At 67.8% G+C, this 111,719-nt stretch carries 104 protein-coding genes (2 of these 104 cut by a window edge); 58 read left to right on the top strand and 46 right to left on the bottom strand.

Annotation, left to right across the window (positions count from 1 at the left end; all coding sequences use genetic code 11):
- From HNP51_RS01070 to HNP51_RS01060, 3 genes are all read right to left on the bottom strand, one after another.
- Positions 1–441, bottom strand: partial view of a hypothetical protein gene (locus tag HNP51_RS01070; protein WP_184266024.1) — the 5' portion only. It extends 222 nt beyond the left edge of the window; the window shows 441 of its 663 coding nt (coding positions 1–441); it begins with the start codon at positions 439–441; its stop codon lies off the left edge, out of view.
- A gap of 40 nt (positions 442–481) precedes the next feature.
- Complete coding sequence (locus tag HNP51_RS01065; protein WP_184266021.1) at positions 482–3,136, bottom strand: M14 family metallopeptidase; 2,655 nt, start codon at positions 3,134–3,136, stop codon at positions 482–484.
- Positions 3,137–3,243: 107 nt separating this feature from the next.
- Positions 3,244–4,230: a TerC family protein gene (locus HNP51_RS01060; RefSeq protein ID WP_184267502.1), complete on the bottom strand. Its 987-nt coding sequence runs from the start codon at positions 4,228–4,230 to the stop codon at positions 3,244–3,246.
- A gap of 346 nt (positions 4,231–4,576) precedes the next feature.
- On the opposite strand from HNP51_RS01060, the gene HNP51_RS01055 reads away from it, so the two are divergent.
- The 4 genes from HNP51_RS01055 (at position 4,577) to HNP51_RS01040 (ending at position 7,712) form a co-directional block, all read left to right on the top strand.
- A complete protein-coding gene (locus tag HNP51_RS01055) occupies positions 4,577–4,876 on the top strand; it encodes a PadR family transcriptional regulator (protein ID WP_245945020.1) in 300 nt (99 codons plus the stop codon).
- 23 nt (positions 4,877–4,899) lie between these two features.
- Positions 4,900–6,027, top strand: coding sequence for a hypothetical protein (locus HNP51_RS01050; RefSeq protein ID WP_184266018.1), 1,128 nt, complete (start codon positions 4,900–4,902; stop codon positions 6,025–6,027).
- A gap of 67 nt (positions 6,028–6,094) precedes the next feature.
- Positions 6,095–7,201 (top strand): bifunctional transcriptional activator/DNA repair enzyme AdaA, encoded by a 1,107-nt coding sequence (locus tag HNP51_RS01045; RefSeq protein ID WP_184266016.1) that lies wholly within the window; start codon positions 6,095–6,097, stop codon positions 7,199–7,201.
- Positions 7,182–7,712, top strand: coding sequence for a methylated-DNA--[protein]-cysteine S-methyltransferase (locus HNP51_RS01040; RefSeq protein WP_184266013.1), 531 nt, complete (start codon positions 7,182–7,184; stop codon positions 7,710–7,712). The genes HNP51_RS01045 and HNP51_RS01040 overlap by 20 nt, the downstream gene beginning before the upstream one ends.
- Here the strand turns inward: HNP51_RS01040 and HNP51_RS01035 are convergent.
- Together HNP51_RS01035 and ilvA are read right to left on the bottom strand one after the other, a co-directional pair.
- Complete coding sequence (locus tag HNP51_RS01035) at positions 7,705–8,397, bottom strand: LamG domain-containing protein (protein WP_184266009.1); 693 nt, start codon at positions 8,395–8,397, stop codon at positions 7,705–7,707. The two genes, HNP51_RS01040 and HNP51_RS01035, sit on opposite strands and share 8 nt — an antisense overlap.
- A 10-nt stretch (positions 8,398–8,407) precedes the next feature.
- Entirely contained in the window at positions 8,408–9,925 is a 1,518-nt protein-coding gene (gene ilvA / locus HNP51_RS01030) for a threonine ammonia-lyase, biosynthetic (RefSeq protein WP_184266006.1), read from the bottom strand.
- Positions 9,926–10,099: 174 nt separating this feature from the next.
- Here ilvA and HNP51_RS01025 point away from each other — a divergent pair, with 174 nt between their 5' ends.
- From HNP51_RS01025 to nadC, 7 genes are all read left to right on the top strand, one after another.
- A complete protein-coding gene (locus tag HNP51_RS01025; protein WP_184266003.1) occupies positions 10,100–10,435 on the top strand; it encodes a GIY-YIG nuclease family protein in 336 nt (111 codons plus the stop codon).
- 62 nt (positions 10,436–10,497) lie between these two features.
- A complete protein-coding gene (locus HNP51_RS01020) occupies positions 10,498–11,190 on the top strand; it encodes a hypothetical protein (protein WP_184266000.1) in 693 nt (230 codons plus the stop codon).
- Complete coding sequence (locus HNP51_RS01015; protein WP_184265998.1) at positions 11,183–11,392, top strand: helix-turn-helix transcriptional regulator; 210 nt, start codon at positions 11,183–11,185, stop codon at positions 11,390–11,392. Before HNP51_RS01020 ends, HNP51_RS01015 begins: the two co-directional genes overlap by 8 nt.
- A gap of 99 nt (positions 11,393–11,491) precedes the next feature.
- Positions 11,492–12,577, top strand: coding sequence for a quinolinate synthase NadA (gene nadA, locus HNP51_RS01010; protein WP_260398275.1), 1,086 nt, complete (start codon positions 11,492–11,494; stop codon positions 12,575–12,577).
- Positions 12,578–12,589: 12 nt separating this feature from the next.
- The gene (locus tag HNP51_RS01005; protein ID WP_260398274.1) at positions 12,590–13,483 is read left to right on the top strand and encodes a metalloprotease; all 894 of its coding nucleotides are present in this window, start codon (positions 12,590–12,592) and stop codon (positions 13,481–13,483) included.
- Between the two features lie 4 nt (positions 13,484–13,487).
- Positions 13,488–15,062, top strand: a complete 1,575-nt coding sequence (locus HNP51_RS01000) for an L-aspartate oxidase (RefSeq protein ID WP_184265992.1) — start codon at positions 13,488–13,490, stop codon at positions 15,060–15,062.
- 96 nt (positions 15,063–15,158) lie between these two features.
- Positions 15,159–16,016, top strand: a complete 858-nt coding sequence (nadC, locus tag HNP51_RS00995; RefSeq protein WP_184265989.1) for a carboxylating nicotinate-nucleotide diphosphorylase — start codon at positions 15,159–15,161, stop codon at positions 16,014–16,016.
- Here the strand turns inward: nadC and HNP51_RS00990 are convergent.
- The gene (locus HNP51_RS00990) at positions 15,970–17,133 is read right to left on the bottom strand and encodes an acyltransferase (protein ID WP_184265986.1); all 1,164 of its coding nucleotides are present in this window, start codon (positions 17,131–17,133) and stop codon (positions 15,970–15,972) included. The genes nadC and HNP51_RS00990 overlap by 47 nt on opposite strands.
- Positions 17,134–17,240: 107 nt before the next feature.
- Here HNP51_RS00990 and HNP51_RS00985 point away from each other — a divergent pair, with 107 nt between their 5' ends.
- On the top strand, positions 17,241–17,450 hold the full coding sequence (locus HNP51_RS00985) for a hypothetical protein (RefSeq protein WP_184265983.1): 210 nt from the start codon (positions 17,241–17,243) through the stop codon (positions 17,448–17,450).
- A 33-nt stretch (positions 17,451–17,483) separates the two neighbouring features.
- Here HNP51_RS00985 and HNP51_RS00980 read toward each other — a convergent pair whose 3' ends face one another.
- The gene (locus tag HNP51_RS00980; protein WP_260398273.1) at positions 17,484–18,446 is read right to left on the bottom strand and encodes a cell wall hydrolase; all 963 of its coding nucleotides are present in this window, start codon (positions 18,444–18,446) and stop codon (positions 17,484–17,486) included.
- 428 nt (positions 18,447–18,874) lie between these two features.
- Between HNP51_RS00980 and HNP51_RS00975 the strand changes: the two genes are divergently transcribed.
- The 6 genes from HNP51_RS00975 to HNP51_RS00950 all read left to right on the top strand — a co-directional run bounded on the left by HNP51_RS00975 (position 18,875) and on the right by HNP51_RS00950 (position 23,792).
- Entirely contained in the window at positions 18,875–19,072 is a 198-nt protein-coding gene (locus HNP51_RS00975) for a hypothetical protein (RefSeq protein WP_184265981.1), read from the top strand.
- A gap of 235 nt (positions 19,073–19,307) precedes the next feature.
- Positions 19,308–19,670 (top strand): DUF6481 family protein, encoded by a 363-nt coding sequence (locus HNP51_RS00970; protein WP_184265979.1) that lies wholly within the window; start codon positions 19,308–19,310, stop codon positions 19,668–19,670.
- A 294-nt stretch (positions 19,671–19,964) separates the two neighbouring features.
- A complete protein-coding gene (locus HNP51_RS00965) occupies positions 19,965–20,444 on the top strand; it encodes a Dps family protein (protein WP_184265977.1) in 480 nt (159 codons plus the stop codon).
- 113 nt (positions 20,445–20,557) lie between these two features.
- Positions 20,558–21,739, top strand: coding sequence for a cell wall hydrolase (locus HNP51_RS00960; protein WP_184265975.1), 1,182 nt, complete (start codon positions 20,558–20,560; stop codon positions 21,737–21,739).
- A 75-nt stretch (positions 21,740–21,814) separates the two neighbouring features.
- On the top strand, positions 21,815–23,332 hold the full coding sequence (locus HNP51_RS00955) for a sensor histidine kinase (protein ID WP_184265973.1): 1,518 nt from the start codon (positions 21,815–21,817) through the stop codon (positions 23,330–23,332).
- Positions 23,333–23,384: 52 nt separating this feature from the next.
- Positions 23,385–23,792: a response regulator gene (locus tag HNP51_RS00950; protein WP_114815806.1), complete on the top strand. Its 408-nt coding sequence runs from the start codon at positions 23,385–23,387 to the stop codon at positions 23,790–23,792.
- A 37-nt stretch (positions 23,793–23,829) separates the two neighbouring features.
- Here HNP51_RS00950 and trxB read toward each other — a convergent pair whose 3' ends face one another.
- Positions 23,830–24,837 carry a thioredoxin-disulfide reductase gene (trxB, locus tag HNP51_RS00945; RefSeq protein ID WP_184265971.1) on the bottom strand — a complete coding sequence of 336 codons (1,008 nt, stop codon included), beginning with the start codon at positions 24,835–24,837 and terminating at the stop codon, positions 23,830–23,832.
- A gap of 155 nt (positions 24,838–24,992) precedes the next feature.
- Here trxB and HNP51_RS00940 point away from each other — a divergent pair, with 155 nt between their 5' ends.
- Positions 24,993–26,498 carry a TIGR00341 family protein gene (locus HNP51_RS00940; protein ID WP_184265969.1) on the top strand — a complete coding sequence of 502 codons (1,506 nt, stop codon included), beginning with the start codon at positions 24,993–24,995 and terminating at the stop codon, positions 26,496–26,498.
- A gap of 14 nt (positions 26,499–26,512) precedes the next feature.
- Here the strand turns inward: HNP51_RS00940 and HNP51_RS00935 are convergent, their stop codons facing one another.
- The 11 genes from HNP51_RS00935 to HNP51_RS00885 form a co-directional block, all read right to left on the bottom strand.
- A complete protein-coding gene (locus HNP51_RS00935) occupies positions 26,513–27,466 on the bottom strand; it encodes a mitochondrial fission ELM1 family protein (RefSeq protein ID WP_311769880.1) in 954 nt (317 codons plus the stop codon).
- A 68-nt stretch (positions 27,467–27,534) separates the two neighbouring features.
- On the bottom strand, positions 27,535–28,008 hold the full coding sequence (gene greA, locus HNP51_RS00930; RefSeq protein WP_184265966.1) for a transcription elongation factor GreA: 474 nt from the start codon (positions 28,006–28,008) through the stop codon (positions 27,535–27,537).
- A gap of 161 nt (positions 28,009–28,169) precedes the next feature.
- Complete coding sequence (locus HNP51_RS00925; RefSeq protein WP_184265964.1) at positions 28,170–28,388, bottom strand: hypothetical protein; 219 nt, start codon at positions 28,386–28,388, stop codon at positions 28,170–28,172.
- A 68-nt stretch (positions 28,389–28,456) separates the two neighbouring features.
- The gene (locus HNP51_RS00920; RefSeq protein WP_184265963.1) at positions 28,457–29,125 is read right to left on the bottom strand and encodes a glutathione S-transferase; all 669 of its coding nucleotides are present in this window, start codon (positions 29,123–29,125) and stop codon (positions 28,457–28,459) included.
- A gap of 71 nt (positions 29,126–29,196) precedes the next feature.
- A complete protein-coding gene (locus HNP51_RS18320) occupies positions 29,197–29,427 on the bottom strand; it encodes a cysteine protease (protein ID WP_221415686.1) in 231 nt (76 codons plus the stop codon).
- Positions 29,428–29,503: 76 nt separating this feature from the next.
- Complete coding sequence (locus HNP51_RS00910) at positions 29,504–30,820, bottom strand: amidohydrolase (protein WP_184265961.1); 1,317 nt, start codon at positions 30,818–30,820, stop codon at positions 29,504–29,506.
- A gap of 70 nt (positions 30,821–30,890) precedes the next feature.
- Complete coding sequence (locus tag HNP51_RS00905) at positions 30,891–31,175, bottom strand: DUF1294 domain-containing protein (RefSeq protein ID WP_184265959.1); 285 nt, start codon at positions 31,173–31,175, stop codon at positions 30,891–30,893.
- A gap of 255 nt (positions 31,176–31,430) precedes the next feature.
- Positions 31,431–34,730 carry a carbamoyl-phosphate synthase large subunit gene (carB, locus tag HNP51_RS00900; RefSeq protein ID WP_184265957.1) on the bottom strand — a complete coding sequence of 1,100 codons (3,300 nt, stop codon included), beginning with the start codon at positions 34,728–34,730 and terminating at the stop codon, positions 31,431–31,433.
- A 10-nt stretch (positions 34,731–34,740) separates the two neighbouring features.
- Positions 34,741–35,016 (bottom strand): hypothetical protein, encoded by a 276-nt coding sequence (locus HNP51_RS00895; RefSeq protein WP_105563871.1) that lies wholly within the window; start codon positions 35,014–35,016, stop codon positions 34,741–34,743.
- 265 nt (positions 35,017–35,281) lie between these two features.
- A complete protein-coding gene (locus HNP51_RS00890; protein WP_184265955.1) occupies positions 35,282–38,605 on the bottom strand; it encodes a TonB-dependent receptor domain-containing protein in 3,324 nt (1,107 codons plus the stop codon).
- A 237-nt stretch (positions 38,606–38,842) separates the two neighbouring features.
- Entirely contained in the window at positions 38,843–39,547 is a 705-nt protein-coding gene (locus HNP51_RS00885) for an HAD family hydrolase (RefSeq protein ID WP_184265952.1), read from the bottom strand.
- A gap of 130 nt (positions 39,548–39,677) precedes the next feature.
- Here HNP51_RS00885 and HNP51_RS00880 point away from each other — a divergent pair, with 130 nt between their 5' ends.
- From HNP51_RS00880 to HNP51_RS00865, 4 genes are all read left to right on the top strand, one after another.
- Complete coding sequence (locus HNP51_RS00880; RefSeq protein ID WP_184265948.1) at positions 39,678–40,382, top strand: SDR family NAD(P)-dependent oxidoreductase; 705 nt, start codon at positions 39,678–39,680, stop codon at positions 40,380–40,382.
- A 10-nt stretch (positions 40,383–40,392) separates the two neighbouring features.
- Complete coding sequence (locus tag HNP51_RS00875; RefSeq protein WP_184265945.1) at positions 40,393–41,688, top strand: amino acid permease; 1,296 nt, start codon at positions 40,393–40,395, stop codon at positions 41,686–41,688.
- A 105-nt stretch (positions 41,689–41,793) separates the two neighbouring features.
- Entirely contained in the window at positions 41,794–42,954 is a 1,161-nt protein-coding gene (gene carA, locus HNP51_RS00870) for a glutamine-hydrolyzing carbamoyl-phosphate synthase small subunit (protein WP_184265942.1), read from the top strand.
- A gap of 1 nt (position 42,955) precedes the next feature.
- Positions 42,956–43,912, top strand: coding sequence for a hypothetical protein (locus tag HNP51_RS00865; RefSeq protein WP_184265940.1), 957 nt, complete (start codon positions 42,956–42,958; stop codon positions 43,910–43,912).
- A gap of 3 nt (positions 43,913–43,915) precedes the next feature.
- Here HNP51_RS00865 and HNP51_RS00860 read toward each other — a convergent pair whose 3' ends face one another.
- Together HNP51_RS00860 and HNP51_RS00855 are read right to left on the bottom strand one after the other, a co-directional pair.
- The gene (locus HNP51_RS00860; RefSeq protein WP_184265936.1) at positions 43,916–44,386 is read right to left on the bottom strand and encodes a PAS domain-containing protein; all 471 of its coding nucleotides are present in this window, start codon (positions 44,384–44,386) and stop codon (positions 43,916–43,918) included.
- 139 nt (positions 44,387–44,525) lie between these two features.
- A complete protein-coding gene (locus tag HNP51_RS00855; protein WP_184265934.1) occupies positions 44,526–44,786 on the bottom strand; it encodes a hypothetical protein in 261 nt (86 codons plus the stop codon).
- 196 nt (positions 44,787–44,982) lie between these two features.
- On the opposite strand from HNP51_RS00855, the gene HNP51_RS00850 reads away from it, so the two are divergent.
- From HNP51_RS00850 to rpoD, 3 genes are all read left to right on the top strand, one after another.
- On the top strand, positions 44,983–46,119 hold the full coding sequence (locus tag HNP51_RS00850) for a patatin-like phospholipase family protein (protein WP_260398270.1): 1,137 nt from the start codon (positions 44,983–44,985) through the stop codon (positions 46,117–46,119).
- A gap of 125 nt (positions 46,120–46,244) precedes the next feature.
- Complete coding sequence (gene dnaG, locus HNP51_RS00845; RefSeq protein ID WP_184265931.1) at positions 46,245–48,146, top strand: DNA primase; 1,902 nt, start codon at positions 46,245–46,247, stop codon at positions 48,144–48,146.
- Between the two features lie 75 nt (positions 48,147–48,221).
- Positions 48,222–50,162 carry an RNA polymerase sigma factor RpoD gene (gene rpoD, locus HNP51_RS00840; protein WP_184265928.1) on the top strand — a complete coding sequence of 647 codons (1,941 nt, stop codon included), beginning with the start codon at positions 48,222–48,224 and terminating at the stop codon, positions 50,160–50,162.
- 117 nt (positions 50,163–50,279) lie between these two features.
- Here the strand turns inward: rpoD and HNP51_RS00835 are convergent, their stop codons facing one another.
- The 3 genes from HNP51_RS00835 to HNP51_RS00825 all read right to left on the bottom strand — a co-directional run bounded on the left by HNP51_RS00835 (position 50,280) and on the right by HNP51_RS00825 (position 51,706).
- Positions 50,280–50,627 carry a DUF1428 domain-containing protein gene (locus tag HNP51_RS00835; RefSeq protein WP_184265925.1) on the bottom strand — a complete coding sequence of 116 codons (348 nt, stop codon included), beginning with the start codon at positions 50,625–50,627 and terminating at the stop codon, positions 50,280–50,282.
- A gap of 140 nt (positions 50,628–50,767) precedes the next feature.
- Positions 50,768–51,259 carry a VOC family protein gene (locus HNP51_RS00830; protein ID WP_184265922.1) on the bottom strand — a complete coding sequence of 164 codons (492 nt, stop codon included), beginning with the start codon at positions 51,257–51,259 and terminating at the stop codon, positions 50,768–50,770.
- Positions 51,260–51,262: 3 nt separating this feature from the next.
- Complete coding sequence (locus tag HNP51_RS00825; protein WP_184265919.1) at positions 51,263–51,706, bottom strand: VOC family protein; 444 nt, start codon at positions 51,704–51,706, stop codon at positions 51,263–51,265.
- Between the two features lie 59 nt (positions 51,707–51,765).
- Between HNP51_RS00825 and HNP51_RS00820 the strand changes: the two genes are divergently transcribed.
- Positions 51,766–52,455, top strand: a complete 690-nt coding sequence (locus HNP51_RS00820; protein WP_184265916.1) for a helix-turn-helix domain-containing protein — start codon at positions 51,766–51,768, stop codon at positions 52,453–52,455.
- Positions 52,456–52,587: 132 nt separating this feature from the next.
- Here HNP51_RS00820 and HNP51_RS00815 read toward each other — a convergent pair whose 3' ends face one another.
- A complete protein-coding gene (locus HNP51_RS00815) occupies positions 52,588–52,803 on the bottom strand; it encodes a flagellar basal body rod C-terminal domain-containing protein (RefSeq protein ID WP_184265913.1) in 216 nt (71 codons plus the stop codon).
- Positions 52,804–53,025: 222 nt separating this feature from the next.
- Between HNP51_RS00815 and HNP51_RS00810 the strand changes: the two genes are divergently transcribed.
- Positions 53,026–54,969 (top strand): DEAD/DEAH box helicase, encoded by a 1,944-nt coding sequence (locus HNP51_RS00810; RefSeq protein ID WP_184265911.1) that lies wholly within the window; start codon positions 53,026–53,028, stop codon positions 54,967–54,969.
- Between the two features lie 50 nt (positions 54,970–55,019).
- Positions 55,020–55,358 carry an Mpo1-like protein gene (locus HNP51_RS00805; RefSeq protein ID WP_184265908.1) on the top strand — a complete coding sequence of 113 codons (339 nt, stop codon included), beginning with the start codon at positions 55,020–55,022 and terminating at the stop codon, positions 55,356–55,358.
- Positions 55,359–55,531: 173 nt separating this feature from the next.
- Here HNP51_RS00805 and HNP51_RS00800 read toward each other — a convergent pair whose 3' ends face one another.
- Positions 55,532–56,086, bottom strand: coding sequence for a 3D domain-containing protein (locus HNP51_RS00800; RefSeq protein WP_184265905.1), 555 nt, complete (start codon positions 56,084–56,086; stop codon positions 55,532–55,534).
- A gap of 402 nt (positions 56,087–56,488) precedes the next feature.
- On the opposite strand from HNP51_RS00800, the gene HNP51_RS00795 reads away from it, so the two are divergent.
- The 3 genes from HNP51_RS00795 to HNP51_RS00785 all read left to right on the top strand — a co-directional run bounded on the left by HNP51_RS00795 (position 56,489) and on the right by HNP51_RS00785 (position 58,794).
- Entirely contained in the window at positions 56,489–57,520 is a 1,032-nt protein-coding gene (locus HNP51_RS00795; RefSeq protein ID WP_184265901.1) for a S1/P1 Nuclease, read from the top strand.
- 168 nt (positions 57,521–57,688) lie between these two features.
- Positions 57,689–58,474, top strand: coding sequence for an RNA methyltransferase (locus HNP51_RS00790; protein ID WP_184265898.1), 786 nt, complete (start codon positions 57,689–57,691; stop codon positions 58,472–58,474).
- Positions 58,471–58,794 (top strand): YnfA family protein, encoded by a 324-nt coding sequence (locus HNP51_RS00785; RefSeq protein WP_184265895.1) that lies wholly within the window; start codon positions 58,471–58,473, stop codon positions 58,792–58,794. The genes HNP51_RS00790 and HNP51_RS00785 overlap by 4 nt, the downstream gene beginning before the upstream one ends.
- Here the strand turns inward: HNP51_RS00785 and HNP51_RS00780 are convergent.
- Positions 58,791–59,492, bottom strand: a complete 702-nt coding sequence (locus HNP51_RS00780; protein ID WP_184265892.1) for an NAD-dependent deacylase — start codon at positions 59,490–59,492, stop codon at positions 58,791–58,793. The genes HNP51_RS00785 and HNP51_RS00780 overlap by 4 nt on opposite strands.
- Positions 59,489–60,379: a LysR family transcriptional regulator gene (locus HNP51_RS00775; protein WP_184265889.1), complete on the bottom strand. Its 891-nt coding sequence runs from the start codon at positions 60,377–60,379 to the stop codon at positions 59,489–59,491. Before HNP51_RS00775 ends, HNP51_RS00780 begins: the two co-directional genes overlap by 4 nt.
- 174 nt (positions 60,380–60,553) lie before the next feature.
- On the opposite strand from HNP51_RS00775, the gene HNP51_RS00770 reads away from it, so the two are divergent.
- The 7 genes from HNP51_RS00770 (at position 60,554) to HNP51_RS00740 (ending at position 67,630) form a co-directional block, all read left to right on the top strand.
- Complete coding sequence (locus tag HNP51_RS00770) at positions 60,554–61,660, top strand: S-(hydroxymethyl)glutathione dehydrogenase/class III alcohol dehydrogenase (RefSeq protein ID WP_184265886.1); 1,107 nt, start codon at positions 60,554–60,556, stop codon at positions 61,658–61,660.
- Positions 61,661–61,742: 82 nt separating this feature from the next.
- Entirely contained in the window at positions 61,743–62,129 is a 387-nt protein-coding gene (locus HNP51_RS00765) for a VOC family protein (protein ID WP_184265883.1), read from the top strand.
- 11 nt (positions 62,130–62,140) lie between these two features.
- Entirely contained in the window at positions 62,141–62,689 is a 549-nt protein-coding gene (locus tag HNP51_RS00760) for a hypothetical protein (RefSeq protein ID WP_184265880.1), read from the top strand.
- Positions 62,690–62,708: 19 nt separating this feature from the next.
- A complete protein-coding gene (gene fghA, locus HNP51_RS00755; RefSeq protein WP_184265877.1) occupies positions 62,709–63,542 on the top strand; it encodes an S-formylglutathione hydrolase in 834 nt (277 codons plus the stop codon).
- Positions 63,543–63,546: 4 nt separating this feature from the next.
- On the top strand, positions 63,547–63,792 hold the full coding sequence (locus HNP51_RS00750; RefSeq protein ID WP_184265874.1) for a hypothetical protein: 246 nt from the start codon (positions 63,547–63,549) through the stop codon (positions 63,790–63,792).
- 115 nt (positions 63,793–63,907) lie between these two features.
- On the top strand, positions 63,908–65,749 hold the full coding sequence (locus HNP51_RS00745) for a DUF885 family protein (RefSeq protein ID WP_184265870.1): 1,842 nt from the start codon (positions 63,908–63,910) through the stop codon (positions 65,747–65,749).
- A gap of 90 nt (positions 65,750–65,839) precedes the next feature.
- Positions 65,840–67,630: a DUF885 family protein gene (locus tag HNP51_RS00740; RefSeq protein ID WP_184265867.1), complete on the top strand. Its 1,791-nt coding sequence runs from the start codon at positions 65,840–65,842 to the stop codon at positions 67,628–67,630.
- Positions 67,631–67,685: 55 nt separating this feature from the next.
- Here the strand turns inward: HNP51_RS00740 and HNP51_RS00735 are convergent, their stop codons facing one another.
- Entirely contained in the window at positions 67,686–68,840 is a 1,155-nt protein-coding gene (locus HNP51_RS00735; RefSeq protein WP_184265864.1) for a DUF1176 domain-containing protein, read from the bottom strand.
- A 140-nt stretch (positions 68,841–68,980) separates the two neighbouring features.
- Between HNP51_RS00735 and HNP51_RS00730 the strand changes: the two genes are divergently transcribed.
- Both HNP51_RS00730 and HNP51_RS00725 read left to right on the top strand, forming a co-directional pair.
- Entirely contained in the window at positions 68,981–70,201 is a 1,221-nt protein-coding gene (locus HNP51_RS00730) for an NADP-dependent isocitrate dehydrogenase (protein WP_184265861.1), read from the top strand.
- A 356-nt stretch (positions 70,202–70,557) separates the two neighbouring features.
- A complete protein-coding gene (locus HNP51_RS00725; RefSeq protein ID WP_184265858.1) occupies positions 70,558–71,106 on the top strand; it encodes a DUF2939 domain-containing protein in 549 nt (182 codons plus the stop codon).
- A 196-nt stretch (positions 71,107–71,302) separates the two neighbouring features.
- Here the strand turns inward: HNP51_RS00725 and alaS are convergent, their stop codons facing one another.
- From alaS to HNP51_RS00690, 7 genes are all read right to left on the bottom strand, one after another.
- Positions 71,303–73,948, bottom strand: a complete 2,646-nt coding sequence (gene alaS, locus HNP51_RS00720; RefSeq protein WP_184265855.1) for an alanine--tRNA ligase — start codon at positions 73,946–73,948, stop codon at positions 71,303–71,305.
- 132 nt (positions 73,949–74,080) lie between these two features.
- The gene (gene rraA / locus HNP51_RS00715; RefSeq protein ID WP_184265852.1) at positions 74,081–74,563 is read right to left on the bottom strand and encodes a ribonuclease E activity regulator RraA; all 483 of its coding nucleotides are present in this window, start codon (positions 74,561–74,563) and stop codon (positions 74,081–74,083) included.
- A gap of 356 nt (positions 74,564–74,919) precedes the next feature.
- Entirely contained in the window at positions 74,920–75,999 is a 1,080-nt protein-coding gene (gene recA, locus HNP51_RS00710; RefSeq protein WP_184265849.1) for a recombinase RecA, read from the bottom strand.
- A gap of 144 nt (positions 76,000–76,143) precedes the next feature.
- The gene (locus tag HNP51_RS00705; RefSeq protein WP_184265846.1) at positions 76,144–77,670 is read right to left on the bottom strand and encodes a CHAD domain-containing protein; all 1,527 of its coding nucleotides are present in this window, start codon (positions 77,668–77,670) and stop codon (positions 76,144–76,146) included.
- A 232-nt stretch (positions 77,671–77,902) separates the two neighbouring features.
- On the bottom strand, positions 77,903–78,652 hold the full coding sequence (locus HNP51_RS00700) for an SDR family NAD(P)-dependent oxidoreductase (RefSeq protein WP_184265844.1): 750 nt from the start codon (positions 78,650–78,652) through the stop codon (positions 77,903–77,905).
- Positions 78,653–78,774: 122 nt separating this feature from the next.
- Positions 78,775–80,715, bottom strand: coding sequence for an acetate--CoA ligase (gene acs / locus HNP51_RS00695; protein WP_184265841.1), 1,941 nt, complete (start codon positions 80,713–80,715; stop codon positions 78,775–78,777).
- Between the two features lie 27 nt (positions 80,716–80,742).
- Positions 80,743–82,101 carry a DcaP family trimeric outer membrane transporter gene (locus HNP51_RS00690; RefSeq protein WP_184265838.1) on the bottom strand — a complete coding sequence of 453 codons (1,359 nt, stop codon included), beginning with the start codon at positions 82,099–82,101 and terminating at the stop codon, positions 80,743–80,745.
- Positions 82,102–82,273: 172 nt separating this feature from the next.
- Between HNP51_RS00690 and HNP51_RS00685 the strand changes: the two genes are divergently transcribed.
- Positions 82,274–82,888: a response regulator transcription factor gene (locus tag HNP51_RS00685; RefSeq protein ID WP_184265835.1), complete on the top strand. Its 615-nt coding sequence runs from the start codon at positions 82,274–82,276 to the stop codon at positions 82,886–82,888.
- Between the two features lie 177 nt (positions 82,889–83,065).
- On the opposite strand, the gene HNP51_RS00680 is transcribed toward HNP51_RS00685, so the two are convergent.
- Complete coding sequence (locus HNP51_RS00680) at positions 83,066–86,446, bottom strand: PAS domain-containing hybrid sensor histidine kinase/response regulator (protein WP_260400756.1); 3,381 nt, start codon at positions 86,444–86,446, stop codon at positions 83,066–83,068.
- Positions 86,447–86,685: 239 nt separating this feature from the next.
- Entirely contained in the window at positions 86,686–88,344 is a 1,659-nt protein-coding gene (locus HNP51_RS00675; RefSeq protein WP_409360098.1) for an MFS transporter, read from the bottom strand.
- 266 nt (positions 88,345–88,610) lie between these two features.
- On the opposite strand from HNP51_RS00675, the gene HNP51_RS00670 reads away from it, so the two are divergent.
- Positions 88,611–88,763, top strand: coding sequence for a hypothetical protein (locus HNP51_RS00670; RefSeq protein ID WP_184265830.1), 153 nt, complete (start codon positions 88,611–88,613; stop codon positions 88,761–88,763).
- 22 nt (positions 88,764–88,785) lie between these two features.
- Here the strand turns inward: HNP51_RS00670 and HNP51_RS00665 are convergent, their stop codons facing one another.
- The 3 genes from HNP51_RS00665 to HNP51_RS00655 all read right to left on the bottom strand — a co-directional run bounded on the left by HNP51_RS00665 (position 88,786) and on the right by HNP51_RS00655 (position 92,305).
- Positions 88,786–90,231, bottom strand: a complete 1,446-nt coding sequence (locus HNP51_RS00665) for an NAD-dependent succinate-semialdehyde dehydrogenase (protein WP_184265827.1) — start codon at positions 90,229–90,231, stop codon at positions 88,786–88,788.
- A gap of 71 nt (positions 90,232–90,302) precedes the next feature.
- Complete coding sequence (gene fixJ / locus HNP51_RS00660; RefSeq protein WP_184265824.1) at positions 90,303–90,908, bottom strand: response regulator FixJ; 606 nt, start codon at positions 90,906–90,908, stop codon at positions 90,303–90,305.
- Complete coding sequence (locus HNP51_RS00655; RefSeq protein ID WP_311769879.1) at positions 90,905–92,305, bottom strand: ATP-binding protein; 1,401 nt, start codon at positions 92,303–92,305, stop codon at positions 90,905–90,907. Before HNP51_RS00655 ends, fixJ begins: the two co-directional genes overlap by 4 nt.
- A 443-nt stretch (positions 92,306–92,748) precedes the next feature.
- On the opposite strand from HNP51_RS00655, the gene HNP51_RS00650 reads away from it, so the two are divergent.
- Genes HNP51_RS00650 through HNP51_RS00590 form a run of 13 tightly spaced genes read left to right on the top strand, consistent with a single transcriptional unit; the run spans position 92,749 to position 103,182 of the window.
- Complete coding sequence (locus tag HNP51_RS00650) at positions 92,749–93,471, top strand: TorF family putative porin (protein WP_260398268.1); 723 nt, start codon at positions 92,749–92,751, stop codon at positions 93,469–93,471.
- Between the two features lie 35 nt (positions 93,472–93,506).
- Positions 93,507–95,456, top strand: a complete 1,950-nt coding sequence (locus HNP51_RS00645) for a methyl-accepting chemotaxis protein (protein ID WP_184265821.1) — start codon at positions 93,507–93,509, stop codon at positions 95,454–95,456.
- On the top strand, positions 95,456–95,737 hold the full coding sequence (locus HNP51_RS00640; RefSeq protein WP_184265818.1) for an STAS domain-containing protein: 282 nt from the start codon (positions 95,456–95,458) through the stop codon (positions 95,735–95,737). The genes HNP51_RS00645 and HNP51_RS00640 overlap by 1 nt, the downstream gene beginning before the upstream one ends.
- Positions 95,734–96,099, top strand: a complete 366-nt coding sequence (locus tag HNP51_RS00635) for a response regulator (protein WP_184265815.1) — start codon at positions 95,734–95,736, stop codon at positions 96,097–96,099. The genes HNP51_RS00640 and HNP51_RS00635 overlap by 4 nt, the downstream gene beginning before the upstream one ends.
- Before the next feature lie 13 nt (positions 96,100–96,112).
- Positions 96,113–98,446 carry a chemotaxis protein CheA gene (locus HNP51_RS00630; RefSeq protein ID WP_184265812.1) on the top strand — a complete coding sequence of 778 codons (2,334 nt, stop codon included), beginning with the start codon at positions 96,113–96,115 and terminating at the stop codon, positions 98,444–98,446.
- Between the two features lie 5 nt (positions 98,447–98,451).
- Positions 98,452–98,925, top strand: coding sequence for a chemotaxis protein CheW (locus HNP51_RS00625; protein WP_184265810.1), 474 nt, complete (start codon positions 98,452–98,454; stop codon positions 98,923–98,925).
- The gene (locus tag HNP51_RS00620; protein ID WP_184265807.1) at positions 98,922–99,788 is read left to right on the top strand and encodes a protein-glutamate O-methyltransferase CheR; all 867 of its coding nucleotides are present in this window, start codon (positions 98,922–98,924) and stop codon (positions 99,786–99,788) included. Before HNP51_RS00625 ends, HNP51_RS00620 begins: the two co-directional genes overlap by 4 nt.
- Complete coding sequence (locus HNP51_RS00615) at positions 99,785–100,825, top strand: chemotaxis response regulator protein-glutamate methylesterase (RefSeq protein ID WP_184265804.1); 1,041 nt, start codon at positions 99,785–99,787, stop codon at positions 100,823–100,825. Before HNP51_RS00620 ends, HNP51_RS00615 begins: the two co-directional genes overlap by 4 nt.
- Positions 100,826–100,836: 11 nt before the next feature.
- Positions 100,837–101,226: a response regulator gene (locus HNP51_RS00610; RefSeq protein ID WP_114815746.1), complete on the top strand. Its 390-nt coding sequence runs from the start codon at positions 100,837–100,839 to the stop codon at positions 101,224–101,226.
- Positions 101,223–101,768, top strand: a complete 546-nt coding sequence (locus HNP51_RS00605) for a chemotaxis protein CheD (RefSeq protein WP_184265801.1) — start codon at positions 101,223–101,225, stop codon at positions 101,766–101,768. The genes HNP51_RS00610 and HNP51_RS00605 overlap by 4 nt, the downstream gene beginning before the upstream one ends.
- Positions 101,768–102,124, top strand: a complete 357-nt coding sequence (locus tag HNP51_RS00600) for a hypothetical protein (RefSeq protein WP_184265798.1) — start codon at positions 101,768–101,770, stop codon at positions 102,122–102,124. Before HNP51_RS00605 ends, HNP51_RS00600 begins: the two co-directional genes overlap by 1 nt.
- A gap of 4 nt (positions 102,125–102,128) precedes the next feature.
- On the top strand, positions 102,129–102,719 hold the full coding sequence (locus HNP51_RS00595) for a response regulator (RefSeq protein ID WP_184265795.1): 591 nt from the start codon (positions 102,129–102,131) through the stop codon (positions 102,717–102,719).
- A 10-nt stretch (positions 102,720–102,729) separates the two neighbouring features.
- On the top strand, positions 102,730–103,182 hold the full coding sequence (locus tag HNP51_RS00590; RefSeq protein WP_184265792.1) for a chemotaxis protein CheE: 453 nt from the start codon (positions 102,730–102,732) through the stop codon (positions 103,180–103,182).
- 176 nt (positions 103,183–103,358) lie between these two features.
- Here the strand turns inward: HNP51_RS00590 and HNP51_RS00585 are convergent, their stop codons facing one another.
- Both HNP51_RS00585 and HNP51_RS00580 read right to left on the bottom strand, forming a co-directional pair.
- On the bottom strand, positions 103,359–104,759 hold the full coding sequence (locus tag HNP51_RS00585) for a D-amino acid dehydrogenase (protein WP_260398267.1): 1,401 nt from the start codon (positions 104,757–104,759) through the stop codon (positions 103,359–103,361).
- A 223-nt stretch (positions 104,760–104,982) separates the two neighbouring features.
- The gene (locus tag HNP51_RS00580; RefSeq protein WP_184265786.1) at positions 104,983–106,596 is read right to left on the bottom strand and encodes an alpha-amylase family glycosyl hydrolase; all 1,614 of its coding nucleotides are present in this window, start codon (positions 106,594–106,596) and stop codon (positions 104,983–104,985) included.
- Between the two features lie 175 nt (positions 106,597–106,771).
- On the opposite strand from HNP51_RS00580, the gene HNP51_RS00575 reads away from it, so the two are divergent.
- Positions 106,772–108,073 carry a sugar MFS transporter gene (locus HNP51_RS00575; protein WP_184265783.1) on the top strand — a complete coding sequence of 434 codons (1,302 nt, stop codon included), beginning with the start codon at positions 106,772–106,774 and terminating at the stop codon, positions 108,071–108,073.
- Between the two features lie 66 nt (positions 108,074–108,139).
- Here the strand turns inward: HNP51_RS00575 and HNP51_RS00570 are convergent, their stop codons facing one another.
- The 3 genes from HNP51_RS00570 to HNP51_RS00560 all read right to left on the bottom strand — a co-directional run bounded on the left by HNP51_RS00570 (position 108,140) and on the right by HNP51_RS00560 (position 110,813).
- On the bottom strand, positions 108,140–109,807 hold the full coding sequence (locus HNP51_RS00570; RefSeq protein ID WP_184265780.1) for an MFS transporter: 1,668 nt from the start codon (positions 109,805–109,807) through the stop codon (positions 108,140–108,142).
- Between the two features lie 275 nt (positions 109,808–110,082).
- Complete coding sequence (locus tag HNP51_RS00565; RefSeq protein WP_184265778.1) at positions 110,083–110,424, bottom strand: hypothetical protein; 342 nt, start codon at positions 110,422–110,424, stop codon at positions 110,083–110,085.
- Positions 110,425–110,426: 2 nt separating this feature from the next.
- Positions 110,427–110,813 (bottom strand): response regulator, encoded by a 387-nt coding sequence (locus HNP51_RS00560; RefSeq protein ID WP_114818713.1) that lies wholly within the window; start codon positions 110,811–110,813, stop codon positions 110,427–110,429.
- Between the two features lie 179 nt (positions 110,814–110,992).
- On the opposite strand from HNP51_RS00560, the gene HNP51_RS18785 reads away from it, so the two are divergent.
- Positions 110,993–111,719, top strand: partial view of a hybrid sensor histidine kinase/response regulator gene (locus HNP51_RS18785; protein ID WP_184265775.1) — the beginning only. The gene runs 2,099 nt beyond the window's last position; only the first 727 of its 2,826 coding nucleotides appear in the window; the start codon lies at positions 110,993–110,995; its stop codon lies off the right edge, out of view.

Below are 111,719 nucleotides of genomic sequence, written 5' to 3'. Positions count from 1 at the left end.
CCGGTCGCGGGCGCAGCCGTTGGCGCGCGATAGCAGGTCGGCGGTGTAGGGTGGCTCGTTCGGCTGCGGATCGGGTGCGCCATTCAGCAGAGGCAGACGGCCCTCGGCGGCGCCGCCCTGATCGTCGGCGGTCTCGATCCGCCAGGCGCTGTCTTTCAGCGACATAGCGACCTTGGTCGGAGCTCCGTCGCGCCAAAGATCCGGCGACTGCGACAAGTCGCGCACGGCCAGAGGCCGGGCCAGCAAGGCGTTCAGGTCGGGCTCTGCGGTCGACTTGCCCCGGCGGCTGAGTATCTCACCTTGTGACTGATAGACGCCGCTCAGGTCGGGACACTGGGCCAGATCGGACGGCGTGTTTCTGACCGGCAGGCCGCCGACCGTGGTCGTGCAGGCGCCGAGCATCAGGCCAGCGAGGGAGAGGGCGGCGAGGCGGATCATCATGCTGAACCCTAGCCGTCGCCGCCCGGCTTGAACATCGACCCTAGCGATCCTCGCCGTTGCCGCCCGAGGCGTGGGCGGGGCCGCGGAAGACGGCGTTGAGGAACAGCGGCTTCAGGCCCTCCAGGAAGGCGCGCATGGTCACGTCCTGGGTGAAGGCGACGACCTGGCCGCGGCCCAGTTCGGTGGCCATGGCGACGGGTTTGTAGGCCAGCTGGCGGCGGTTCTCGGCCCAGAGCTGGCCCGAGGCGAGGACGCTGTCGGGCCCGGCCAGACGCACCACATTGGTCCCCTGCTCGCGGGTCAGGGGCGTGTAGATGTCAGAGCCGCGCACCATGACGCTGAGCTCGCGCGCCACGCCGGCGCCCAGCCAGTGCTCCTGATCCACGACGGCGTGGGCCAGGACCCCGGCCACGGAATCGGGCGAGCCGCGGTGGTTGGTGCGGTCCAGATAGTCGGCCTCGGAGGGGATCTCGACGCCGGGGACGGTGGCGCCCGAGGCGGTTTCCTTCTTGTCGCCCTCCGGGGCGACGGCGGTCTCGCGGCGGCTGTCCAGCAGCTTGGCGTCGGGATCGGTCAACAGACGGCTGGCCGAGCCGACGCCGATCAGGACGCCGCCCGACTGGACCCAGGCGCGCAAGGCGGCGACGCCGCTCGCGCCCAAGGTCTTCTCGTAGTCGCCGCCCGAGGGCAGGATCAGCACCTGATAGCGCGACAGGTCCGCCGAGCCGAGGCGACGGGTGCGCACCGCCGTGACCGGCCAGCCGTACTCGCGTTCCAGAATATGGCGGATCGACCCGGCGGACTCAGGATCGGTTGGGTCGTCCCAGGCCATGGCGACGCGCGGGGCCTTGAGGGCCGTCGCCTGATCCGAGCCGACGCTGGGGCCGCTGGACACCCATGAGCTGGCCAGGGCCGTGACCTCGGCCCCGCTGTCGGCGGCGATGCGGCGGACGCGCTCGTCGAGGTCGGCGGGCGCCCCGGCGCGCGGCACGATGAAGGCCCCGCCCGCATAGGCCTTGCCGTCCAGGGTGAAGGGGGCTTCGATCGAGCGGACCGGCAGCTTTTCCTTGAGGGCGGCGGTCAGGAAGCGCATTCCCGCCGTGCCGGGGTTGATCGCATAGCCATAGGTCGTGTCCGACCCCGCGATGGCGACGGGGCGGATCAGTTCGGGGCCGACGGCCGTGGTCTGGACCGAGGGCGCGCCCGCGCATTTCTGGGTCGGGACGTTGAACAGCAGGGGCATGGACCAGCCGGTCAGGTCATAGATCTCGTCGCCCAGGCCCCGGGCGCGGCGGGCCTCCTGTTCGGCCAGGAATTTCGGGTCCAGCGGCACGTCCCTGGCCAGCAGGGTCTCGGCCATGCGGCGCTGAGGCTGGGACAGGTTCACCACATAGTCGCCGGGGCGATAGGTCTGGCCGCAGGCTGAGAAGGACGCCGTCGCGCGGCCCACCTCGATGCCCGAGCGCACCAGCAGGCCCGCCAGCTTGTCGGCGGCGGCGGGGTCGGCGGCGGCGGAGCGCGAGAGGACATAGGCGCCGCGACCGCCCGCGACGCCGTCGCGATGGAAGGCGTAGAAGTCGCTCAGCAGCTTTTCGCGGTCGCGGGCGGCGGTCTCGATGGTCGACAGACTGGCGGTCAGGTGGCCCTTGACCGTGTCGGCGTAGGTGATGATCTCGCCCGAGCGGCGCCGCGCCATCAGGCCGCGCGCCGAGCCCTGCTCATAGGTCATGGAGACGGCGCCGAAATAGGCGGGCCAGCCGTCGCCGTAGCCGGGATAGAAGGCGTCGAAGGTCTCGCGCGTGAAATAGTCCAGCCCGGCCTGGTCGAAGCGGGCGCCGTTGTTGCGGCCGAAGCGTTCGCGAGCGTCGAGGATCGGAGGGAAGATCCACGGGTTGAGCGGCTGGGCCTCGGGCGGGAAGAAGAAGCTGGAATCCGTGCCCATCTCGTGGGAATCCACCACCACCTGGGGACGCCAGTCGCGGATCAGGGCGGCGTGGCCCTGGGTTTCCGGCTGGGACTGGATGAACCAGTCGCGGTTCAGATCGAACAGGTTGTGGTTGAACCGCCCGGACGGCCAGGGCTCGGAGCGTTCCGCCGACAGGGGGTCGGGGTTGGGCTGGGCGCCCAGGCCCGCCTCGAAGCCGTCGATGAAGCGGTCGCGCCCGTCGGGGTTCTGGGTCGGCACGAAAACGACCACGGCGTTCTGCATCCAGCCCTGCGCCTCGGCGTCGGCGGGGTCCATCAGGCGCCGCGCGGCGGCCATGGCGGCGTCGGCGGGGCTGATCTCGTTGCCATGCACCGAATAGGCCATCCAGACGATTACCGGGGTCTCGTTGATGAGGGCGCGGGCCTGTTCCGGCGAGGTGCGACGCGGATCGCCCAGGGCGCGCGTGGCGGCCTTGATCTGATCCAGCCGGGCGATGTTGGCGGGCGAGCCCACGGCGGCCCAGAACAGGGGGCGGCCTTCCCAGGTCGTGGCGTAATCGCCCATGACCATGCGGTCGGGGCCCGAGGCGCGCAGGGCCTCGAAATAGCGGCGCACCTCGGCCGGCCGGGTGATGCGCGTGCCCGGCGCGTGGCCGAGGACGGCGTCCTGGGTCGGGGGGCTCTGCTGGGCCAGGACCGGCGTGGAGGCGGCGGCCAGAACCAGGCTGAGCGCCAGCAACGGACGCGCGACGATACGACGACGTGACATGGAAACTTCCCCCTACTGGCCGCCAGCTTAGCCGCCGTTTCGCGGGGAAGGGAAGGCGGGGTGTTGAGGGTCAGGGCCCGCCTCTCTCGAAGCGGGCCCTTCGTCAGTCAAAAGGGCGGCGCCTTGGCGGACTGACCGCGCGTCTTCCAAAGCGACCAAATCACCCCCGCCGCCAAGATCAGGGCCGTGATCGCCAATGACCATTCGGCGGGGAATTTCTCCCAGCCCAGCAAGTCGGCCACGAAGATCTTGCCGCCGATGAACACCAGCAGCACAGCCAGCGCCTGCTTCAAATAGGCGAAGCGGTGGATGATGGCCGCCAGCGCGAAATAGAGCGCGCGCAGTCCCAGAATGGCGAAGATGTTCGAGGTGTAGACGATGTAGGGATCGGTCGTGATGGCGAAGATCGCCGGCACCGAGTCCACCGCGAAGATCACGTCTGCGATCTCAATCATCACCAGCGCCAGGAACAACGGCGTGGCCCATAGCGTCATGCGGCCCGTCTTCGGATGCGGCGTCCGCACAAAGAACTTCTGCCCGTGCAGATGGTCGGTGATGCGAAGATGTCCGCGCATCCACTTCACCAGCGGATTAGCGCCCACGTCGGCGTGACCATCGCCGGCGAAGAACATCTTGATCCCGGTGAATATCAGGAAGCCGGCGAAGATGTAGAGCACCCAGCCGTACTGACTGACCAGGGCCGCGCCCGCGCCAATCATGATGGCCCTGAGCACGATCACGCCGAGGATGCCCCAGAACAGCACCCGGTGCTGAAGCGCACGCGGAATGGCGAAGTAGCCGAAGATCATGGCGATGACGAAGACGTTGTCCATCGCCAGCGACTTCTCGATCGCGAAGCCGGTCAGGTACTCGATGCCGGACTGGCTGCCGAGCTCCCACCAGACCCAGCCCCCGAACAATAGCGCGACGGCGATATACATGCCGGACAATAGCAGGCTCTCGCGCACGCCGATCTCATGCTGATCCTTGTGCAGGACGCCCAAGTCCAGCACCAGGAGCGCCACGACGACGCTCATGAAGGCCAGCCACATCCAGGCCGGCTTGCCCAGCCATTCGGATAAAAGAACGCTCATCAGGTCCATTGGACTCCCCTTTGCTAGGGAGCGACCACGGCGTGCGCGTGAAAGAGGATCGACCGTAAGAGGCCGTCGCGCACCGAGCTCGCTCGATGCGGTCCGACATCACGCCTGCCATCAGACGTCAGAGGGGCCCGGTCCGCTGCTCCGCAGTCTAGCCAATCCGGCCCTTTCCGGCAAGTTGAGACGGGATGGAGCGCCTCGCTGACGGTCTCCGCTGGTCCTGACAAGGCGCAATAACCCAGGTCGTTGACAGTCTCATACAGTATGTTGCATACACTGTGCGTCACACACTATGTGGCGGCAAGTGAGGCGCGGCGTGGACAAGGACCTGTTCGAGACGATGCGGCTGGAGCTGCGGCGCGGGTCGCTGGTGCTGGCGGTGCTCGCCTGCCTGCGGACCGAGCGCTACGGCTACACCCTGCGTCAGGCCCTGGCGGCGGACGGGCTGGAGATGGAGGAATCCACGCTTTACCCGCTGCTGCGACGGCTGGAGGGGCAGGGGCTGCTGACCAGCGAATGGCGTGAGGAGGAGAAGCGCAAGAAGCGCTTTTACGTCCTGTCGCCCGGTGGCGAGGCCATGCTGGCCGCCCTGACCGACGAATGGCGCGGCATCAACGCCTCGCTGGATCGAATGCTGTGAAACCCCGGGGGAGGAAGACCGAAATGGACGTGATCGAACGCTATCTGGAAGCCGTGGCGGCCCAGCTGTCGACCGAGGACCGCGAGGACATCGTCGCCGAGCTGCGCGACCTGATCCTGAGCCGGGTCGAGGCGCGCGAAGAGGAACTGGGCCGGGCGCTGAGCGACGAGGAGAGGGAGGCGATCCTGCACGAGATCGGGCATCCGCTGGTCGTCGCCGCCCGCTATCGTAAGGGGCCGGATTCGCTGATCGGGCCGGAGCTGTTTCCCTACTGGTTGTTCGGGGCCAAGGCCGGGCTGATCGTGATCGCGGCGGTGCAGGCGCTGGGGCTGCTGGTCCATGTGCTGGGCGATCCGGCCAATTTCGGTCAGTCGATCGGTCAGGCCTTCAACGGCTTCTTCTCCGGCGCCCTGACCCTGATGGGGGCGCTGACCCTGGCTGGGGCGATCATGGAGCATTACGACATCAAGCCGGCCTGGCTGACGAAATGGCGGGTGCGCGACCTGTCGGCCTTTGGTCTAGCCGATCCGGCGAAATGGGGGGCGTCGATGGCTGGAAGCGACAAGGCCAAGGCCGAATGGATGCCCAAGAGCGCCAAGGTCTGGGGCGTGCGGGCCGAGGCACCGCGCGCCGCCGAGGCCCTGTGGTCCTTCATCGCCAGCGCCGTCTTCATCCTGTGGTGGATCGGCGCGATCCGCTTCACCGGCATCGGCGACTTCGCCCTGCGCGGCGGCGACGTCAGCGTGACGGCGGCGCCGATCTGGTCGCTGCTGTTCGGGCTGATCCTGGCCTGGGCCGTGGCGGGCATGGCGGTGGACGGCGTCACCCTGTGGCTACCGGAGGCGCGGCGGCTGCAGGCCCTGCTGAAGATCCCGGTGGCGGCGGCGGGACTGTGGATCGGCTGGCGGCTGTTCCAGGCCGGTCACTGGGCCACCCTGACGCAAGGCGACCAGACGGCGCGGGTCATGGGAACCTCGCCGATCCATATGGATTTCGACGCCATCCACGCCATTCCCGAGGCCCAGCGAGGCCTGGCCGAGACGGCTTTGACCTTGGGCACGGTGCTGAGCTGGGTGCTGGCGATCATCATGTTGTGTCTGGCGGTCGACATCCTGAAGGCCCTGTGGCGGATCGCGACGACGCGGGACTGATGGGGCGCGGCGTCGCCATGTCCGAAAACCGCGAGACAGGGCGACGGCGCGGGCGCATGTTGCGGGCATGGAAATCGCCCGCGACAGTCTGGATCAGGAGGCCTGCTACCGGGCGGTCCTGACGCGAGATCCGCGCTTTGACGGGCGGTTCTTCACCTGCGTGAAGACGACGGGGATCTACTGCCGCCCGGTCTGTCCGGCGCGGACCCCCAAGCGCGAGAACATGCGCTTTGTCGCCTCGGCGGCGGCGGCGGAGGAGGCGGGGTTTCGCGCCTGTCTGCGTTGCCGGCCTGAGACGGCGCCGGACATGGGGGCATGGCGCGGTACCTCGAATACGGTCAGCCGAGCTCTGGGCCTGATCGAGGCGGGGGCGCTGGATGAGGGCGATGTCGATGGTCTCGCCGCGCGGCTGGGCGTCGGTGAACGCCACCTGCGCCGCCTCTTCCGCCAGCATCTGGGCGCCGCCCCGGTCAGCGTGGCCCAGACGCGGCGGGTGCTGCTGGCCAAGGCCCTGATCCACCAGACCGACCTGGCCATGGCCGAGGTGGCGCTGGCCTCGGGCTTCGGCAGCGTGCGGCGCTTCAACGAGACGTTTCAGTCGCTCTACGGGCGTCCGCCGTCGATGCTGCGGCGGCGGGCCGAGAGGCCGGGCGACGGGGGTGTGCGGCTGAGCCTGCCCTATCGTCCGCCCTACGAAATAGACGCGATGCTGGCGGCGCTGACGGTGCGCGGCGAGACGTTCGAGCGCGGGGTCTGGCGACGCGCGCTGACGCCCGATGTGGACGGCGCGGCTGGCGAGGTCTCGGCCCGGTTCGAGGCGGGGAACCGGCTGACGGTGACGGTGGCGGCTTCGGACCTGAAGGCGCTGCCCGGTATTCTGGCGCGGGTGCGGCGGGTGTTCGACCTGTCGGCGGACCCGGACGCGATCCAGCGCGATCTGTCGGCTGATCCCCTGCTGGCGCCTCTGGTGCGGGCGCGGCCTGGCCTGCGTCTGCCCGGCGACTGGATCGATGCGGGGACGGACATGGCCAGCGACCGGCTTGAGGATGAAGGGCTTGAAGCGAGAGCCGAGCACTGGCGGCCCTGGCGGGCCTATGGCGCGCTGCACCTGCGCGAAGCGGGGATCGACGGCGCCGCACTGACGGAGATGAATGATGAAAAAGACGCAGCCTGAAACCTTCACGCTCGATCGCATCGCCTCGCCGGTGGGTGAGGTGCTGCTGGTGACCGACGCCGAGGGCGCGGTTCGGGCTTTCGACTTTACGGATTACGAGGCGCGGATGCGGAAGCTGCTGGCCCGCCACTACCGCGAGGTCGTGCTGAACGAGGGCCGCGCCCCAGAGGCGGTGCGGGCCGCCATCGCGGCCTATTTCAGCGGCGACGCGCGGGCGTTGGGCGGCCTGACGGTGAAGACCGGCGGCACGGACTTCCAGCGCTCGGTCTGGGCGGCGCTGCGCACCATTCCGGCGGGCGAGACCTGGTCCTACGGCCAGCTGGCCAACGCCATCGGCAAGCCCAGCGCCGTGCGCGCCGTGGGTCTGGCCAACGGGGCCAATCCGGTCGGGGTCATCGTGCCCTGTCACCGCGTCGTCGGCGCCAATGGAACCCTGACCGGCTATGCCGGCGGACTGGAGCGCAAGCGCTGGCTGCTGGCGCACGAGGGCGCGGCGCCCCGCCTTATCTGATCGGCGAGGTGAACTGGCTGGGGCTCAGGGCGCGGGGGGTGAAGCGGGCCTCGCGCACGGCGCCGGTGAAGTAGTTGACGCGGTTGATGCGGGTTCCGACCGAGGCTCGGCCGGGGCCCTGCGGCGTGAAGGCGATCTCGGCCTCGGCTTGCAGCACGCCGTTGACGAAGGCGCGGTAGGTGGTCCCGTCGAAGGTCTGGGCGACGTGGGCCCACTGACCGAGGGGATGCAGCCTGGTCGTGTCGATCAGGGGTTTGTTATAGCCCTCGCCCTTGGTGAAGGCGTCCAGGTACCAGCCGCCCTCGACCACGCGGATTTCGAACATGATGCGGGTGCCGGGGCCGCCCGGCGCCTCGTCCGATTGCAGGTGGAACCAGCGCTGCTCGAAGGGGCCGCCGTCGGGGCGGAAGACGGCCTCGAAGGTGAAGGTCGCGGCCCCCGCCAGGGGATGCCGGTCGATGAACAGGGCGTCGTCCACGCCGTCAAACTGCACCGCCGGGCCGAAGGGGCTGGTGATGATCCGGGGCGCGCCTTCGACCTGAGTGGTCTCGCCACCGATGGCCGAGAGGCGGTCGAAGGTCCAGACGGTGTGGTCTGCGGGCGCGGCGGCAGGCAGGGAGGCGCAGGCGGCGAGGGGCGCGAAAGCGAGCGTTGCTGCCAGGACGGCGCGGCGGTTCAAGGTCATGTCGTCCCCCTCAGGCGGCGCCGTCGAGGAAGAGGCGGCAGGCCGGATTGTCGGTCTCGTCCACATAGGGGTAGCCGAGGGCGTCGAGCGCGGTCCAGAGGGCGGCGACCTGATCCGGAGCGATGCTGACGCCGGCCAGCACCCGACCCACGTCGTCGCCGTGGTTGCGATAGTGGAACAGGGTCAGGGCCCAGGCAGGCTGGAGGCTGTTGAGGAAGCGCAGGAAGGCGCCGGGGCGCTCGGGGAACTCGAAGCGCAGCAGCCGTTCGTGCGGCAGGCCGATGGTGCGCCCGCCGACCATGTAGCGAACGTGCAGCTTGGCGGTTTCGTTGTCGCTCATGTCCTCGACCGCGTAGCCGTCGGATTGGAGGCGGGCGATCAGGTTCTCGCGCTCGGCGGCGCCGTCGCGTAGGCCGACGCCGACGAAGATCTGCGCCCGACCGTCGCCGGACCAGCGATAGTTGAATTCGGTCACCGACCGGCCGTCCAGCGCTTGCAGGAAGCGGTGATAGTCGTCGCGGCGGTCGGGCATGGCCACGGCCAGAAGCGCCTCGGCGCCCTCACCGATCTCGGCCCGTTCGGCGACGTGGCGCAGGCGGTCGAAGTTGACGTTGGCGCCCGAGTTGATGGCCACCAGGGCGCCGGCTCCCGGGTTGCGGGCGGCCCAGACCTTCATCCCCGCCAGGGCCACGGCGCCGGAGGGCTCGGCCACGGCGCGGACGTCGTCGAAGATGTCCTTCACCGCCGCACAGATCGCATCAGTGTCGACCAGGACGATCTCGTCCAGCAGGTCGCGGCACAGGCGGAAGGTTTCGTCGCCCGCACGCTTCACCGCTACCCCGTCGGCGAACAGACCGACCTGATCCAGGGTCACCACATGACCGGCGGCGAGGGCGCTTTTCATCGTGGGCGCGTCGGCGGGTTCGACGCCGATGATCCGGGTCTCAGGCCGCAGGAAGCGGACGATGGCGGCCACCCCGGCGGCCAGACCGCCGCCGCCGATGGGGATGAAGACGGCGTCGATCGGGTCCGGATGCTGACGCAGGATTTCCAGTCCCACGGTGCCTTGGCCGGCGATGACGTCGGGGTCGTCGAAGGGGTGGACGAAGGCGGCGCCGGTGTCTTTCTCAAGCGCGCGGGCGTGGGCGTAGGCGTCGTCGAAGCTGTCGCCGTGCAGGACCACGTTTCCGCCCAGAGCCTTGACCGCCGCCACCTTGATGCCCGGCGTGGTGGTCGGCATGACGATGGTCGAGGCCGCGCCGCGCCTGGCCGCCGCCAGGGCCACGCCTTGCGCGTGATTGCCCGCCGAGGCGCAGATGACGCCGCGCGCCAGTTCGGCCTCGGTCAGGGCCGCGATCTTGTTATAGGCGCCGCGAATCTTGAACGAGAAGACCGGCTGCAGGTCTTCGCGCTTGAGCAGGGCCGGGCGGTCCAGCCGCGCCGACAGACGCTTCAGCGGGTCCAGAGGGGTTTCCTCGGCCACGTCATAGACGCGGGCGGTCAGGATGCGGCGGACGGTGTCTTGCACGAAATTCTCGGAGCGACGCGACGGGGAGGATCAATCGACCTCTGGTCTAGGGCAGAAGCGGCGGTCAGGGGAAGGCCCTTGCGTATCGGGGCTTCGCCGCTGCCGGTGGCGTCTGATATTTACCCGGGTAATAATGTGCGATATTAAACCCGGGTAAAACAAAAGGAGGCGTCCATGACGTCCGCAGACCGCAAGGCGATGATCGCCGAGTACAAGGACCGCGAAACCATCGCCGGGGTGTTCGCCGTCATCTGTTCCGCCACTGGCCGCGCCTGGGTGGGGCAGAGCCGCCACATCGACACCCAGCAGAACGGCCTGTGGTTCTCGCTCAAGATGGGCAGCAGCCCCTTCCGGTCGCTGCAGGCCGAATGGAACGACCAGGGCGCCGACAGCTTCCGCTTCGAGCAACTGGACCGCCTGTCGCCCGACCTGTCCGACATGGCCCGCAAGGACGAACTGAAGAAGCGCGCCGCCCTGTGGGCCGCGCGGCTGGAGGCGGAACTGCTGTAGCGAAGGCACTTGCCATGTAACCCATAGGTGATATGTAACCTGTAGGTGTCATGGAGGGGCGGATGGACGAGGAACTGCAGCGGGCGAAGGCGAACGAACGGCGTCGGGTGTGGCGGCTGCGGATGGTCGCGGCGCTGGGCGGCCTGGGGGCGACGGCGGGCGTGCTTGGTCTTGTGCTCGCCGGGAACGGCGAGGGATGGGCGTCAGCGGCAGGCGTTGTGCTCGCCTTTGCGGGACTGGGCGCCGCTGTCGCCTCATTTCCTTTGGCGGGCCGTTACCTGCCCAACGGCGACACTGTCCGCGTCGAGAACGCCAAGGGCGGCTATCGCGACCTGGTGCAGAAGCAGCGGGCCGTGTCGATGGCGGTGATGCCGCTGACATCGCTGTATCTGGTCTATCAGAGCACGCTTGGGGGCTGGAAGATCGCGAGCGGTCAGGGCGAAGGGCTGGACTGGATGATGGTCGGCTTGTCGCCGATGGTTTCGATCGTCCTGCTGCTGATGGTCGCGGGCCTCGACAATCCCGGCGACAAGAAGATGAAGCGGTTGCTGGAGGACGAACTGACCCTGTCCTTCCGCCGCGATGCGCTGAACGTGGCGCTGGCCGTGGTTATGGTCGGGCTGCTGGGCGTCTTTGCTTTGGGACTGTGGCGGCCCGAGGCGGCGGTGGCGGCCTTGCCGGGACTGATGTTTGTCACGGCGTCGGCGTCGGCGCTGCGCTACTGGCAGCTGGACCGGCGGGCCAGCGGTGGCTGAGCCGCGTCTGGTCATCCATTTGAAGGCGGTGCGGACGGCGGCGGGACTGACGCAGCAGGAGCTGGCCGATCGGGCCAGGCTGTCGCGCAAGACGGTGAACACGGTCGAGAACGGGGTCTTCACTCCGTCAGTCCTGGTCGCCCTGACGCTGGCGCGAGCGCTGGGCGTGCCGCTGGACGCCCTGTTCACGCTGGAGGACTGAGCCGATTTCCCTTGCGCCGCGCGCCCGGAGGACTACATTGCGCCTGCTTATGCTAACTTTGAGCATAAGTCGGGGTCGCGCAGACGACCGCAGGGAGCGATGAAGATGGCGGACGGCGCTTTCGGCCTGTCAGAGGAACTGGCGCGCGAGACCGCTCCCGTGTGGGAGAAGGTCAAGGGTCTGGTGACGCCGCTGGAGTGGCCGGAACAGGCCAAGCTGATCAGCGAGATCAATGCGCTGAAAAAAGAGCGCGACGCCGTCATCCTGGCCCATAACTACATGACGCCCGAGATTTTCCACGGGGTCGGCGACTATGTCGGCGACAGCCTGGGCCTGGCCAAGGAGGCCGCAAAGTCGAAGGCCAAGGTGATCGTCCAGGCGGGCGTCCACTTCATGGCCGAGACCTCGAAGATCCTGTCGCCGGAAAAGACCGTCCTGATCCCCGACCTGCGCGCGGGCTGTTCGCTGGCGTCCTCGATCACGGGCGCCGACGTGCGCCTGATCAAGCAGCGCTATCCGGGACTGCCGGTGGTCACCTATGTCAACACCACCGCCGACGTGAAGGCCGAGACCGACATCTGCTGCACCAGCGCCAACGCCGTTCAGGTGGTGGAATGGGCGGCGAAGGAATGGGGCGTCGACAAGGTCATCCTGATCCCCGACGAGTTCCTGGCGCGTAACGTCGCGGCCCAGACGAGCGTCGGCATCATCGCCTGGAAGGGCCGCTGCGAGGTGCATGAGCGCTTCACCGCCGCCGACATCGCCGAGATGCGCGTCGCCTATCCGGGTGCGGAAATCCTGGCCCACCCGGAATGCCCGGAAGAGGTGCTGGCGGCGTCGGACTTCGCCGGATCGACGGCGGCGATGATCGACTATGTGACGGATCGCAAGCCCAAGCAGGTGGTGATGATCACCGAGTGCTCCATGGCCTCTAACGTCAAGGGCGACGTGCCCGGCGTGGACTTCATCGGTCCGTGCAACCTGTGCCCGCACATGAAGCGCATCACGCTGGAGAACATCCGCGACTGCCTGAAATACATGCAGTTCGAGGTGACGGTGGAGCCCGAGATGGCCGAGCGCGGGCGTCTGGCCGTGCAGCGGATGATCGACCTGCCGCCGCCCGCGATCCCGGCGCGCTATGACCTGATCAAGGCCAGGCACCACGTTGATGTGGAGCTGATCTGAGGTCCTGCGGCGATGCGGCCCGTTGCGGGCCGGTCGTCGCGCGCCCAGTTCGACGCCATGAGCGACATCGACAACACCACACGCCGTCCCGGTCCCTGGGACCTGCCGCCGGAACAGGCGGCGCCCGAGCCTGTGCGCGCGCGCCAGTCCGCGCCGCTGGAGGACAAGGGCCAGCATCCGGCCTGGGCCATCGCCTCGACCCTGCTGATGGCGGGGTTCCTGTGGTGGATCACGGGCAGCGTCATCGTGGCGGGGGCGGTGCTGTTCGGCCTGTTCGTGCACGAATACGGCCACGTGCTGGCGATGAACAAGCTCGGCATGGGGCCGGCGCGCATCTACATCATTCCCTTCCTGGGCGGGCTGGCCAAGGCCCAGCGCAATCCGAAGACCGAGTGGCACGGCGTGCTGGTGTCGCTGGCGGGGCCGGCCTTTGGTCTGATCGCCATGATCCCCTTTGTGGCGATCGGGCTGGCGTTGAAGTCGCCCGAGTGGCTGATGGGGGCCTTCTTCATCGCCATGATCAATCTGGTGAACCTGCTGCCCGCCCCGCCGCTGGACGGGTCCAAGGCGCTCGGCCCGGTGCTGACGCGGGTGCATCCGCGTCTGGAGCAGGTCGCGCTGCTGGCTGTCGGCGGCCTGGCCGTCTGGTGGGGTCTGTCGACCGGGCGGTTCATTCTGGCGGCCTTCCTCGGGATCGCCGTGTTCAGCCACCTGAAGCGCGGCGTCTGGCGCGCGGCGTGGGGGCAGTTGAGCTGGCCCGAGGCGGGGCGCAGCCTGGCCCTCTATCTGGCGACGGCGGCGGTCTGCGCGGCGGCGGCGATCGGCGCCCTGCTGCCCCTGACCGGCGGCGCGGTGGAGCCGGCCTTCGACATGGGCTTGCGATTCATCGGCGTGGGAGGCCGCTAGACGCATGGCGCGCATCCGGCATGAGGGGCCGCTGATCATCGGCGGCGGACTGGCGGGGCTGTCGGCCGCGCTGGAGGCTGCGCCGGGCCAGAATCACAAAGGTGGGGCCCTGGTGGTCACGCCGGACCTGCTGCTGAACGCCTGTTCCTCGGCCTGGGCCCAAGGCGGGCTGGCGGCGGCGCTGTCGCCGAAGGACAGCGCGGTCCTGCACGCCAAGGACACCGAGGGGGCGGGCGCCGGGCTGGTCGAACCCGAGGCGGCGCGCGCCCTGACCGAGCGCGGGCGCGAGACGGTGGAATGGCTGGCCGCGTTGGGGGCGCCGTTTGATCGGGACGAGACGGGCGGTTTCTCCGTCAGCCTAGAGGCGGCGCACAGCCTGCCGCGCGTGGCGCGGGTCGGCGGCGACGGGGCGGGGCGGGCCATTCTGTCGGCGGTGGTGGCGGCGGCGCGGGCGTCGAAACATATCGAGATTTGGGAAGATGGACGGCTGCGCGGCCTGATCCAGGACGCGGATGGCCGGGTGCGCGGGGCCTTGATCGAGCGCTCCGGCGGGCGGGTGGACGAGGTCTTCGCCCCTGCCGTGGTCCTGGCCACCGGCGGGGTCGGGGGGCTCTATGAGGTGACGACCAACCCCTCGGCCCTGCGCGGCGAGGGACTGGCCCTGGCCTATGAGGCGGGGGCTGAAATCCTCGACCCCGAGTTCGTGCAGTTACATCCCACCGCCATCGACGTCGGCCTCGACCCGGCTCCGCTGGCGACCGAGGCCTTGCGCGGCGAGGGGGCGCGGCTGGTCGACGGGACCGGCGCCTATCTGTTGGGTGACCACCCCGACGCCGATCTGGCCCCGCGCGACATCGTGGCGCGGGCGGTGCACGCCGCAAGGGCCGATGGGCGCGGGGCGTTTCTGGATGCGACGAAAGCGGTGGGCGAGGCCTTCCCGCACGAGTTTCCGGCGGTGTTCGCCGCCTGCATGCGCGCCGGTCTGGACCCGCGCGTCAGCCCCATTCCGGTGGCGGCGGCGGCCCACTATCACATGGGCGGCATCGTCGCCGACGACGAGGGGCGGACGACGGTTCCCGGCCTCTACGCCATCGGCGAATGCGCCGCGACGGGGGTGCACGGCGCCAACCGTCTGGCCTCCAACTCCCTGCTGGAAGCGGGGGCTTTCGGGCGACGCGCCGGGCGGGCGGCGGCGCAGGAGGTTCAGCCGCCGAAGGTCGCGCTGAAGCCGGCGCGGGCGTCGAAGGACCTGCCGCTAGAGGCCATGGCCGAGCTGCGCGCCGCCATGAGCCGGTTCGCCGGCGTGGTGCGCGACGAGGCGGGGCTGACGGCCCTGATCGCGTTGATCGACCGGCTGGCCAAGCCCTATCCCGAGGCGGTGGTTCTGACCGCCGCCCGGCTGATCGCCGAGGGCGCGCTGAACCGGCGCGAGAGCCGGGGCGGGCATTTCCGCGCCGACCATCCCGACAGTCTGCCGACGGCGGAACATACGCGGATGCGGCTGACGCCTGTGATCCTCCCCTGCGGAGCGGTGGAGGGGGCGGAGCCGGGCTCTTGCCTAACCGTCTCTGAGCGCTGAGAAAACACAAACCGGGGCGGATGTCGCCGCCCCCTCCACCACGCTGCGCGTGGTCCCCCTCCCCCGTCGGGGACGGGGGAGGATTGGTGAAGAAGAATGACCCGTACCCTGCCGGACCTGTTGATCGAACCTGTCGTGCGGATGGCTCTGGCAGAGGACCTCGGCCGCACCGGCGACGTGACGGCCCAGGCCTGCATTCCCGAGGACGCGCGGATGAACGCCGTCTTCGCCGCGCGTCAGGCGGGCGTGATGGCCGGCGGCGCCGTGGTGCGGATCGCGGTCCACGCCATGGACCCTCAGGCCAAGGTCAAGGTGAAGGTCGCCGACGGCGAGGCCTTCGAGGCCGGGACCGTTCTGGTCGAGGTCGAGGCCAACGCCCGCGCCCTGCTGGCGGCGGAACGGACGGCGCTGAACCTGCTCGGCCGGATGTGCGGCATCGCTTCCCTGACGCGGACCTATGTCCAGGCCGTGGCGGGAACCAGCGCCCGCATCGCCGACACCCGCAAGACCACGCCCGGCCTGCGCGCGCTGGAGAAGCATGCGGTGGCCTGCGGCGGCGGGTTGAACCACCGCTTCGGTCTGGATGACGCCATCCTGATCAAGGACAACCACGTCGCCGTCTGCGGCGGGGCGGGCGAGGCGGTGCGCCGCGCCAAGGCCTTTGCGCCCCACCTGATGAAGGTCGAGGTCGAGGTCGACGGTCTGGATCAGCTGGACGAGGTCCTGCCCGAGCGTCCCGACGTCATCATGCTGGATAATTTCAGCCTGGCCGATCTGGAAGAGGCCGTGCGTCGGGCGAAGGCCAGCGCCTTTGGTCCGGTGGCGCTGGAGGCCTCAGGTGGGGTCAATCTGAACACCGTGGCCGGGATCGCCGCGACCGGGGTGGACGTGATCTCGGTCGGCGCCCTTACACACTCTGTTCCGCAGCTGGACGTGGGTCTGGACGCACGCTGACGTCTGAGGCGCTGACGGGGCGGGCGAACCACTTGCGGCCGATCCATTGCTGGATCGGCTCGTCGATGAAGCGGTTATAGAGGTCCGAGGCGATCAGGGTGAAGACCAGGGCGCCGAACCACATGGCCCAGGCCTCCCAGGCCACGCTCTCGATCGCCGGATGCAGGCGGGCGGCCAGGGGCTCGACCACGTCGAACCAGATGGCCCCGGTGATGGTGTGGACCATGAAGAGACAAAAGCTGACCTTGGCGCCCCATTCGGCGCCGGGGATGGGCTTGGTCACCGGCGAGGCGCCGCAGCCGATGATGACGGCGCAGATCGCCAGGACGTTGACCAGGTCCGGCCCGACCAGCCAGGCGTTGGCCAGCAGGAGGGCCCCGCCGCCAAAGCCGACGATCCGCGCCGAACCGGCGGCCCAGCGCCCCGTCTGAACCGCGCGCGCCAGGGCCAGTCCGACCAGGAAGAGCGGCGCGGCGCGGAACATGCACCACTGGAAGGGCAGGCTGAACTGCTGCTCGCCCAGCAGGGCCAGGCTGAGGGCGTTGGAGCCGACGATGATGGCGACCGCCAGGCCCAGGCTGATCCAGACGCTGTTGATCCTCAGCATGGCGCGCCACAGCATGGGGAAGAAGGCGTAGCAGATCAGCAGGGTCGAGATGGTCCAGCTGGGGATGTTCCAGTGACCGCCGCCCAGCCCGAAGGCGTGCAGCAGCAGGATCTGGGCGGGCAGGCCGGCCAGGTCAAAGCGGCCTTCATTGGACGCCTGCATCCCCAGGGCCCCGGCGGCCAGGACCATGACGACCAGCATGGCCAGGGTGATGATGTGGGTCGGGTAACAGCGCGCCAGCCGCTTCAACCAGAAGCGGGCCAGGGACACCTTGCCGCTGGCGACGCCCGCGCCATAGGCCTTGGCCAAAACGAAGCCTGACAGGATCAGGAAGAAGTCGGTGGCCAGATAGCCGCGTCCCAGAAAGCCATGCATCGTTTGCAGGGAGACCGGCGCTGAGTCCCCGAAATGGAACACCACCACGAACAGGGCGGCGACGAATCTCAGGGCATCGAGCGCGCCGCCGCGGGTTTTCGAAGCAGTGGAGGGGGCGGCGGAGGTCAGGGTCATGCGGCGGCTTCCGGGACGTCGGGGCGTTCGGTGGGGGCCGCAGCAAGAAGCGGGCCGGGAACATCCTTGCGCCCCGGCTCGTTTCGTTTCGGTGAAAGGAGCCCGCTATGACCAAATCACCGTCTGTGCCCAAGGAGCAGCGCAGCTTCGCCGATCACGGCGCGCGGTCCGTTCAGGACATGGCTGACCGGCGCGATCTGGCGACCGGGGCCCAGTCGGGCCAGCCGGGAGATGCGGACGTCAACACGGGCCAGCAGGGCCGGTTCGGCAACCTGAAGCAGAACATGACGCCGCAGTGGAAGACGCAGGACCGCTGAACGGCAGTCCCCGGTCAGGCCGCCGTCGGGGAATTACCCGGCGACGGCGGTTTCCGAGGCGATCTGATTGTAGGGCACGGGGCCGCTGGCGGCTTCGGTCGTCTTGAGGCTGGCCTGGATCAGGCGCGGCGCATCCGGAGCGGTCGAAGGACGCGGCGTATAGCGGAAGGAGTCGCTGGAGCCCGAGCGACCGCCAAAGCGGTAGAACAGATGGTCGCCGACCTGACCGACCTTGACCAGGCTGTTGCGCCAGCTGGGCGAGACGCCGGTGGTGTGGAAGTGGGTGGCGTTGCCGACGGGGGCATAGACCTGACCAGAGAGGGCCTTGGAGGCCACGTCGCGGGCGCGGTTCCAGGCGGTGCGGTTGACCGCGCCGCGCATGGCGCCGTTGCAGGTGAAGCTGAACTGGCAGCCGGTGCTGCGGTTCGAACCCTGGAAGACCACGGCGCAGACGGTGTTGGGGAAGGCGGAGTGGCGGGCGCGGTTCAGAACCACCTGGGCCACGGCCTTCATGCCGTCCACGCCTTCGCCGCGGGCTTCATAATAGGCGGCCTTGGTCAGGCAATCGAGGTCGCGCGACTGATCCAGGGTGCTGCCCAGATTGAAGGGCTTGGCCGCCGGGTTGGTCAGGTTGGCGCGACGCAGACCGTTCTGGCTGTCTTCCAGGCGGGCGGTCAGCAGTTCCGCCTGGCGATCGCGCTGGGCGGCGCCGGCGACGGAATAGGGATCGTGACGATCAGCGATGGCCAGGGCGCTGGCGTCCAGGCCGCCGGCCGCGGCGGCCATGGCTTCCTGGGTATAGCCCTCGGAGCCGGCGCCTTGCAGGCGTTCAGCTTGGGCGCGAACGGTTGAAGCCTGGGCGGCGACGCCGCCCAGATAGGCTCCACCGACGGCGAGGCTGACAACGCCGCCGAACGCCGCAGCCGCCGTCTTGGGGCGCAGGCGAACAGATTGGGCGGCGTGCATCAGCGCACGCGTCTGCGAAGAGAAACTCAAAGGCGTAGTCCTGTTCAGCAGGGCGAGGATGCCGCCCCTGTACTCAACGAACCCAGGCGACATGACGCGTCGCGAACTGGCTCCGGACCAGAGATCGACGAACGGCCGACCTCCGGAAGGCGGGCCTTAAGCCACTCGTTTATGACCTCAATGTGGTTGATTCGCCAGATATCGTTGCGTCGCAGCAATTCGTCGCGCCCCTAAAGCAGGGGTTTCGACGATCTGTGAGGACGTTGTGTCATTGCTTCAGAACATCTCATGGAATCTGTATTCGATTACGTCGTGATGATTTCGGTCCGGGGACATTTTCGCCGGAAACCCTATTCGAAGGCGTCGCTTTACTTGCCTGTCGTGCGCTCGCCTGAGACGGGAACCTTCTGTCTGTGACGGCGTTGCAAGCTCAACCATTTCAAGGAGTTCTCCGCCTGATGACCCGCTTCCCGATCCGCGCCGCCGCCCTTCTCGCTTTGGGAGTCTCCGCCGTGGCCCTTTCCGCCTGCGGCCATACGATCGAGCAGAAGGCCGCGACCGGCGCCATCGCCGGCGCCGTGGTGGCCGGGCCGGTCGGCGCGGCGGTCGGCGGCGCGGCCGGCGCCGCCGTCGGCCATATCGACAAGCCCCACTGATCAGGCGGCTCGCGGCCTCGCTTGCTTGCGAGGCTGCGAGCGCCCATTTGCCTCCCTGGACGCGATTTCGGCCCTAAATTGCGTGTTTGAGGCCCTGAAACGGCGGCAGAGCTTGATTTTTGCTCTGGATTCCGCTTTGGCAGCGCGCCGGGCCGTTCGCGCATCCGCACGCCTGCCGGGCCGCCACTGATCGGCGTCGCCCCTCATCAGATTCCAAGGAAGACCGCCTCTACGCATGCGAGACCTTAAACAAACCGGCTTCAACGACCGCATCACCACGCAGCAGGAAGCCAAGAAGGCTCTGCTGGCCAAGTTCAAGCCCAAGCCGACGGTCCAGGATCCCGAGTTCGAAAAGCTCGCGGCCAAGCGCGCCGCCGAGAAAGAGGCTCAGCGCCAACAGTTCGAGCTGGAGAAGGCTGAACTGCGTCGCGAAAAGGCCGAGAAGGAAGCGGCTCGCATCGCCGCTGAAAACGATGCCCAGGAAGAAGTCGACGCCGCCAAGCGCGCCGCCCGCAAGGAGCGCAAGCAGCTGACCAAGGAAGAGCAGAAGGCTGCTCGCGACGCCCGCTATGCGGCGCGCAAGTCGCGTCAGCGCTAAAACCTTCTAACGGCCCTTCTCCCTTGTGGGAGAAGGTGGCCCGTCAGGGCCGGATGAGGCGTGTTCCTGGGCGGATGAAGACGGCGAGTTGAACCTCGCAAAACCGCTCATCCGTCCGGCTTCGCCGTCCATCTTCTCCCGCAAGGGGAGAAGGACGTTCCTGCAACGCCCCCACGACTTCAGCGTTAGACAGAGAAGATTCACGTGCGCAGGTCTGCGCCGCCCCTTGGCGAGCGCGCGAAAAGGCCTAACTGCAGAGCTGGATCCTTCTTTCGTCACGCAGCAGGAGCAGACATGACCGCTTCCATCGATACCGGCCTGAAACCCAAGGAACGCGGCGACGTCGCGCAGGAGTTGTCCAAGGTTCTGGCCGACAGCTTCGCCGTCTATCAGAAGACGCACGGCTATCACTGGAACGTTCGCGGGCCGGAGTTCTTCAGCCTGCACAAACTGCTGGAGCAGCAATACACAGAAATCTGGACCGCGCTGGACGATATCGCCGAGCGCATCCGCGCCCTGGGCGAACTGGCGCCGCAAAGCGCCTCGGCCTTCGCCAACCTGACCTCGATCAAGGACGGCGATCCTGAAAAGGACGCCAGCGCCATGCTCAAGGAACTGATCAAGGACCACGGCGTGCTGATCGCCACGGCCCGCGCCGCCCTGGACGCCGCCGACAAGGTGGGCGACGAGGCCAGCGTCGATCTGATGACCCAGCGTCTGGCCGCCCATGAAAAGGCCGCCTGGATGCTGCGTTCCAGCCTCGGCGACCGCTAGGCGCTGACGGAACGGTAATCTTCGGGCCTGAAAAGCGCCGGATTGGGCGGTCACTCCGATCTCCCTCCGGCGCTCGCCAGCGCCGCACAGGGGACGCTCGATTGGGACGCTGGATGCTGAAAGGCCGACTGCCGCAGCTGAAGACGACCGGACGTCAGGCCCTGGCCGCGGCGCCCATGGTCGCGGCTGTCAGTCTGGCGGTCATGGGCCTGGCCATTTCGGCCAGCTCCAGCGTGCGGCCCGACATGGACCGCACCGCCGAGGCCGTGGCCCGCGCCACCGGCGGCGACCTGACCCCGCGCGGGCTGAAGCTGATCATGGCGCGGCTCGACCCCGGCCAGCTGGCCGTCGCGCGCCGCTTCGATCCGGCGCTGAACCTGCCCGAGCTTTACGATCTGACCCCCGGGTGGGAGAGCCTGACCCTGGGCGGCAAGCCGTCGCTGGACACGGGCGTCTCGGGCCTTGCGGCCCAGCAGCTGAATGCGGCCATGCCCAACGCCTTTGGGGCGCTGCAACCCGCCAAGCCCTTCGACCTGCGTCCCGCCACCGAGGCCGACCGCAAGCGCGCCCTGCGCTGCCTGACCCAGGCCGTCTATTACGAGGCGGCGCTGGAGCCGACCGAGGGGCAGGAGGGCGTGGCCCAGGTGGTGCTGAACCGGGTCCGCGATCCCAACTATCCGAACACCGTCTGCGGCGTCGTCTATCAGGGGGCCGAGCGGACCACGGGCTGCCAGTTCAGCTTCACCTGCGACGGGGCGCTGAGCCGCGCCCCCATCCCCTGGGCCTGGACCCGCGCCGCCCGCGTGGCCGAGCGCGCCCTGGCCGGCCATGTGGCGACCCGCGTGGGCACGGCGACCCATTATCATGCCGACTACGTCCATCCCTGGTGGTCGCCGACCCTGGCCAAGATCACCCAGGTCGGGGCGCACATCTTCTATCGCTGGAAGGGCGCGCCCGGCGAAAGCAACGCCTTCGTCCAGAGATCGGCGGGCCGCGAGCCGGTCATCGACGAAGCCCGCTTCGCCCAGCCCCGCATTCTTCTGGCCAGCGCCGCCGACAGCGTCGAGGAGGCCCTGGCCGGGGCCGCGCCGGGCCAACTGCGCACCGTCGAGATTGACGGCCAGACCCGCGTGGTCGGCATCGCCAGCCTGGGCGGTCGTCGTCAGGCCAGCAAGGAAGAGATCGCCGCCATCAACGAGCGGCTGAAAGCCTATGAGGCGCCGACCGTCGCGGTCGCGCCGCCGCCGGGCGTCACGGCGATGGCGGTCGAGGAAGTCGGCAAGCCGGCGGCTTGAGGCGTGGGTTACTGCAACGACTTGTCGCTTCACGCATTTCTGCTGGCCCGCTGAGAGGTTTTCCGGATTGAACGCTTGACCGACGCCAGCACCTCTACATGGACCGAAGCGGACCGCCTGAAGGCGTTGCGGGCGACGGGCATTCTCGACACAGATCGCGAGCCGGCCTTTGACGACATCGTCGAGCTGGCCGCCAGCCTGTGCGAAACCCCGGTGGCCGTGGTCAATCTGATCGACGCCGAGCGGCAGTGGTTCAAGGCCGAGGTCGGGCTGGGCGTGCGCGAGACGCCGCTGGAAACCTCCTTCTGCCGCCACGCCCTGCTGGAAGCCGACCGGCTGGTGGTGCCCGACGCGCGCGAGGATGCGCGGTTCGCTTGCAATCCGCTGGTTACAGCCGAGGGGGGCTTTCGCTTCTATGCCGGCGTGCTGTTGAAGAGCGACGATGGCGCGCCCCTGGGCACGCTGTGCGTCCTGGATGTGGTCCCGCGTCCCGAGGGCCTGACGCCCGTGCAATTGCGGGCCCTGGAGGTGATGGCCAATCAGGTCATGACCCTGCTGGATCTGCGCCGAGGCCTGGCCCGCGAGCGGGCGGGCAACGCCCGGTTCGACGCCCTGGCCGATTCCATGCCGCAGATGGTCTGGTCCACGCGCCCCGACGGCTTTCACGACTACTTCAACGCGCGCTGGCACGAGTTCACCGGGACGACGCCGGGATCGACCGACGGGGCGGCTTGGAGCGACCTGTTTCATCCCGAGGATCGGGAACGCGCCTGGGATGTCTGGCGCGAGTCCCTCGCCACCGGCGAGCCCTATGAGATCGAATACCGGCTGCGTCGCCACGACGGCCTCTATCGCTGGACCCTGGGACGGGCGACGGCGATCCGGGACGACGAGGGCGAGATCGTGCGCTGGTTCGGGACCTGCACCGACATCGACGACCTGAAGCAGATCGAGCGCGGCAAGGAACTGGTCAGCCAGGAGCTGAGCCACCGGATCAAGAACATATTCGCCGTGGTCTCCGCCCTGGTCGCTCTGTCGGCGCGGCAGCATCCGGAAGCCAAGGCTTTTTCGCAGTCGCTACGGACGCGCATCAACGCCCTGGCCCGGGCGCATGAGTTCGTGCGGCCGCATACGGAGGTCTCCGCTCCCAGCGTGGGCGCCATGACCTTGCACGCCTTTCTTGAGGCGATGTTCCGGCCCTACACCGGGGTTCAGGGCACGCCCCGCGTGCTGCTGAGCGGCGACGATGCCGTGTTCGACGACCAGGCGGCGACCTCGGTAGCCCTGCTGTTTCATGAGATGGCGACCAACGCCGCCAAATACGGCGCCCTGTCTGAGCCTGACGGCTGGGTGACGCTGGAGACGCGCAAGGCGGATGATCGATTTATCCTGGTCTGGCGCGAGCACGGCGGACCGCCGGTGACGGGCGCGCCGACGCGCGCCGGATTTGGCACCACCCTGTCGACGCTGTCGGTCGAAGGCCAGTTGGGCGGCCGGTTGGAACGTCTGTGGCTGGCAGAGGGTTTGGTGGTGAAGGCTGACCTGCCCGCGACGGCCTTGTCGCGTCGCAGGGCGGCGTTGAAAACGGCATGAGGTCTGCGCTCCTCTGCAGTCCGAGTCGAACTGGAGTAGTCAGGAAGGTAGTATGTCCGCGCGTATTCTGATCATCGAGGACGAGGCGCTTGTGGCGATGGAGCTGAAGTTCGCCCTGCTGGACCTGGGGTACCAGGTCGTGGGGCTGGCTGCGGATGCGCCTACCGCGCTCGACCTTGTGCGTGAATCCGAGGTGGATCTGGCGCTGGTGGACATCCATCTGTCGGACGGACCGACTGGGATAGAGCTGGGTCGCGAACTGGGACAGGAGCGGGGCATCACCGTGCTGTTCATGACCGCCAATCCCGGCATGGTGCGCGACGGCGTGGCCGGCGCGGTCGGCGTTCTGCCCAAGCCGACGGACGACTATGCGATTCAAAGCGCGGTCGAATACGCCCTGCAGCGTCGAAAAGGCGAGCCCACGCTTTACGCGCCGCCCGAGTTGCAGGTTTTCAACTAGAGGCTTGCGGCGAGGGCCGTAGCCCTCGCCTTTAGACCTACCAGGCGCCGATTTTCTCGGCTTCGGCGTGGCTGATGGGGTTGTGGGCGGCCTTGTGGTCTTCCTCGGCCAGGAAACGCGAGGCTTCCAGCGCGGCCATGCAGCCCATGCCGGCGGCGGTGACGGCCTGGCGATAGACGTCGTCGGTCACGTCGCCCGCCGCATAGACCCCCTCGATGGCGGTCGAGGCCGTGCCCGGCTTGACCCGCAGATAGCCGCCGGAGTTGATCTCCAGCTGACCGGCGAACAGCTCCGAGGACGGGGCGTGGCCGATGGCGATGAAGACGCCGTCGGCGGGGATTTCCGACAGGTCGCCGGTCTTGACGTTCTTCAGGCGCACGCCGGTGACGTTGCGGGCCACGCCGTCGACGACGCCGAGGATTTCATCAACCGCCACGTCCCAGATCACCTCGATCTTGGGATGGGCGAACAGGCGGTCCTGCAGGATCTTCTCGGCGCGGAACTCGGCCTTGCGGTGGATGACCGTGACCTTCTCGGCGAAGTTGGTCAGGAACAGGGCCTCCTCGACCGCGGTGTTGCCGCCGCCGACGACCGCGACCTGCTTGCCGCGATAGAAGAAGCCGTCGCAGGTGGCGCAGGCCGAGACGCCGAAGCCCTGATACTTGTTCTCGGACTCCAGACCTAGCCACTTGGCCTGGGCGCCGGTCGAGATGATGACGGTTTCAGCCAGAAGCTCCGTGCCGCTGTCGAGCGTCAGGCGGAAGGGGCGCTGCGACAGGTCGGCCTTGACCACGATGTCGTGGATGACCTCGGTCCCGACGTGCACGGCCTGGGCCTGCATCTGCTCCATCAGCCAGGGACCCTGGATGGTCTCGGCGAAGCCGGGATAGTTCTCGACATCGGTGGTGATGGTCAGCTGACCGCCGGGCTGCAGACCGGCGATGACCACCGGGTTCAGCGAGGCGCGGGCGGCGTAGATGGCGGCGGTCCAGCCGGCGGGACCGGAACCGATGACGGCGAGGCGGACAGTACGGGGCGTGCTCATGGCGCCTATTTAGGGCCTGATTCCCGAATGCGCGATGCCAGCTTGTCGTTTCCACGCCAGGAAGTGCTCGCACCACAGTGATAGTCGAGGCGCCGCCCTCGATTGACGGCGTCCGGCGCTCAGGCCCATGCTCCTTCAAGGAATAGGGTGTCGCCATGACCGCAGCCGCCGATCCGGTACGTGAAACGCGCAGTTACGTGCGCCGTCTGCTGGCCGCGGCGCGGCGCGGGGTCGACAGGGAGGCGGTCGAGGCCTCGGTCTATGACAACGGGGGCTTGAGCGGCCGTTACCTGATGATGACGGTAATCTCGGCAGCCATCGCGGCCCTGGGTCTGATGCTGTCGTCGCCCGCCGTGGTCATCGGGGCCATGCTGGTGTCGCCGATGATGGGGCCGATCGTGGCCCTGGGCTTCTCCCTGGCCCTGCTGGACTGGCGCCGGTTGAAGCAGTCGCTGAGCTGCCTGGCGGTGGGCATGGCGGTGGCGCTGACGGTGGCTATTCTGCTGACCCTGCTGTCGCCGCTGAAGGAGCCGACCAGCGAGATTCTGGCGCGGACCCGGCCCAACTTCTTCGACCTTCTGATCGCCGTCTTCTCCGGCGTAGCGGGGGCCTATGCCGTGATCCGTCAGCGCGGCGAGACCATCATCGGCGTGGCCATCGCCACAGCCCTGATGCCGCCGGTGGCCACAGTGGGGTTCGGTATCGGCACGGGGGACCTGTCGATCTCGGTGGGGGCCTTCTATCTGTTCATGACCAACCTGGTGGCCATCGCCCTCTCGGCGACGCTGACGGCGGGCTTCTACGGCTTCCGGCCTCGGTTGAGGGAGCGGCCTTCGCCGTGGCGGGGTCTGGCGGTGTTGGCGGTCTTTGTCCTGCTGTCGATCCCGCTGGTGATCTCGTTGCGCGCGATTGGGCTGGAGAGCCAGGCCACGGCCGAGACCCGGACGGCGGTCGCCGACATCTTCGCCGGGGCGGATTCGCGCGTCACCCTTCTGGACGCGCGCAGCGAGGGCCAGGGCGTCACCGTCTCGACCCTGGTCAGCACGCGCAAGCTGGTCCCGGATGCTCAGAAACAGCTGCAGGACCGGCTGTCGGCGGCCTTGCATGTCCCGGTGACGGCGACCCTGGATCAGATCGTCGTAGCCGATCCCCAGGCGGCCTCGCGCGCGGTCCAGGCCAGCGCGGGCTCGAGCCCCGATCCGACCGCGACCCTGCGCACCCGCCTGTCCGACGCGGTGCCCTTCGCCACCGACGCGGTCATGGTCGACGCCGAGGGGCGTCGCGCCCTCGTCCTGCTGCGGCCCGACGCCGGGCTTGATCTGGCCAGCGCCTATGCCCTGGAGGCGGGCCTGCGGGGGCGCTTTGAAGGCGTGGACGTCTGGGTCACGCCGCCGGTACAGGAAATGTCCGTGGTCGATCTGGGCGACGCGGGCGCAAGGGCGCGAGCCGTCTGGGCTCTGACCCGCTGGAGGGCCAGTCCAGCGGTTCGGGACTGCCGCCCTGCGCCGGGCGCCGCCGTGGCCGAGGACCAAGAACCCTCGCCGAATGCAGGCGAGGCCTTCCGCGCCCAGTTGGCGGCGGCGGGCGTGTCGATCCGCGCTGAGCCGGGTCCAGAGTGCCGCCGGGGCGATCAGAACCTGGCGCGGCTGTCGCTGGGCTGACTGAGGCTTGGGGTCTAGCCGCGTGCGGCCATGGCTTCCAGCACCGCCCGGGCGGCGCGCTCGGTCTCGTTGAGCGGGGCGTAGGTCCAGGGCTCCAGCGTGCCGTCGAAAGGACGCGCGGCGCCATGGACGGCCAGGTCGGCGTGCAGGCGGGCGAACTTGCCCGCAGGCTTCAGCGGGATCATGGGCAGGATATGGACCGGCTTGCCGGTCGAGGCGGCCTCCGTCGCCATATTGGCGCTGTCCTCGGTGACGAGGATGTGGTCGGCGGCGTCGAGCATGGCGAACAGGGGGTTGTCGCCGTCGCCATCCCAGATCCAGCCGGGCAAGGCTGACAGGCGCTCGGTCATGACCGCCTTGGCCGCTTCGGGCGTGCGGCGCGAGAAGGTCAGCAGCAGCGACCCTTTCGCCGCCTGCACCGCCGCCTTGATCTGCTCGGCCAGGGCGGCGGCGTGGACCCCGGGCAGGTCGAAGGCCTTGGATCTGCCGCCGATCATCACGGCGACGCGGGGATGGGGCAGGGCGTCGATGCGGTCGGCGAAGGCGGGCGCGGCCTCGGCCAGCTTCGACGGCGTGATGCGGTGGGGCGAGCCGACAATCTCGAAGACATTGTCGCCGGCCAACCCGTCATGGGCGGGGGCGACAATCAGATCATAGGCGGCGTTGCGCCAGCGCGGGTCCTGGGTCTGGACCGTGAAGGTCTTGCCGTGGCTCCAGTCGCGAACCTTGGCCGACAGGGGCAGGCTGGCGCGGCCGGTGGCGATCCACAGGTCGGGCCAGTCGGTGACGACGCGCGGATCGAACGACCCCGGCGCCAGCATGGCGGGGGTCTTGAGCCCTGACGGCCAGCGGTCGAACAGGGGCCGCCAGCGGACGGGCTTGATGGCGATGTCGGCGGGGGTCAGCCGGGCGACCGCCTCGGCCAGACCCAGGGCCTGGTTCTGGATGCCGGTCCGGCCGTCGGACACCACCCAGATGGACAGAGGGCGCGCGGTAGAACCGCGCGCCCTTGTGACCTTCTCAGAGGGAGGAGAGCTTACTTCCACTCGACCTTGAGGATCTCATAGGCCTTCACGCCGCCGGGCGTGTTGACCTCGACCACGTCGCCGACCTCTTTCGAGATCAGGGCGCGGGCGATGGGCGAGGCGATGGAGATCTTGCCCAGCTTCACGTCGGCTTCGTGTTCGCCGACGATCTGATAGACGCCTTCTTCCTCGGTGTCCTCGTCAACGAAGGTGACGGTGGCGCCGAACTTGACCTGGTTGCCCGACAGCTTGGACACGTCGATCACCTGAGCACGGGACAGCTTGTCCTCGATGTCGGCGATCGAACCTTCGATCCAGCCCTGGCGTTCTTTGGCAGCGTGATATTCGGCGTTTTCAGACAGGTCGCCGTGCTCGCGCGCCTCAGAGATGGCGGCGATGACGCTGGGTCGTTCGACCTGCTTCAATTGCTTCAGTTGCTCGTCGAGGACACGGTAGCCCTCGGCCGTCATCGGCACTTTTTCCATTGTGTCGTGAGTTTCTTGTTTCGCCCGGAGACTAAGGAGAGACGTATAATCAGCACAGTCACGATCACGGGGCGCGCGTGATCGGCCAAAGAGGGTAGGGCGCCCTTTCGCCAAACTCAAGAGCATCTCGGCGGGAGCGAACGGCGGCCGCTGAATCGAGGTCAGGGTTGCATGGACCCGGAACTGCGCGACACGGCGTTGCGCTCCCGATGATAGCCCATGGCGCGGCGGATAGCGGTCCAGGCGATGAAGCCCAGGGCCGCGACCGCCAGCAACATGAAGAAGCCCGATATCAGGCCGATTCCCGCGGCGATGAAGGCGATCACGATACATACAGCGGCCCCGAGGGCCGCCACGACTTGAATGACTGACAGGCGCATGGGCTCGTTAACGTCGTCGCCCGGTCGGGGTTGCGACCTCGCGGAGCCGTGATCTGCCGATGTCGGAGCTAGGCGTAGGCGTAGTCACCGCCCCGCTCCAGCGCCCGTTTCCAGGCCGGACGTGCGTGAATCGCCTTCAGGAACAGGGCGATGTTGGGATAGGCCGCCAGGTCGATGGCGCGGCTGGCGGCGGCCTCCAGCGGGAAGCTCATCATGATGTCGGCGGCGCTGAAATGGACGCCGGCGAACCAGCCGGTGGCGGCCAGTTCGGCCTCTTGCCAGTCCGCATGCGCCTTGAGCTGCGGGTCGATGAAGCGGGTCTGGGCCTTGGTCGCAATGCCGTTGACGATGGGCCGGAGCAGGCCGGGGGCGCGCTTGGGCAGTTGGGCGAAGACCAGCTTCAGCAGCAGGGGCGGCATGGCCGAGCCCTCGGCGTAATGCAGCCAATAGGTGAAACGGCGCCCCTCCGCCGTGGAGCGCGCCGGACGCAAACGGCCCTCGGGATCATAGGCGTCGAGCAGGTATTCGACGATGGCCCCGGTCTCGGCCACGCGCACCTCGCCGTCGTCCAGCACCGGCGACTTGCCCAGGGGATGCACCGCCTTCAGCTCGGGCGGGGCCAGCATGGTGGCGGCGTTCCGCTCATATCGCTTGATCTCGTAGGGCAGGCCCAGCTCTTCGAGCAGCCAGAGCACGCGCTGCGAGCGCGAGTTGTTCAGGTGATGGACGACGATCATGGACGCGCTCCGTCTATTGAAGGCCCAGCTTGGGCGCGTGACCTAGGGGACGTCCAGACGCTGCGTGTCGATCAACGACGGGAACGACCGCTCCAGCGGCTGCGGGCGTGATGCCTGGCGGTCGGCCTGGTCGCGGACGCGGACTTCGACGCCGCGCCGGACTGTTGCGTCTGATGTTTCTGCCACAGCTCGAAGGCCAGGGTGGCGAAGGCGAGCTTGCCGGCGTGACGCCCGGCGAAGGCGCGGCCGCGCCGCGACAGCAGCAGACCGCCGAGGACGGTGGAAAGGCGAGGCAGACGCATGGGCGGAACTCCGTGAAGATCGGGCGACCGGTGCTGAACGGATCAGCCGCCCGACGGTTCAGGGATCAGGCCTGGCTCAGGTCCGGGGCATGAGGGCTTCGGCGGCCAGGACCGAACCCTCGACGCCGAGGGTGACCGCGGGCTCGGGCGCGATGCGGAACAGGGGCGAGTGGTGGCCCGGCGCGCTGTGGGTCTGATCCGCCGGGGTGCCGCCGACGGCGAAATAGACGCCCTTCACCCCACTTTCAGGGGTGATGAAGTGGGCGAAGTCCTCGGCGCCCATGCCCGAGCGCGGTACGTCCATCAGAACCTGCTCGCCCAGACCGACGGCCAGGGCGGCGCGGACGCGGGCGGCGACGGTCGGGTCATTGAGGGTGGGCGGGGTGGTCTCCAGCGCAGACCGGGTCACGGTCGGCAGCTTGTCTTCAGGGACGCCGAGCGCCAGGGCCGTGTTGCGGCTGATGCGGTCGACGCCGTCCAGCAGTTGCGCGCGGACCTCCGGGCTGTCGGCGCGCACCGTCAATTGCATGTCGACCCGGTCGGAGATGATGTTGTGCTTGATGCCGCCGTGGATGGCGCCGACGGTGACCACGGCGCCCTGTAGCGGACTGGTCTCACGGCTGCGCAGGGACTGCAGCGAGACCACGATCTGCGAGGCCACCAACACCGGATCGACGCCCAGATGCGGCGAAGCGCCGTGCGTGCCGACGCCGTGGACGGTGATGTCGACACTGTCGGAGCTGGAATAGACGATCCCCTGGGGGGCCACGATCCGGCCCGTCGGCGTGTCTGCTGAGACATGGAAGGCCAGGGCGTAGTCCGGCTTGGGGAAGCGGGAGTAGAGGCCGTCGTTGACCATGGCCCGGGCGCCGAAGAGGCGCTCCTCGGCCGGTTGGGCGATCAGGACCAGGGTCCCGGACCAGTTGGCTTTTCTGGCCGCCATCTGGCGCGCCGTACCGACCAGGGCGGTGATGTGTACGTCGTGGCCGCAGGCGTGCATGACGGGCTTCTCGACCCCGTCGCTGTCGATCTGGCGCACGGTCGAGGCGTTGGCCAGGCCGGAGTTTTCAGCCAGGGGCAGGCCGTCCATGTCGGCGCGGATCATGACGGTGGGCCCGGCGCCGTTCCTCAGCACCGCAACCACGCCTGTGCCGCCGACGCCGGTGGTGACCTCATAGCCGAGCGCGCGAAGCTCCTGCGCCATCCGGGCGGCGGTCTGGACCTCCAGGCCCGAGAGTTCAGGGTTGCGGTGGAAGTGGTCGAACAGGGCGCCGAGGTTGGCGTCATAGTCCGCCTTCACCGCCGCCTTCAGCCGGGCGTCCTGCGCCATGGCAGGAACCGCGCCCGCCGCCAGCACCACTGCCAGAGCAGCCGTGATCGTCGTTTGTTTCATGTCGTCACCCCCTGATCCCTGTCGTGAGGTTATGCCTTTCGTGGGGGGCGGCAAGGGGCGAGCTTGCGGCCTAGCCGCGCCAGACGATGATGGCGACCGCCAGCAGGGCGAAGGCGTGAAGCGTCACGATCAGCCCCAGCCAGGCGGCGAAGGGCTGTTTGCGTGTCTTGTGACGCAGCAGCCGCTGGCCCAGCCAGGCCCCCAGGGCGCCGAATAGGGCTGCTAGAAGTAGGACGCGTTCAGGGATGCGGCGTCCGCCAGCCCGCGCCCGCGCCTTGTCGATGGCGAACAGGCTGAAGGCCAAGAGGTTGGCGAGGGAGAGGGCCAGGAGGCACAGGGGGATGGCGTCGCTCATAGGGTTCCGTTTGCCGAGCCTGAGTTGCTGCTCCCTTCCCCCTCGAGGGGGGAAGGGCGGGGTTGGGGGTGGGAGCGCGACGCTTCTGGATTTGGCGCGTGAGGCGTCGGCGTCTCCCCGTTTCTGGATCTGAACGGTCTGCCTGCACCCCCACCCAACCCTCCCCCCTCGAGGGGGAGGGCTTTGGCTAGCTTCCATGAAAAAGCCCCCGGCGTCGAAACACCGGGGGCTGGATCACACTGAAACCGCGCGGGCTCAGTTGTAGGACTGCACCGGGCGGACATCCAGTTCGCCGGCGCGGATGGCGGCGATGCCTTGCGCCGCGGCCAGCGAACCGGCGGCGGTGGTGTAGTAGGGGATCTTCATCATCAGGGCCGTGCGGCGGATGGAGAAGCTGTCGGCCAGGGCCTGCTTGCCGTCGGTGGTGTTGAAGACCAGCTGGATCTCGCCGTTCTTCATGGCGTCGACGATGTTGGGGCGGCCTTCCAGCACCTTCTTGACCAGACCGACCTCGACGCCTTCCGACGCCAGATAGTCGTGGGTGCCGGAGGTGGCGACGACCGAGAAGCCCTGGGCCAGCAGCGACTTCACCGCCTCCAGGATGAAGGGCTTGTCGGCGTCCTTGACCGAGACGAAGGCGCAGCCCTCGGTCGGCAGGACGGTGCCGCCGCCGATCTGCGACTTGGCGAAGGCGCGGGCGAAGGCGGGGGCCAGATCGGCCTCGCCTTCACGCTTCCAGTCCAGGCCCATGACCTCGCCGGTCGAGCGCATTTCCGGGCCCAGGATGGTGTCGACCCCGGCGAAGCGCGCGAAGGGGAAGACGGCTTCCTTGACCGCGATATGGTCCAGTTCGTGATCGACCAGACCGAAGGAGGCCAGCTTCTCGCCGGCCATGATCTTGGCGGCGATGGCGGCGATCGGCTGGCCGATGGTCTTGGCCACGAAGGGCGCCGTGCGGCTGGCGCGCGGGTTCACCTCCAGCACGAAGATGCGCGGGTTTTCGCTGTGCGGTTCCTCGATGGCGAACTGCACGTTCATCAGGCCGCGGACCTTGAGGGCCTTGGCCATGGCGGTGGTCTGGCGCTTCAGTTCGGCCACGATCTCGGGGCGCAGCGAGAAGGGCGGCATGGAGCAGGCGCTGTCGCCCGAGTGGACCCCGGCTTCCTCGATGTGTTCCAGCACGCCGGCGACAAAGACGTCTTCGTCGTCGCACAGGGCGTCCACGTCCACCTCGGTGGCGCGGTTCAGATAGTGGTCGATCAGGACCGGATCGCTGCCCGAGACGCGCATGGCCTCATGGACGTAGCGGTCCAGCTGCTCGCGGTCGTGGACGATCATCATGCCGCGACCACCCAGGACGTAGGAGGGGCGCAGGACGACGGGATAGCCGACTTCCTCAGCCTTCTGCGCGGCTTCCTCGGCCGAGCGGGCCAGACCGTTCGGCGGCTGTTGCAGGCCGATGGCCTGCAGCATCTGCTGGAAGCGCTCGCGGTCCTCGGCCAGGTCGATCGAGTCAACGCTGGTGCCCAGGATCGGCACGCCGTCTTCCTGCAGGGCGTGGGCCAGCTTCAGCGGGGTCTGGCCGCCGAACTGGACGACGACGCCGATCAGATCGCCCTTGGAGCGCTCGACGTCGATCAGTTCCAGCACGTCCTCTTCGGTCAGAGGCTCGAAGTAGAGGCGGTCGGAGGTGTCGTAGTCGGTCGAGACGGTCTCGGGGTTGCAGTTGACCATGATCGACTCGACGCCGATGTCGGCGAAGGCGAACGCCGCGTGGCAGCAGCAGTAGTCGAACTCGATGCCCTGACCGATGCGGTTGGGACCGCCGCCGAGGATGATGGCCTTCTTCTTGTCCGACGGGGCGGCCTCGCACTCGGGGATCTGGCCCAGAGCGCCGGTCTCATAGGTCGAATACATATAGGCCGTGGCCGAGGCGAACTCGGCGGCGCAGGTGTCGATGCGCTTGAACACCGGGCGCACGCTGAGCGCACGACGGGCCTGACGCACGGCGACCTCGGTGGCGCCGGTCAGCTCGGCCAGACGGGCGTCGGAGAAGCCCTTGGCCTTGAGCTTGCGGAAGGCGATCTCGGTCGTGGGCAGGCCCTGAACGCGGACGTGACCCTCGGTGCGGATCAGGTCGGCGATCTGACGCAGGAACCAGGGCTCGTAGGAACAGGCGGCGTTGACCTCTTCGACCGTCAGGCCGTGACGGAAGGCCTGGGCGATGACGCGGATGCGGTCGGGCGTCGGCTGGCCCAGGGCGCGGATGACGGCGGCGCGGGCGCCGGCGTCGTCCTCGGCGTCAGCCACGCCTTCGATCTCGATGTCGTCAAAGCCGTTCAGTCCGGTTTCCAGACCGCGCAGGGCCTTCTGCATGGATTCCTGGAAGGTGCGGCCGATGGCCATGACCTCGCCGACCGACTTCATGGCCGTGGTCAGGTGCGGTTCCGAACCCGGATACTTCTCGAAGGCGAAGCGCGGGATCTTGGTGACCACATAGTCGATGCTCGGCTCGAAGCTGGCCGGCGTCACCATGGTGATGTCGTTCTGAAGCTCGTCCAGGGTGTAGCCGACGGCCAGACGGGCGGCGACCTTGGCGATGGGGAAGCCGGTGGCCTTGGACGCCAGGGCGGACGAACGCGACACGCGCGGGTTCATCTCGATGACGACCATGCGGCCGTCGGCCGGGTTGATCGCCCACTGGACGTTGGAGCCGCCGGTCTCGACGCCGATCTCGCGCAGGACGTTGATCGAGCCCGTGCGCATCAACTGATATTCTTTGTCGGTCAGCGTCAGGGCCGGGGCTACGGTGATGCTGTCGCCGGTGTGGACGCCCATCGGGTCGATGTTCTCGATCGAGCAGATGATGATGCAGTTGTCCGCCGTGTCGCGGACGACCTCCATCTCGTATTCCTTCCAGCCCAGCACCGACTCTTCGATCAGCACCTCGGTGGTCGGCGACAGGTCCAGACCGCGCTCCACGATCTCGTGGAACTCCTCGATGTTGTAGGCGATGCCGCCGCCGGTGCCGGCCAGGGTGAAGGACGGGCGGATGATGGCCGGCAGGCCGACGAAGGCCAGGGCGTCGTCGGCTTCATCGATGTGGTGGACGGCGCGGCTGCGGGGGCTTTCCAGACCCAGCTTGTCCATGGCGTCGCGGAACTTCTGACGGTCCTCGGCCTTGTCGATGACCTCGGCCTTGGCGCCGATCATCTCGACGCCGTACTTGGCCAGGGCGCCCGAGGCGTTCAGGGCCAGGGCCGTGTTTAGCGCGGTCTGGCCGCCCATGGTCGGCAGCAGGGCGTCGGGGCGCTCCTTGGCGATGATCTTCTCGACGATCTCGGGCGTGATCGGCTCGATATAGGTGGCGTCGGCCACCTCCGGGTCGGTCATGATGGTGGCGGGGTTCGAGTTGACCAGGATGACCCGGTACCCTTCAGCCTTCAGCGCCTTGCAGGCCTGAACGCCGGAATAGTCGAACTCACACGCCTGGCCGATGACGATCGGGCCGGCGCCGATGATCAGGATGGACTTGATGTCTGTGCGTTTGGGCATCGGCTGCTACTCAGTTCGTCACGACCGCACACTCCCAGCCGTCGTAGTCGAGCTGGAAGGCCGCGGCCCAGGATTGCATCATGGCCGACACAGGCGAAAACGACGCCTCGTCGACCGCTATGGTCGTCTCCAGGACGGTCAGATCGTCCTGGCCCCGCGTCAGAAACCCGGCGCGGCGGGCCACCTCGTTGAGGTCGCCGTGGTCGCCGTCGCCATAGAAATAGAACAGCGTATGGCGCGGGGTGATCCCGCTGTCGCCCTGCTCGGCCAGAGCAGCGCGCACCATAGCATCCTTTTCGTCATGGCTGGTCAGCGGCGGGGCTCCACGCGCGCGAAGAAACCGGACGCAAGGCGAGCCTCGCGACCGATCCGTTCAGGTTGTCGGTTAAGCGGTCCGTTTAGAGACGGCGCCCCCGGCTTGCAAGCCCCTGCGGCCCCCGATCGTCGCACGGCGTGTTACGGCCTGTCACATGCCGCCGATGCAGGGAGCGGGCAAAAGAAAAAGGGCGGTCCCGAAGGACCGCCCTTAATCGTCTTAGCGACGCGTGAACTTACCAGGGACGGAAGTTCAGGCCCACGAAGAACCGGCGACCATAGGGGTCGTAGTTCGAGATGATCGTGGTGCCCAGGATGTCGCGCTGTTCGGCTTCGAACAGGTTCACGACGCCTGCGCGCAGGCTCAGATCGTCACGGACGTTGTAGCGAACCGTGAGGTCGTGACGGGTGAAGTTGCCCGTGTCCAGTTGGTCCGTCAGGCGCGAGTCCGCGTTGTTCACGAAGTCACGAGCGCGGACGATGTTGACGCTCGACTGCCAGTCGGCGGTCCAGTTCAGGCTCCAGATGTCGTTCGGACGCCAGGTCACCGACGAGGACATACGGACGCGCGGGTAGATGCTGCTTCCGCTCAGACCGGCGGCCAGTTCATCATAGTCGCTCGCGTCGGACTCGTTCAGGTACTGCTTCTGCTCGATCAGCCACGAACCGTTCAGGCGCCAGTCGATGGAGCCCCAGTCCTTGCCCCAGTCGGCGGTGTCCCAGGAGTAGTTGGCGCCGAAGTCGAGGCCGCGGGTCTCCAGGGCCGCATAGTTGAACGAACGCTCGATGAAGCCGCCGACGGCGTCGCCCGAAGGAGCGCCAACGCCGAACTCGATGTTCGGATTGTTGCGGAAGATCGAGTTACAGGCGTCCATGTTCAGCTCGGCGCCGCTGACGCAGTTGGCTGCAATGGTGCCAGCGGTGACCGAGGCGATGACCTTGTCGATGCGGATGTCGAAGTAATCCAGCGTCATGGTCAGGCCGGGCACGAAGCGCGGCTTCAGGACGGTCGAGAAGGTGAAGGATTCCGACTCTTCCGGCTGCAGGTTGGGATTGCCGCCCGAGGAGCCCGCGATGCCCGAGGTGTAGTTCGGCACGAAGTCGTCGAGGTTGGTGGCGGTGGCGCCGGCGAAGTCGAACGTCAGGCCCTGTTGAGCAGCCAGGGTCGTGCAGTTCTTGATCCGGTTGTCCTTCGTTTCCTGGTCGTTGACAGCGGCGATGTTGGCCGTGGCGCAAGGATCAGCGAAGTTGTTCGCGAAGGTTTGGCTGAACGGCGAGTAGTTTTCGCCCAGGTTTGGCACGCGGACCGAGGTGTTGAAGCTGGTCTTGAACGTGATGTCCCGGATCGGGCGATAAACCAGGTTCACGCCGTAAACGTCGACATTGCCCACGGTCGAGTAGTCGGCGTAGCGGTACGAACCGCTCAGCTCGGCGTACTCGCCCAGGAACTTGTTGTCGCGGAACAGCGGGAGCGACAGCTCGGCGAAGACTTCCTTCGACTCGTAGCTGACTTCCGGGAAATCGGCGCCGGTGTTGAGGAAGAGCAGACGATCGCCCGCCGTCGAGCTGCGGCCGACGGCCGAGGTGGTTTCCTTGCGCCATTCGGCGCCCAGGGCCACGCCGATGTTGCCGGCGCCCCAGAAGTCCCACAGCTCAGTCGCGACCGAGCCGATGGCCTGGTGCTGCTCGTTCATTTCCTGAACGCGGACGAAGGCGTCGACGTACTCGAGAGCTTCGGCCGACTGGTTGCCCGCGCCGAAGATGTTCAGCGGGGTGCACTGAGCGATGGAGTCGCGGCCGTACTGGGTGTCGCGCAGGTCGGTCGGGTTGCCGTCGGCATCGAGGCGATGCCTGTCGGCGACCGCCAGACCTTGGGCGTTCAGCAGGCTGGCGCGGCAGACGATGGCACCGGCCTTGCCGAGCACGCCGGCCGTATCAACCACAGCGTCAGCGGCCAGCGACATGCGCTGGGTGTCGACGCCGCGTTCGATGTTCTCGATCTCGGCCTTGCCGTAGACGTAGCCCAGGTCCCACGACAGCGACTTCATGAAGCTGATCGGGCCGTGATCGCCCTTGAAGCCGGCGGTGTAGCGCTGGACGTCGCGGGTGTTGGTTTGCGAACGTTCGGGGCCGAAGAAGGTGTGGCGGGCGATCGGCAGAGCCACCGAACCCGTCAGTTGGCCGGCGTTGGCGGCGGTCGGCGGGGCGTAGACGTCGATGCGGTTGGCGGCGATCGCGTCCTTCACGTTCTGCGGCAGGAAAGCGTTGTCGGCCCAGCGCAGGTCGAAGGCCGAAGTGCCCCAGAGCGAGGCGGTCTCGTTGGCGCCGTACGAGCCGTTGTCCAGATCGATGTCGAAGAAGGTGCGCTGGCCGCGCATGTAGGTTTCTTCGGTGATGTACTTGGCCGAAGCGTTGAACGAGATCGCGTCGGTGATCTGGAAGTTGCCGCCGACCTGATAGCGCTGCGATTTCGATTCCGGCACGCGGCTGTAGCCAGCGACTTCACCCAGCGGCATGCCGTCGCCGCCGATGTTGTACGGGCGGTTGTGGCCGACGTTGCCGACGCGGTCGCCGAAGTTGGCCGCGCGAGCCGTGTTGCCTTCATAGACGAAGGTCTTGCCCGGATTGATGCCGAAGCAGTTGGCGGCGTACGAGAAATTGCCGCCAGGGAGGCAGTTCTGATACGGGATGTTCGGGTTGGTCAGGGCGCTGGGCTGCAGCAGGTTGGCCAGGGTGGTCTGGCCCCAGGGCAGGATGTCCAGACGGTTCACGCCGTAGAAGACGTCAGCGTCGAGCACGCCGTCATAAGGGGCATTGGTCGGGTCTGCATCGACGGCCAAGCGGATCGGACCGCGGCGGATCCAGTTGATGTCCATCGAGTCGACATTGTCGACCTTTTCGTATTCCGCGTGAGCGTAGACGTTCAGACGGTCGTCGAAGAAGTTCTTGCCGACCAAGGCCGAGACGCGTCGGCTGGCTTCGCCGTTGCTGTTGATCTGACCGTAGTTGGCGTCGATCTCGAGGCCTTCAAAATCCTTCTTCAGGATGAAGTTCAGCACGCCCGAAACGGCGTCCGCGCCGTACACCGACGAGGCGCCGCCGGTGATGATTTCAACGTTCTGGATCAGCAGGCGCGGAATGGTGTCGACATCGACCGACAGATCGCCGCCCGAGGAGCTGACGTGACGACGACCGTCAACCAGCGTCAGGGTGCGGCCGGCGCCCAGCGAGCGCAGGTTCGGCAGCGACAGGCCGCCGGTGTTCAGGCTCGAACCGGTCGTGTCGGACGGAACCGTCGAGTTCTGCAGGGCCGGGAGGGTAGCCAGATAGTCGATGACGCTGGTTTGGCCCGTCGACAGCAGCTCTTCCTGCGTGACCTGGATCAGCGGGGTCGGAGCGTTGGTCGGGTCGCGGCGGATACGCGAGCCCGTGACGACGATTTCGCCAACTTCGGTGGCGACGTCGGACTTGGGCGCAGCTTCGACCGATTGGGCCATCGCGGGGGCGGTCAGAGCGATGGCGCTGACCAGCACCGTCGAACCGAGGAGGAATGCTCTCATTACTTTAATACACCTGACACAAAAAAGCCGGAAGCGGCCACACATTCCTCAAGGTGTGACCGAAATGGGGCTAAGTTTGCCTAGGTTTGGTCTAACTGTGGACGAAGCGTCGTCTTGTTTCGCCAGTGGTGCAATCAAGACACATTTCAGACGATCTTCATGCCATATTGTGAAGTTACGGTGTTCGGTGATCTCTATGCTTTGAAATGAATATTTTCGTTCCAAGAGCGTTGATATCTAGTCAGGCTTATCGATCGTGGCGATCCAGTCCGGCAACTCGCCGATGCGGCTGAGCGAGACGTAACGCGGGTGGTTTTCCGGGGCGTCGGCCAGCTCGTGCGCCCAGGTGATGTGGTAGGGGATGTGGCAGGCGAAGGCCCCGGCCTCGATGGCGGGCAGGACGTCGGACTTCATCGAATTGCCGGCCATGACAGCCTCGGCGGCGCCGGTGCCGTGGCGGGCGAAGATGCGTTCATAGGTCGAGCGGTCTTTCTCCGACACGATCTCGACCGCGGCGAACAGGTCGCCGAGGCCAGACGCCGCCAGCTTGCGCTCCTGATCCATCAGGTCGCCCTTGGTGATCAGGACCAGGCGGTACTTCTCGGACAGTTCAGCCAGGACGCCATCGACGCCGGGCAGGGTTTCGACCGGATGGGCCAGCATCTCGCGACCCGCAGCCAGGATTTCGCGGACGATGTGCGGGGGGGCGGCGCCGTCGCACAGCTCCATGGCCGTCTCCAGCATCGACAGGGTGAAACCCTTCACGCCGTAGCCATAGAGGCGAAGGTTGCGCCGCTCGACCTGGGACAGGCGGTCCATCATCACCGGCTCATCGGCGTGATCGGCCAGCAGGTCCACGAACCGCTTCTGGCTGAGGCGGAAGATGGTTTCGTTGTGCCACAGGGTGTCGTCGGCATCGAGGCCGACCGTGGTGATGGTCATGGGGCGTCCGGGTGAGGCGGGGTGAGGGCTGGCGCTTCCTAAACCCCCGTCGGCGGCGAGGGTAGGGCGGCGGGCGGTCCAGCGGCGGCTCGGTGACGTATTTCTTCCGACAACAGAGAGGACGGAGGCCATGGCCAAGGGTTCGGCGATCATCGTGGGCGTGTCGGGCGGCATTGGGCGGGCGCTGGCGCAGCAGTTGGGGCAGGCGGGCGACCGCGTGGTGCACGGCCTTTCGCGCACGCCCGCCGCCCCCATGGAAGGGGTGACGCACGGCTATCTGGATCTGGAGGACGAGACCAGCATGGCCGGCGCTGCGGCGCGCATCGCCGAAGGGCCCGCACCGAGCCTGATCGTCGTGGCGACCGGCGTGCTGCATTCCGGCCAGACGCCGGAACGCAGCTGGCGCGAGCTGACGGCGGAGCATCTGATGCGGGATTTCCGCATCAACGCCGTGGGGCCGGCGCTCGCGGCGCGTCACCTTTTGCCCCTGATGCCGCGCGACCAGCGGGCGGTGTTCGCGGCCCTGTCGGCGCGGGTCGGCTCCATCGGCGACAACCGGCTGGGCGGCTGGCATAGCTATCGCGCGTCCAAGGCGGCGCTGAACATGATCCTGAAGACTCTGTCGGTGGAACTGGCGCGCACCCATCCGCAGGCGGTGGTCGCGGGCCTGCATCCCGGCACGGTGGACACGGCCCTGAGCGCGCCCTTCCAGCGTGGGGTCAAGCCCGACAAGCTGTTCTCGCCCGCGTTTCGTCTGCTGGCGGTGATTGAGGGGCTGACGCCGGCGGACAGCGGCGGCGTATTCGCATGGGACGGAGCGCAGATTCCCGCGTAAAGGGGCGCGGATGACCCAGACTGAAATTCTGCCCGATCCGCCGCACCGCATCGGCTGGGCGCTCGCCGCCCTGGTGGTGGCCGGCAATATGATCGGTTCGGGCGTCTATCTGCTGCCTGCGACCCTGGCGCCGACGGGCAGTTCCAGCATCATCGGGTGGCTGATCTGCGGCGTTGGCGCCGTGACCCTGGCGCTGGTGTTCGGCGGTCTGGGGCGGATGCAGCCGGACGCCGACGGCCTGTCGGACTTCACCCGACGCGGCATGGGCCGCTTCATCGGCTATCAGACGGGGCTGGCCTATTGGGCCGCCTGCCTGGCCGGGAACGTGGCGCTGGCGGTGGCCGGCACCGGCTATCTGGCCTTCTTTATTCCCGCGCTGAAGGAGCCGCTGTGGGCGGCGGTCAGCAATCTGGCCCTGATCTGGCTGACCTCGGCCGCCTATGCCTCAGGCGCCCGGACGGCTGCGCGGTTCGGCGCCATCACCCTGGGCCTCGGCCTGATCCCTATTGTTCTGGCCATCATAGCCGGGGTCATGGCCTTCAACAGCGACACCTTCGCCGCCTCGTGGAGCCCCGGCGATCAGCCCCTGCTGAAGACCGTGCCGGCCTCGCTGGCCATCATCTTCTGGGCTTTCCTGGGCGTCGAGAGCGCCGCGGCCCTGTCCAGTCTGGTCAAGAACCCCGCCGTCGATGTGGGGCGCGCCTCGCTGGGCGGCGTCGCCCTGGCCTTCATTGTCTATGTGGCCGCCAGCATCGCCGTCTTCGGCGTCATTCCGGCGGATGTGCTGGTGCATTCGACCAGCCCTTACGCCGATCTGGTGGCGCGGGTCATGGGCTCGTCCGTGGCCGGCCTGGTCGCCGCATGCGCCGTCATCAAGGTGCTGGGCACCATCGCCGGCTGGACCATGCTGGCGGGCGAGACCTCGCGCGGCGCCGCCGAGGCGGGTTGGATGCCGCGCTGGTTCGGCGGGGCTCAGAAGGGCAAGACCCCGTTGAGCAATCCCATCCTGAACTGCGTCGTCATGAGCGCCATGGTCGTCGCTAGCGCACAGCCGACCCTGGGCCAGCAGTTCGGCGTCCTGATCGGCGTCACCTCAGTGTTGACCCTCTGTCTTTACGCGCTGTGTTCGATGACGCTTTGGAAACTGACCCGGAAGGCGGGCTGGCGGACCCTGGCCGTGGCGGGCCTGGTCTTCTCGACCTTTGCGGTGGCGGCGGCGGCGGGGGGCTATATCCTGCCCAGCGTCGGATTCTTCGCCCTGACCAGCCTGGCCTGGATCTGGGTGCGGAAAACCCAGAAGGTCTGAAGAGCCCAAAAGATCTAAAGGGCCAAGGGCGGTTGACCCCGCCCCGGCATCTCTTTAGTGACGCCGCCGTTTGTCTGCCCGTATTCATTGTTAGGAGCCTGCGCCATGACGACCCAGATTCTGTCCGGCGCCACTGGCGTCCTCGCGCTCGCTGACGGCACCATCCTGCAAGGCATTGGCGTCGGCGCCGTCGGTTCGGTCCTCGGCGAGGTGGTCTTCAACACCTCGATGACGGGCTATCAGGAAATCCTGACCGATCCCTCCTACATGAGCCAGATCCTGGCCTTCACCTTCCCCCATGTCGGCAATGTCGGCGTGAACCACGAAGACGTGGAGCAGATCGGCGCCTCGCCCGAGCGCGCGGCTCGCGGCGCCATCTTCCGCGACGTCCCGACCGAGCCCGCCAACTGGCGCGCCACCGGCAGCCTGGACAGCTGGATGAAGTCGCGCGGCGTGGTCGGCCTGGCCGGGGTGGACACCCGCGCCCTGACCAAGATCATCCGCGACAAGGGCGCCCCGCACGCCGTCATCGCCCACGACCCCGAGGGCCGGTTCGACCTCGACGCCCTGGTGGGTCAGGCCAAGGCCTGGAGCGGTCTGGTCGGTCTGGACCTGGCCAAGGAAGCCTCGACCACCCAGACCTTTGAATGGACCGAGGGCGTATGGGGCTGGCCGGCCGGCTACGCCAAGCCTGAAGCCGGCGCCAAGTCGGTGGTGGTCATCGACTACGGCGTGAAGCGCAATATCCTGCGCGCCCTGGCCTCGACCGGCGTGAAGATCACCGTGGTGCCGGCGACGACCTCGGCCGAGGACATCCTGGCCCGCAATCCCGACGGCGTGGTCCTGTCCAACGGTCCCGGCGATCCGGCCGCAACCGGTGCCTACGCCGTGCCGGAAATCCAGAAGCTGGTCGCCAGCGGCAAGCCGATCCTGGGCATCTGCCTGGGTCACCAGATGCTGGCCATCGCCCTCGGCGCCAAGACCATCAAGATGGATCAGGGCCACCACGGCGCCAACCACCCGGTCAAGGATCTGACCACGGGCAAGGTCGAGATCGTGTCGATGAACCACGAGTTCTCGGTCGACCGCGACAGCCTGCCGGACGCCGTGGAGGAAACCCACGTCAGCCTGTTCGACGGCACCAACTGCGGCATCGCCCTGAAGGGCCATCCGGTGTTCAGCGTCCAGCATCACCCGGAAGCCTCGTCCGGTCCGATCGACAGCCTCTATCTGTTCGACCGCTTCACCGCCTCGATGACGGCTTAAAATGACGGCGCCAGCGGCGAAGTCAGCCTATCTGGACTGGCTCGCCGGGGCGATGCTGGGCAGGCGCGAGGCTACGGCCTCCGACGCGGCGGACGATCTGATCCTGGGCTACGCCACGGGCTATGACGCCGCCGACGTGGCCCCGTTCGTGCGGTCGCTCCGGGCGGTGTTCGACGGGCCTGTGGCGCTGGTCGTGGATCAGGACCCGGCCTTGCTGGCCTTCCTGGCCGAGCACCGGATCGAGGCCGTGGCCCCGGCGACGGTCGAGGGCTGGGCGCCGCATCCGGTCGTGGCGCGCTTCGCCGCCTTTGACCGGCTGATGAGCGAACGGCCCCATGCGCGCAATGTCCTGCTGACCGATGTGCGCGACGTGGTCTTTCAGGCCGCGCCGTTTGAGCCCCAGCCGCAAGGTCTGGAGTTCTTCAATGAGTACGCCGACGGGGTTCTGGCCGACCACGCCTTCAACATGAAGTATCTGCGCGGTGTCGGCGGCGAGGCGGTGGCCAGCGCCCTGGCCGACAAGCCCTGCCTGTGCGTCGGCACCGTGATGGGGCCGCGCGAGGCCATGATGCGCTTCTGCCGGACCCTGCTGATGCTGGCCGCCGTGCCGCGTTCGGAGATCGGCGGGGCGTTCGGCGCTGATCAGGCGGCCTGCAACATCGCCGTCCACCTGGGTCTGATCGAGGGCGAGATCGGCCCCAACTACGGCCGCGTGGCGACCCTGGGCCTGACGCCCACCGCCGACCTGCGCCTCGTGGATGGCCGCATCGTCAACCCGGGCGGCGGCGTCAGTCCCATCGTCCACCAGCACGACCGCCATCCGGCGCTGGCCGCCGCCATGCACGAGCGCTGGGGCGGCGGGATGGAGCACCGCGAGCGGGTTCGTCCCAAGTCCTCGGCCGAGCGTCGGCGCAAGCTGCGCGACTCCTTCATGCGGCGTCTGCCGGAACTGCGCTGAAGCTCAGTCTCTGACCGACCGATCGCGCAGCGAGATCGACTGCTTCAGCCGTTCTGCGCGCGTGGCCCATCGCCTGGGATCGGTGCTGGTGGCGATCACGCCGATGACGGCGCCGCTGTCGTCCTTCAGCGGATAGGAATCGACGAAGACCGGCACAGGGGCCGCGCCCCCGCCCGCGCCCAACAGCCATACTTCGTCCACGACGGGTTCGCCTGTGGTCATGGCGCGCACCACGGGCAGGGCCTCCATCTTCGCGACGGACCCGTCCTGGGCGTAGACTTCAAACCGTCCGACATAGTCTTCGGTCGTAGCGCCGACGGCGTTGTTGAAGGCCAGGCCCGGCACGCCGCCGGCCGCCATCAGGATCTCTCCCGTCGGGGCGGCGTGCAGGATGACGGCGCCGCCCAGATGCTCGGCCATGAGTTCCAGCATGGGGCGAAGAAAGGCGGAATGCGGAGCGGCGGCGTCAGGCATGGGGAACTCGAGAAGGGGAGGCCCTGAACATAGTCGGCACGCCTGAATATTTCTGTAATTCCCGGGGTTGCGAAACGCTCGGGACGTTCGAGCAGATTCGAATGCGAGGTCTTTCACGCATTCCCGCCGTCTCCGGGCTTTACGGCAGGGTCGCGAAATCCGCCTGGCGCAAGGCGCAGGCCTTGCGGATCGCCATGGGGGCGGCGGAAATCCAGTAGGCGGCGTCGTCGTTGCGCCCGGCCTGTTTGCGCTCGAGTCCTCGGCGGCGACGCGCGGCGGTGTCCAGCAGACGCGCGTGCAGGGCGCGGGGCGAAAGGGTCGGAACAGCGGGGGAGCCGGGGACGGCGACGGCGTCGGGGCCTTGGGGCTCCACCGCCGGGCGGGCGATGGCGATGAACATGAGGAGCTTCCGTAAAGCGAATCAGTCCACAGGCTGTGGATAGTTCTGTTGTCGCGCCGGATTGGGTCCGCATTCGGACGATGGCGCGTCCGAAGCGGCCTTCTTGGTTAATCAAAACCTAACGCAGCTTTTTCGGGCGATGGGCTTTTCCTCCTGTCATGGAAAGCGCCTAGGGTGCGAGCCTTGGAGGTTCCATATGGGTTTCAGCCTGATGCGTACGGTCGCGGCCGTTCTGAGCGCCGGTCTGCTGGTGTCGGCCTGCGCCAGCGGGGCGCGCAGCGACTTCGGCCTGACCGAGCGCGAGGCCGCCTCGCCCGTGGGCTTTCCCAATGTCCGCTTTTCGATTGAGGACGAGGCGGCGGCGCAGAAGATCGAGCAGCAGCTGGGCGAGGGCGTGCCGAAAGGGCCGGACGGTCATTTCGACCTGATCGCCCTATCCGGCGGCGGGGCCAACGGCGCTTTCACGGCGGGTCTGATCAACGGCTGGACCGCCAGCGGCAAACGGCCGGATTTTGAAGTCGTGACCGGGGTGTCGACCGGCGCGCTGGCCGCGCCCTTCGTCTTCCTCGGCCCGCGCTGGGATGGGCGGTTGAAGGAGGCCTATACCGGCGGGCAGGCGACAGGGTTGCTGAAAAGCCGGGGCGTGCGCGCCCTGATCGGATCGGGCGTGTTCAGCGGCGAACCCCTGCGTGAACTGGTCGAGAGCAATGTGGACCAGGCGATGCTGACCGAGGTCGCCGCCGAGCACGCCAAGGGGCGGCTGCTGCTGGTCGCCACTACCGATCTGGACGCCCAGCGCGGCGTCATCTGGAACATGGGCGCCATAGCCGAGCGCGGCGGGCCGGAGGCTCTGGCCCTGTTTCGCGACGTGCTGATCGCCTCGGCCAGCATTCCCGGCGCCTTTCCTCCCGTCATGATCCGCTCGCAGGGGCGCGGCGCGGTGTTCGAGGAAATGCACGTCGACGGCGGGGTGATGAACCCCTTCGTGGCCCTGCCGCAGATCATGTGGAACTGGGACGACGTGGCCGGGGTGTTCCAGGGCGCGCGTCTGCACGTCGTGGTCAACGGCAAGGACGCGCCGCGCTTCGCCGTCACCCGCGACGCCGCCATTCCCGTCCTGACCCGCAGTCTGGACGCGGTGCTGGGCGGCCAGCTGCGCGCCACCATCGCCGCCAATCGGGCCTTTGCCAGCCGCAACGGACTGGAGTTCCAGGTCGCCGCCATCCCCGAGGATTTCGACGGCGCCGACAGCCTCGATTTCAGCCAGGCCTCGATGCAGGCCGTCTATGACCTGGGCGAGGCCCTGGGCCGGACGGGCGAGGCGTGGAAGTAGGCGACCTCTGAAAGCGACGGACTTCTCCTCGATCTTCACAGGCTGTGGAAAACAGAACCGGGGATGCCCATGTCTGAGGGTGCGGAGGCCCTTCCCCTGGTCATCGCGCCGGAGTGTCTGGGATCGTGCGTTTCGACGATCGTTTCCTTGAAGAACTGAAGGCCCGCCTTCGCCCGTCCGACGTGATCGGACGGACGGTGAAGCTCAAGCGTCAGGGACGCGAGTATGTGGGCCTCAGCCCCTTCTCCAAGGAGCGGTCGCCGTCCTTCTTCGTCAATGACGACAAGGGCTTCTTCCACGACTTCAGTTCCGGCAAGCACGGCGACATCATCAGCTTCTTGCAGGAGACGGAGCGTCTCAGCTTCGTCGAGGCAGTGCAGCGGCTGGCGGGCGAGGCGGGGATGCAGCTGCCCGCCGAGGACCCGCAATCCGCCGAGCGCGAGGCCAAGAAGCAGGGCCTGACCGACTGGATGGACCTGGCCCAGAAGTGGTTCGCGGCCAATCTGCGCCGGTCGGTCGGCAAGGCGGCGCGTGAATATCTGGAAAAGCGCGGCCTGCCCGAGGACCAGTGGGAGCGCTTCGGTCTGGGCTACGCCCCCAACGACCGCGAGGGGCTGAAGAACGCCCTGATCCAGCGCGGGGCCAAGCCGGGCGATCTGGTCGAGGCCGGGATGCTGATCTCGCCGGAGAGCGGCGGCGCCCCCTATGACCGATTCCGCGACCGGCTGATGTTCCCCATTCTGGATGCGCGCGGGCGGATCGTCAGCTTCGGCGGGCGGGCCATGAACCCCGACGACCGGGCCAAGTATCTGAACGGGCCGGAAAGCCCGCTGTTTCACAAGGGAGCCACCCTCTACGGCCTGCCCGAGGCGCGCCGCATCCTGGGGGCCGAGAGCAAGGGCGAGCAGGGGATCATCGTCGTCGAAGGCTATATGGACGTCATCGCCTGCCAGCGCGCGGGCCTGCCGGCCGTGGCGCCCATGGGCACGGCCCTGACCGAAGAACAGATGGAGCGGCTGTGGCGCGTCTCGGCCGAGCCGGTGCTGTGCTTCGACGGGGATGCGGCGGGGCTGCGGGCCGCCTATCGCTCGATCGAGCGGTCGTTGCCCCTGCTGAAGTCGGGGCGGTCGTTCCGCTTCGCCCTGCTGGAGGCCGGTCAGGACCCGGACGACATCCTGCGCGACAAGGGGGCGCCGGCCCTGCGCCACGCGATCAGCGAGACCCGGCCTTTCGTCGAGGTCCTGTTCCGCCGCGAGGCCGAGGCCGAGCCTCTGGACACGCCCGAGCGCAAGGCGGGGCTGAAGGGGCGGCTGCGTCAGGCGGCCTCGGCCATTCAGGACAAGGATCTGGCCGAGCAATACCGCCGCGACCTGTTCGAGCGGTTCGACGCCCTGTTCCCTCGTCAGCAACAACAGCAGGGCCAACCCTATCAGCAGGGCGGGGGCCGACCGGGCCCAGGTGGCGGGATGGGCGGACGCTGGCGCGGCCCGCCGCCCAAGCTGGGCCAGACGGCCGAGGGCGCCCAGGCCATGCACGCCCTGTCGCGCTCCATCGAGCCGGTGGCGGCGGCCCTGGCCCACGGCGCGGTCGATGATCCCGAGCGGATGGACGACCATCTGGAGGCCATCGCCCGGCATGGGTTCGGCGATCCGGCGCTGGATGGGCTGGCGCAGGAACTGGTTCGGTTGCGGTTTGGCGGTCAGAGCCTTGACTCTGCCGCGATCCGACGCCATCTGGCCCACTCGGGTCATGATGCCTTGATGCACGAGGTCGAGAAGGCGGCGGCAAAGTCCGGCGCGCCCTTCCTGGCTGCAGACAAGCCCCTCGGCGAGGCGAGGATCCGGTGGTCGCAAGCGTTCGACGCTCTGACCCGCGTAGCGGCGTTGGAGCAGGCGCTGGCGTCAGCAAAGTCGGGCGCCCATCAGGCGTTCGATAACTCGGCCTTCACCCTGGTGAAAGCCGAGCGCGATGCTTTGCGACGGGCCATCAAGACCGGAACGATTTGGGAAGACGCGGCTTCTTCGTAACTAACGAAGTTGCCGGGCGTTGTATTTTCGCCGCAGGGGACTGATCACCCCCGAGCGGTCGTGGAGACTGACTGAATGAGCGCGCAGACCGAGACGCAGGACACTGAAGCCAATACCGACGGGCCCCTGCTCGATCTGACGGACGCCGGCGTCAAGAAGTTCATCAAGCAGGCCAAGGCGCGCGGCTATGTCACGATGGAGGAGCTGAACAAGGTCCTCCCCAGCGAAGAAGTGACCCCCGACGCCATAGAAGACACGCTGGCCATGCTGTCGGAGATGGGCGTCAACGTCGTCGAGGCCGAGGAAGACGCCGCGGAATCGACCGGCACCGACGTGGCCGCCGCCGCCGAGACCTCGGTGGCCGAGGCCCCGGCCAAGGCCGCCTACGACCGCACCGACGACCCCGTGCGCATGTATTTGCGCGAAATGGGCTCGGTCGAACTGCTGAGCCGCGAGGGCGAAATCGCCATCGCCAAGCGGATCGAAGCCGGCCGCGACGCCATGATCTCGGGTCTGTGCGAAAGCGCCCTGACCTTCGAGGCCATCATGGTCTGGCGCGAGGAACTGGCCAACAACCGCATCCTGCTGCGCGAAGTGATCGACCTGGACGCCACCTACGGCATCCTCAACCCGTCGTCGCTGCCGCACAACCAGCCGCCGGCCGCCCTGCCGGGCGCCGCCCCCGCCGCCGGCGAGGCTGAAAAGCCTGAGAGCGACGACGACGACGAAGACGACTTCGACGACGGCGGCGGCATGTCGATCTCGGCCCTGGAAGCCGAGCTGCGCGACGGCGTCATGGAGGTGCTGGACGCGATCGCCGCCGACTTCGGCGCCTTCCGCAAGCTGCAGGACAAGCTGGTCGAGGCCCGCCTGAAGGGCGAGGTGCTCAGCGCCAAGGACCACAAGGCTTACGAGACGCTGACCAAGACGATCTCGGATCGTCTGAAGACGATGAAGCTGAACAACAACCGCATCGAGGCCTTGGTTGAGCAGCTTTACGCCATCAATAAGCGCCTGATCGGTCTGGAAGGGCGTCTGCTGCGTCTGGCCGACAGCTACGGCATCTCGCGGCCGGAGTTCCTGAAAGCCTACTTCGGCTCGGAGCTGGACCCGAACTGGGCCGAGCGCGTCAAGGAAATGGGCGTGCGCTGGACCAAGTTCAGCGACAACGAAGCCGCCCAGATCGCCAAGATCCGCGCCGACATCGCCGCCGTGGCGACCGAGGCCGGCCTGCCGATCGACGACTATCGCCGCATCGTCCAGACGGTCCAGAAGGGCGAACGTGAAGCCCGTCAGGCCAAGAAGGAAATGGTCGAGGCCAACCTGCGCCTCGTCATCTCCATCGCCAAGAAATACACCAACCGCGGTCTGCAGTTCCTGGACCTGATTCAGGAAGGCAACATCGGTCTGATGAAGGCGGTCGACAAGTTCGAGTACCGCCGCGGCTACAAGTTCTCGACCTACGCGACCTGGTGGATCCGTCAGGCGATCACCCGCTCGATCGCCGACCAGGCGCGGACCATCCGCATCCCGGTGCACATGATCGAGACGATCAACAAGATCGTCCGCACCAGCCGCCAGATGCTGCACGAGATCGGCCGCGAGCCGACCCCGGAAGAACTGGCCGAAAAGCTGGCCATGCCGCTGGAGAAGGTCCGCAAGGTCCTGAAGATCGCCAAGGAGCCGATCTCGCTGGAAACCCCCATCGGCGACGAGGAAGACTCGCACCTGGGCGACTTCATCGAGGACAAGAACGCGATCCTGCCGATCGACGCCGCGATTCAGTCGAACCTGCGCGAAACCACGACCCGCGTGCTCGCCTCGTTGACCCCGCGCGAGGAACGCGTTCTGCGGATGCGCTTCGGCATCGGCATGAACACCGACCACACCCTGGAAGAAGTCGGCCAGCAGTTCAGCGTGACCCGCGAACGCATCCGTCAGATCGAGGCCAAGGCCCTGCGCAAGCTGAAGCACCCGAGCCGGTCGCGGAAGCTGCGGAGCTTCCTGGACTCCTAAGCGATCCGACAAAGATCAAAGGGCGGCTCCGATGGAGCCGCCCTTTTTGTTTCCGATGCCTGTGGAGATGGTGGCTCCAAAATCCTCCCCCGTTTGCAGGGGAGGACTGAGCCGGCCTCAGTTCTGGAACACCGTCTCGAAGCCGCCCCACATCATCCGCTTGCCGTCGAATGGCATGTCCATGTCGGCCATGGCGGGGTCTTCCTGCATCTTGGCCCAGGCGTCGTCGGCGGTTTTCTTGTCCGGCCAGACCAGCCAGGAGAAGACCACCACCTCGCCGTCCTCCAGCTTCACCGCCATGGGGAAGCTGGTGACCTTGCCGTCCGGCACGTCGACGCCCCAGTTCTCGACCTGAGCCAGGGCACCATAGCCCTTGAATAGGGGCCAGGCGACGCGGGCGGACTCGATATAGCGGTCCTTGTTCTCGGCCTTCACCGGGGTCAGAAATCCTGTGACATAGCTCATCTTGGTGTCTCCTCTTTGTTGTTGGCCCCTATGGCTCGTCGCGCGGCGGTTTGCTGGGGCAGGGGCGGATAGTCAGGGGCGGGCGGTGGTCGTGTCTTGGTCGAAAGCGACAGGGCAGGCGGAAAGCTTAGCTTGAGCGACTACCCAACCTTGTCAGCAGCGGCCTCGATGGCGGCGATGTCGATCTTCTGCATGGTCATCATGGCCTCGAAGGCGGCCTTGGCGCGGGCGGGATCAGGGTCGCTGAAGTAGGCCATCAGGCGGCGCGGGGTGATCTGCCAGTTCACGCCCCAGCGATCCTTGCACCAGCCGCAGTCGCTGGCGCGTCCGCCGTTACCGACGATGGCGTTCCACAGGCGGTCGGTCTCGGCCTGATCATCGGTCATGATCATGAAAGAGACGGCCTCGGTCTGGGGGAACATCGGCCCGCCGTTCAGGCCCATGTAGGGCCGCCCGGCCAGGGTGAACTCGACCACCAATTCGGCCCCCTCGGGGTTGGACGGATTGTCGGCGGGGCTGGTCGCGACGCGGTCGATGCGGCTGTCGGGCAGACCCAGCGAGACATAGAATTCCGCCGCCTTCTTCGCCTGGCCCAAGTCGTACCAGATGCAGGGAACGATCTTGTCGGTCATGGCTCAGCCTCCGCCCATCTGGGCGGCGAAGGCCTCGGGACCCTGGGCGGCGGCTTCCGCGTCCATCCACATGACCTCCCAGATGTGGCCGTCCGGGTCGGCGTAGCTGCGACCGTACATGAAGCCATAGTCCTGGGTGGCGTTGGGGTCGGCCTGACCACCGGCGTTGGCGGCGCGGTCGATCACGGCGTCGACGGCGTCGCGGCTGTCCTCGGACACGCAGATCAGCACCTGGGCCGTCTGGTGCGCATCAGGAATGGCGCGGTCGGTGAAGCTGGAGAACTTTTCGTGCGTCAGCAGCATGGCGTGGATGGTGTCCGAAAACACCAGGCAGGCGGCGGTGTCGTCCGAGAATATCGGGTTCTTGGTCGCGCCCACTGCCTCGTAGAAGGCGACCGAGCGGGGCAGGTCCGTGACCGGCAGGTTGACGAAAATCATCTTTGACATGGCGTTCTCCCTCTCTCTGATGATGCAAGTCTTGCGTCTCGATGTTATGTTAGTCAACCATGAAGTTAGAAAAAGTAACTAAAGAGCCTGTCGGTCGGTCGCGCCGCTATCACGACGCCTGCGGCGCGGCGCACGGGCTCGACCTGATCGGCGAGCGCTGGGCGCTGCTGGTGATACGAGAACTCATGATGGGGCCGCGCCGTTTCAGCGATCTGCGCAAAGACCTGTGCGGGCTGTCGGCCAACGTCCTGACCCAGCGGCTGGAGGGGCTGGAGGCCTCGGGCATCGTCCAGCGCCGCAAACTGCCGCCGCCCGCCTCGGTTCAGGTCTATGAGCTGACCGACTGGGGCTATGAGATCAAGCCGGTCTTCATGGTGCTGGGCCGCTGGGCCGCGCGCTCGCCGCAGCACGATCCGACCCTGCCGATCAGCGCGGTTTCGGTCATGCAGTCGTTCGAGACCATGTTCGACGCCGGGCGCGCGGGCGATGCGGCCATGCGCCTGGGCTTTGCGATGGACGAGGATCGGATGGTCGTGACGGTGGCGGACGGCGTCATCACAACGCGGCGCGGCGCGGTCGAGGATGGCGACGTGGTGGTGCGCGCCGCCCCGCCGGTCGTGGCCGCCGCCGTCTACGGCAAGGTTCCGTTGGCGGCGCTGGAAGGCCAGGGGGCGATGACCATCGAGGGCGACCGCGAGGTCTTCGCCCGCTTCATCGACTTCTTCCATCTGCCGGAAAAGGCGGGTTGAGCCGCAACCGCCCGCTCATCCCCGCGGAGGCGGGGACCCAGTGAGAGCCACGCGCGCCACGCTCAAATGTTTAACCCCGCGCTCGAAGCCAAAGCCTGGGGCCCCGCCTCCGCGCGGATGAGCGGAATAGGTTTAGGCCAGCACGTCCAACAGGGTTCCGACCATCTCGTCGGCGGTGCGAACGACAGCAGCATTGGCCGCGAAGTCTGTCTTGGCGCGGATCTGCTCGACCGCCTCGACCGCCAGATCATCCAGCGAGCCCGAGGCCGTGCGACGCGCGCTGGCCTCGAAGCGGTTGGCGGCGTTCTGCATCCCGGCGGCGGCGATGCTCAGGGGCGGGATCGTCATGGCGGTCTCCGGGCGACGGGAAGGTGTGCGAGCGGTCAGGATCGTGGCTTTGCGATCAATGTCGCCTGAACAAGCGTGGTGAACGGCGGTCTTTTTCCGGAAACACGCCGCATCGGGGCCAATATTGGTGTATAGAGGCGGTCTTCTCCTCGCCCGGCCGGCTGTTTGCCTTGGCCGGGCGCGGTCGTTTCGGCGGCCGCATTGCTCTTTTTCAGGTCGTATATGCCCTTTCCCGCGATCCACCCCGCGCTAGACCGCGCTCTCGTCAACAAAGGCTATGCTGAGCCCACGCCCGTCCAGGCGGCGGTTCTGGATGGCCACGGCGAGGCCGACATGCTGGTCTCGGCCCAGACCGGATCGGGCAAGACGGTGGCCTTCGGTCTGGCGGCGGCTTCGACCCTGCTGGGCGACAACGAAAGCTTCGGGCCTGCCGACGCGCCGCTGATGCTGGCGATCGCGCCGACGCGCGAACTGGCGCTGCAGGTCTCGGCCGAGCTGGAATGGCTGTACGGCCAGTCGGGCGCCAAGATCACCACCTGCGTCGGCGGCATGGACGCCCGCAAGGAAGCCCGCGCGCTGAACTTCGGCATCCACATCGTGGTCGGCACCCCCGGCCGCCTGAAGGACCACATCGACCGCGGCAACCTCGACCTGTCGGCGCTGAGAGTGCTGGTGCTCGACGAGGCCGACGAGATGCTCGACATGGGCTTCCGCGAGGACCTTGAATACATCCTCGAGCAGTCGCCGCCCGAGCGCCGCACCCTGCTGTTCTCGGCCACCATCGCCCGCGACATCGCCTTGCTGGCCAAGCGCTATCAGCGCGACGCCGTGCGCATCGACACCGTCGACCGCAGCGCCCCGCACAGCGACATCGAATACCGCGCCCTGCGCATCGCCCCGAACGAGATCGAGCACGCTGTCGTCAACGTGCTGCGCTTCTATGAAGCGCCGGGCGCCCTGGTCTTCTGCTCGACCCGCGACAGCGTGCGTCACCTGCAGTCGTCGCTGCTGGAGCGCGGCTTCTCGACCGTCTCCCTGTCCGGCGAAATGGGCCAGCGCGAGCGCACCGACGCCCTGCAAGCCCTGCGCGACGGCCGCGCCCGCGTCTGCGTCGCCACCGACGTGGCCGCGCGCGGTCTGGACCTGCCTGACCTGGGCCTGGTGATCCACGCCGAACTGCCGATCAACAAGGCGACCATGCTGCACCGTTCGGGCCGTACCGGCCGCGCGGGCAAGAAGGGCGTCTCGATCCTGCTGGTGCCGCACACGCGCCGCCGCAAGGCCGAGATGCTGCTGAACTCGGCTGGCGTCGACGCCACCTGGGCCGGCGCCCCCACGGCTGAAGAAATCCTGGCCAAGGACGAAACCCGCCTGCTGGGCGGCGACATCTTCGAACAGGCCGTGACCGAAGAGGACATGGTGCTGGCGCGTCGCCTGATGAGCGAGCGCACCGCCGACGAAATCGCCGCCGCCCTGATCCGCGTGATCAAGAAGGACCTGCCAGCGCCGGAAGACCTGCTCGATCCGGGCGCAATCCATCAGCCGCGCGGACGCGACCGCAGCGCCGCCGGCGGCGGTGAGGACTTCTCGCCGACCCCGTGGCCGGGCGACCGCCTGCAGGCCGACGAAGTCGTCTGGTTCCGCATGGATGTGGGCCGCAACAAGAACGCCGACCCGAAATGGCTGATCCCGCTGATCTGCCGCGTCGGTCACATCACCAAGAAGGAAATCGGCGCGATCCGCACCTTCCCGGATGAGACCCGCTTCGAGATCGCCAAGACCCACGAAGGCCTGTTCCGCGACGCCCTGAAGAACAGCCCGCGCGACGACGTCACCATCACCCCGTCGGAAGCTCCGACGCCGGGCGGCGGCGGCTTCAAGAAGCCGTTCAAGAAGCGCGACGACGACCGTGGCGGCGACCGTCCGGCCTTCGCCAAGAAGCCGTTCAACCGCGACGAGCGCACCGGCGACGGCCCGCGCCCGGACTTCAAGAAGAAGCCCTACGCCCCGCGCACCGACGCTGAGCGCGGCCCGCGCACGGACGGCGACAAGCCTTACGCCAAGAAGCCCTTCGGCGCGAAGCCGGGCGGCTTCAAGCCGGGCGGCAAACCGGCCGGCGCCAAGCCGTTCAACAAGGCCGGCAAGCCCGGCAAGCGCTTCGACTGATCCATGATCGCTGACTTGCCCCCGGTTCGATCCGGGGGCAGGCTGCGGCCATGACCGCAGGCGATCCGCAGACTGGCCGCGACCCTGGAGAGCGATACGCCTCCTTTGCGGCTTTCTATCCCTATTACATCCACGAACATTCCAACCGGACCTGCCGCCGCATCCATGTGGTCGGGACGGGGCTGGTGATCGCCGCCTTCCTGGCCTTTGCCTGGAGTGGAAACCCCTGGTGGCTGCTGGCCATGCCGCTGGTCGGCTACGGCTTTGCCTGGGTCGGGCATTTCTTCTTCGAGAAGAACCGGCCGGCGACCTTCCAATATCCGCTGTGGAGCCTGATGGGCGACTTCCGGCTGTTCTTCGAGACGGTCAGCGGGAAAAGACGGTTCTAGTCCGCATCCGTCATCCCGGCCGCAGCCGAAGGCGTAGAGCGGGGGGCGCTCAGGACGCCGAGTTTGCTGCGATCCCGGATAGCCCTGCGGACTTCCGGGATGACGAGCAGCCGAACAGCAAAAAGGCGACCGGATCGCTCCGGTCGCCTTTTTGTCTGCGGGATAGGTCGCTCTTAGTTCGAAGCCGTCTGCCAGGCGGGCGGGCAGCCGTCGAAATCGCCGGCGTCAGCGATGGTCAGGGTCTTCATGTTCAGGCTGCGGGCCTGCTGCATCGAGCCGCGACCGTGGCCGGTATAGAGGTCGATCTTGGCGCCCTTGATCGCGCCGCCGGTGTCCGAGGCGTACCAGTAGCCGTCGTGAACCTCGCCGTTGGCTAGGCGCATGCCGACCGTTTCGCGGATGAACAACTTGGTGCGACGCGGGATAACGCGGGGGTCGACGGCGACCGTGCGCATGGCGATCGGACGGCAGCCGAGCGAGTCGTTGCCCGTCGCGCCGCCGCCGCCGGCGTGATAGAGGCGGGCCGAGGCGCGCCAGTCGGGATCGCCCGCCATCAGCTCGGCCTGTTCGGCGGAGAGGGCGGAGGCATCGATGGAACTTTCATCCGCTACGGCGGTTTCCACTGCAGCCGTATCGATAGCGACAACGGCTTCATAGGGCTGAGGCTCTCCGGAACCGGAGAAGGCCATCGCCCAGAACATGGCAAGCGCAGCGGCTGTGTTCAGCATCGAACAAACTCAGGAAGCACCGGTCCCGACACGATCCGGCAACGGGTTTCTGATCTCCAATTGTGGCAAAAACGCGGCGAATGAGATCAGGTGCGGCCCTGCGTCACGATCATTGTTCGATTAGTCCACAGGCCCATGAGCATATCGTCTAAATGTCACAGCATATGTGGCAGCAACGAATTCAGTATTCGTGAGGCTTGGCTTCTATACTGATGGGATCAGCTATCCGGTTAACACCTAAGTCTGCTCGTGTAACACTTTATTGCGAAGAAAGTCTGTGTTTCGGTTTAAGATAACGTCGGCGTGATCGTGCGGCCACGTCGTGGACCGTATGGGTGGAGGCGGGGCCGGGAATGGGATAAGCGGTCGTTTCCCTTCGAAATTTTCCGCCGGTGTCCTCCGATGAAGCGTCAAGTCAAACGCCTGATGATCTCCGCCGCCGCCCTGATGCTGGTCGCGGCTCCCGCCGTTCAGGTCGACGCCTGGGGCAATACCGGCCACCGTCTGATCGGCGTCGCGGCCATGCGGGCTTTGAGCGACGACCTGCCGGCCTTCCTGCGGACCCCGGCCTCGATCGCCGACGTCGGCGAACTGGCGCGCGAGCCCGACCGTTGGAAGGGGGGCGGCCAGCCGCATGACCGCGAGCGCGACACGGCCCACTTCATCGACTTCGACGACAACGGCTTCGCCATGAACGAGAAGGGGCCCTCCATCGACGCCCTGCCGCGTCTCAAGTCGGACTTCGACACGGCCCTGGTCCAGGCGGGGCTCAAGATCGATGAGGTCGGCTACCTGCCCTACGCCATGATGGACGCCTATCAGAACCTGGGCCGCGACTTCGCCTACTGGCGCGTGCTGACCGCCGCCGAGGGCCGCGAGATGGATCCCGGCAAGAAGGCCTGGTACCGCGCCGACCGCGAGCGCCGCGAGGCCCTGATCCTGCGCGACATCGGCGTCCTGGCCCACTATGTCGGCGACGGCTCGCAGCCGCACCACCTGTCGATCCACTTCAACGGATGGGGCGACTATCCCAATCCGGAGGGCTTCACCAACTCGCGCCGCACCCACGGCGTGTTCGAGGGCGAGTTCGCCTCGCGCGTCGCTCGTCTGGACACGGTCGAGGCGGCGATGAGCCAGCCTCAGGTCTCGGGCCTGGACCTGCGCGCCCGCACCGCCGGCTATCTGAAGACCACCCTGGGCACAGTCATTCCCTTCTACCATCTGGAGAAGGCGGGCGGCTTCAAGGACGCCGACCCGCGCGGCGCGGCCTTCGTCAACGAGCGTCTGGCGGCTGGCGCCTCGGAACTGCGCGACCTGATCATCCTCAGCTGGCGCGAGAGCGGCACGGCCTCCATCGGCTGGCCCGCCGTCAAGGTGGCCGAGGTCGAAGCCGGCGCGGTCGACCCCTGGACCTCGATGATCGGCGAGGACTGATCCCGCTTCCTTCTTCCCTTGAGGGAGAAGGTGGCAGGCGAAGCCTGACGGATGAGGGGTGCGAGGAAGCTGGGCTGAGGGCTTCCTGTCCAACGTCGCGCCGACACCCCTCATCCGACCCTACGGGCCACCTTCTCCCTCAAGGGGAGAAGGGCTAAAGACCGCCCCATGACTGAACTCACGCCCCCCGTCGTCATCCTCGACAAGTCCCAGATGGCCGAGAACATTGGCGCGGTCGCTCGCGTCATGGCGAACTTCGGCCTGTCGGAACTGCGCCTGGTCACGCCGCGCGACGGCTGGCCCCAGGAGCGCGCCTGGGCCACCGCCTCCGGCGCGGACTGGGTGCTGGAGGGCGTGCGCGTCTTCGACAGCGTGGCCGAGGCCGTTCATGACCTGAACACCGTCTTCGCCACCACCGCCCGCCCGCGTGAGACGCGCCAGCCGGTGCGCACCCCGCGCGAGAGCGCCCGCATCCTCTATGACGACACGGCGTCGGGCCTGAAGACCGGCCTGCTGTTCGGCGGTGAGCGGGCGGGGCTGGAGACCACCGACATCGCCCTGTGCGCCGGGATCACCACCATCCCGATCGACCCCAAGCACCATTCGCTGAACCTGGCCCAGGCCGTGGCCATCAACGCCTATGAGTGGCGCACCCTGATCCTTGACGCCCCCCCGCCGCGCTTCCGGGAGGGCGATCCGCCCGCCTCGAACGAACTGCTGGTAGGCATGTACGAACACTTCGAAGCGGAGCTGGACGCCGGCGGCTTCTTCCATCCTCCCGAGAAGAAGCCGTCGATGAGCCAGAACCTGCGCGTCATGCTGGGCCGCGCGGCCTTCACCGAACAGGAGGTCGCCACCATGCGCGGCGCCATCCACGCCCTCGCCAAGGGCCGCGGCCGGGTGCTGGCCAAGCTGGCTGAGAAGCGCGCGGCGGAAGCGAAGAAGGGCGAGTGAAGCTCGCCCTCATCTACCCCCTCGCAGCCTTGGCGGAGATCGGCGGCTGCTTCGCCTTCTGGGCCTGGCTGAAGCTGGACCGGTCGCCGGTCTGGCTGATTCCGGGCGTGATCAGTCTGATCGCCTTCGCCTGGCTGCTGACCCTGGTTCCGGCCGAGACGGCGGGGCGGGCGTTTGCGGCCTACGGCGGGGTCTATATCGTCGCCTCGCTGGCGTGGATGGCGCTGGTCGAGAAGACGACGCCGGACCGCTGGGACCTGGTTGGCGGAGCGGTCTGCCTGATCGGGGCGGGGGTGATCCTGCTCGGACCGCGAGCCTAGAGGTCCGCGAAGAACCCCGGCACGGCCTCGGTGGCGGGGCCATAGACGCCTCTGTCGAACAGGCGCGCGCCCTGCGTCGGCTCCAGATTGATCTCCACCGTCCGCGCCCCGGCCATCCGCGCCGACTGGACGAAGCCCGCCGCCGGATAGACCGCGCCGGAGGTGCCGATGGAGACGAACAGGTCGCACCTTTCCAAGACCGCCTCGATCCGCTCCATCTCCAGCGGCATCTCCCCGAACCAGACGATGTGCGGCCGCATAATCCCCTGCGGGTGATGCGGCGAGGCGTGCTCAGCTTCCAGATCTCCGGTCCAGTCGCAGACGACACCCGACGCGGTGCAGCGCGCCTTGTTCAGTTCACCGTGCATGTGGATCAGTTCGAAGCCCGGTGCGGGCGGCCGTTCAAGGTGCGCCCGGTCGTGCAGGTCGTCGACGTTCTGCGTCACCAGAAGGAAGTCGCCATCCCACCGCGCCGCCACATCGGCCAGAGCTCGGTGCGCGGCGTTGGGCTGCACGCGCGCCAGATGCCGCCGCCGCTGGTTGTAGAAATCCTGCACCACGGCCGGGTTGGCCGCGAATCCCTCAGGCGTCGCCACCTCCTCGATACGATGCCCCTCCCATAGCCCGTCCGAGGCGCGGAAGGTCGGCACGCCGCTCTCGGCCGAGACGCCGGCGCCGGTCAGGACGACGAGGTTCATGCGGGGCTCCTTTGTGCGCTAGCCAGGCTGTCATGCAGCCAGTCGATCATGGCGCGGACCTTGGGCGGGACGTGGCGGGGGTGGGGATGGACGGCCCAGACGCCTTCGTCGGGCGGGCGGGCCTCGTCGAGCAGGGAGGCCAACGCGCCCGACGTCAGAGCTTCGGCGACGTAGAAGTCGGGCAACTGGCACAGGCCGAGGCCTTGCAGGGCGGCGTCGAGCACCGCCGCGCCGGAGTTGCAGCGCCAGCGGCCGGTGGGGCGCAGGCTGACTTCGCGCCCGGCCTCGGTGAAACGCCATTGCTCGGACGAGCCGATCAGGCCGTCGTGGCTGGCGATCTCGGACAGGTCGCGCGGGGCGCCCCGCCTCGCCAGGTAGTCGGGGCTGGCGCACAGGATCAGTCGTCGCGAGGCCAGCCGCCGCGCCATCAGCCGCGAGTCAGTCAGGTGGCCGAACCGCACCGCCAGATCATAGCCGTCGCCGACCAGGTCTCGCAGCCGGTTGTCCAGATCCAGCTCGATCCTCAGCTCCGGGTTCTGGCGCGCGAAGGCGTTGACGGCGGGGGCGATGAAGCGCTCGCCGTAGGAGACCGAGCAGGTCATGCGCAGCAGGCCGCGCGGGGCCTGATCATCGGGCTGGACGGCGGCCAGGGCCTCGTCGCGTTCGTCAATCAGGCGACGGCAGCGGGCCAGGAAGTCGCGGCCCGCGTCGGTCAGCTCGACCCGGCGGGTGGTGCGATGCAGCAGGCGGGTCTGCAGCCGATCCTCCAGCCGGGCGATCTCGCGGCTGACCGCCGAGGTCGACAGGCCCAGGCGCCGGGCTGCGGCCGAGAAGCTGGCCTGTTCGGCGACAGCGGTGAATTCGTCGATCCCGTCCCAGCGGCTCATCGGGACGTTCGATCATGATTGTTGCGGTGCGACAATAATGTTTTGCGGTTGTCGCCATATCCGCCCCGCCGCGACCGGCGTAGAACAGACGCCAATTCACTACTCAAGCCTTCTGTCTCTCAAGCAGCGAGCCGCCGTGCGGCGAGCGTTAGAGACGTCCCAAGGATCAAGACCATGAAAACCCGCGCCGCTGTTGCGTTTGAAGCCAAACGCCCGCTCGAAATCGTCGAGGTCGATCTGGAAGGCCCGCGCGCGGGCGAGGTGCTGATCGAGATCAAGGCGACGGGCGTCTGCCACACCGACGCCTATACGCTGGACGGTCTGGACAGCGAGGGCATCTTCCCCAGCATTCTGGGCCACGAGGGCGCGGGCGTGGTGGTCGAGGTCGGGCCGGGCGTGACCAGCCTCGCCGTCGGCGACCACGTCATCCCGCTCTACACGCCGGAATGCCGCCAGTGTAAGTCGTGCCTCAGCCGCAAAACCAACCTCTGCACCTCGATCCGCTCGACCCAAGGCAAGGGTCTGATGCCGGACGGCACCTCGCGCTTTTCCTACAAGGGTCAGGCCATCGCCCACTACATGGGTTGCTCGACCTTCTCGAACTACACGGTGCTGCCCGAGATCGCCGTCGCCAAGATCCGCAAGGACGCTCCCTTCGACAAGGCCTGCTACATCGGCTGCGGCGTGACGACGGGCGTGGGCGCGGTGGTCAACACGGCCAAGGTCGAGCCGGGCGCCAACGCCGTGGTCTTCGGTCTGGGCGGCATCGGCCTGAACGTCATCCAGGGGCTGAAGCTGGTCGGGGCCGACATGATCGTCGGCGTCGACATCAACGCAGACAAGGAAGAATGGGGCCGCCGCTTCGGCATGACCCACTTCGTCAATCCCAAGGACGTCTCGGACGTGGTGGCCCATCTGGTCGAACTGACCGGCGGCGGCGCCGACTACACCTTCGACTGCACCGGCAACACCGTGGTCATGCGTCAGGCGCTGGAAGCCTGCCACCGGGGCTGGGGCGAGAGCATCGTCATCGGCGTGGCCGAGGCGGGCAAGGAGATCTCGACCCGTCCGTTCCAGCTGGTCACGGGCCGCGTCTGGAAGGGCTCGGCCTTCGGCGGCGCGCGCGGCCGCACCGACACGCCCAAGATCGTCGACTGGTACATGGACGGCAAGATCGAGATCGACCCCATGATCACGCACACTCTGCCGCTGGAACGCATCAACGAGGCCTTTGACCTGATGCATGAAGGCAAGAGCATCCGCTCGGTGATCGTCTTCTAAAAGAACGTTGCCAAACGAAACTGACCAAGCCTAGCTTGCGGCGCCCGGCGAACCGGCCGGGCGTCACATCGGGAGGAAGATCATGTTCACGCACGTCACCCTGGGCGCCAACGACGTCGAGGCGTCGCACAAATTCTATGACGCGGTGCTCGGCGCCCTGGGCCATCAGCCCGGCGCCTACAATGACCAACCCCGGCCGGGCGTCTGGTACATGACGCCGCGCGGCATGCTGGGCGTGGTCACGCCGCGCGACGGCGAGCCCGCCTGTCACGCCAACGGCGGCACCATCGGTTTCGCCGCCGCCAGCCCGGAAGCGGTCGTCGCCTTCGCCGAGGCCGGCGTGGCGGCGGGCGGCACGGCCATCGAGGACCCGGCGGGTCCGCGCGACACCCCCTTCGGCAAGATGCACCTGGCCTATCTGCGCGATCCGTCGGGCAACAAGATCTGCGCCGTTCACCGGCCGGGCTGAGGACTGAAACGATGAAGAAGGCGGCGACCGCGTCGATCATGGCCCTTGCGGTCGTCATGGGCCTCGCCGCCTGCAATCGCGAGCCTGCGCCCGTGGCGGCGGAGACCCCCGCCGAGGCCTGGGTGGGCAAGGACGTGGTTCTCTATCTGCCCGATCCGGTGATGAAGGCGCGGGTCGAGGTCGCGGCCCTGTCGCCCTATGTCAATGCGGCGGCGATTGCGGCTGAGGGGGCGATTCGCGCGGCCCCCGCCCAGGCCGGCGCCTCGGGCATGTTGCTGCTGATGGTCAAGCCGGGCGGGCGCTCGAAGGCGTGGGTCGTGACCGGCGAGCCGGCCGCCAGCGCGGAAACTGTCGCGGCCGTGGTCAAGGCGGTCGAGGCCGTGCCGGCCCCCGCCGTGCGCGAGGGACCGATCCTGGTCGGCGTCGGTTTCGAGGCCTGGGGCGGCGGCGCGCCGCCCGCCGGGGCCAACCCGCCGATACCGCGCGACTGGTACAGCTATTTCCCGAAGGACGGCGGCCGACTGGACGACGCCTTCATGGCCCGCGTCTGGCCTGACTGATCTTCAGGAGTCTGAGTTGATGGAAACCACCAAGAGCCACGCCGTTTACGGCGGCACGTTGCGCTATCTGAAGCATGACAGCGCGACGACCGGCACGCCCATGACCCTGTCAGTGTTCACGCCCGCGGGCGAGGGGCCGTTCCCGGTCCTGATCTGGCTGTCGGGCCTGACCTGCACCGAGGATAATTTCACCACCAAGGCCGGGGCCTACAAGGCCGCCGCTGAACATGGCTTCATCATCGTCGCGCCCGACACCAGCCCGCGCGGCGAAGGGGTGGCCGACGACCCCGCCTATGACCTGGGGCAGGGCGCAGGCTTCTATGTCGACGCCACGCAAGCGCCCTGGGCGCCGCACTTCCGCATGGAAAGCTACGTCACGGACGAGCTGATCGCCCTGATCGACGCCGAATGCCCGACCACGAAGACGCGTTCGATCTTCGGTCATTCCATGGGCGGCCACGGGGCGCTGACGCTCGCCCTGCGCCACCCCGACCTGTTCAAATCGGTCTCGGCCTTTGCCCCCATCTCGTCGCCGACGCGCTGTCCCTGGGGCGAGAAGGCGTTGTCCGCCTATCTGGGCGAGGACCGCGCAGAGTGGGCCAAACACGACGCCGCCCTGCTGATCGAAGGCGGCGCGGCGGCGGGCCGTTTCGACGACATCCTGGTGGATCAGGGCGACGCCGATCCCTTCCTGGCCGAGCAGTTGAAGCCGGAGTTGCTGGCGGCGGCGGCGAAGGCGGCGGGACAGCGGCTTACCCTGCGGATGCAGCCGGGCTATGATCACTCCTACTTCTTCATGGCCAGCTTCGTGGACGACCACGTGGCCTTCCATGCGACCCGCCTGAAAGCCTGAAACGATGACCGACGCCGCCCCCAATTTCGACCACGTGGACTTCGACGAAATGTTCGCCGCCCTGTGCAGCGAGGTGGGCTTCTGCCTGCATGACAAGGGTCAGAAGAAGGTGATCGCGGCCCTGCCCAAGGGTCTGGACGCCGCCATGAAGGCGGTGCTGGCCGCCGACGGTGTGGACGAACCCAATGCGCCCGGCGACCTGAAGAAGGCCGTGCGGGACTGCCTCAAGGCCCACGTCCAGCCCGACTGATCTGATCCAACGGCGGCGGGTGGACGAAACTTCATCCGCCGCGTGACGGTGACGCCTTGCGGGGCGGTGTCGCTTCGATAGTGTCCTTCCCAACTGCTTTTGGGAGGAAGCCTCGATGATGGACCGTCGCCGCCTGTTGATGACCGCTGCGCTTGGAGGCGCGTTCGCGACCTCCGGCGCCGCACGCGCCCTGGCCCAGGCTGCGGGGGCCCCCGCAGCCGCCCCTGCGGGGCCCGCCTCGACCCAGTTCCTTGCCCTGCTGGACAAGATCGCGCAGGAGATGATCCTGTCCGACCCCGAGACCCTGACCGCTCTGGGCATGGATCGGGGACCGATGGCCGCCGCCCGCTTCAAGCTGAGTGATCGCTCCCAGGCCAAGATCGATGCGGACAAGGCCAAGTTCAATGAGGGCATGGCGGCTGTTAAGGCCATCGACAAGGCTCAGCTGACGGCCACCGAGCAGACCTACTACGACTCGCTCGAGTTCTTCGGCGACACGGTGCAGGAGGGCTACGCCTTCCCCTATGGCGGGGGCATGTTCCCCTCGCCCTATACGGTCAGCCAGCTGGGGGGATCGTACCAGCAGATCCCCGACTTCCTCGACAGCCAGCACCGCATCGAGGCGGCGGACGACGCCGACGCCTACCTGTCGCGCCTGTCGGACTTCGCCAAGGGGCTGGACGCCGAGCGCGAGCGGATGCAGGCCGATTTCGCCGCCGGCGCCGTGCCGCCGGACTTCGTCATCGACCGCACCCTGACCCAGATGGCCGCCATCACCGGCATGGCCCCGGCCGACTCGGTGATGAGCGAGTCGGTTGCGCGTCGCACCGCCGAGAAGAACATCCCCGGCGACTGGGCCGCGAAGGCTCAGGCCATCCTGACGGCCGAGGTCTATCCGGCCATCCAGCGTCAGGCCGAGGCCCTGAAGACCGTGCGTCCCGGCGCCACCCACGACGGCGGCGTCTGGCGTCTGCCGCAGGGCGAGGACTACTACCGCTTCGGCCTGAAATACTTCACCACCTCGTCGATGACGCCGGACGAGGTGCATCAGATGGGGCTGGAGCAGGTGGCGGACATCTCGGCCCGCGCCGACGCCCTGCTGAAGGCGCAAGGCATGACCCAGGGCACGGTCGGCGAGCGCATCGCCGCCCTCGGCAAGGATCCGCGCTTCGTCTATCCGAACACGGACGAGGCCAAGGACGAGCTGATCCAGGAGCTGAACGCCCAGATGGTCGCCATGCAGGCGCGCATGCCGGACTATTTCGGCCGCCTGCCCAAGTCACCGTGCGACATCAAGCGCGTGCCCAAGGCCACCGAGGCCGGGGCGCCGGGCGGCTATTATCAGTCGCCGGCTCTGGATGGTTCGCGTCCGGGCGCCTACTACATCAACCTGCGCGACACGGCGGAATGGCCCAAGTGGACCCTGCCGACCCTGACCTATCACGAGGCGGTGCCGGGGCATCACTTCCAGATCGCCTTGCAGCAGGAGCAACCGGATACGCCGCTGCTGATGAAGGTCATGGGCTTCTCGGCCTATTCCGAGGGCTGGGGTCTGTACGCCGAGCAACTGGCGGACGAGATCGGCGCCTATGAGAACGATCCCTTCGGCCAGATCGGCTATCTGCAGTCGCTGATGTTCCGCGCCGCGCGTCTGGTCGTCGATTCCGGTCTGCACCACAAGCGCTGGAGCCGCGAGCAGGGCATCCGCTACATGGTCGATACCCTGGGCGATCAGGAATCCAGCATCGCCACCGAGGTCGAGCGCTACTGCGTCTGGCCGGGTCAGGCCTCCAGCTACAAGGTCGGCCACACCACCTGGGTCAAGCTGCGCGAAGACGCCAAGAAGCGTCTGGGCGACCGTTTCGACATCAAGGGCTTCCATGACACCGGCCTGAACCTGGGCGGCGTGCCGCTGACGGTGCTGGAGCGGACCATGAACGCCTGGACGCCGGCCTAGGCCTTTTGAACTCCGGGCGCGCCGGCCCGACGACTGTCTGAGTATGAGGGGGCGCGCGGCGTCGCGCCGTCCTCGTCGGGGAGTAAGACCATGATCGACCGCCGCCGCCTGTTGCTGACCGCCGCCGCCACGGCCGCCGTCGCGCCGTCTCTGGCCCATGCCGCCGCCAATGACGCGGATGCGCGCCTGAACGCCCTGCTGGACGGCTGGTTCGAGGCCGACATCGACGAGTCGCCCGAGCGCGCCACCAACCTGGGCCTGGACAAGGGCGCCCGCGCCGGTCTGTCGTCGCAGCTGAGCGAGGCCGGTCCTGACGCCATCCGCAAGGACCGCGACAAGGCCATCAGCCGCTGGGCGAGCTTGCGCGCCTTCGACCAGACGGGCCTTTCCGAAGCTGGCGCCCTGAACTACGCCATCGCCGCCTTCGGGCGCGAGACCTCGGCCGAAACCTCGCGCTTTGCTTACGGCGCGGGGCCGGGCCGTCCGTCGCCCTATGTCGTGACCCAGCTGTCGGGCGCCTATTTCGAGACGCCGGACTTCATGGACAACCAGCACCGCATCGAGGATGCGGCGGGCGCCGACGCCTTCCTGTCGCGCCTGTCGGCCTTCGCCGGGGTTCTGGACGGCGAGACGGACAAGGTGCGCGAGGACGCTGGGCTGGGCGTCATCCCCCCAGACTTCATCATCGACCGGATGCTGCCGCAGGTCCGCACCCTGCGCGACACGCCCGCCGCCGACCTGGCCATGATCAAGTCGCTGGTGCGCAAGACCGCCGCGCTGAACCTGTCGGGCTATGACGCCCGCGCAGCCGCCATCGTCGATCAGCAGATCAAGCCCGCCCTGGCCCGTCAGGTCGCGGCCCTGGAGGCCATCCGCCCGCAGGCGACGCACGACGCCGGGGTCTGGCGTCTGCCCGACGGCGAGGCCTTCTACGCCAACGGTCTGAAGTCCAACACGACGACCACCCTGAGCGCCGCCGAGATCCACAGGATGGGCCGCGAACAGGTGGCCGAGATCAGCGCCGAGATCGACGCCATCCTGAAATCCCAGGGCTATACGCAAGGCACCGTCGGCGAACGCATCCAGGCCCTGAACAAGGACCCGGCCCAGCTCTTCCCCAACACCGACGCGGGCAAGGAAGAACTGCTGCAGTGGCTGAACCAGCAGGTGGCGGCTCTGGAGCCGAAACTGCCGACGGTCTTCGGTCGTCTGCCCAAGACCCACGTCGAGATTCGCCGGGTGCCGGTGTCGATCCAGTCGGGGGCGCCGGGCGGCTATTATCAGGGGCCGCCGCTGGATGGCTCGCGACCGGGCGCCTACTACATCAACCTGCGCGACAGCGGGAACTGGCCGAAGTTCGCCCTGCCGACCCTGACCTATCACGAGGCCTCGCCGGGCCACCACCTGCAGGTCGCCCTGCAGCGCGAGTCGGGCGAACTGCCGCAATGGCGCCGCGCGGGCGGCTTCTCAGCCTACAACGAGGGCTGGGCGCTGTACGCCGAGGCGGTCGCCGCCAACGACCTGAACGCCTATGCCGATAACCCGCTGGGCCGCGTCGGCTTCCTGATGTCCTACCTGTTCCGCGCCGTGCGTCTGGTGGTCGACACCGGCCTGCATTCCGAGCGCTGGAGCCGCGAACAGGCGGTCGAGTACATGGCGGCCTCGGGCGCCAAGCCGCTGGACGCCTCGAACAGCGAGATCAACCGCTACTGCGTCTGGCCGGGCCAGGCCTGCTCCTACAAGGTCGGCCACACGGTCATCGCCCGCCTGCGGGCCGATGCCGAGGCTAGGCCCGGCTTCGACCTGCGCGCCTTCCACGACAAGGTGTTGATGAACGGCTCGCTGCCGCTGGCGGTGCTGGAAGCCCAGATGCGGGGTTGAGGGGCCGTATCGACTGAAGACCGGCCCGGATGTCCGCATCCGGGCCGTTTTCATGTCAGCGGCTGCGCCAGGTCGTCGGCCACTGGTCGGACGGAACGCCCCAGCATTCCCGCATCTCGCTCTCCGCCGCGAGGACGAAGGCGCGGCCGGTCCAGACCCAGAGCGAGTCGATGCCGCAGTCGCCGATGCCGCGCCCCTTGTTGAAGCCGCGCAGGGTGCGGCTGCCGGGGTCATATTCGCTGTCCACCACCTCGTCGTCGGGCGTGCGCGATGTGGGGAAGCTGAGGGCCTGCGGACCGGCCCCGTTCGGGCCGGTCAGGAAATAGCGCATGCTGTAGTTATAGGCCCCCGACGAGCAGGGCACGCCCCACAACTCCTGATCCGCCGACAGGCGGTCCACGGTGACGGCGGTCTGGAAGTTCGGGCTCTGGACGGTGTCGGCGCGGCACTGTTTCACGTCGGCCCGCGCCTCGAAGGCGGCGGACAGGACGGGCTTGGGCAGGTTGGTCTGGGCCACCGCGGGGGCGGGGCGGACCACGGGCAGGGCCGGGGCGGCGGGCACGGTGGAGGCGGGCTTCGATCCGCGCCGCACGAGTGCAGTCGTCGTGCTCAGGCGGCCCTGACGCTCGTCGATCCACAGCAGGGCGGCGGCGGCCCCGGAGAGGGAGATGGGCGTGCTCTCCGTCCCCTGCGACAGGGTCAGGCGGCGGCCTGATGCCAGGGCGTCCACAACCGGCAGGGCGTCGCCCTCGATCATCCCGGCGTAGGCCTGATCATTGGAGGGGTCGATTGCCTGCGCGGCGGGGAAGGCGCGGCCGTCGATCGTCAGGGTGAAGGGGCCGGCGCCGCCCTCTTCCTGATCCCCCCAGAAGCCGGCGGAGACGGCGGGGCGGGCGTCGGGACCGGCGCCCAGGCTGACGCGCACCCAGCCGCCCTGACCGTCGGGCGCGGGACCGAAGGCGGAGCAGGCGTTGCCGTTGTCGCAGACGACCAGCCAGTCGCGGAACTTGCGGGTCTCTGTCTTGACCGTGGCTATCGCGGCGTCGCGGGAGGCGGGCGCCGCTGCGACGGCGGTCGAGGCGGTCGGCTCTGTCGAAGCCCCTTCCTGACAGGCCCCCAGGGCCAGGGCGGCGGACGCGGTAAGCAACAGGCTGCGAAGCATCATGGGCGGCGTTTCCGGCGACAGGAGCGGGACGCCATGAACGGTCAAGCCGGCCTCCGGTTCAAGTCGGATCGGGGCCTTTGCGCACAGGAAGGCGCTTGCGGCCCCTGACCCTTTGCGCCCGCGCCCGCGCCTCGCTATACCGCCCGCACGATATTCCTTCCCAGATTGAGAGACAGAGGCAGAGCATGGCCAAGATCAAGGTCGCCAACCCCATCGTGGACATCGACGGCGACGAAATGACCCGGATCATCTGGCAGATGATCAAGGACAAGCTGGTCTTCCCCTATCTGGACCTGGACCTCGACTACTACGACCTCAGCATGGAAAACCGCGACGCCACCGACGACCAGGTGACGATCGACGCGGCCCACGCGATCCAGAAGCACGGCGTCGGCGTCAAGTGCGCCACCATCACGCCTGACGAAGCCCGCGTGGCCGAGTTCGGCCTGAAGAAGATGTGGAAGTCGCCGAACGGCACCATCCGCAACATCCTGGGCGGCGTTGTCTTCCGCGAGCCGATCATCTGCTCCAACGTGCCGCGTCTGGTTCCGGGCTGGACCCAGCCCATCGTCGTCGGCCGTCACGCCTTCGGCGACCAGTACAAGGCCACCGACTTCCTGGTTCCCGGTCCGGGCAAGCTGACCATGAAGTGGGTCGGCGCCAACGGCGAAGAGCAGAACTACGAGGTCTTCGACTTCCCCTCGGCCGGCGTGGCCATGGGCATGTACAACCTGGACGATTCGATCACCGAGTTCGCCCGCGCCAGCTTCTCGTTCGGCCTGCAGCGCAACTATCCGGTCTATCTGTCGACCAAGAACACCATCCTGAAAGCCTATGACGGCCGCTTCAAGGACATCTTCCAGAAGGTGTTCGACGAAGAGTTCGCCGCCGAGTTCAAGGCCAAGGGCCTGACCTATGAGCACCGCCTGATCGACGACATGGTGGCCGCGGCCATCAAGTGGTCGGGCGGTTTCGTCTGGGCGTGCAAGAACTACGACGGCGACGTGCAGTCGGACATCGTCGCTCAGGGCTTCGGCTCGCTGGGCCTGATGACCTCCGTGCTGATGACGCCGGACGGCAAGGTGCTGGAATCGGAAGCCGCCCACGGCACCGTGACCCGCCACTACCGCCAGCATCAGAAGGGCGAGGCCACCTCGACCAACTCGATCGCCTCGATCTACGCCTGGACGCGCGGCTTCTCGCACCGCGCCAAGCTGGACGACAACGCCGAGCTGGCCGAGTTCGCCGCCACCCTGGAACGCGTCGTGGTCGAGACGGTCGAAGCCGGCTTCATGACCAAGGACCTGGCCCTGCTGGTCGGCGACCAGCAGTCGTGGCTGACCACCGAAGGCTTCCTCGACAAGGTCTCCGAGAACCTGAAGAAGGCCCTGCCGAACATCGGCTAAGGGCGCTACCGCGCTTCGCGCTGCTTGAGCGCGTTACGCACCAAGAATGGGCCCGCTGGAGAAATCCGGCGGGCCTTTCTACTGGGCGCTGTCCATCCCAACCGCCGTCATCCTCGGGCTTGACCCGAGGATCGGATTGTCCGCCTGCGCGACGTGGGTGAGGTTGAGTGCGACCTTGCGCTCGATCCTCGGGTCAAGCCCGAGGATGACGGCGGGAGGGGGCGCAATGAACGCCAAGCATTAACGCCGCGCTTGAGCCCCTCCACGAACCATGCCCTTAATGTCCCTGGGGATTTTCGGGGGTCGTGGTGCAACATGTCGCCTACCCGTCGCGTTCGTAAGGCAGGGGAGGGCCGATGAACCAGAAACTGATCATTCGACTGGGGGGCGCCGCCGTGGCGGTGTTCGTCCTGGCCTATGCCGCATCGCCCTTGCTGGCGGCGCGGTCGCTGGTGCAGGCGGCCAAGACGGGCGACGAACGGGCGCTGGAGCGTCAGGTCGACTTTCCGGCCTTTCGCGCCAGCCTGAAGGACGAGCTGAGCGCCCGCATGGTCGCTGAAATGCGCAAGGACGATCGTCTGGGCGGTCTTTCGGGCCTGGGCATGCTGCTGGCCCCGACCCTGGTGTCGGGCGCGGTGGACGCCTTCGTCACGCCCCAGGCCATCGCGGTCATGGTGCAGGAAGGCCAGGCGCCCAAGCCCGATCTGGCCAAGGTAGAACCGGACGTCGGGCCGAAGCCGGAGAGCAAGAAGGTGCGCCAGTCCTGGGGCTACCGCGACCTCGACACCTTCGCCGTTACCCTGACCCGCGACGACCAGCCGGACGAGCAGGTCTCCCTGCTGATGAAGCGCCGCAACCTGTTCGGCTGGAAACTGGCGGGGATTGATCTGAGCGCGCCGGAGTAAATAATACCCGCTCATCCCCGCGGAGGCGGGGACCCAGTGCTTTGGCTTCAAGCGCCAACAGCTAAGGATAGTGCGTGAGGCTCTTACTGGGTCCCCGCCTCCGCGGGGATGAGCGGGTTGTTGGTGATCTGGCGAAAGAAAAAAAGGGCGGCGCATCCGATGCGCCGCCCTTTCCTGTTTCAACGCCGAGAAGGCCTTAACCCTTCAGCGCGGCCCGGATCGCTTCCAGACCGGCCTCGGCCTTCGACCCGTCCGGGGCGCCGCCCTGGGCGAAGTCGGGCTTGCCGCCGGCGCCCTTGCCGCCCATGGCGATGACGGCGTCGCGGGCCAGGTTCGCCGCATTGACCTTGCCGGCCATGTCTGGCGTTGCGGCGACGGTGACGGCCGCCTTGCCGTCGGTGACGCCGACCAGGGCGACCACGCCCGAGCCGAGCTGCTTCTTGAAGTCCTCGGCCACGCCGCGCAGGCCCTTGCCGTCGACGCCGTCCAGGACGCGGGCGATCAGCTTGACGCCGTTGATCTCTTCCGGGGCCGCATTGGCGCCCGCGCCGCCGCCCAGGGCCAGCTGCTTCTTCAGGTCGGCGACCTGCTTCTCCAGCGCCTTGCGTTCGGCGCTCAGGGCCTCGACCCGGGCCGGGACGTCGGCGGTCTGGATCTTGAAGCTCTGGGCCAGCGAACGGGCGACATTGGCCTGGGCCAGCAGGAACTGACGCGCGGCCTCGCCGGTCAGGGCCTCGATGCGGCGCACGCCGGCGGCGACGCCGCCTTCCGACACGATCTTGAACAGGGCGATGTCGCCGGTGCGGGCCACGTGGGTGCCGCCGCACAGTTCGACCGAATAGGCACCCTCGCCAGTCAGCGCCTGGCCCAGGGTCAGGACGCGGACCTCGTCGCCGTACTTCTCGCCGAAGAGGGCCACGGCGCCGGCCTCGATGGCGGCCTCGGGGTGCATCAGCGCCGTGGTGGTCGGCAGGTTCTGACGGATGACCGCGTTCACCTCGTCCTCGATGCGGGCGATCTCTTCGTCCGTGAGGGGGGCGTTGTGGCTGAAGTCGAAGCGCATGCGCTCAGAATCGACCATCTGGCCCTTCTGGGCGACGTGGGGGCCCAGCACGTTCTTCAACGCAGCGTGCAGCAGGTGGGCGGCCGAGTGGTTGGCGCGGGTGGTCGGACGCGAGCCGACCTCGACCGTGGCCGTCACCACGGCGCCGACCGTCAGGGCCGCGCCCTGGGCCACCTGCACCGTGTGAACGAACAGGTCGGCGTGCTTCTTGGTGTCCAGCACCCGGCCTTCGCCGTTGCTCCAGACGAAGCCGCCCTTGTCGCCGGCCTGACCGCCGCCTTCGGCGTAGAAGGGGGTCTTGTCGAGGACGACCTCGACCACTTCGCCGGCTTCGGCGGCCTCGACCGCCACGCCGTCCTTGAGGATGGCGACGACCTGGCCTTCGCCGGTTTCGCTGTCATAGCCGGTGAACTGGGTCACGCCGTGCTGGTCGCGCAGGGCCAGCCAGGCGCCGGCCGAAGCGGTCTGGCCCGAGCCGGTCCAGTGTTCGCGCGAACGGGCGCGCTGCTCTTCCATGGCGCTTTCGAAGCCATCGACGTTGACCGAGAAGCCGCGACGGCGAGCCTCGTCCTGCGTCAGGTCCAGCGGGAAGCCGTAGGTGTCGTACAGGGTGAAGGCCGTCTGGCCGTCCAGCATGTCGCCGGCCTTGAAGCCGGTCGTGGCCTGATCGAACAGGTTCATGCCGCGGCCGAGCGTGGTGCGGAAGCGGATCTCTTCCTGCTTCAGCGTGTCCTCGATGAAGGCCTGAGCGCGGCCCAGCTCGGGATAGGCCTCGCCCATCTCCTGGACCAGGGTCGGCACCAGACGGTGCATGAGCGGGTCGGCGGCGCCCAGCAGGTGGGCGTGGCGCATGGCGCGGCGCATGATGCGGCGCAGGACATAGCCGCGGCCTTCGTTCGACGGGGTGACGCCGTCGGCGATCAGGAAGGCGGTCGAGCGCAGGTGGTCGGCGATGACGCGGTGGGACGGGGCGCGCTCGCCCTCGGCCTTCGTGCTGGTCAGCTCTTCCGAGGCGCCGATCAGGCTCTTGAACAGATCGACTTCATAGTTGGAGTGGACGCCCTGCAGCACGGCGGCGATGCGCTCCAGACCCATGCCGGTGTCGACGCTGGGCTTGGGAAGGTCGCGAACGATCTTATCGTTCTCCTTCTCATGCTGCATGAAGACGTTGTTCCAGATCTCCACGAAGCGGTCGCCGTCTTCGTCCGGCGAACCGGGAGGGCCGCCGAAGATGTGGTCGCCGTGGTCGTAGAAGATCTCGGTGCACGGACCGCACGGACCACTGTCGCCCATGGCCCAGAAGTTGTCGGCGGTGGGGATGCGGATGATCTTGTCGTCCGAGAAGCCGGTGATCTTCTTCCAGATGTCGAAGGCTTCGTCGTCGGTGTGATAGACGGTGACCAGCAGGCGGCTGGGATCAAGCCCGAATTCCTTGGTCAGCAGCCCCCAGGCGCTCTCGATGGCGTGGTCCTTGAAGTAGTCGCCGAACGAGAAGTTGCCCAGCATCTCAAAGAAGGTGTGGTGACGCGCGGTATAGCCGACGTTGTCCAGGTCGTTGTGCTTGCCCCCGGCGCGGACGCACTTCTGCGACGAGGTGGCGCGCTTGTAGGGCGGGGTCGCCGCGCCGGTGAAATAGTCCTTGAACGGCACCATGCCCGCGTTGACGAACAGCAGGGTCGGGTCGTTCTGCGGCACCAGCGGAGCCGACTGCACCTTCTCGTGGCCGTCCGCCGCGAAGTAGTCGAGGAAGGTGGAGCGGATCTGTTTCAGGCTGGTCATGGCGTATCGCTCTAAGGAGTTCGGGCGCGCGGGGAGAATGTCGGAACCGGCGTCATATAGGGATTTTGCGCCGAGCGCATCACTGGCGCGTGATCATGCGGGCCGGGCGGCGCTTTTGGGACAGGGCGGGTTCTAATCGTGCAGACGATGAGGGGAGACGATGACCCCGTCGGCGTCGGCGTAGAGCCAGTCGCCTGGCGTGAAGATGACGCCGCCGAAGGCGGTGGGGATGTCGACTTCGCCGATGGCGTCGCGGTCGGCGCGCAGGGGGATGGTCCCGACGGCCTTGATGCCGACGTTCATGGTGTCGATGACGGCGCTGTCGCGGATGGCGCCGTGGACGATGATCCCGGCCCAACCGTTGTCGAGGGCCAGCTTGGCCAGGTTGTCGCCGACCAGAGCGCGTTTCAGCGATCCGCCGCCGTTGACCACCAGAACCGCGCCCTGACCGGGCCGCTCCAGCGCCTGGCGGACCAGGGCGTTGTCATCGAGAACGCTGAGGGTGCGGATCGGCCCGTGAAAGGCCGTGACCTGGCCGAAGCTGCGGAATGGGATGTGGCAGACCTTCACCACATCGGGATGGGCGTCGCAGAGGTCGGCGGTGGCGAGGGTCATAGCGGGCTCCGTTCTTCACGGCCGAGTTTGCCCGGTGGGGCGGGCCGAGAACAGCCGAGACGATGAGAAAAGAGGGGCAGACTTCAAGAAGTCCGCTCATCCCCGCGGAGGCGGGGACCCAGTGCTTTGGCTTCAAGGGGCTTCGCTTGAGGGATATCCAGCCGGTCTGGCGCTCTCACTAGGTCCCCGCCTCCGCGGGGATGAGCGGAAACTGTAGGCCACAGACAAAAAGAGGCCCGCCCGATGCGGATCGGGCGGGCCTGCTCCGTCCGGCCCGAGCCCCGCGGGGTCGTTGGCGGGTCGCGGGGGACGGCGGACGGAGAAGCTGGCGGAAGGGCTGGATCAGCCCTTCAGTTTCACCCTTCCAGGTCTTGACCTTCGTCAGGCTCCGGCGTGCCCAGGAGCTCGTCGGCGATCTTGTTGGTCGAGGCGCGCACGGCGGCCTCGATGGCGGCGGCCATGTCGGGGTTCTGTTTCAGGAACTCGCGCACGTTCTCGCGGCCCTGACCGATGCGGGTGGAGTCATAGCTGAACCAGCTGCCGGCCTTGTCGATGACCCCGGCCTTGACCCCCAGGTCGATGACCTCGCCCAGCTTGGAGATGCCTTCGCCATACATGATGTCGAAGATGACCTCGCGGAACGGCGGGGCGACCTTGTTCTTGACCACCTTGACGCGGGTGGTGTTGCCGACGACCTCGTCGCGGTTCTTGATCGCGCCGGTGCGGCGGATGTCGAGGCGGACCGAGGCGTAGAACTTCAGCGCATTGCCGCCCGTTGTCGTTTCCGGCGAGCCGTACATGACGCCGATCTTGTGGCGGATCTGGTTGATGAAGAGGACGATGCACTTCGACTTGGAGATCGAGGCCGTCAGCTTGCGCAGGGCCTGGCTCATCAGGCGGGCTTGCAGACCGGGCAGGCTGTCGCCCATCTCGCCTTCGATTTCAGCGCGCGGCGTCAGGGCCGCAACCGAGTCGATGACCACGATGTCGACGGCGCCGGAGCGCACCAGGGTGTCGACGATCTCCAGGGCCTGTTCGCCGGTGTCGGGCTGCGACACCAGCAGGTCGTCCAGGTTGACGCCCAGCTTTTGGGCATAGACCGGGTCAAGTGCGTGCTCGGCGTCGACGAAGGCAGCCACGCCGCCCTTCTTCTGGACTTCAGCCACGGTGTGCAGGGCCAGGGTGGTCTTGCCCGAGGATTCAGGGCCGAACACCTCGATCACCCGGCCGATCGGCAGGCCGCCGATGCCGAGCGCCATGTCCAGACCGAGCGAGCCAGTCGAGACGCTTTCGATCTCGGCCACCACCCCGGCCTTGCCGAGCTTCATTACCGAGCCCTTGCCGAAGGCGCGATCGATCTGCGCGATCGCCGCCTCCAGAGCGCGTTGCTTATCGCCGTCTTCTTTACCCACGAGCTTCAATGCCGCCTGTGCCATTGGTTTTCTCTCCCTTGCCATGATTCCATTCTGGGCTTTGGGAGAGACCCGCCAGGACCCGCTCCCTCTGTGAGCCGGACTATGTGCATGGTTTGTTCTGGTTCACAAGATGTTCTCATTCCTGGCGAGGAGAACAAATGTGGACTACGACCGTTTTTGACGTTTCGCGCGACCGCGCCAGAAGGGCTTCGTATCCTGCAAACCTCGGCAGGACTTGACTGAGGCGGTCAACAAGGCTGCTTCGTCGCGCTCGCGCCGACCGATGACGCGACCGGCGGCGAAGGCGACTTCGGCGTCGTCCAGATGGGCCTCGCCGGGGATTCGATCGCGGGCGACGGCCAGATCATTCAGCGCGCCGAGCGAGTCCTGCATCCGTTCCAGCGCCTTCAGATACCGCTTGCGGCGTCGGCGCGCGGGAAACAGGTCGGCGAAGAACTCGGCGGCGTAGCGCAGGCGCTTGGCGCGGATGCGCAGGTGATGCCGCGCCTCCGCGTCCAGATCGGTCAGGTCGCGGGCGCGCTTCTCGACCTGACGGTGCAGGCGGCTGAGGGCCTTGGAGGCGAAGGGGGCGACGGGTTCATCGGGCAGGGCCGCCGTCTCGGTCCAGGCGGTCGTCTCCAGCATCAAGAGAGCGTAGCGCGGCGACGCGATGGCGGCGAGGACACGGTCATAGGCCTGACCCCGTGCCCCCAGCAGATGCCGGCCCAGAACCGCCAGACCGGCGAATGGCGCTTCCAGTGCTGCGGGGTGGAAGACGTCCCTGATGAAGACGTCCAGATCGCGGGCGGCGTCGCATTCCTGCGCCAGCCATTTCAACTCGGTTTCGATGCGCCGGCGATCCGCCTCGGCCAGCAGGGGCTTGAAGACGCCGATGGCGGCGCGCAGTCGGCGAAGTCCCACGCGCAGCTGATGCACCGCCTCAGGACGGCGCACGACCCGCAGCAGTTCGGCGTTGGCCGAGACCTGGGCCAGACAGGCCATGGCGATAGTGCGGAAAGCGTCGCTGGTCGTGGCTTCGGATGACAGGGGCGTGGACGTGGCGCGGCGGGGCGCGCGACTGCTCCCCTCGGCCAGGCGCCAGCCGCGCTCGGACTTGCTCTCGAACACCGGAACGATGGTCAGGTCGCGCGCCAGACGTCGGGCCAGGGTGAATAAGACGGCGGGGTCGCCGCGCTTCAGCTCGAGCTCCAACTCGTAGATGGGCTCGCGGCGGTCGCGCCCCTCCGGGTCTGGGGCTGACAACTCGCCCGCGTCGAAGGCGGCTTCGATCAGGGCGCCGTCCAGCTCGACCATGCGGATGCGCCGCACCACCGTGGTGGCGAAGCGAGGCGACAGATCGGCGCGGCGGTCTTTCAGCAGCCTGTGCGCGGGGGTGGTTTTCAGCGCGGCGAGGTCCAGAGCCTCGGAGGCGACGGGCATCTCCCATTCGTCACGGGCGGTCTGGCCGGGGGCGGTCTGGCGTTTCAGGGTCTGGACGAAGCCGTCGGGCGTGGTCCGCACCCTCAGGCTGAACCCGGCCGCGCGCAGGACGCCGTCGGGGGTGTCGAAATAGACCGAGCGCAGGGCCTGGCTGCTCTGCGGGCCTTGCAGCGCCGGGTGGCCCGACAGGCGCACGACCGCGCCCGGCCCGAGGCGGAACTTCAGCTCGGTTTCGGTTGCGGGCGAGGCCATGGGGGGAGTTTAGGCCTCATGGCGTCATCCCGGAAGCGGCGAAGCTGCGGCAGGTTCTTGCTTCCGTCATCCTCCGACGAGCGGAGCGAGACCGGGGGACCCAGCGGCGCCGAAGGCGATTTTCACGGCAAGCGCGGTGCGTGGGATGTCGCCCTGACGGGCGCCGCTGGGTCCCCCGGTCAGCGCCGCTGCGCGGCTTGCCGGAGGATGACGAAAGAGGAAGAGCGGGTCTTTAGCCCCGCGCCACCTGGAAGCCCGCGAAGGACTGGCTGACCGGCATCAGCTCCAGCGCATTGATGTTCAGGTGCGGCGGCAGGGTGGCGACCCAGAACAGGGTCTCGGCGATGTCTTCGCCGGTCATGGGCTGGGCGCCGCCATAGAGGGCGTCCGACGCCGCCTGGTCGCCGCTCGTGCGGACCAGGGTGAACTCGGTCTCGGTCATGCCGGGCTCGATGGAGGTGACGCGCACCCCCGTGCCGTGCAGGTCGGAGCGAAGGCCCAGAGAGAACTGGCGCACGAAGGCCTTGGTGCCGCCATAGGCGTTGCCGCCCTTGTAGGGGTAGGTCGCGGCCACCGAACTGATGTTCAGGATGGCGCCCTTGCGCGCGATCAGGCGCGGCAGCAGGCGCCGCGTGATGGTGACCAGTCCGGTGATGTTGGTGTCGATCATCTGACGCCACTGATCCAGATCGGCGTCCTGGGCGGCGGCGGTGCCCAACGCGAGGCCGGCGTTGTTGATCAGGACGTCGATGTCGCCAAAGCCATCGGGCAGGGCGTCCAGGGCGGCGTCGATGGCGGCCTCGTCGCGGATGTCGAAGACGAGGGGATGGACCACGTCCGCGCCCAGTTCGGCGACCAGGTCGTCCAGACGCCCGGCGCGGCGGCCGGTGGCGATGATCTTCCAGCCCGCCGAGGCGAAGCGTCGCGCCGCGGCCTGTCCGATGCCCGAAGTGGCGCCGGTGATGAGGACGGTTCCGCTCATGGTCTGCTCCTGTTCGCTGTCGGGGCTGTCTAGCGCCGCTGCGGCTCCGGTTCCAATAACGAAACGGCCGACGCCCCTTTCGGAACGCCGGCCGCTTGCTCCGGGGAGAGCGGGGGTGGTCGTCAGGCGGCCCGGTTCTTCACCAGGTCGTCGACGACCGAAGGGTCGGCCAGGGTCGAGGTGTCACCCAGCGCCCCCAGTTCGTTCTCGGCGATCTTGCGCAGGATGCGCCGCATGATCTTGCCGGATCGGGTCTTGGGCAGGCCGGGCGCCCACTGGATCACGTCGGGGGCGGCGATGGGGCCGATCTCGAGGCGCACCTGCGCGACCAGAGCCGTACGTAGGGCGTCCGTGGCGACCACCCCCTTGTTCAGGGTGACGTAGGCGTAGATGCCCTGACCCTTGATGTCGTGGGGGAAGCCGACGACGGCGGCCTCGGCCACGTCGTCGTGCAGGACCAGGGCGCTCTCGACCTCGGCCGTGCCCATGCGGTGGCCCGAGACGTTGATGACGTCGTCGACCCGGCCGGTGATCCAGTAGTAGCCGTCGGCGTCGCGGCGGCAGCCGTCGCCGGTGAAATACTTGCCCGGATAGGTCGAGAAATAGGTCTCGAAGAAGCGCGCGTGGTCGCCATAGACCGTGCGCATCTGGCCGGGCCAGCTGTCGGTGATGCAGAGGTTGCCCTCGGTCGCGCCCTCCAGAACCCCGCCTTCCGCATCGACGATCTGCAGCTCGACGCCGGGCAGGGGCTTGGTCGCCGAGCCAGGCTTGAGGTCGGTCGCGCCCGGCAGGGGCGAGATCAGGACGCCGCCGGTCTCGGTCTGCCACCAGGTGTCGACGATGGGCAGGCGACCGTCGCCGACCACCTCGTGATACCAGCGCCAGGCCTCGGGATTGATCGGCTCGCCGACGCTGCCCAGCAGGCGAAGGCTCTTGCGGCTGGTCGCCTTCACCGGCGCATCGCCTTCGCGCATCAGCGAGCGCAAGGCGGTGGGGGCGGTATAGAAGATCTCGACCTTGTGCTTGTCGATGACCTCCCAGAAACGGCTGACGGTCGGATAGTTGGGCACGCCCTCGAACAGCAGGGTGGTCGCCCCATTCGCCAGCGGGCCGTAGACGCCATAGGAGTGGCCGGTCACCCAGCCCACGTCGGCGGTGCACCAGAAGACCTCGCCGGGACGGTAGTCGAAGACCAGTTCGTGGGTATAGCTGGCCCAGAACAGATAGCCGCCGGTGGTGTGCAGCACGCCCTTGGGTTTGCCGGTCGAACCCGAGGTGTAGAGGATGAACAGGGGGTCTTCCGCCTGCATCGGCTCGGGATGGCAGTGGGCGGTGACTTTCGCCGCCTCGGTCTCATAGTCCCGGTCGCGGCCCTCGACGAAGCCCACGTCCGCGCCGGTGTGGCGGATCAGCAGGACGCCGTCGACGCCGGACACCTTCTCCAGCGCCTTGTCGACATTGGCCTTCAGCGGGACTTTCTTTCCGCCGCGGCAGCCCTCGTCGGCGGTGATGACGAAGGTGGAGCCGCAGTCCTCGATGCGCCCGGCGATGCTGTCGGGCGAGAAGCCGCCGAAGATGACCGAGTGGACCGCGCCGATCCGCGCGCAAGCCAGCATGGCGTAGGCGGCCTCGGGGATCATCGGCAGATAGATGGTGACGCGGTCGCCTTTGCGGACGCCGTTGGCCTTGAGCACATTGGCCATGCGGCAGACGCGCTCGTGCAGCTGGCCGTAGGTAACGTGCTCGCTGTCGGTCGGCTCGTCGCCTTCCCAGATGATGGCCGTATCGTTTTCGCGGTGGGGCAGGTGGCGGTCGATGCAGTTGGCCGAGACGTTCAGCACCCCGTCCTCGAACCAGCGGATGCGGAAATCTTCCTTGTTGAACGACACGTCCTTGATCTTCGACGGGAAGGTCATCCAGTCGAGGCGCTTGGCCTGTTCGCTCCAATAGGCGTCCGGGGTCTCGCGCGCGGCGATCCGGGCCGCTTCATAGCCGGCGCGGTCCATGTGGGCGCGGGCGGCCAGGTCGGCGGGGACGGGATAGATTTCCGGTTCGGTGGACACGCGCGCTTTCCTCCCAGTTTCTTGTTTTTAGAAGCCGTATTTGGCGAACAGGATCAGACGGGTCATGTCCCCGTCCAGCCCAGATTCCAGCTTGCGATCAGCGAACATCAGTTCGGCGCCGATATCAAACGCGGTCACGGGCGACCAGATCAGGTTGGCGTGCAGGCTCTGGGCCGAGCGGTTGGCGCTCGCTCCGGTCAGCAGGACGTCGTTGTCCACCCTCTGGGCCGACCAGATCAGGCTGGAGCGCCAGCCGGGCGTCCAGACGTGGCGATAGGCGGCGAAGCCGGCGATCACGCCGATGGCGTCCAACTGGCCCGAGGCGTCCAGCACCGCGTCGTTGGAGAAGTTGAGCCCCAGATAGCGGCCCACGCCCTCGCCGCCCGACAGCATGAAGCGCAGGTCGTCTTGCGCCCCCACCTTGAGCTTGGCCGAGGCCGACAGGCCCCAGCCCGTCGCCGTGTCGTCGATGCTGGTCGCCGGGTTCTGGTATTTCAGCTGACGCAGCAGGCCTGCGAACTGGACGTCGCCCCAGGGGCGGCTGATCGCATAGCGGGCCGTCAGGTCAGGCAGGCTGTTGTCGTCGGCGATGATGCGGGCGCCGCCGCCGAAGGGGGTGACGGTGGTCTCGGGATTCTCGACCGCGATCGAGAAAGGGCCGCGCGTGTAACGGACCTGGGCCTGGCGGGCGAAGACCGTGCCCTCGGCGGCGCCGACGAAATCAGCGGACTCGGGCAGGACGGCGGTGTTTTGGAAGTTGGTCCACTCCTGACCGATCAGCCAGTTGTCGATGGTGACGAAGGCGCGGCGCAGGGCGGGGGTGGAGGCGCTGGTGATGCGCTGGTCGCCGGTTCCGGGCAGGCTCTGGAAATCCATCTCAAGCCGCGTGCCGACCTTGTGGCCGCCGACCAGGCCGTCGGTGGTCAGCCAGAAACGGGTCTGGCGGGCGTTGAAGTCCGTGGCCGTGTCCTCGTCGGCGCCGCCGACCGGGATGGAGCCGGGCAGGTGGTAGTCACGCAGGGCGTCGCCGTTGGCCGGGTCGCCGCCGGAATAGTTCGAGGCCATGGCGTCGACCTTGATGAAGCCGCCGAACTTGACCGTGTGATCGCCGATGCGGAAGCCTTCCTCACGCGGGGCGGCGGGGGCCGAAACCGGCGTGGCGGCGGGACGGGTTTCCAGACGGATGATGTCCTGGGCCATGGCCTGCGACTGGGTCGTCTGCTGGGTTCGCGCGGCGGCGACCTCGGATTTCAGACTGTTCAGTTCGGCTTCGAGCAGGGCGATGCGCGCTTCGAGGGCCGCATTGGCGTCCTGGGCCAGGACGGCGCCGGGCGCAAACAGAAGCGCAGCCGCAGCCGCGCCGCCGAGCAGGCGGTATCTTCCCATGTCATTTCCTCCCGGGTGCGTCTGATGCGAACCTCGAGACCGCAGCATTCCGCGCGGGGGCGGTATGCGGCCATTAGCCATTGGTCTAGTTTCGACCAAAGTCGAGGCGCGGCATGGTGTCGTCACAGCGCGGCCTCGACCCGAAAAAGAACCGCGTGCGGGAAGGATTTTCATGGATCGCATCGTCGTCGCCGACGACCACCCTCTGTTTCGGGCGGCGTTGAGATCGGCCGTCGAAAAGGCCGCACCCGGCGCCGTGATTGCGGAATGCGCCAGTCTGGCCGAGGTTCAGGCGGCCTTGGCCGAAGGCGCGACCGACCTGCTGCTGCTGGACCTGAAGCTGTCGGACAGCGAGGGCATGGCGGGCCTGACCCGCATCCGCGCCGAATATCCCGCCGTGCCCGTCGCCGTTGTCTCGGCCAGCGAGGAGCCGCCGACTGTGCGTCGCGCCCTGACGCTGGGCGCCGCCGGCTTCATCCCCAAGTCCGCCGCCCTGCCGATCATGGTCGAGGCCATCGCCGCCATCCTGTCGGGCGACAGCTGGGCCCCCGACGTCGGCGCGCCCGGTCCCGAGGAAGGCGATCTGGAAGCCCGCATCGCCAGCCTGACGCCCTCGCAACTACGCATTCTCGAAGGCCTGAGAGCCGGGCGGCTGAACAAGCAGATCGCCTTCGACCTCGGCGTCACCGAGGCCACCATCAAGGCCCACCTGACCAGCGTCTTCCGCAAGCTGGGGGTGCATAACCGGACGCAAGCGGTGATTTTGGCTCAGTCGATCGATCTCTGAATCCCTTCTCCCCTTGTGGGAGAAGGTGGCAGGCGGAGCCTGACGGATGAGGGGTGTCAGCACCTCATCTGAAGGTTGTCGTCGCGGGTCCGTCAGACATTCGAAATGTCGCGCCGACACCCCTCATCCGAGCGCCTCCGGCGCCCACCTTCTCCCACAAGGGGAGAAGGAACACGATCAACGCGACAGAAACGCCTTCAGCGCCGCCGGCTTGACCGGTTTGGGCAGCAGGGTCGCGCCCGCCGCCGTGGCCGTTTCCTTCAGCCCCTCGCGGGTGTCAGCGGTGACAAGCCCGATGCGGCGCAGGCCGCGCGCCCTCAGGGCGTCCACCACCGTCAACCCGTCCGCGCCGTCGCCCAGATGCAGGTCCACCAGAGCCGCGTCGAACGGCCCCTGCGCGGCGACCCCTTCGGCCACGGTCCGCGCCGTGGTCGTCTGCGCGCCCCAGCGGCTCAGCAGGGCGGTCAAAGCGTCGAGGATGGCCGGTTCGTTGTCCACGCACAGCACCCGCAACCCCGCCAGCGGCAGGCGGGCGTCGCCCTCGACTGGAACAGCGGGAACAGGGCGCGCGGCGGCGCGCGGGGCGCTGACGCGGAAGGTCGTGCCGCGCCCGACGCGGGACGCCATGGACAGCGGATGGCGCAGCAGGTCCGACAGCTTCTGCACAATGGCCAGACCCAGCCCTGCGCCGGGCTCGTCCACCGGGGCGCCGGGCAAGCGCACGAACTCGCCGAAGACGCTCTCGCGGTCGGCGTCGGGGATGCCGCGTCCGGTGTCGCAGACCAGCATCTGCACCGTCTCGCCGTCGCGCCGCGCCCCGACCAGAACCCGGCCCGTGTCGGTGTAGCGGATGGCGTTGCCGACCAGGTTCTGAAGCATGGAGCGCAGCAGGTCGTGGTCGGAGGCGACCCACAGGCCCGACGGCACCACCGTCAGGCGCAGGCCCTTGGCGCGGGCCATGGGGGCGAACTCGCGGCGCAGCTCGGCGAACAGGGCGTCCAGCGACAGGGGGGCCACGGCGGGCTGGACCCCGCCCGCCTCCAGCTTGGACAGGTTCAGCAGGGCCGTCAGCAGGCGGTGGGCGCTGTCGATGGAGCGGTCGGCGTTGGTCGCCAGTCCGCGCCCCGGCGAGCCCGGCGCCAGGGCCGGTTCTTCCTTCAGGGCGGCGATGAACAGGCGCGCGGCGTGCAGGGGCTGCAACAGGTCATGGCTGGCGGCGGCGAGGAAGCGGGTCTTGGAGGCTGTGGCGTCCTCGGCCAGACGACGGGCTTCCTCCAGCCGTTCGGTGCGGTCGGCGACGCGGGCCTCCAGCCGTTCGTTGGCCTCTTCCAGATCGCGGGCGGCGCGGCGCAGGGCGGTGATGTCGGTATAGCTGGTGGCGTAGCCGCCGCCGGGAATGGGGGCGCCCGAGGAGCGCAGGATGCGGCCGTCGGGCTGCTCGCGCTCATGGTCGTGGGGGATGCGGCGAGACAGGGCCTCGAGGCGCCGCTCGACCCAGGCCTCGATGTCGTGCGGGCTCTCGCCGCGCTCGGCGTTCAGGCGATAGACGGCGGCGATGGGCAGGCCGACGTGGACGAAGCCGGGCGGCAAGTCGAACATCTCGACATAGCGCCGGTTCCACGCGGTCAGGCGCAGGTCCTCGTCCACCACGCTGACGCCTTGGTCGATGTTGTCGAGCGTGGTCTGCAGCAGGTCGCGGTTGAACTGGACCGCCTGCGAGGCTTCGTCCAGCATCCGCACCACGTCCTCGGGGGCGCGGCCGCCGGCGGCCAGGGCGGCGGCGAGCACGCGCCGGGCCGAGGCGGCGCCGATGGCCCCGGCCAGCATCCGCTCTGCGGCGCGGGCCAGGCCGGCGTCGGCGGGGTCGGCGTCGCGTAGGCGTATCTCGGTTTCGCGCGCCCAGGCGGCGAAAGCGCGCTCGGCGCGCTCGTCGCCGATGAAGCGAGCGACCAGGGCCTTGAGGTCGCCGACCGAGGCCCCGGCCAGGCCGCCGCGCCCCTCCATCCAGTCCGGCCCCAGACGGTCGACGAAGGCGCGGGCCTGAACCTGATCGATCAGGCGTGGACGGCTCAGCTTGGACACCAGAACAAAGACGCCGAGGTTCAGGCCCAGGCTGAGGAAGACCCCGGCCGCGAAGGGATCGGCCAGTCCCAACATGGCCGGAATGTTCAGGCCGAACCCGGGGGCCAACTGCGGCGCCGCCAGCAGGACCAGCCAGACCGTCATGCCGACGCTTAAGCCCGCCAGCGCTCCGCGCGAGCGCCCGCCCCGCCACAGCACGGCGCCGAACAGGGCCGGGGCCAACTGGGCCAGGGCCGCAAACGACACCAGCCCCATGGCCGCCAGACCGCGCGACTGGTCCATGGCCTGATAATAGAGCCAGGCCATCAGCAGCAGGGCGACGATGGCCAGGCGGCGGATGTTCAGGATGGCGCGGGCCATGTCCCCGGCGCGCTCGCCGCGTCGGCGCCGTTCGGCGGCCAATAACGGCAGGACCAGATTGTTGGACACCATGGCCGACAGGGCCACGGCCTCGACGATGACCATGGCCGTCGCCGCCGAGAAGCCGCCGACGAAGACAATGGCCGTCAGGGCCGACTGGCCGGAGTTCAGCGGCAGGGCCAGGACCAGCAGGTCAGGATTGACCTCTGGCGCGAACAGGCCGCCCGCCGCCACCAGAGGCAGGACCGCCAGGCTGGTCAGCAGCAGATAGAGGGGAAAGATCCAGCGCGCGCGCCGCACCTGGGCCGGGTCGCCGCCCTCGACAAAGGCGACGTGAAACTGACGCGGCAGACAGAAGATAGCCAGCGTCGCCACCAGGACGATGGCCCAGAAGCGTCCGTCCAGATCGGGCCAGCGCGCCAGATCGCCCAGGCTGGCGGTGATATCCGCTGAGGCGGGGGCGTGGCGCAGCAGCACCAGGGCGAAGATCGCCACGGCCAGCAGGGCGGCCAGCTTGACGATGGACTCGATGCCGATAGCCTGGATCAGGCCGCGATTGTGCTCGGTCAGGTCGGGACGGCGCGCGCCGAACAGGATGGCGAACCCGGCCAGCACCCCGGCCATGACCAGAACCGTCACGCTCTCGGAGCCCGCCACCGGGGTCCCGGCGGTGATCATCTCTCCCGCCATCGACAGGGATTTCAGCTGCAGCGCGATGTAGGGCAGGGACCCCAGGATGGCGACGACAGCCACCGCCGCGCCCAGGGCCGGGCTCTTGCCGTAGCGGGAGGAGATGAAGTCGGCCATCGAGCCGACGTTCTCGCGCCGGGCCGCCGCCGCGATCCGCTTCCACAGCGGAAACAGCACCGTCACCCCCAGGGCCGGGCCGATATAGATGGGCAGGTATTCCCACGCCGACCGCGCCGCCGTCCCCACCGCCCCGTAATAGGTCCACGAGGTGCAATAGATGGCCAGCGACAGGGCGTATAGCGACGGCCCCAAGGCTCCGCCGCGCGTCTTGATCGACGGGCGTTCATACCACCAGGCGACCGCGAACAGGGTCGCCATATAGGCGGCCACCAGGGCCAGGGTCGCGAGGCTGAACATGACCGGCATGTGGGACGCAGCGGGGCTTTAGGACAAGGGAGAAAAGGGATCACAGCACCCTCTTCCGTCCTCCCGGAAGCGGCGCAGCCGCTATCCGGGACCGCAAGAAGCGCTGCCCGTAGTGTTCTGGGCGGTCCCGGCTCTCCGCCCTCGCCTTCGCGAGGGCTGCGGCCGGGATGACTGGCCGATAGAAGAAGGGCGGCCCGACCGAAGCCGGACCGCCCCCTTAGGCTGGCGAACTCTAGACGTTACGCGTTCAGATCGACGTCCTTGCCTTCCTTGACCAGCAGGAAGCCCAGCACGACCGTCGCGAGCGCCACCACAATCGGATACCAGAGGCCGTAGTAGATATTGCCTGTGGCCGCGACCATGGCGAAGGCCGTGGTCGGCAGGAAGCCCCCGAACCAGCCGTTGCCGATGTGATAGGGCAGGGACATCGAGGTGTAGCGGATATTGGTCGGGAACATCTCGACCAGGGCCGCCGCGATCGGTCCGTAGACCATGGTCACGTAGAAGCCGAGGATGAAGAGGATCAGCACCACCATCGGCTTGTTGACCAGGGCGCTGTCGGCCTTGGCGGGATAGCCGGCGGTGGTCAGGGCCTCGCCTAGACCCGCATCCCAGGTCTTTTTCTGGGCGGCGAAGTCAGCGGTGGTCATGGCGTCGCCGCGGAAGCTGGGGATGACCGACTGATCGCCGATGCGGACCTCGGCCACCGTGCCTGCGGGCGCGGCGACATTGGTGTAGGTCACGCCGGCCTTGGCCAGATAGGACTTGGCCACGTCGCAGGAGTGGTTGAACACCGTCTTGCCGACGGGATCGAACTGCAGGTGGCAGTCTGCGGGATCGGCATAGACCGTGACCGGAGCCGAGGCGGCGGCGGCGGCCAGACGCGGGTTGGCCGCTTCCGTCAGGGCGTTGAACAGCGGGAAGTAGGTGATCGCCGCCAGCAGGCAGCCGGCCAGGATGATCGGCTTGCGCCCCACCTTGTCCGACAGCCATCCCCAGAAGATGAAGAAGGGCGAGGCCAGCAACAGGGCGACAGCCAGCAGGACGTAAACCAGGGTGGCGTCGACCCGCAGCACCCGCTCCAGGAAGAACAGGGCGTAGAACTGACCCGTGTACCAGATGACTGCCTGACCGGCCGTCAGACCGACGAGGGCGATCAGCACCAGCTTCAGGTTCGGCCACTTCATGAAGCTGTCCTTCAGCGGGGTCTTGGACCCCTTGCCTTCGGCCTTCATGCGCTTGAACGAGGGGCTCTCGGCCAGCTTCAGACGGATCCACAGCGACACGCCCAGCAGCAGGATCGAGACCAGGAAGGGAATGCGCCAGCCCCATGCGGCGAAGGCTTCCTCGCCGACGGCGTAGCGGACGCCCAGAATGACGAACAGGCTGAGCACCAGGCCCGCCGTCGCCGTGATCTGGATGAAGGAGGTGTAGAAGCCGCGCTTGCCGTGCGGGGCGTGCTCGGCGACGTAGGTGGCGGCGCCGCCGTATTCACCGCCGAGCGCCAGGCCTTGGATCAGGCGCATCAGCACCAGGATGATCGGGGCGGCGATGCCGATGGCGGCATAGGGCGGAAGCAAGCCGACCACGAAGGTCGACAGGCCCATCAGCAGCATGGTGACGAGGAAGGTGTTCTTGCGTCCCCACAGATCGCCCAGCCGCCCGAAGACGATGGCGCCGAACGGACGGACCGCAAAGCCGGCGGCGAAGGCCATCAGGGCGAAGATATAGCCGGTGGTCTCGTTCACCCCCGAGAAGAACTGGGTGGTGATGATCGCGGCCAGCGAGCCGTAGAGATAGAAGTCGTACCATTCGATGACGGTGCCGACGGACGACGCCAGAATCACGAGCCGGTCGTTCTTGTCGACCGTGTGTTCCACGCCCTCCGCCGCATCCATGGTGCGGTCGGTCATGGGCAGTCCCTTCCTGTAGGGTCGCGTTTCGCGACCGTTTCCTCGCGATCCTGTTGCCGGATCGTCGAGGGTGAGACTGACAGCAGGCCGACGGATTTGCAGAGAGCGACTTTGGTCGAACGGCGGCGCCTGTCGCGCGGGCGAGGCGCAAATATTGCCTCAGGCGCCGTTTCACGGTTGTCGCAGCGGGCGACTGCGACCAAATGAAGGTTTGACGTCGCCGTTTGGCGACCCGGCGCGAGAGGACATCAATGGCCCGTAAGCCCAACTACAGTTTCGAACGGCAAGAGCGCGAGCGCGCCGACGCCAAGAAGGCCGAAGCCAAGGCCGCCGCCAAGGCCGCCAAGAAGGCCGCCAAGGCTGCGGGCGAAACCGACGACGACGAGCAGCCGTCCGAGGACTGACGGTCCAACGGAACTGCGGGCCCTACAGGCCCATGCAGACGTATTTCAGTTCGAGGTAGTCCTCGATGCCGTGGCGCGAGCCCTCGCGACCCAGGCCGGATTGCTTGATCCCGCCAAAGGGTGCGACCTCGGTGGAGATCAGGCCGGTGTTGACGCCGATCATGCCGGTCTCCATCGCCTCGGCCACGCGCCAGACGCGGCCCATGTCGCGCGCGTAGAAGTATCCAGCCAGGCCGAACTCGGTGGCGTTGGCCAGCCTCAGCGCCTCTTCCTCCGTCTCGAAACGGACGACGGGCGCGACGGGGCCGAAGGTCTCCTCCTTGCAGATCAGCATGTCGGACGTGACGCCCGACAGCACGGTCGGCTGGAAGAAGGTCCCGCCGAGGGCGTGGCGCTGGCCGCCTGTCTCCACCTTGGCGCCCTTAGCCGTCGCGTCGGCGATATGTTCCTCGACCTTTTTGACGGCTTTGGCGTCGATCAGCGGGCCGATCTGCACCCCGTCCTCCAGCCCGGCGCCGACCTTGAGCGCGGCGGTCGCCTGGGCCAGCCTGGCGACGAACTCATCGTGGACGGATGACTGCACGTAAAAGCGGTTGGTGCAGACGCAGGTCTGACCGCTGTTCCTGAACTTGGAGGCCACGGCGCCGGCGACCGCCGCGTCGATGTCGGCGTCGTCGAACACCAGGAAGGGAGCGTTGCCGCCCAGTTCCAGGCTCATCTTCTTGATGGTCTCGGCCGACTGCCGCATCAGGGTGCGGCCGATCTCGGTCGACCCGGTGAAGCTGATCTTGCGCACCGTCGGGTTGGACGTCAGCTCGCCGCCGATGTCCGAGGCGGAGCCGGTCACGACGTTGAACAGGCCGGGCGGCAGACCCGCCTCCTCCGCCAGAACCGCCAGGGCGAGCGCCGACAGCGGCGTCTGGCTGGCCGGTTTCAGCACCACGGCGCAGCCGGCGGCCAGGGCCGGGCCGACCTTGCGGGTGATCATGGCGGCGGGGAAGTTCCATGGCGTGATGGCCCCGACCACCCCGACCGGCTGGCGGATGGCGATCAGCCGTTTCGTGGCGTCATAGGTGGGGATGACTTCGCCATAGGTGCGCTTGCCCTCCTCGGCGAACCATTCGATGAAGCTGGCGGCATAGGCGATCTCGCCCTTCGCCTCGGTCAGGCTCTTGCCCTGTTCGCGCGTCAGCAGACGCCCTAGCGCGTCTTGCTCCGACATCATCAGATCGAACCAGCGGCGCAGAATCCGCGCCCTCTCGCTCGCTGTCTTTGCCGCCCAGGGCTTCATTGCGGCCTCGGCGGCGACGATGGCGCGGCGGGTCTCGGCGGCGCCCATCTTGGGCGCGGTCGCCAGAACCTCGCCCGTGGCCGGGTCCGTCACTTCAAATGTCGAACCGTCGTCGGCGTCGATCCAGCGTCCGTCGATATAGGCCTGGTGACGAAGCAGACGGGCGGGATCGGACATGGGCGGCTCCTGAGGCGAAGGGAGCCGACATAACGCGCCGCAAGGCCTGCGGCTGCAAGACGATGAAACGTCTAGGTCAAGGCCAGTCCCATGCGGACCAAGGCCGACAGACTGTCGGCCTCCATCTTGGTCATGACCTTGGCGCGGAAGACCTCGACGGTGCGCGGACTGATGTCCAGGTTCAGGGCTATGGCCTTGTTGGAATGGCCGAGGATCAAGGCGTCAAAGACCTGACGCTCGCGCGGGGTCAGGCGGGTCAGGCGCAGTTCGGCGGCGGCGCGGCAGGCCTGCTCGTGGCCGACATCGTTCAGACGGGCCAGGCAGCCGCGCACGGTCTCGATCAGGCGGCGCGGGTCAAAGGGCTTCTCGATGAAGTCGACGACGCCGGCCTTCATCATCTGCACCGCCATCGGCACGTCGGCATGGCCGGTGATGACGATGACGGGCCAGGCGTTGCCGCGCATCTGGCTCAGGCGGCGCACCACCTCGTCGCCGTCCATGTCGGGCATGCGCACGTCGGTGATGACGCAGGCGGTGGCGTCCTCGGGCAGGTGGCTGAAGAAGTCGACGCCGCTGGCGAATCCGCGCGCACGGATGCCCTCGCCGCGCAGCAGCATCAGCAGGGAATCCCGGACGGCGGCGTCGTCGTCGACGATGAAGACGGAGTGGAGGCTCATACGGTCTCGACGCTCGGTTCTCGGTTGAGGGTGAAGGAGAAGGCCGCGCCCCCCAGCGCGCTTCTCGAGACTTGCAGTCGTCCGCCGTGGCTTTCGACGATGGTTCGGGTGACGGACAGGCCCAGGCCCATGCCGCCGGACTTGGTGGTCGTCATCGGCTGAAAAATGCGGTCGATCTGATCGTCGGCGATGCCGGGGCCATTGTCCTCGACGCTGATGCGGTACTGGGTGTCAGAGACGGTGCGACCGACGATGACGACCTCTGGCGAGGTGCGGTCGCCGACCGCCTCGACCGCGTTGCGGGTCAGGTTGACCATGGCCTGCTGGAACTGGATGCGTTCGGCCTGGACCCGATCATCCTCGGCTTCAAGGTCCAGGCGGATGGCGACGCCCTTGCTGGCGCCGATCATCGTGAAGATGGGGCCCAGATCTTCAATCATGGAGGAGGCGCGCTCGGTATCCATGCGCCGGACTTCCAGCGACAGAAGCTCGCGCATCCGACGGATGATCTTGCCGGCGCGCAGCAACTGACCCTTGGCCAGTTCGGCGGTGCGCAGGGCGCTGTCGCCCAAGGGCCCGGCCCGCTCCATATCCACCTGGCTGGCATGCAGATAGGTGGCGGCGGCGCTGAGCGGCTGGTTCAGTTCATGGGCCAGTGTGGCGGCCATCTCGCCGAGCGAATTAAGGCGCCAGACCTTGTTCAACTGGGCGTGCAGTTCGCGCGCCTGGGCGTCGGCGGCGTGCCAACGGCTGAGATCGGTCAGGCACAGGGCCACATGTTCGCCGCCCGATGATCCGGGCACGATCCCGTATTGAATGCTGAGCGGGAAGGTCGCGCCGTCCGGACGCAGGCCGTTCCAGTGAGCGTCCTTGGACTCCAGCGGGCCGCCGGTCGCCCCCGTTCTGGTCGTGGCCTTGATGTCGAAGCCGGGAGCCAGCTCGGCGAAGGGGCGTCCGCGCGCCGCCTTCTCGGTCAGGGCGAACAGGTCGGCGGCGGCGGGGTTCAGGCGGCGGATCTCGCCATTGGCCTCCAGCGTCACGACCGGCACCGAGGCCAGGGCGGTATTGAGCATGGCGTCCTTGGCCGCCAGCTGGCGCGACAGATCGCGCGTCCGCTCGTCCAGCGCCCTCAGACCCCAGCAGATCTCGGCCAGAAGCCAGGTGACGCCCGCGAACAGGGCGGCGTTGGTCAGGGCGTCCGACAGGCTTTCGCGAGGCACCAGGGCCAGGTTGACGGCGATGGACAGGGCGACGGCCAGGGCGGTGGCCGGGCGGCGCGCCAGCATGGCCGTGATCACGACAGCAGGCACCATGGGCAGGTAGTAGAACTGGCCTAGACCCTCCAGCAGGGTTCTGAAGCCCACAGCCCCGCCCACGGCGACGATCGCCAGCAGCACGCCGCTCCAGCGTCGGCGCGATATCGCGCTTGCGAAAGACAGGATGCTTTGCATCGCCGATGGGATGGGAGGACTCCTCACGCTTCTAGGCCGCCGGACGTTGAAGCTGTGAAAGAGCAATCTACAGAATCTGGCCGAGGAGCGCCTTCTATACACTGGTCGAGTATTTCGCAAACCCCGGGTTAACCATGACGTTTCAGGGACACGCTCAAGACTTAATTGATATCGCTGTTTTGTATATAGGCAAAAAAATGGCCATTACTGCAAAGATGGTTTTCGGCCGTTAACGATGAAGTCTCGAGGGTTTCCGTCTGCAACGAAGGCTTAACCCTCTGGGCCGTTGTCGAAGCAAAACTCACTGGGTGCGGAGTTCTACGTAGGTCCGGATTTACAGAAATCTACGGTTGTTCGCTCACATAGACCTCATAGTCACCGAGGTAAAAATGCTCGAACAGAGTCCCGTTAAGCGCCAGAACGGCGCGCCCTACATCCCGCTCCTCGCCGGCTTTGCCGTGGTGATGGGGGCGAGCGCCGTCCAGGCGCACGCGATTGCAGCCCCCGACTTTAGCGCCCAGGTCGGCGTCGCCAGCGAATATGTCGGCAAGGGTCTGGGCAAGAGCGCCGGCGACCCCAGCGTCAACGGCTCGGTCGAAATCTCCACCGGCGCCTTCTACGCCAACGTCTTCGCCTCCACCGCCAAACTGTCGCAGGGTTCTGACGCCGAGATCGTCAGCGCCGTCGGCTGGCGCCCGGAGGCGGCTGGCTACAAGTTCGACCTGTCGGTCGTGAACCGCGACCTGCCGGGCACCCGCGCCGGCGTCGACGCCAACTACTGGGAATATCAGGCCGACGCCTCGCGCAAGATCGGCCCGGTCAGCACCCGCCTGCGCGTCAACTATACGCCCGATGGTTTCGCCGCGGCCAAGGAAGCCTGGTGGATTGAACTTCAGGGCACGGTCTCGGTCGGACCCAAGACCAAGGCCTCGGCCTCCATCGCTGACCGCACCGCCGACGGCGGCGCGGAGTACGCCGCCTGGAATGTTGGCGTGAAGCACAAGCTGACCGAGAAACTGGCTCTGGATGTCCGCTGGTACGACACCGACAGCCACGCCCTGGGCGAGAACTATGACGGCCGCCTGGTGGGCGCGCTGACGTTCGCGCTCTGAGCCGACTGAACAGAAATTCCGGGGGGAGAAGACCAATGAACATGTTGAGCGATCTGAAGATCGAAAAGAAACTGATGGCGGCCTTCGCGGTCGTCATCGCCGCCATCGCCATCATGGGCGTGACGGTCTTCGTGCAGGTCAATGCGCTGGAAAAAGCGCGTATGGACCGGGTGCGGGCGTCGGCCGTGCAGCGAGAAGCCGAGACGGCTAAATTCTACCTGGCGCGCCAGGAAAGCAGCTATCGTGGCTTCCTGCTGTCGAGTGACGTCTACTACCTGGAGCGACTGACCGCGCACCGGGAAAACTTCAATAAGAGCCTGGACCGGATCGCCCAACTGGATCGCACCAGCGACGATGAAGTCCGCGCGGCGCGCGTCGCCGCCGACGAATGGGCCAAGAACGTTGTCGAGGCGGGCCGCGTCCTCGCCGGCAACCCGGCGACGCAGGCCCAGGCCGTGGCCATGGTCGGCCGCGAAGGCGTGGCCGACAAATACATCAGCCCGGCCGAGGACGCCCTCGAGACTTTGGTTGATGAGAAGTCGCAGCAGAGCCGTGTCTTCGGCGAGATTCAGGACTCCGTCGCCAAGTCGGTGCGGATGGTGCTGATCGGCGGGGTCGTCCTGGCCCTGATCATCGCCGCCGCCATGGCCTTCCTGCTGACCAACCTGTTGGGCAAGCCGCTGCTGTCGATGACGTCGGCCATGCGTCGTCTGGCTGGCGGGGACACCTCGATCATCGTTCCGGCCATGGGCCGCAAGGACGAGGTCGGCCAGATGGCCTCGGCCGTCACAGCCTTCAAGGACGCCGCCATCGCCAACGCCCGTCTGGAAGCCGAGGCCGTGGCCCAACGCGCGGCCGCTGAAGAAGAGCGTGCTCGCGTTGAGGCCGAGAAGGCCAGGTCCGCCGAGGAAGACCGCGTCGCCATCACGGCGCTGGGCGAGGGTCTGTCGGCCATGGCCGAAGGCGATCTGACGCATCGCATGACGGTCGCTGTGGCCCCCAAGGCCGAGCAGTTGAAGGCCAACTTCAACGCCGCCATCGCCCAGTTGGAGCAGGCCGTTTCGGTGGTCGTCTCCAACGTCGCCGCCATTCGTTCTGGCGCCGGCGAGATTTCGCAGGCCTCCGACGACCTGTCGCGCCGCACTGAGCAGCAGGCCGCCTCGCTGGAAGAAACCGCCGCCGCCCTGGATGAAATCACCGCTACCGTGAACAAGACCGCTGACGGCGCCCGTCAGGCCTCCAGCGTGGTGCAGCAGGCGCGCGGCGACGCCGAGACGAGTGGTAATGTGGTGCGCGACGCCGTCGCGGCGATGAACGCCATCGAGCGCTCTTCGACCGAGATCGGCAACATCATCGGCGTCATCGACGAGATCGCCTTCCAGACCAACCTTCTGGCTCTGAACGCCGGCGTCGAGGCCGCGCGTGCGGGTGATGCGGGTCGCGGCTTTGCGGTCGTGGCTTCGGAAGTCCGGGCCCTGGCGCAACGCTCTGCTGAGGCCGCCAAGGAGATCAAGATCCTGATCTCGGCCTCGGGTCAGCAGGTCGGCGCGGGCGTCAACCTGGTCGGTCAGACCGGTCAGGCCTTGCAACGCATCGTCAGCCGCGTGGCGGAAATCGACGGCCTAGTCTCGGAAATCTCGGCCTCGGCCCAGGAGCAGGCCACCGGCCTGCAACAGGTCAACACCGCCGTGAACCAGATGGACCAGGTCACCCAGCAAAACGCGGCCATGGTCGAGCAGTCCACCGCCGCCAGCCACTCGCTGTCGCAGGAGGCCGACGCCCTGGCCGCCTCGGTGTCGCAGTTCCGCACCGGCCAGGTCGCCGCTCCGGTCGCCCGCAAGGCGGCCCCGCCTCACGCTCCGGCGCCGGCTCGTACGCCGCAACCGGTGGCTCAGACCGTCGCGGCCATGCGCACGGTCGGTCGTGGCGGCGCTGCGCTGAAGCCCGCACCGCTCGCGGTCGAAGATGGATGGGAAGAGTTCTGATGTCGGTCGCGATCTCGCTTCCGGCGGTGCTTGATCTACGCGCCGCCGAGCCTTTGAAGACGCAACTCCTGGCCGTGCGCGGCCAGGAGACCACCCTGGACGGTTCGGACGTCGAGCGTCTGGGCGGGCTTTGCCTTCAGGTCCTGCTGTCGGCGCTCGCCACCTGGCGCGCCGATGGTCAGGCCTTGACCTTTATCAATGTTTCCGAGGCCTTGGCCTCGCAATGGAGCGCCTTTGGGGCCTCCGCCGCGGACCTCGCTCCGCAAGGACAACTCGCGTGACCAAGACCATCCTGACTGTCGATGATTCCCGCACCATGCGGGACATGCTGATGCTGGCGCTTAAGGGCGCGGGCTATCGCGTGGTTCAGGCCGAGGACGGCGTCCACGGTCTGGAGGTGCTGCGGGCCGAAAACCCCGACATCGTCATCACCGACATCAACATGCCCCGTATGGACGGCTTCGGCTTCATCGAAGGCATGCGCGCCGACCCCAACCACAAGGCCACGCCGGTCCTGGTCCTGACCACCGAGAGCGACGCCGCCAAGAAGCAGCGCGCCCGTGAGGCCGGGGCTACCGGCTGGATCGTCAAACCCTTCGACCCGGCCAAGCTGGTCGACGCCGTCCGTCGCGTTGCGGCCTGAGGACACCAGACTTATGAGCGACGATCCGTTCGAGGCCATCAAGGTCACCTTCTTCCAGGAGTGCAGCGAACTGCTGGGCGATCTGGAAACCAATCTGCTGGCGCTGGAAAACGGCGAGGGCGACATCGAGACGATCAACGCCGTCTTCCGCGCCGTCCACTCGGTCAAGGGCGGGGCAGGGGCCTTTGGTCTGGAAGACCTGGTGCGCTTCGCCCACGTCTTCGAGACCCTGATGGACGAGCTGCGCTCGGGCCGTAAGGAATGCGACGACGTCACGATCAAGACCCTGCTGCGCGCCTCCGACGTCCTGGCCGACCACATCGGTGCCGCCCAGGGCGTCGCCCCGCCGGTGGACGCTGCGCGTTCGGCGGGTCTGGTCGCCGAGCTGGAAGTCCTGACCCACGGTCAGGCCGCCGCCGCCGCGGCCGCCGCGCCCGTCGCCGCTGCTGCCGACGAAGACGATTTCGGTTTCACGCCCCTGACGCTGGATCTGGCCGACTTTGGCGCGCCCGTTGAACTGCCGTCGCTGGAACTGCCTTCCCTTGAGCTGCCGTCGCTCGACCTGCCGGACCTGGCTGCGCTGACTTCCGCGCCCTTGGCCGCGCCGTCGGCGGCCGGCTGGCGCATCGTCTTCCGTCCGCATCCTCGCCTCTACGCCAGCGCCAACGACGTCAGCCTGCTGCTGCGCGAACTGACCCGTCTGGGCCAGACCTCGGTCGAGCTGGACGCCAGCGGCCTGCCGTCGCTGGAGGCGCTGGAGGCCGAGGACGCCCATCTGATCTGGACCATCGTCCTGACCGGCGACGTCTCCGAGGCCGCCGTCCGCGACGTCTTCGACTTCGTCGAGATGGACTGCGACCTGAGCATCACCGCCCTGGGCGGCGCACCCGCTTCGGTCGAGGCCGATCTGCCGCCCCTGCCGGTTCTGGACGCCGCCCCCGCCGAGCCCGAGTTCGACATCGCCGCCCTGCTGGCCAAGGCCGCTGCGCCGGTCGAGGCGCCTGCGCCCGCTCCGGTCGTCGCCGCCCCTGAGCCGGCGGTCGTCGCCGCTCAGGCTCCCGTCGCCGCGCCGGCCGCTCCCGCGCCCAAGCCGGTCGCGCCCGCCGCTCCGGCCGCCGCTGCGCCTTCGTCCCCTGCTGCTGTCGCCCCGGTGACCATCCGCGTCGACCTCGACCGCGTCGATCGTCTGATCAACGTCGTCGGCGAGCTGGTCATCCAGCAGGCCATGCTGGCCCAACGCGTCATGGAAAGCGGCCTGGCCCGTTCGTCCGACATCGCCCTGGGTCTGGAAGACCTGGAGCTGCTGACGCGCGACATCCAGGACAGCGTCATGGCCATCCGCGCTCAGCCGGTGAAGTCGGTGTTCCAGCGCATGCCGCGCCTGGTCCGCGAAGTCGCCGAGATGACCGGCAAGCGCGTGCGTCTGGTCACGGCAGGCGAGGACACCGAGGTCGACAAGACCGTGGTCGAACGCCTGGCCGAGCCGATCACCCACATGTTGCGCAACGCCATCGACCACGGGCTGGAAAGCCCCGAGGAGCGCGAGGCCGCCGGCAAGCCCGCCGAGGGCACCGTGCGTCTGGCGGCCCTGCACCGCTCGGGCCGGATCGTCATCGAGATTTCCGACGACGGCAAAGGCATCAACCGCCCCCGCGTGCGCGGCATCGCCGTTGATCGCGGCCTGATCGCCGAAGACGCCGTGCTGACCGACGACGAAGTCGATAATCTGATCTTCCTGCCGGGCTTCTCGACCGCTGAGACCGTCACCGACGTTTCGGGTCGCGGCGTCGGCATGGACGTGGTGCGCCGCTCCATCCAGGCCCTGGGCGGCCGCATCTCGATCAGCTCGAACCCCGGCAAGGGCTCGACCTTCACCCTCAGCCTGCCGCTGACCCTGGCGGTGCTGGACGGCATGGTGGTGTCAGCCGCTGAACAGACACTGGTGGCGCCCCTGTCGGCCATCGTCGAAAGCCTGACCCCGCGCGTGGAAGACATCCACCACGTCGGCGGCCATGACGCCGTGATCCGCTTCCGCGACGAGTTTGTGCCCATGGTGGACGTGGGCCGCGTCATGGGCTTCCGCGACGACGCCACGACCCTGACGGGCGGGGTGGTCATGATCGTGGAGACCGAGGCCGGCTCGCGCGCCGCCCTGCTGGTCGACGCCATCAACGGCCAGCGCCAGGTCGTGATCAAGAGCCTGGAAACCCACTACCGCCACGTCGACGGCGTCTCCGCCGCGACCATTCTGGGCGACGGCAGCGTCGCCCTGATCCTCGACATCGACGCCCTGGTCACCGCCGGGCGCCGCAAATCCAACCGCCCCGAACTGAAGATGGCGAGCTGAGTAACATGACCGAAGTCACTTCCAACGTCGCCGGCACTGACCGGGAACTGATCGCCTTCCGCATCGGCGAGCAGGAATTCTGCGTCGACATCATGAACGTCCGCGAGATCCGCGGCTGGACCCCGGCGACCCCGCTGCCGCGCTCGCCCTCCTACATGAAGGGCGTGATCAACCTGCGCGGCATCGTCCTGCCGATCATCGACCTGGGCGCCCGCTTCGGCCTGGCCACGGCCGAGCCGACCGCCCGCCACGTCATCATGGTGGCCCATATCGGCAAGCGTCTGGTCGGCCTGCTGGTCGACGCCGTGTCGGACATCGTGCAACTGACCGATTCGACGATCCAGCCGACGCCCGACGTCGCCAGCGACCACGTGAAGACCTTCGTCAAGGGCATCTTCGCCGTCGAAGGCGGCCGCATGATCAGCCTGATTGATCTGGAGCACGTTCTGCCGGCCGAAAGCGAAGCCGAAGCCGCATGACGAACGCCGCCGGGCGCGGATCCCTGGTCGAAGGCGAGTTCGTCTTCACCGCCGAGGACTTCCGCCACATCGCCCAAACCCTGCACGCCTACGCCGGCATCGCCCTGAGCGAAGGCAAGGCCGCGCTGGTTTACTCACGCCTGGCCAAGCGGCTGCGCGTGTTGGGTCTGCGCAGCTTCCGCGACTACTGCGCCCTGATCGAGGGCGTGGAAGGCGTTGACGAGCGTCAGGCCATGACCGCGGCCCTGACCACCAACGTCACCCGCTTCTATCGCGAGCCGCACCACTTCGATCACCTGCGCGATCAGGTCATGCCGGAACTGGCGGCGCGGGCGCGGGCCGGCGGGCGCGTGCGCCTGTGGTCGGCGGCCTGTTCCAACGGACAGGAGCCCTATTCCATGGCTCTGACCGTGCTGGACGTCCTGCCGGAAGCGGCGGATCTGGACGTGCGCATCCTGGCCACCGACATCGACCCCAATATGGTGGCCGAGGGCGCGGCGGGGATCTATTCCGACGAGCTGCTGTCGCCGGTGCCGGCGTCTGGCCGCAAGCATTTCACCCCGGTCCCCGGTTCGCCGGGCCAGTTCAGCGCCGACGCGACCCTGCGTCGCCTGGTGTCTTTCCGCGAGCTGAACCTGATCGGCGACTGGCCGATGAAGGGCAAGTTCGGCGTCATCTTCTGCCGCAACGTGGTCATCTACTTCGACGACGCGACCCAGGAAATGGTCTGGAGCCGCTTCACCCCGATGATGACCCCCGGCGCGACCCTCTACATCGGCCACTCCGAGCGCGTCAGCGGCCCCGCGACGGCGCAGCTGCAGACCTGCGGCCTGACGGCCTATCGCCTGGGAGGCCGCGCATGAGCCATCCTGTGCGCGTCCTGATCGTTGACGACAGCGCCACCATGCGCAGCCTGATCAGCGCCGTCCTGCGCCGCGACCCCGAGATCGCCGTGGTCGGCACGGCCGCCGATCCATTGGAGGCCCGCGCCGCGATCAAGGAACTGAACCCCGACGTCATCACCCTCGACGTCGAGATGCCCAATATGAACGGGCTGGAATTCCTCGAAAAGATCATGCGGCTGCGGCCCATGCCGGTGGTCATGGTCTCGACCCTGACCCAGGCGGGCACCGACGTCACCCTGGCGGCGCTGGAAATCGGCGCGGTCGACGCCGTGGCCAAACCCGCCCCCGGCGTCTCGGCCCAGGAGGCCTTCGGCGACCTGGCCGAGAAGGTGAAGATCGCCGCCCGCTCGCGCGTGCGCCCGCTGGAAACGCGCGAGGCCAAGGCGGTGGACGGCGCCTATCGCGCCGACCCCAACCACATCCTGGCCATCGGCGCCTCGACCGGCGGGGTGGAAGCTCTGCTGAACATCCTGTCGGCCTTCCCGGCCAACTGTCCGGCGACGGTGGTGACGCAGCACATGCCCGCCACCTTCACCAAGAGCTTCGCGGCGCGTCTGGACAAGGCGTCCGGCGCCACCGTCACCGAGGCCGTGGACGGCGCCCCCCTGATGCCCGGTCACGTCTATATCGCCCCCGGCGGCGAGACCCATCTGGAGGTGTCGGGCAGCCGCTGCCGTCTGGTCGCCGCCGACCCGGTCAACGGCCATCGCCCGTCGGTGGACGTCCTGTTCAACTCGGTCGCCCGTCTGGGCCGCCCCATGACCGGGGTGATCCTGACCGGCATGGGCAAGGACGGGGCCAAGGGTCTGCTGGCCATGCGTCAGGCCGGCGCCCGCTCCCTGGGCCAGGACGAGCAGTCCTGCGTCGTCTACGGCATGCCCCGCGCCGCCTTCGAGCTGGGCGCCGTCGAGCGCCAGCTGTCTCTGCCCCGTCTCGCCCCCGCCATCCTCGATCTGTGCGCCGCCGGCGCCCCCGCCTCAAAGCCTGTTGCGTAAGGACTACTCGTATGCCCGCCGCTTCCGCCCTCAATGTCCTGGTCGTCGACGATCAGCTGACCATGCGTTCCCTGATCCGCAACAGCCTGCAACAGATCGGCGTGCGTGAGATTTCCGAAGCCGCCGACGGCGAGCTGGGTCTGCGCGCGGCCATCACCAAGCCGGTGCATCTGATCATTTCCGACTTCAACATGCCGAACCTGGACGGCCTGGGCCTGCTGCGCGCCATCCGCGCCCACCCGCCGACGTCCAAGACCGCCTTCATCATGCTGACCGGCCGCGCCGACCGCGAACTGGTGCAGCGCGCCGTGCAGTTCGGCGTCAACAACTATCTGGTCAAACCCTTCACCACCGCCCAGCTGAAAGAGAAGCTGGAAGGCGTGTTCGGCCCGCTGACGTGAACCCCGCCCGCGATCAGCAGACGGTCGAAAGGCGCGTCCATGTCGGCCAGGGCGAGCACCATGTGACGTCCGATCGCGACGTCGTGCTCTCGACCGTGCTCGGCAGCTGCGTCGCCATGTGCCTGCGCGATCCCGTGGCCGGGGTCGGCGGCATGAACCACTTCCTGCTGCCCGAAGGCGCGGGGGCGGGGACCGACGCGGGGCGTCGCTACGGCGCCTATGCCATGGAGCTGTTGATCAACGACGTGCTGAAGGCCGGCGGTCGTCGCGACCGTCTGGAGGCCAAGCTGTTCGGCGGCGGCCGCATGTTCGACTCGCTCAAGGATGTCGGCGCGTCCAACGCCGACTTCGCCGAACGCTTTCTGGCTGACGAGGGCATTCCCGTCGTCGGCGCCAGCCTGAGGGGCGCCGGGGGGCGTCGACTACACTACTGGCCGGTGACCGGTCGGGCGCTGCAACGCGCGGTCACGGATGCGGTCGCCCCGCGTCCGACGCCGCCGCGTCTGCCGCCCGTCGACGCCGGTGCGCTGGAGCTATTCTGATGAGCCAATACGACGCCAAGGGTCTGTTGAGCGCGGTCGCGGCCGAACTGGACGACATCCGCGCGGGCGTGGACGAGGCCGGCGGTCTGGTGTCCGAACTGCTGCGCCTGGCTCCGGCCGAGCAGCGCCTGACCTTCCTGACGCGAATGCAGGCCTTTGACGTGCTGAGCCAGCGCGTGGACGCCCTGGCCGGTCTGGCGTCGGCCCTGTCCGAGGATCAGCCGATGGACACCGCCCTGGCCGCCCTGCCTCTGGCCGAGATGGCCGACCGTCTGCGCGAGCTGTCGTTCCGAGGCAGGCCGCTGTCGGAACCCGCGCCCGCCGCCGTTGCCGGCGACCTGCTGCTGTTCGACTGATCTCATGAGCGCCGCCGACCGGGTCAATCTGGAGCAATCGATCGTCCTGCTGATTGACGACAATCCGCAGGCGCTGGACATGCTCAGCTCTGTATTCCAGGGCTTCGGCGTCAAGGAACAGATCAAGTGCGCCTCGGCCACCGCCGCCGTGCGCATCATCCAGAACCGCGCCGTCGATCTGATCGTCATCGACTGCTCCGACCCGGAAATGGACAGCTACGCCTTCGCCCGCTGGTTGCGGCGCGAGACCCCGGCGCCCTTGCGCTTCATCCCCATCATGCTGCTGACCGGCCACGCCTCTCAGGCCAAGGTGCAGGAAGGCCGAGACTGCGGCGTCAGCTTCGTGGTCACCAAGCCCCTGACCCCCGCCGTCCTTCTGCGACGCATCCTGTGGCTGGCCGGCGACGAGCGCGAGTTCGTCGAGAGCGAGAACTACGTCGGGCCTGATCGCCGCGTGCGCAACTTCGGGCCGCCGCTGAACATGCCTGGACGCCGTCAGGGCGACCTGTCCACTCACGTCGGCGCCGCCGTCGAAGCCAATATGGATCAATCCGACATCGACATGCTGCTGAAGCCCCAGCGCGTCGCCCTGTGAGTACCGTTCAGTGACCGAAGCCCGCACCCTGAAGATCAAGACCAGCCTGGCCCGCCAGATGGCCCAGCCGGGCGGCCGGACCCTGGCGGACGTCGAGCGTCGCGCCAATGAGCGGCTGGAGCGTCACCGCGACGACGTGATGGTCACGGTCGCGGGAACCATCACCGAGCTGGAGCTGGTCGTCGCCGCCGCCGCGCCGGGCTCGGAGCCGCAGGTCTACAGGCTGGCCTCGGCCCTGCTGGCGACGGCGGGCTTCTTCGATACCGGCCCCCTTTATGACGCGGGCTACAGCCTGTGTGACGTGGCCGATCGGATGCAGTCCAGCGGCGCCTGGAGCTGGCCCAATGTCGCCGTCCACGTTCAGGCCATGCGGATGATCCTGACCGGCGGCTGTCAGGCGGACGCGACCAGCGACGCCCTGCTGGCCGGTCTGCGGTCGGTGGCGGCGAAGGCGCGCACCTAAATCCTTCTCCCCTTGAGGGAGAAGGTGGCCCGTCAGGGCCGGGTGAGGGGTGTCGACGCGACGGTTGAAATGTCGTGGGTCAGACGTTCGGCCTTGATCGGATGGGCGGTGCTCACACCCCTCATCCGTCAGGCTCCGCCTGCCACCTTCTCCCTCAAGGGGAGAAGGAAGGTTGCTCACCCGTACCGCGCGATCCCCAGGTCCGCCGTCTCGATGTCCGGGGTCTTGCCGCTGACGATGTCGGCGATGACCTGGGCCGAGCCGCAGGCCATGGTCCAGCCGAGCGTCCCGTGGCCGGTGTTCAGGAACAGGTTGTCGAACCTGGTTCCGCCGATGACCGGGGTGCCGTCCGGCGTCATGGGGCGCAGGCCGGACCAGTAGCTGGCCGCCTTCAGGTCGCCGGCGCCGGGGAACAACGACCCCACCGAGTGCTCCAGCGTATTGCGACGCGGCTCGGGCAGGACGTTGTTATAGCCGGAAATCTCGGCCATGCCGCCGACGCGGATGCGGTCGCCCAGGCGCGTGATGGCCACCTTGTAGCTCTCGTCCATGATGGTCGAGACGGGGGCGGCGGGCTCGTTGATGATCGGAGCCGTGATCGAATAGCCCTTCACCGGATAGACCGGCAGGGTCATGCCCAGCGGCTTGACCATCTGCGGCGAGTAAGACCCCAGCGCCAGCACATAGGCGTCGGCGGTGATCACGCCCTTGTCGGTCTGGACGCCGCTGATCCGGCCTTTGTCGGTGATCAGGGCCTTGATGGCTGTGTCGTAGAGGAAGGTCACGCCTTGCCCCTCGGCCACATCGCCCAGGGCGTTGGTGAATTTGAAGCAGTCGCCGGTCTCGTCCTTGGGCAGGCGCAGGCCGCCGACAAACAGGTCGCGGGTGGCCTTCAGGCCCGGCTCGGCGCGGATGCAGCCGTCCTGATCCAGCACCTCGAACGGCACCCCGCCTTCGCGCAGGACTTCGGTGTCCTTGTAGATGCCGTCCAGCTGCTTCTGGGTGCGGAACAGCTGCAGGGTGCCTTGCGTGCGGTGGTCGTAGTCCAGGCCCAGCTCGGCGTTCAGCGCGGTTTGAACCTCTTGGCTGTAGTCGGCCAGGCGCACCATCCGCGCCTTGTTCAGCGCATAGCGGGCCGAGGTGCAGTTCCTCAGCAGGGCCAGCAGCCAGCGCACGGTGGCGACATCGACCTGGGGCTGCAAAATCAGCGGGGCGTGGCGCATGAACAGCCACTTGACCGCCTTGGCCGGGATGCCCGGCGCGGCCCAGGGCGAGGAATAGCCGGGCGAGATCTCGCCCGCATTGGCGAAGCTGGTCTCCAGCGCCGGGCCGCTCTGGCGGTCGATCACCGTGACCTCATGGCCGGCCTTGGCCAGGTAGTGGGCCGTCGTCACGCCGATGACGCCGGCGCCCAGGACTGCGATCTTCATGGTCTTGACCTTACGCGAAGTTCCCCGCGCCGTTTCCCTAGAGCCTGATCGGTTGAGGTGGAAGCACTTCGCGCTTCCACCGACGCCGTGAATCAGGCTCCAGGATAGATGCTGGAGCGAATATTCTGGGTTCGGATGCGAAGGCATCTGAACCGATTTCGCTCTAGACCAGTTTTTGCGTTTGTCGAGCGCTGCCGGAACGTGTGCGTTGCAACATGGCGTGAGATTGAAACGGTTGGGCGCGGACTCGATGATAGTTGAGCGGAAATTCTCTCATGGACGCGGCATGGCGACCATTCCCTATCCCGCTCATCCCGGCGTCCGCCGGGATGAGCGGTGGGGGGAGACTTGACCCAGATCCGGGGCGAATTCAGCCCAGCTGTTTGCGGAGCAGAACCCCGCCCAGCGGCGGCAGAGTGTTCGCCTCGCCCATATAAACGGCGTCGATAACGGTATAGCCCTCGGGCTGCTCCCAGGTCTGCGGCTCATGCCCCAGGTTGAACACGGCCAGCAGGGTCTCGCCGCCGCCCTCGCGGCTGAAGATCAGCAGCGGCTCCGTCGTCAGCACCGTCATGTCGCCCCGCAGCGCCGGATGGGCGCGGCGCAGGGCCAGGATGCGGCGCGTGGCGTGCTGCATCGACGTCGGATCGGCCTCCTGAACATCCACCGCCAGCGCCGGATGGCGCGCGTCGATCGGCAGCCAGGGCTCAACGGTCGAGAAGCCGGCGAAGGGGGCGTCGGCCTTCCACGGCATCGGGGTGCGGGCGCCGTCGCGGCCCAGGGTCTGGGGCCAGTTGGCGATGGCCTCGGGATCGACCAGCCGCTCGAACGGCACCTCGCCCTGCGGCAGGCCCAGTTCCTCGCCGTAATAGACGAAGACGTTGCCGCGCAGACAGACCAGCAGCAGCATCAGCATCTCGGCCAGTCGGCGCTCATCGCGGCCCTCGGCCCAGCGCGTCACCGCGCGCGGCGCGTCGTGGTTGGAGAAGGTCCACGAAGGCCAGCCTTCGCCTTCAGCCCCCGGCCACATCTCGGCGCCCGCCGCGATCAGGTCCGCCGTCAGCCGCTCGGCGTAGAGGTAGAGGAAGCCGTAGGCGCTGTTCAGCCGCCGGGCGTCGGCGGTGTATTGCTTCATCTCGCGCGCGGCGTGGTCGCCGGCGACCTCGGCCACGGTGAAGCGGGCGTTATAGCTGTCGGTCAGGGCCCGCACCCGCTCCAGGAAGGGCAGGATGTCGGGGGACGACTGGTTGTGGATCTTGTCCTGAAAATCGAAGGGCCGGGTGCGCTTGCCGCCGGGCGGCAGGGGCGGATTACTGCGCAAGCCCGGATCGCCGATCATGAAGTTGACGGCGTCCAGGCGGAAGCCGTCCACCCCGCGATCCAGCCAGAACTTGCCCACCGCCAGCAGGGCCTCCTGCACCGCCGGATGGCGCCCGTTCAGTTGCGGCTGCTCGGCCAGGAAGTTGTGCTGATAATACTGGCCGCGCCGCGCGTCCCAGGTCCAGCCCGGCCCGCCGAAGACCGACTGCCAGTTGTTCGGCGGGGACCCATCGGCCTTGGCGTCGGCCCAGACGTACCAGTCGGCGAAGGCGTTGGTGCGGTCCTGTCGGCTGGCCTGAAACCACGGGTGCTGGTCCGAGGTATGCGACCAGACCTGATCAAGGATGATCCTCAGCCCCAGAGCGTGCGCCTTGGCCAGCAGGGCGTCGAAATCGGCCAGGGTCCCGAACACCGGATCGACGTCGCAATAGTCGGCGACGTCGTAGCCGAAGTCCTTCATCGGCGAGGGATAGAAGGGCGAGATCCACACCGCGTCCACGCCCAGCGACGCGACATGATCCAGATGGGCCGTTATCCCCTTCAGGTCGCCGATCCCGTCGCCATTGGTGTCGGCGAAACTGCGCGGATAGATCTGATAGATCACGGCGCCTCGCCACCATTCCTGATGGGCGTCTGGACCGGATCTGGCAGGGGAGGTGATCATGTCGTCCCGTCACGGTGGGCGGGCGCATGAGGAAAGGCAATGGGCGAGTCGAGTCGAAGGTCTGGGCGCCGGATCAAGATTTCGGGACCACATAACCCGGCTCTGGACGCCGCGCCGCTCTGGCTAGACAGTCGGGGTCTCGCCGCCTTTGCGGGCGGCCTCTTGGGAAGCGATCATGAGCCAGCCTCAGTCCGCCACAGGGGGCGCAAAGCGCGGCACGGGCCTCGCCTTCGCCTATGTCACCAGCCTGTTTTTCGCCTGGGGCTTCGCCACCTCGCTGATCGACCCGCTGATCGCGGCGGTGCGGCGGGTGTTTGACCTCAGCTATACGGAATCCTTCCTGACCACCTTCGCCTGGTTCATCGCCTATGGCGTGGCCTCGCTGCCGGCGGCGGCGGTGCTGACGCGTCTGGGCTATAGCTGGGCCATTGTCGTGGCCTTGCTGACCATGGTGCTGGGCTGCCTGATCGTGCCGGCGGCCACCTTGATCGACTTCTATCCCGGCATCCTGCTGGCCCTGTTCGTCATCGCCTCGGGCGTGACCCTGTTGCAGGTCGCGGCCAATCCTCTGGTGGCCGAGCTGGGTTCCAAGGAAACCTCGCACTTCCGTCTGGTCTTCTCTCAGGCCTTCAACTCCCTGGGGGCCACCCTCGGGCCGTGGCTGGGGGCGCACGTCCTGCTGACCGGCGGAGTCTTCGCGGCGGGCGCGGTGGTCACGGTCGCCACGCGCGGCCAGTCCCTGCGCAGCATCGACCTGGCCTTCCTCAGCATGGCCGGCGTCTTCGCCCTGATCGCCGCCTTCATCTTTTCCGCCCGCAAGCAGATCAACGCCGCCGCGCCGGTGCATGACGCCGCCGAGCCGGTCGGTGCCGCCGCCATCCTGTCAGCCCTGCGCTCGCGCTGGGCCCTGTTCGGCGCCCTGGCCATCTTCATCTACGTCGGCTCAGAGGTGGCCATCGGCAACATGCTGACCAACTTCCTGTCCGGCCCCGACGTGCTGAACATTCCGGTCCACGAGGCGGGCAAGATGGTCGCCCTCTACTGGGGCGGGGCCATGGTCGGGCGCTTCGTTGGATCCTGGCTGCTGACCCGGGTGCATGCGGGCGTGCTGCTGACGCTCTGCACCGTGGTGGCGGCCTCGCTGTGTCTGCTGGTGACCCAGACGAGCGGGATGACGGCGGCCTATGCGGCCCTGGCCGTCGGCTTCTTCAACTCCGTCATGTTCCCCAGCATCTTCACCCTGACGCTGGAGCGGTCGAGCGCGCCCGCCGCCTCGACCTCGGGCCTGCTGGTCTTCGGCATCATCGGCGGGGCCATCCTGCCGCTGCTGGCGGCGCAGGTGGCGGACCGCTCGGGCGACATCCACCTGGGCTTTTTCGTGCCGGTGGCGGGCTATCTGCTGCTGACCGTCTTCGCCGTCGCCTGCGTCCGCACTCAGGGGCGAGAGGGGGAGGGGCCGATCGCTTCGCCGCATTGAGGGCGGGTCTCTTTTATCCGCTCATCCCCGCTTCCGCGGGGATGAGCGGGATTGGGGGTGCAAATCCTACGACGCCCGCGTCGGGTCGGTCAGCGGTTCGCCGAAGTGGCGGTCGACGTGCAGGTTGGCGGCCAGGGGCGCCGTGGTGCGCTCGATCAGGCGGTGGACCACCGGCTTGTCCGGTCCCTGATGCAGGGCGTAGATGCGGCGCGAGATGTCGGCGTCGGCCTGGGTGATGCGCTGGTTGTGGCGCACGTAATCCAGCCAGGTCGCGGTCTGGTATTTCTCGACCCAGACGTCGGGCTCGGCCAGGTCGCGCAGCAGACGCCACTGCCGCGCGCCGTCGCGGCGGCGGACGCGGCGGCGCTCGTCCATCACCGCCAGGAGGTCGTCGATGTCCTCCTCGCGGATGCGATAGGCGATGGAGACCACCACAGGGCCGCTGCGGGGTTCGATGGCCAGTTGCGTCTCAGGCTCGGTCCAGCGCCGCAGCAGGTCCATGTTCAGGTTGGCGGTCGAGGGCAGGGGCACCCGCAGCCCGATCAGCACCGCCAGCAGCAGCACCCCCGACGACAGGCCCAGCGCCGTGTCCAGGCCCTGGCTTTGCGCCAGCGAACCCCACAGCCAGCTGCCGCCCGCCATGCCGCCAAACGCCGCCATCTGGTACAGAGCCAGCGCCCGGGCCACGACCCAGCGCGGCACCGACATCTGCACCGTGACGTTGAAGGTCGACAGCACCAGCACCCAGCCCGCGCCCGCGATCATCAGGGCCGGCAGGGTCAGAGCCACCCAGGGGCTATAGCCTATGGTCGCCGCCGCGACGGCGAAGGCCAGACCGGCGACGCGGACAATGGTCTCGGTCTCGTACCTGGCGCGCAGCTTGCCGACGAACAGGGCGCCGCCCACCGCGCCGACGCCGAAAGCGCCCAGCAAGAGGCCGAAGACCAGAGGCCCGCCGCCGCCCTCGCGCGCCACCAGCGGCATCAGGGCCTGAACCGCGCTGGCCCCGACGCCGAAGACCACGGCGCGCAACAACACCGCCGTCACCCGCGGCGACAGGAAGGCGTAGCGCACGCCCCCGACCATGGCCGCCAGCAGGCCCTCGCGCGGTAGGGCCTGCTTGGGTCGATCCGGTCTCCAGCGGAACAGGACGACCAGCAGGCCGATGTAGCTGGCGGCGTTGACGGCGAAGGCCGCCGCCGCGCCCGCCGCCGCCACGATCATCCCGCCGATGGCCGGCCCGACGCTGCGGGCCAGGTTGAAGCCCATGGAGTTCAGGGTCACGGCCCCGGCCAGGTCCTCACGCGGGACCATGTCGCCGACCGAGGCCTGCCAGGCCGGGCCGTTGAAGGCCACGCCGCAGCCGATCAGGAAGGTGAAGCCGAGCAGCACCCAGGGCGTGATCAGCCCCAGATAGGTCATGACCGACAGCCCCGCCGAGACCAGCAGCATGAAGGTCTGGGCCGCCAGCATGATCTTGCGCCGGTCCACCGTGTCGGCCAGCGCCCCCGCCGCCAGCGACAGCAGCATGATCGGCAGGGTGATCGAGGCCTGGACCAAGGCCACCATCTGGGCCGAGGCGATGGAGGACATCATCCAGGCGGCGCCGACCGACTGGATCAGACCGCCGAAGTTCGTCGCCAGACTGGTGATCCAGACGGCGCGGAAGATCGGATGGTTCAGCGGTGCCAGCGCCCCGGTGCGGACGCGCGGCGCGGTCTCGGGGGCGGTCATGACGCGGACCGGCTGTGGCGGAAGATCAGGATGGCGGCGCCCGAATGGTGACTGCGGAACGAAGCCCTAATGCACCCCTTTGGCGACGGCTTGGCAAGGCGCGAAGGGTTTATATTGGCGCTGCCACTTCATCCCGCTCATCCCGGCGAAGGCCGGGATCCAGATCATATGACGGAGGGCTGGCCTCAAATGGCGCTATGGCGTCGCCTGCTGTCAGCAGAGCGCCTTACAATCTGGATCCCGGCCTTCGCCGGGATGAGCGGTGAGGGGGGCGGCTATCGGGCCAGCAGGGCGTCCGCCGCCGACTGGTTCAGGCCCGTCTCGCCGGCCATGGCGGGGCCGTTCAGCAGGGCGGCGTCGGGCCGGGGTGGGGCCTTGCGCCCGGTCAGGGCGGTCAGCAGCCGGTCGATCCTCTGGTCCGCCAGGTCCTGAAAACTGCAGGCGGCGAGGATGTGGTGAAAGCTGGCCGTCACCGCCTCGGCGTCCATCGGCTGGGCCCGCGTCAGGGCCAGACCCTGTTCGGCGGCGGACAGGAGGTCGTCGGCGGCGGCGGCCAGTTCGCGCCGCAGGTGGTCGATCTCGGCCAGGATCTGTTGCGGCGTCATCGGGGGCGTCATGATCAGATCTCGCCCACGACCGAGGTCAGCTTCTGCTTCAGCACCGCCAGGGTGAAGGGCTTGATGACGTAGTTGTTCACCCCGGCCTGACGCGCGGCGATGACGTTCTCGACCTTGGCCTCGGCGGTGACCATGACGAAGGGGGTCTTTTTGGTGCGCTCCTCGGCGCGGACCTGTTTCAGCAGCTCCAGCCCCGTGACCGGCTGCATGTTCCAGTCCGACAGGACCAGGCCGTAATCCTTCTCTTTCAGCAGGGCCATCGCCGCCGCCCCGTCGGGCGCGTCGTCGACGTTGACGAAGCCCAACTGATTCAGCATCCCCCGCACGATCCGCACCATCGACTTGTAGTCGTCCACCACCAGGACGTTCATGCTCTTGTCCGCGGCCATTCCATTCCTCGTTGCACAGGCGCGGCCATACAGGCCGCTGTGATTGAAGGACGCGCCGACCCCTCAGGGCCAGCAATGCAGCTTTAAGATGTATTCGCTTAAGCTTGGATTAACCGATTTCCCTTGAAGGTTGCATTCAACAGGGGCGGTTCCGCCGCCCTCAAAGGGGGCGCTCGACTGTGGACGACGTCATCAACGAATTCATCGCCGAGGCCCGCGAGGGCATCGAGGCCGTGGACGCCAAGCTGGTCCGCTTCGAGCAGACGCCGGATGACCCGGACCTGCTGGGCGACATCTTCCGCCTGATCCACAGCCTCAAGGGCGGCTCGGGCTTCCTCGGCCTGATGCGGTTGCAGAGCGTCACCCATGCCGCCGAAAACGTGCTGGGCCTCTATCGCGACGGGACCCTGGCGGTGGACGCGGCGTCCGTCACCGTCATCCTCGACGCGGTGGACGTGGTCCGGGCCGTGATCGAGGGACTGGCCGAAACCGGCGTCGAGCCTGAGGGCGACGACCGCGCCCTGATCGGGCGGCTGGACCGCATTTATGCGGGCGACAGCGCCCCGGCGGCGACCGCGTCTGCCGCGTCGCGCTCCCTGCTGGAACGCGTCGGCGGCGATGCCACGCTGGACGCCGCCTGCGAAGGCGCGCTGGCCCTGCTGGTCACGGTCCCCGTCACCGGCCCCCTGTTCGCCGGGATCGATCTCGACCGGGTGCAGGCGGAATGGCGCGAGGCCCTGTGCGGCGTCGCCCGGGCCACGGCGGCGCCCGGCGCCTTTCAGCGCGCCCTGGCCGAGACCTTCGGCGAGGCGCTGGCGGGGCATGAGGCGGCCTTCGTTCAGGCCGTGCGTCAGAACCTGATCGATCTGGAAGGCGAGGCCGAGGCCGTCGATACGCTCCTCGCCG

This window comes from Brevundimonas bullata, assembly GCF_014207965.1.
In the GTDB taxonomy this organism is placed as follows: domain Bacteria; phylum Pseudomonadota; class Alphaproteobacteria; order Caulobacterales; family Caulobacteraceae; genus Brevundimonas; species Brevundimonas bullata_A.
The sequence above is the reverse complement of the archived record's forward strand: the minus strand, read 5'-3'. Positions and strand labels throughout refer to the sequence as shown.

What these genes read in the sequence shown, in the direction of transcription:
- HNP51_RS01065 (WP_184266021.1), bottom strand. Translation starts at nt 3,136, where the DNA reads ATGTCACGTCGTCGTATCGTCGCGCGTCCGTTGCTGGCGCTCAGCCTG.
- HNP51_RS01060 (WP_184267502.1), bottom strand. Translation starts at nt 4,230, where the DNA reads ATGAGCGTTCTTTTATCCGAATGGCTGGGCAAGCCGGCCTGGATGTGG.
- HNP51_RS01055 (WP_245945020.1), top strand. Translation starts at nt 4,577, where the DNA reads ATGCGGCTGGAGCTGCGGCGCGGGTCGCTGGTGCTGGCGGTGCTCGCC.
- HNP51_RS01050 (WP_184266018.1), top strand. Translation starts at nt 4,900, where the DNA reads ATGGACGTGATCGAACGCTATCTGGAAGCCGTGGCGGCCCAGCTGTCG.
- HNP51_RS01045 (WP_184266016.1), top strand. Translation starts at nt 6,095, where the DNA reads ATGGAAATCGCCCGCGACAGTCTGGATCAGGAGGCCTGCTACCGGGCG.
- HNP51_RS01040 (WP_184266013.1), top strand. Translation starts at nt 7,182, where the DNA reads ATGAAAAAGACGCAGCCTGAAACCTTCACGCTCGATCGCATCGCCTCG.
- HNP51_RS01035 (WP_184266009.1), bottom strand. Translation starts at nt 8,397, where the DNA reads ATGACCTTGAACCGCCGCGCCGTCCTGGCAGCAACGCTCGCTTTCGCG.
- HNP51_RS01025 (WP_184266003.1), top strand. Translation starts at nt 10,100, where the DNA reads ATGACGTCCGCAGACCGCAAGGCGATGATCGCCGAGTACAAGGACCGC.
- HNP51_RS01020 (WP_184266000.1), top strand. Translation starts at nt 10,498, where the DNA reads ATGGACGAGGAACTGCAGCGGGCGAAGGCGAACGAACGGCGTCGGGTG.
- nadA (WP_260398275.1), top strand. Translation starts at nt 11,492, where the DNA reads ATGAAGATGGCGGACGGCGCTTTCGGCCTGTCAGAGGAACTGGCGCGC.
- HNP51_RS01005 (WP_260398274.1), top strand. Translation starts at nt 12,590, where the DNA reads ATGCGGCCCGTTGCGGGCCGGTCGTCGCGCGCCCAGTTCGACGCCATG.
- HNP51_RS01000 (WP_184265992.1), top strand. Translation starts at nt 13,488, where the DNA reads ATGGCGCGCATCCGGCATGAGGGGCCGCTGATCATCGGCGGCGGACTG.
- nadC (WP_184265989.1), top strand. Translation starts at nt 15,159, where the DNA reads ATGACCCGTACCCTGCCGGACCTGTTGATCGAACCTGTCGTGCGGATG.
- HNP51_RS00990 (WP_184265986.1), bottom strand. Translation starts at nt 17,133, where the DNA reads ATGACCCTGACCTCCGCCGCCCCCTCCACTGCTTCGAAAACCCGCGGC.
- HNP51_RS00985 (WP_184265983.1), top strand. Translation starts at nt 17,241, where the DNA reads ATGACCAAATCACCGTCTGTGCCCAAGGAGCAGCGCAGCTTCGCCGAT.
- HNP51_RS00975 (WP_184265981.1), top strand. Translation starts at nt 18,875, where the DNA reads ATGACCCGCTTCCCGATCCGCGCCGCCGCCCTTCTCGCTTTGGGAGTC.
- HNP51_RS00970 (WP_184265979.1), top strand. Translation starts at nt 19,308, where the DNA reads ATGCGAGACCTTAAACAAACCGGCTTCAACGACCGCATCACCACGCAG.
- HNP51_RS00965 (WP_184265977.1), top strand. Translation starts at nt 19,965, where the DNA reads ATGACCGCTTCCATCGATACCGGCCTGAAACCCAAGGAACGCGGCGAC.
- HNP51_RS00960 (WP_184265975.1), top strand. Translation starts at nt 20,558, where the DNA reads ATGCTGAAAGGCCGACTGCCGCAGCTGAAGACGACCGGACGTCAGGCC.
- HNP51_RS00950 (WP_114815806.1), top strand. Translation starts at nt 23,385, where the DNA reads ATGTCCGCGCGTATTCTGATCATCGAGGACGAGGCGCTTGTGGCGATG.
- trxB (WP_184265971.1), bottom strand. Translation starts at nt 24,837, where the DNA reads ATGAGCACGCCCCGTACTGTCCGCCTCGCCGTCATCGGTTCCGGTCCC.
- HNP51_RS00940 (WP_184265969.1), top strand. Translation starts at nt 24,993, where the DNA reads ATGACCGCAGCCGCCGATCCGGTACGTGAAACGCGCAGTTACGTGCGC.
- greA (WP_184265966.1), bottom strand. Translation starts at nt 28,008, where the DNA reads ATGGAAAAAGTGCCGATGACGGCCGAGGGCTACCGTGTCCTCGACGAG.
- HNP51_RS00925 (WP_184265964.1), bottom strand. Translation starts at nt 28,388, where the DNA reads ATGCGCCTGTCAGTCATTCAAGTCGTGGCGGCCCTCGGGGCCGCTGTA.
- HNP51_RS00920 (WP_184265963.1), bottom strand. Translation starts at nt 29,125, where the DNA reads ATGATCGTCGTCCATCACCTGAACAACTCGCGCTCGCAGCGCGTGCTC.
- HNP51_RS18320 (WP_221415686.1), bottom strand. Translation starts at nt 29,427, where the DNA reads ATGCGTCTGCCTCGCCTTTCCACCGTCCTCGGCGGTCTGCTGCTGTCG.
- HNP51_RS00910 (WP_184265961.1), bottom strand. Translation starts at nt 30,820, where the DNA reads ATGAAACAAACGACGATCACGGCTGCTCTGGCAGTGGTGCTGGCGGCG.
- HNP51_RS00905 (WP_184265959.1), bottom strand. Translation starts at nt 31,175, where the DNA reads ATGAGCGACGCCATCCCCCTGTGCCTCCTGGCCCTCTCCCTCGCCAAC.
- carB (WP_184265957.1), bottom strand. Translation starts at nt 34,730, where the DNA reads ATGCCCAAACGCACAGACATCAAGTCCATCCTGATCATCGGCGCCGGC.
- HNP51_RS00895 (WP_105563871.1), bottom strand. Translation starts at nt 35,016, where the DNA reads ATGGTGCGCGCTGCTCTGGCCGAGCAGGGCGACAGCGGGATCACCCCG.
- HNP51_RS00890 (WP_184265955.1), bottom strand. Translation starts at nt 38,605, where the DNA reads ATGAGAGCATTCCTCCTCGGTTCGACGGTGCTGGTCAGCGCCATCGCT.
- HNP51_RS00885 (WP_184265952.1), bottom strand. Translation starts at nt 39,547, where the DNA reads ATGACCATCACCACGGTCGGCCTCGATGCCGACGACACCCTGTGGCAC.
- HNP51_RS00880 (WP_184265948.1), top strand. Translation starts at nt 39,678, where the DNA reads ATGGCCAAGGGTTCGGCGATCATCGTGGGCGTGTCGGGCGGCATTGGG.
- HNP51_RS00875 (WP_184265945.1), top strand. Translation starts at nt 40,393, where the DNA reads ATGACCCAGACTGAAATTCTGCCCGATCCGCCGCACCGCATCGGCTGG.
- carA (WP_184265942.1), top strand. Translation starts at nt 41,794, where the DNA reads ATGACGACCCAGATTCTGTCCGGCGCCACTGGCGTCCTCGCGCTCGCT.
- HNP51_RS00865 (WP_184265940.1), top strand. Translation starts at nt 42,956, where the DNA reads ATGACGGCGCCAGCGGCGAAGTCAGCCTATCTGGACTGGCTCGCCGGG.
- HNP51_RS00860 (WP_184265936.1), bottom strand. Translation starts at nt 44,386, where the DNA reads ATGCCTGACGCCGCCGCTCCGCATTCCGCCTTTCTTCGCCCCATGCTG.
- HNP51_RS00855 (WP_184265934.1), bottom strand. Translation starts at nt 44,786, where the DNA reads ATGTTCATCGCCATCGCCCGCCCGGCGGTGGAGCCCCAAGGCCCCGAC.
- HNP51_RS00850 (WP_260398270.1), top strand. Translation starts at nt 44,983, where the DNA reads ATGGGTTTCAGCCTGATGCGTACGGTCGCGGCCGTTCTGAGCGCCGGT.
- rpoD (WP_184265928.1), top strand. Translation starts at nt 48,222, where the DNA reads ATGAGCGCGCAGACCGAGACGCAGGACACTGAAGCCAATACCGACGGG.
- HNP51_RS00835 (WP_184265925.1), bottom strand. Translation starts at nt 50,627, where the DNA reads ATGAGCTATGTCACAGGATTTCTGACCCCGGTGAAGGCCGAGAACAAG.
- HNP51_RS00830 (WP_184265922.1), bottom strand. Translation starts at nt 51,259, where the DNA reads ATGACCGACAAGATCGTTCCCTGCATCTGGTACGACTTGGGCCAGGCG.
- HNP51_RS00825 (WP_184265919.1), bottom strand. Translation starts at nt 51,706, where the DNA reads ATGTCAAAGATGATTTTCGTCAACCTGCCGGTCACGGACCTGCCCCGC.
- HNP51_RS00820 (WP_184265916.1), top strand. Translation starts at nt 51,766, where the DNA reads ATGAAGTTAGAAAAAGTAACTAAAGAGCCTGTCGGTCGGTCGCGCCGC.
- HNP51_RS00815 (WP_184265913.1), bottom strand. Translation starts at nt 52,803, where the DNA reads ATGACGATCCCGCCCCTGAGCATCGCCGCCGCCGGGATGCAGAACGCC.
- HNP51_RS00810 (WP_184265911.1), top strand. Translation starts at nt 53,026, where the DNA reads ATGCCCTTTCCCGCGATCCACCCCGCGCTAGACCGCGCTCTCGTCAAC.
- HNP51_RS00805 (WP_184265908.1), top strand. Translation starts at nt 55,020, where the DNA reads ATGACCGCAGGCGATCCGCAGACTGGCCGCGACCCTGGAGAGCGATAC.
- HNP51_RS00800 (WP_184265905.1), bottom strand. Translation starts at nt 56,086, where the DNA reads ATGCTGAACACAGCCGCTGCGCTTGCCATGTTCTGGGCGATGGCCTTC.
- HNP51_RS00795 (WP_184265901.1), top strand. Translation starts at nt 56,489, where the DNA reads ATGAAGCGTCAAGTCAAACGCCTGATGATCTCCGCCGCCGCCCTGATG.
- HNP51_RS00790 (WP_184265898.1), top strand. Translation starts at nt 57,689, where the DNA reads ATGACTGAACTCACGCCCCCCGTCGTCATCCTCGACAAGTCCCAGATG.
- HNP51_RS00780 (WP_184265892.1), bottom strand. Translation starts at nt 59,492, where the DNA reads ATGAACCTCGTCGTCCTGACCGGCGCCGGCGTCTCGGCCGAGAGCGGC.
- HNP51_RS00775 (WP_184265889.1), bottom strand. Translation starts at nt 60,379, where the DNA reads ATGAGCCGCTGGGACGGGATCGACGAATTCACCGCTGTCGCCGAACAG.
- HNP51_RS00770 (WP_184265886.1), top strand. Translation starts at nt 60,554, where the DNA reads ATGAAAACCCGCGCCGCTGTTGCGTTTGAAGCCAAACGCCCGCTCGAA.
- HNP51_RS00765 (WP_184265883.1), top strand. Translation starts at nt 61,743, where the DNA reads ATGTTCACGCACGTCACCCTGGGCGCCAACGACGTCGAGGCGTCGCAC.
- HNP51_RS00760 (WP_184265880.1), top strand. Translation starts at nt 62,141, where the DNA reads ATGAAGAAGGCGGCGACCGCGTCGATCATGGCCCTTGCGGTCGTCATG.
- fghA (WP_184265877.1), top strand. Translation starts at nt 62,709, where the DNA reads ATGGAAACCACCAAGAGCCACGCCGTTTACGGCGGCACGTTGCGCTAT.
- HNP51_RS00750 (WP_184265874.1), top strand. Translation starts at nt 63,547, where the DNA reads ATGACCGACGCCGCCCCCAATTTCGACCACGTGGACTTCGACGAAATG.
- HNP51_RS00745 (WP_184265870.1), top strand. Translation starts at nt 63,908, where the DNA reads ATGATGGACCGTCGCCGCCTGTTGATGACCGCTGCGCTTGGAGGCGCG.
- HNP51_RS00740 (WP_184265867.1), top strand. Translation starts at nt 65,840, where the DNA reads ATGATCGACCGCCGCCGCCTGTTGCTGACCGCCGCCGCCACGGCCGCC.
- HNP51_RS00730 (WP_184265861.1), top strand. Translation starts at nt 68,981, where the DNA reads ATGGCCAAGATCAAGGTCGCCAACCCCATCGTGGACATCGACGGCGAC.
- HNP51_RS00725 (WP_184265858.1), top strand. Translation starts at nt 70,558, where the DNA reads ATGAACCAGAAACTGATCATTCGACTGGGGGGCGCCGCCGTGGCGGTG.
- alaS (WP_184265855.1), bottom strand. Translation starts at nt 73,948, where the DNA reads ATGACCAGCCTGAAACAGATCCGCTCCACCTTCCTCGACTACTTCGCG.
- rraA (WP_184265852.1), bottom strand. Translation starts at nt 74,563, where the DNA reads ATGACCCTCGCCACCGCCGACCTCTGCGACGCCCATCCCGATGTGGTG.
- recA (WP_184265849.1), bottom strand. Translation starts at nt 75,999, where the DNA reads ATGGCACAGGCGGCATTGAAGCTCGTGGGTAAAGAAGACGGCGATAAG.
- HNP51_RS00705 (WP_184265846.1), bottom strand. Translation starts at nt 77,670, where the DNA reads ATGGCCTCGCCCGCAACCGAAACCGAGCTGAAGTTCCGCCTCGGGCCG.
- HNP51_RS00700 (WP_184265844.1), bottom strand. Translation starts at nt 78,652, where the DNA reads ATGAGCGGAACCGTCCTCATCACCGGCGCCACTTCGGGCATCGGACAG.
- HNP51_RS00690 (WP_184265838.1), bottom strand. Translation starts at nt 82,101, where the DNA reads ATGGGAAGATACCGCCTGCTCGGCGGCGCGGCTGCGGCTGCGCTTCTG.
- HNP51_RS00685 (WP_184265835.1), top strand. Translation starts at nt 82,274, where the DNA reads ATGGATCGCATCGTCGTCGCCGACGACCACCCTCTGTTTCGGGCGGCG.
- HNP51_RS00680 (WP_260400756.1), bottom strand. Translation starts at nt 86,446, where the DNA reads ATGCCGGTCATGTTCAGCCTCGCGACCCTGGCCCTGGTGGCCGCCTAT.
- HNP51_RS00675 (WP_409360098.1), bottom strand. Translation starts at nt 88,344, where the DNA reads ATGGATGCGGCGGAGGGCGTGGAACACACGGTCGACAAGAACGACCGG.
- HNP51_RS00670 (WP_184265830.1), top strand. Translation starts at nt 88,611, where the DNA reads ATGGCCCGTAAGCCCAACTACAGTTTCGAACGGCAAGAGCGCGAGCGC.
- HNP51_RS00665 (WP_184265827.1), bottom strand. Translation starts at nt 90,231, where the DNA reads ATGTCCGATCCCGCCCGTCTGCTTCGTCACCAGGCCTATATCGACGGA.
- fixJ (WP_184265824.1), bottom strand. Translation starts at nt 90,908, where the DNA reads ATGAGCCTCCACTCCGTCTTCATCGTCGACGACGACGCCGCCGTCCGG.
- HNP51_RS00650 (WP_260398268.1), top strand. Translation starts at nt 92,749, where the DNA reads ATGCTCGAACAGAGTCCCGTTAAGCGCCAGAACGGCGCGCCCTACATC.
- HNP51_RS00645 (WP_184265821.1), top strand. Translation starts at nt 93,507, where the DNA reads ATGAACATGTTGAGCGATCTGAAGATCGAAAAGAAACTGATGGCGGCC.
- HNP51_RS00640 (WP_184265818.1), top strand. Translation starts at nt 95,456, where the DNA reads ATGTCGGTCGCGATCTCGCTTCCGGCGGTGCTTGATCTACGCGCCGCC.
- HNP51_RS00630 (WP_184265812.1), top strand. Translation starts at nt 96,113, where the DNA reads ATGAGCGACGATCCGTTCGAGGCCATCAAGGTCACCTTCTTCCAGGAG.
- HNP51_RS00625 (WP_184265810.1), top strand. Translation starts at nt 98,452, where the DNA reads ATGACCGAAGTCACTTCCAACGTCGCCGGCACTGACCGGGAACTGATC.
- HNP51_RS00620 (WP_184265807.1), top strand. Translation starts at nt 98,922, where the DNA reads ATGACGAACGCCGCCGGGCGCGGATCCCTGGTCGAAGGCGAGTTCGTC.
- HNP51_RS00615 (WP_184265804.1), top strand. Translation starts at nt 99,785, where the DNA reads ATGAGCCATCCTGTGCGCGTCCTGATCGTTGACGACAGCGCCACCATG.
- HNP51_RS00610 (WP_114815746.1), top strand. Translation starts at nt 100,837, where the DNA reads ATGCCCGCCGCTTCCGCCCTCAATGTCCTGGTCGTCGACGATCAGCTG.
- HNP51_RS00600 (WP_184265798.1), top strand. Translation starts at nt 101,768, where the DNA reads ATGAGCCAATACGACGCCAAGGGTCTGTTGAGCGCGGTCGCGGCCGAA.
- HNP51_RS00595 (WP_184265795.1), top strand. Translation starts at nt 102,129, where the DNA reads ATGAGCGCCGCCGACCGGGTCAATCTGGAGCAATCGATCGTCCTGCTG.
- HNP51_RS00585 (WP_260398267.1), bottom strand. Translation starts at nt 104,759, where the DNA reads ATGCCTTCGCATCCGAACCCAGAATATTCGCTCCAGCATCTATCCTGG.
- HNP51_RS00580 (WP_184265786.1), bottom strand. Translation starts at nt 106,596, where the DNA reads ATGATCACCTCCCCTGCCAGATCCGGTCCAGACGCCCATCAGGAATGG.
- HNP51_RS00575 (WP_184265783.1), top strand. Translation starts at nt 106,772, where the DNA reads ATGAGCCAGCCTCAGTCCGCCACAGGGGGCGCAAAGCGCGGCACGGGC.
- HNP51_RS00570 (WP_184265780.1), bottom strand. Translation starts at nt 109,807, where the DNA reads ATGACCGCCCCCGAGACCGCGCCGCGCGTCCGCACCGGGGCGCTGGCA.
- HNP51_RS00565 (WP_184265778.1), bottom strand. Translation starts at nt 110,424, where the DNA reads ATGACGCCCCCGATGACGCCGCAACAGATCCTGGCCGAGATCGACCAC.
- HNP51_RS00560 (WP_114818713.1), bottom strand. Translation starts at nt 110,813, where the DNA reads ATGGCCGCGGACAAGAGCATGAACGTCCTGGTGGTGGACGACTACAAG.